The sequence below is a fragment of the Micromonospora antibiotica genome, assembly GCF_017599305.1.
In the GTDB taxonomy this organism is placed as follows: Bacteria; Actinomycetota; Actinomycetes; order Mycobacteriales; family Micromonosporaceae; genus Micromonospora; species Micromonospora antibiotica.
Map to the genome: position 1 here is coordinate 57,672 of NZ_JAGFWR010000013.1, position 113,481 is coordinate 171,152.

At 73.0% G+C, this 113,481-nt stretch carries 99 protein-coding genes, 1 tRNA gene, 1 pseudogene and 1 riboswitch (1 of these 102 cut by a window edge); of the genes and pseudogenes, 50 read left to right on the plus strand and 51 right to left on the minus strand.

All coding sequences use genetic code 11. The annotated features are described in order from the left end of the window. Positions 1–546 carry the 5' portion of a TauD/TfdA dioxygenase family protein gene (locus JQN83_RS21045; RefSeq protein ID WP_208568858.1) on the minus strand. It extends 348 nt beyond the left edge of the window, so the window shows 546 of its 894 coding nt (coding positions 1–546); the start codon lies at positions 544–546; the stop codon falls past the left edge of the window. A gap of 342 nt (positions 547–888) precedes the next feature. Between JQN83_RS21045 and JQN83_RS21050 the strand changes: the two genes are divergently transcribed. Then, entirely contained in the window at positions 889–2,445 is a 1,557-nt protein-coding gene (locus JQN83_RS21050) for an AMP-binding protein (RefSeq protein WP_208568859.1), read from the plus strand. A gap of 56 nt (positions 2,446–2,501) precedes the next feature. Here JQN83_RS21050 and JQN83_RS21055 read toward each other — a convergent pair whose 3' ends face one another. Both JQN83_RS21055 and JQN83_RS21060 read right to left on the minus strand, forming a co-directional pair. Then, entirely contained in the window at positions 2,502–3,404 is a 903-nt protein-coding gene (locus JQN83_RS21055) for a beta-ketoacyl-[acyl-carrier-protein] synthase family protein (protein ID WP_208568860.1), read from the minus strand. 347 nt (positions 3,405–3,751) lie between these two features. After that, positions 3,752–5,125 (minus strand): extracellular catalytic domain type 1 short-chain-length polyhydroxyalkanoate depolymerase, encoded by a 1,374-nt coding sequence (locus JQN83_RS21060; protein WP_208568861.1) that lies wholly within the window; start codon positions 5,123–5,125, stop codon positions 3,752–3,754. Between the two features lie 291 nt (positions 5,126–5,416). On the opposite strand from JQN83_RS21060, the gene JQN83_RS21065 reads away from it, so the two are divergent. After that, the gene (locus tag JQN83_RS21065; protein ID WP_208568862.1) at positions 5,417–6,439 is read left to right on the plus strand and encodes a PaaX family transcriptional regulator; all 1,023 of its coding nucleotides are present in this window, start codon (positions 5,417–5,419) and stop codon (positions 6,437–6,439) included. A 28-nt stretch (positions 6,440–6,467) separates the two neighbouring features. On the opposite strand, the gene JQN83_RS21070 is transcribed toward JQN83_RS21065, so the two are convergent. From JQN83_RS21070 to JQN83_RS21100, 7 genes are all read right to left on the minus strand, one after another. After that, positions 6,468–7,079 carry a hypothetical protein gene (locus JQN83_RS21070; protein ID WP_208568863.1) on the minus strand — a complete coding sequence of 204 codons (612 nt, stop codon included), beginning with the start codon at positions 7,077–7,079 and terminating at the stop codon, positions 6,468–6,470. Positions 7,080–7,160: 81 nt separating this feature from the next. Then, positions 7,161–10,463 (minus strand): ATP-binding protein, encoded by a 3,303-nt coding sequence (locus JQN83_RS21075; RefSeq protein ID WP_208568864.1) that lies wholly within the window; start codon positions 10,461–10,463, stop codon positions 7,161–7,163. Next, on the minus strand, positions 10,460–11,110 hold the full coding sequence (locus JQN83_RS21080) for a hypothetical protein (RefSeq protein ID WP_208568865.1): 651 nt from the start codon (positions 11,108–11,110) through the stop codon (positions 10,460–10,462). The genes JQN83_RS21075 and JQN83_RS21080 overlap by 4 nt, the downstream gene beginning before the upstream one ends. Continuing rightward, positions 11,082–12,122: an endonuclease domain-containing protein gene (locus JQN83_RS21085; protein ID WP_208568866.1), complete on the minus strand. Its 1,041-nt coding sequence runs from the start codon at positions 12,120–12,122 to the stop codon at positions 11,082–11,084. Before JQN83_RS21085 ends, JQN83_RS21080 begins: the two co-directional genes overlap by 29 nt. Before the next feature lie 196 nt (positions 12,123–12,318). Next, complete coding sequence (locus tag JQN83_RS21090) at positions 12,319–13,353, minus strand: hypothetical protein (protein ID WP_244252908.1); 1,035 nt, start codon at positions 13,351–13,353, stop codon at positions 12,319–12,321. Next, complete coding sequence (locus tag JQN83_RS21095) at positions 13,350–14,708, minus strand: hypothetical protein (RefSeq protein WP_208568867.1); 1,359 nt, start codon at positions 14,706–14,708, stop codon at positions 13,350–13,352. Before JQN83_RS21095 ends, JQN83_RS21090 begins: the two co-directional genes overlap by 4 nt. Further along, entirely contained in the window at positions 14,705–15,004 is a 300-nt protein-coding gene (locus JQN83_RS21100) for a DUF6403 family protein (RefSeq protein ID WP_208568868.1), read from the minus strand. The genes JQN83_RS21095 and JQN83_RS21100 overlap by 4 nt, the downstream gene beginning before the upstream one ends. A gap of 195 nt (positions 15,005–15,199) precedes the next feature. On the opposite strand from JQN83_RS21100, the gene JQN83_RS21105 reads away from it, so the two are divergent. The 4 genes from JQN83_RS21105 (at position 15,200) to JQN83_RS21120 (ending at position 18,188) form a co-directional block, all read left to right on the plus strand. Next, entirely contained in the window at positions 15,200–15,583 is a 384-nt protein-coding gene (locus tag JQN83_RS21105; RefSeq protein ID WP_208568946.1) for a hypothetical protein, read from the plus strand. Positions 15,584–15,906: 323 nt separating this feature from the next. Further along, a complete protein-coding gene (locus JQN83_RS21110; RefSeq protein WP_208568869.1) occupies positions 15,907–16,176 on the plus strand; it encodes a hypothetical protein in 270 nt (89 codons plus the stop codon). Continuing rightward, positions 16,176–17,213 carry a hypothetical protein gene (locus tag JQN83_RS21115; protein WP_208568870.1) on the plus strand — a complete coding sequence of 346 codons (1,038 nt, stop codon included), beginning with the start codon at positions 16,176–16,178 and terminating at the stop codon, positions 17,211–17,213. Before JQN83_RS21110 ends, JQN83_RS21115 begins: the two co-directional genes overlap by 1 nt. A 45-nt stretch (positions 17,214–17,258) precedes the next feature. Continuing rightward, positions 17,259–18,188 carry an LLM class F420-dependent oxidoreductase gene (locus JQN83_RS21120; protein ID WP_208568871.1) on the plus strand — a complete coding sequence of 310 codons (930 nt, stop codon included), beginning with the start codon at positions 17,259–17,261 and terminating at the stop codon, positions 18,186–18,188. A 72-nt stretch (positions 18,189–18,260) separates the two neighbouring features. Here the strand turns inward: JQN83_RS21120 and JQN83_RS21125 are convergent, their stop codons facing one another. Beyond that, positions 18,261–18,632, minus strand: a complete 372-nt coding sequence (locus JQN83_RS21125) for a hypothetical protein (protein ID WP_208568872.1) — start codon at positions 18,630–18,632, stop codon at positions 18,261–18,263. Between the two features lie 81 nt (positions 18,633–18,713). Here JQN83_RS21125 and JQN83_RS21130 point away from each other — a divergent pair, with 81 nt between their 5' ends. Together JQN83_RS21130 and JQN83_RS21135 are read left to right on the plus strand one after the other, a co-directional pair. Further along, on the plus strand, positions 18,714–19,418 hold the full coding sequence (locus JQN83_RS21130) for a hypothetical protein (RefSeq protein ID WP_208568873.1): 705 nt from the start codon (positions 18,714–18,716) through the stop codon (positions 19,416–19,418). A 5-nt stretch (positions 19,419–19,423) separates the two neighbouring features. Further along, positions 19,424–20,662, plus strand: a complete 1,239-nt coding sequence (locus tag JQN83_RS21135; protein WP_208568947.1) for an FAD-binding protein — start codon at positions 19,424–19,426, stop codon at positions 20,660–20,662. Positions 20,663–20,802: 140 nt separating this feature from the next. Here the strand turns inward: JQN83_RS21135 and JQN83_RS21140 are convergent, their stop codons facing one another. From JQN83_RS21140 to JQN83_RS21155, 4 genes are read right to left on the minus strand one after another with little or no spacing between them, the layout of a single operon-like run. Next, positions 20,803–21,414 (minus strand): phosphatase PAP2 family protein, encoded by a 612-nt coding sequence (locus JQN83_RS21140; RefSeq protein ID WP_307799512.1) that lies wholly within the window; start codon positions 21,412–21,414, stop codon positions 20,803–20,805. A gap of 13 nt (positions 21,415–21,427) precedes the next feature. Further along, complete coding sequence (locus JQN83_RS21145) at positions 21,428–22,690, minus strand: MAB_1171c family putative transporter (RefSeq protein WP_208568874.1); 1,263 nt, start codon at positions 22,688–22,690, stop codon at positions 21,428–21,430. Beyond that, the gene (locus JQN83_RS21150) at positions 22,611–23,138 is read right to left on the minus strand and encodes a M48 family metalloprotease (protein WP_208568875.1); all 528 of its coding nucleotides are present in this window, start codon (positions 23,136–23,138) and stop codon (positions 22,611–22,613) included. Before JQN83_RS21150 ends, JQN83_RS21145 begins: the two co-directional genes overlap by 80 nt. Further along, on the minus strand, positions 23,114–23,587 hold the full coding sequence (locus JQN83_RS21155) for a helix-turn-helix domain-containing protein (protein ID WP_208568876.1): 474 nt from the start codon (positions 23,585–23,587) through the stop codon (positions 23,114–23,116). Before JQN83_RS21155 ends, JQN83_RS21150 begins: the two co-directional genes overlap by 25 nt. A gap of 195 nt (positions 23,588–23,782) precedes the next feature. Between JQN83_RS21155 and JQN83_RS21160 the strand changes: the two genes are divergently transcribed. Beyond that, positions 23,783–24,649 carry an AraC family transcriptional regulator gene (locus tag JQN83_RS21160; RefSeq protein ID WP_208568877.1) on the plus strand — a complete coding sequence of 289 codons (867 nt, stop codon included), beginning with the start codon at positions 23,783–23,785 and terminating at the stop codon, positions 24,647–24,649. Here the strand turns inward: JQN83_RS21160 and JQN83_RS21165 are convergent. Next, positions 24,646–25,818 carry a site-2 protease family protein gene (locus JQN83_RS21165; RefSeq protein ID WP_208568878.1) on the minus strand — a complete coding sequence of 391 codons (1,173 nt, stop codon included), beginning with the start codon at positions 25,816–25,818 and terminating at the stop codon, positions 24,646–24,648. The two genes, JQN83_RS21160 and JQN83_RS21165, sit on opposite strands and share 4 nt — an antisense overlap. A 153-nt stretch (positions 25,819–25,971) precedes the next feature. Here JQN83_RS21165 and JQN83_RS21170 point away from each other — a divergent pair, with 153 nt between their 5' ends. From JQN83_RS21170 to JQN83_RS21200, 7 genes are all read left to right on the plus strand, one after another. Beyond that, the gene (locus JQN83_RS21170) at positions 25,972–28,098 is read left to right on the plus strand and encodes a prolyl oligopeptidase family serine peptidase (protein ID WP_307799514.1); all 2,127 of its coding nucleotides are present in this window, start codon (positions 25,972–25,974) and stop codon (positions 28,096–28,098) included. Positions 28,099–28,301: 203 nt separating this feature from the next. Next, positions 28,302–28,502: a hypothetical protein gene (locus JQN83_RS21175; protein ID WP_208568880.1), complete on the plus strand. Its 201-nt coding sequence runs from the start codon at positions 28,302–28,304 to the stop codon at positions 28,500–28,502. A gap of 1 nt (position 28,503) precedes the next feature. Next, positions 28,504–29,043, plus strand: coding sequence for a DUF6879 family protein (locus JQN83_RS21180; RefSeq protein ID WP_208568881.1), 540 nt, complete (start codon positions 28,504–28,506; stop codon positions 29,041–29,043). 93 nt (positions 29,044–29,136) lie between these two features. Next, positions 29,137–31,305: an ATP-binding protein gene (locus tag JQN83_RS21185; RefSeq protein ID WP_208568882.1), complete on the plus strand. Its 2,169-nt coding sequence runs from the start codon at positions 29,137–29,139 to the stop codon at positions 31,303–31,305. Next, positions 31,298–31,705 (plus strand): hypothetical protein, encoded by a 408-nt coding sequence (locus JQN83_RS21190; RefSeq protein WP_208568883.1) that lies wholly within the window; start codon positions 31,298–31,300, stop codon positions 31,703–31,705. Before JQN83_RS21185 ends, JQN83_RS21190 begins: the two co-directional genes overlap by 8 nt. 149 nt (positions 31,706–31,854) lie before the next feature. Beyond that, positions 31,855–32,136, plus strand: a complete 282-nt coding sequence (locus JQN83_RS21195) for a hypothetical protein (RefSeq protein ID WP_145921196.1) — start codon at positions 31,855–31,857, stop codon at positions 32,134–32,136. Next, complete coding sequence (locus JQN83_RS21200; RefSeq protein ID WP_208568884.1) at positions 32,133–32,543, plus strand: PIN domain-containing protein; 411 nt, start codon at positions 32,133–32,135, stop codon at positions 32,541–32,543. The genes JQN83_RS21195 and JQN83_RS21200 overlap by 4 nt, the downstream gene beginning before the upstream one ends. A 160-nt stretch (positions 32,544–32,703) precedes the next feature. On the opposite strand, the gene JQN83_RS21205 is transcribed toward JQN83_RS21200, so the two are convergent. Genes JQN83_RS21205 through JQN83_RS21215 form a run of 3 tightly spaced genes read right to left on the minus strand, consistent with a single transcriptional unit; the run spans position 32,704 to position 33,995 of the window. Further along, positions 32,704–32,904: a DUF397 domain-containing protein gene (locus JQN83_RS21205; protein ID WP_208568885.1), complete on the minus strand. Its 201-nt coding sequence runs from the start codon at positions 32,902–32,904 to the stop codon at positions 32,704–32,706. Further along, positions 32,897–33,124 carry a DUF397 domain-containing protein gene (locus JQN83_RS21210; protein WP_208568886.1) on the minus strand — a complete coding sequence of 76 codons (228 nt, stop codon included), beginning with the start codon at positions 33,122–33,124 and terminating at the stop codon, positions 32,897–32,899. The genes JQN83_RS21205 and JQN83_RS21210 overlap by 8 nt, the downstream gene beginning before the upstream one ends. Further along, complete coding sequence (locus tag JQN83_RS21215; RefSeq protein WP_208568887.1) at positions 33,117–33,995, minus strand: helix-turn-helix domain-containing protein; 879 nt, start codon at positions 33,993–33,995, stop codon at positions 33,117–33,119. The genes JQN83_RS21210 and JQN83_RS21215 overlap by 8 nt, the downstream gene beginning before the upstream one ends. Positions 33,996–34,358: 363 nt before the next feature. Between JQN83_RS21215 and JQN83_RS21220 the strand changes: the two genes are divergently transcribed. Both JQN83_RS21220 and JQN83_RS21225 read left to right on the plus strand, forming a co-directional pair. Further along, positions 34,359–34,673 carry a DivIVA domain-containing protein gene (locus tag JQN83_RS21220; RefSeq protein WP_208568888.1) on the plus strand — a complete coding sequence of 105 codons (315 nt, stop codon included), beginning with the start codon at positions 34,359–34,361 and terminating at the stop codon, positions 34,671–34,673. After that, a complete protein-coding gene (locus JQN83_RS21225; protein WP_208568889.1) occupies positions 34,670–34,924 on the plus strand; it encodes a hypothetical protein in 255 nt (84 codons plus the stop codon). Before JQN83_RS21220 ends, JQN83_RS21225 begins: the two co-directional genes overlap by 4 nt. Before the next feature lie 87 nt (positions 34,925–35,011). Here the strand turns inward: JQN83_RS21225 and JQN83_RS21230 are convergent, their stop codons facing one another. Both JQN83_RS21230 and JQN83_RS21235 read right to left on the minus strand, forming a co-directional pair. Further along, positions 35,012–35,857, minus strand: a complete 846-nt coding sequence (locus JQN83_RS21230; RefSeq protein WP_208568890.1) for an alpha/beta hydrolase — start codon at positions 35,855–35,857, stop codon at positions 35,012–35,014. A gap of 227 nt (positions 35,858–36,084) precedes the next feature. Further along, a complete protein-coding gene (locus tag JQN83_RS21235) occupies positions 36,085–36,972 on the minus strand; it encodes a L,D-transpeptidase (protein WP_208568891.1) in 888 nt (295 codons plus the stop codon). 351 nt (positions 36,973–37,323) lie between these two features. Here JQN83_RS21235 and JQN83_RS21240 point away from each other — a divergent pair, with 351 nt between their 5' ends. Genes JQN83_RS21240 through JQN83_RS21255 form a run of 4 tightly spaced genes read left to right on the plus strand, consistent with a single transcriptional unit; the run spans position 37,324 to position 41,997 of the window. Further along, positions 37,324–39,009 carry a ferric reductase-like transmembrane domain-containing protein gene (locus tag JQN83_RS21240; protein ID WP_307799517.1) on the plus strand — a complete coding sequence of 562 codons (1,686 nt, stop codon included), beginning with the start codon at positions 37,324–37,326 and terminating at the stop codon, positions 39,007–39,009. Next, positions 39,006–40,472: an NADH-quinone oxidoreductase subunit NuoF family protein gene (locus JQN83_RS21245; RefSeq protein ID WP_208568893.1), complete on the plus strand. Its 1,467-nt coding sequence runs from the start codon at positions 39,006–39,008 to the stop codon at positions 40,470–40,472. The genes JQN83_RS21240 and JQN83_RS21245 overlap by 4 nt, the downstream gene beginning before the upstream one ends. Positions 40,473–40,531: 59 nt before the next feature. Next, on the plus strand, positions 40,532–41,143 hold the full coding sequence (locus JQN83_RS21250) for a TlpA family protein disulfide reductase (protein ID WP_208568894.1): 612 nt from the start codon (positions 40,532–40,534) through the stop codon (positions 41,141–41,143). Beyond that, the gene (locus tag JQN83_RS21255; RefSeq protein ID WP_208568895.1) at positions 41,143–41,997 is read left to right on the plus strand and encodes a cytochrome c biogenesis CcdA family protein; all 855 of its coding nucleotides are present in this window, start codon (positions 41,143–41,145) and stop codon (positions 41,995–41,997) included. Before JQN83_RS21250 ends, JQN83_RS21255 begins: the two co-directional genes overlap by 1 nt. Before the next feature lie 142 nt (positions 41,998–42,139). Here JQN83_RS21255 and serS read toward each other — a convergent pair whose 3' ends face one another. The 5 genes from serS to JQN83_RS21280 all read right to left on the minus strand — a co-directional run bounded on the left by serS (position 42,140) and on the right by JQN83_RS21280 (position 48,309). Continuing rightward, positions 42,140–43,426, minus strand: coding sequence for a serine--tRNA ligase (serS, locus tag JQN83_RS21260; RefSeq protein WP_208568896.1), 1,287 nt, complete (start codon positions 43,424–43,426; stop codon positions 42,140–42,142). 880 nt (positions 43,427–44,306) lie between these two features. Next, entirely contained in the window at positions 44,307–45,398 is a 1,092-nt protein-coding gene (locus JQN83_RS21265) for a DNA polymerase III subunit beta family protein (RefSeq protein ID WP_372444089.1), read from the minus strand. A gap of 53 nt (positions 45,399–45,451) precedes the next feature. Next, the gene (locus JQN83_RS21270) at positions 45,452–46,633 is read right to left on the minus strand and encodes a saccharopine dehydrogenase family protein (protein ID WP_208568897.1); all 1,182 of its coding nucleotides are present in this window, start codon (positions 46,631–46,633) and stop codon (positions 45,452–45,454) included. Between the two features lie 90 nt (positions 46,634–46,723). Then, a complete protein-coding gene (locus JQN83_RS21275; RefSeq protein ID WP_208568898.1) occupies positions 46,724–47,896 on the minus strand; it encodes a zinc-dependent alcohol dehydrogenase in 1,173 nt (390 codons plus the stop codon). Next, positions 47,893–48,309: a hypothetical protein gene (locus tag JQN83_RS21280; RefSeq protein WP_208568899.1), complete on the minus strand. Its 417-nt coding sequence runs from the start codon at positions 48,307–48,309 to the stop codon at positions 47,893–47,895. Before JQN83_RS21280 ends, JQN83_RS21275 begins: the two co-directional genes overlap by 4 nt. 224 nt (positions 48,310–48,533) lie before the next feature. On the opposite strand from JQN83_RS21280, the gene JQN83_RS21285 reads away from it, so the two are divergent. Continuing rightward, positions 48,534–51,872 (plus strand): helix-turn-helix transcriptional regulator, encoded by a 3,339-nt coding sequence (locus tag JQN83_RS21285; protein WP_372444090.1) that lies wholly within the window; start codon positions 48,534–48,536, stop codon positions 51,870–51,872. Positions 51,873–52,051: 179 nt separating this feature from the next. On the opposite strand, the gene JQN83_RS21290 is transcribed toward JQN83_RS21285, so the two are convergent. Beyond that, on the minus strand, positions 52,052–52,597 hold the full coding sequence (locus tag JQN83_RS21290; RefSeq protein WP_208568900.1) for a DsbA family protein: 546 nt from the start codon (positions 52,595–52,597) through the stop codon (positions 52,052–52,054). After that, positions 52,594–53,091, minus strand: coding sequence for a redoxin domain-containing protein (locus JQN83_RS21295; protein WP_208568901.1), 498 nt, complete (start codon positions 53,089–53,091; stop codon positions 52,594–52,596). Before JQN83_RS21295 ends, JQN83_RS21290 begins: the two co-directional genes overlap by 4 nt. A 254-nt stretch (positions 53,092–53,345) precedes the next feature. Between JQN83_RS21295 and JQN83_RS21300 the strand changes: the two genes are divergently transcribed. Then, positions 53,346–55,460, plus strand: coding sequence for a hypothetical protein (locus JQN83_RS21300; protein ID WP_208568902.1), 2,115 nt, complete (start codon positions 53,346–53,348; stop codon positions 55,458–55,460). A 175-nt stretch (positions 55,461–55,635) separates the two neighbouring features. After that, the gene (locus JQN83_RS21305; RefSeq protein WP_208568903.1) at positions 55,636–58,374 is read left to right on the plus strand and encodes a cellulose-binding domain-containing protein; all 2,739 of its coding nucleotides are present in this window, start codon (positions 55,636–55,638) and stop codon (positions 58,372–58,374) included. Positions 58,375–58,606: 232 nt separating this feature from the next. Here the strand turns inward: JQN83_RS21305 and JQN83_RS21310 are convergent, their stop codons facing one another. Beyond that, positions 58,607–59,005, minus strand: a complete 399-nt coding sequence (locus JQN83_RS21310; RefSeq protein ID WP_208568904.1) for a hypothetical protein — start codon at positions 59,003–59,005, stop codon at positions 58,607–58,609. Positions 59,006–59,294: 289 nt separating this feature from the next. Further along, positions 59,295–59,441 (minus strand): hypothetical protein, encoded by a 147-nt coding sequence (locus JQN83_RS21315; protein ID WP_208568905.1) that lies wholly within the window; start codon positions 59,439–59,441, stop codon positions 59,295–59,297. Positions 59,442–59,774: 333 nt separating this feature from the next. Between JQN83_RS21315 and JQN83_RS21320 the strand changes: the two genes are divergently transcribed. Both JQN83_RS21320 and JQN83_RS21325 read left to right on the plus strand, forming a co-directional pair. Beyond that, on the plus strand, positions 59,775–60,137 hold the full coding sequence (locus JQN83_RS21320) for an STAS domain-containing protein (protein WP_208568906.1): 363 nt from the start codon (positions 59,775–59,777) through the stop codon (positions 60,135–60,137). A 98-nt stretch (positions 60,138–60,235) separates the two neighbouring features. Then, entirely contained in the window at positions 60,236–60,703 is a 468-nt protein-coding gene (locus JQN83_RS21325) for an SRPBCC family protein (RefSeq protein WP_208568907.1), read from the plus strand. Positions 60,704–60,833: 130 nt separating this feature from the next. Here the strand turns inward: JQN83_RS21325 and JQN83_RS21330 are convergent, their stop codons facing one another. The 4 genes and pseudogenes from JQN83_RS21330 to JQN83_RS21345 form a co-directional block, all read right to left on the minus strand. After that, complete coding sequence (locus JQN83_RS21330) at positions 60,834–61,895, minus strand: coiled-coil domain-containing protein (RefSeq protein ID WP_208568908.1); 1,062 nt, start codon at positions 61,893–61,895, stop codon at positions 60,834–60,836. 3 nt (positions 61,896–61,898) lie between these two features. Further along, a riboswitch (cyclic di-AMP (ydaO/yuaA leader) is annotated at positions 61,899–62,030 on the minus strand. Between the two features lie 294 nt (positions 62,031–62,324). Next, entirely contained in the window at positions 62,325–63,239 is a 915-nt protein-coding gene (locus JQN83_RS21335) for a cation diffusion facilitator family transporter (RefSeq protein WP_208568909.1), read from the minus strand. Positions 63,240–63,460: 221 nt separating this feature from the next. Next, positions 63,461–65,578 carry a HelD family protein gene (locus tag JQN83_RS21340; RefSeq protein ID WP_208568910.1) on the minus strand — a complete coding sequence of 706 codons (2,118 nt, stop codon included), beginning with the start codon at positions 65,576–65,578 and terminating at the stop codon, positions 63,461–63,463. A gap of 332 nt (positions 65,579–65,910) precedes the next feature. Continuing rightward, positions 65,911–66,801: pseudogene (locus tag JQN83_RS21345) on the minus strand (alpha/beta fold hydrolase); the annotation flags it as partial. Positions 66,802–67,202: 401 nt separating this feature from the next. Between JQN83_RS21345 and JQN83_RS21350 the strand changes: the two are divergent. Further along, on the plus strand, positions 67,203–67,772 hold the full coding sequence (locus JQN83_RS21350) for a carbonic anhydrase (RefSeq protein WP_307799521.1): 570 nt from the start codon (positions 67,203–67,205) through the stop codon (positions 67,770–67,772). 437 nt (positions 67,773–68,209) lie between these two features. Here JQN83_RS21350 and JQN83_RS21355 read toward each other — a convergent pair whose 3' ends face one another. Continuing rightward, the gene (locus JQN83_RS21355) at positions 68,210–68,539 is read right to left on the minus strand and encodes a hypothetical protein (RefSeq protein WP_208568913.1); all 330 of its coding nucleotides are present in this window, start codon (positions 68,537–68,539) and stop codon (positions 68,210–68,212) included. A 357-nt stretch (positions 68,540–68,896) separates the two neighbouring features. Between JQN83_RS21355 and JQN83_RS21360 the strand changes: the two genes are divergently transcribed. Together JQN83_RS21360 and JQN83_RS21365 are read left to right on the plus strand one after the other, a co-directional pair. Next, entirely contained in the window at positions 68,897–69,385 is a 489-nt protein-coding gene (locus tag JQN83_RS21360) for a DUF3145 domain-containing protein (protein ID WP_088647746.1), read from the plus strand. 414 nt (positions 69,386–69,799) lie between these two features. Next, positions 69,800–71,530, plus strand: a complete 1,731-nt coding sequence (locus JQN83_RS21365; protein ID WP_208568951.1) for a glycoside hydrolase family 3 protein — start codon at positions 69,800–69,802, stop codon at positions 71,528–71,530. A 153-nt stretch (positions 71,531–71,683) separates the two neighbouring features. Here JQN83_RS21365 and JQN83_RS21370 read toward each other — a convergent pair whose 3' ends face one another. Further along, a complete protein-coding gene (locus JQN83_RS21370) occupies positions 71,684–74,377 on the minus strand; it encodes a sugar-binding protein (RefSeq protein ID WP_208568914.1) in 2,694 nt (897 codons plus the stop codon). A 414-nt stretch (positions 74,378–74,791) separates the two neighbouring features. Between JQN83_RS21370 and JQN83_RS21375 the strand changes: the two genes are divergently transcribed. From JQN83_RS21375 to JQN83_RS21410, 8 genes are all read left to right on the plus strand, one after another. Beyond that, complete coding sequence (locus JQN83_RS21375) at positions 74,792–75,955, plus strand: ROK family protein (protein ID WP_208568915.1); 1,164 nt, start codon at positions 74,792–74,794, stop codon at positions 75,953–75,955. A 42-nt stretch (positions 75,956–75,997) separates the two neighbouring features. Further along, entirely contained in the window at positions 75,998–77,041 is a 1,044-nt protein-coding gene (locus JQN83_RS21380; protein ID WP_208568916.1) for an extracellular solute-binding protein, read from the plus strand. Between the two features lie 161 nt (positions 77,042–77,202). Next, positions 77,203–78,276 (plus strand): ABC transporter ATP-binding protein, encoded by a 1,074-nt coding sequence (locus JQN83_RS21385; RefSeq protein WP_208568917.1) that lies wholly within the window; start codon positions 77,203–77,205, stop codon positions 78,274–78,276. Further along, positions 78,273–80,054: an ABC transporter permease gene (locus JQN83_RS21390; protein ID WP_307799522.1), complete on the plus strand. Its 1,782-nt coding sequence runs from the start codon at positions 78,273–78,275 to the stop codon at positions 80,052–80,054. Before JQN83_RS21385 ends, JQN83_RS21390 begins: the two co-directional genes overlap by 4 nt. Then, the gene (locus JQN83_RS21395) at positions 80,051–81,055 is read left to right on the plus strand and encodes a creatininase family protein (RefSeq protein ID WP_307799525.1); all 1,005 of its coding nucleotides are present in this window, start codon (positions 80,051–80,053) and stop codon (positions 81,053–81,055) included. Before JQN83_RS21390 ends, JQN83_RS21395 begins: the two co-directional genes overlap by 4 nt. Continuing rightward, positions 81,052–82,062 (plus strand): amidohydrolase family protein, encoded by a 1,011-nt coding sequence (locus JQN83_RS21400; protein WP_208568918.1) that lies wholly within the window; start codon positions 81,052–81,054, stop codon positions 82,060–82,062. The genes JQN83_RS21395 and JQN83_RS21400 overlap by 4 nt, the downstream gene beginning before the upstream one ends. A 9-nt stretch (positions 82,063–82,071) precedes the next feature. Beyond that, complete coding sequence (locus tag JQN83_RS21405) at positions 82,072–83,523, plus strand: argininosuccinate lyase (RefSeq protein ID WP_208568919.1); 1,452 nt, start codon at positions 82,072–82,074, stop codon at positions 83,521–83,523. A gap of 103 nt (positions 83,524–83,626) precedes the next feature. Then, positions 83,627–84,541 (plus strand): ROK family protein, encoded by a 915-nt coding sequence (locus JQN83_RS21410; RefSeq protein ID WP_208568954.1) that lies wholly within the window; start codon positions 83,627–83,629, stop codon positions 84,539–84,541. 89 nt (positions 84,542–84,630) lie between these two features. Here JQN83_RS21410 and JQN83_RS21415 read toward each other — a convergent pair whose 3' ends face one another. From JQN83_RS21415 to JQN83_RS21455, 9 genes are all read right to left on the minus strand, one after another. Beyond that, positions 84,631–85,257 carry a lipoprotein gene (locus JQN83_RS21415; protein ID WP_208568920.1) on the minus strand — a complete coding sequence of 209 codons (627 nt, stop codon included), beginning with the start codon at positions 85,255–85,257 and terminating at the stop codon, positions 84,631–84,633. A 213-nt stretch (positions 85,258–85,470) separates the two neighbouring features. After that, on the minus strand, positions 85,471–86,697 hold the full coding sequence (gene fabF, locus JQN83_RS21420) for a beta-ketoacyl-ACP synthase II (protein WP_208568921.1): 1,227 nt from the start codon (positions 86,695–86,697) through the stop codon (positions 85,471–85,473). A 1-nt stretch (position 86,698) separates the two neighbouring features. Continuing rightward, a complete protein-coding gene (locus tag JQN83_RS21425) occupies positions 86,699–86,938 on the minus strand; it encodes an acyl carrier protein (RefSeq protein ID WP_067313076.1) in 240 nt (79 codons plus the stop codon). 76 nt (positions 86,939–87,014) lie between these two features. Beyond that, positions 87,015–87,959, minus strand: a complete 945-nt coding sequence (locus tag JQN83_RS21430; protein ID WP_208568922.1) for a beta-ketoacyl-ACP synthase III — start codon at positions 87,957–87,959, stop codon at positions 87,015–87,017. Continuing rightward, positions 87,956–89,125, minus strand: a complete 1,170-nt coding sequence (locus tag JQN83_RS21435) for an acyltransferase domain-containing protein (RefSeq protein WP_208568923.1) — start codon at positions 89,123–89,125, stop codon at positions 87,956–87,958. The genes JQN83_RS21430 and JQN83_RS21435 overlap by 4 nt, the downstream gene beginning before the upstream one ends. Positions 89,126–89,258: 133 nt before the next feature. After that, entirely contained in the window at positions 89,259–90,449 is a 1,191-nt protein-coding gene (locus tag JQN83_RS21440) for a PucR family transcriptional regulator (protein WP_208568955.1), read from the minus strand. Between the two features lie 123 nt (positions 90,450–90,572). After that, positions 90,573–91,652, minus strand: a complete 1,080-nt coding sequence (locus JQN83_RS21445; protein ID WP_208568924.1) for a cellulose binding domain-containing protein — start codon at positions 91,650–91,652, stop codon at positions 90,573–90,575. A 203-nt stretch (positions 91,653–91,855) separates the two neighbouring features. Continuing rightward, entirely contained in the window at positions 91,856–92,521 is a 666-nt protein-coding gene (locus tag JQN83_RS21450; protein ID WP_208568925.1) for a response regulator, read from the minus strand. Next, positions 92,518–93,708 carry a sensor histidine kinase gene (locus JQN83_RS21455; RefSeq protein WP_208568926.1) on the minus strand — a complete coding sequence of 397 codons (1,191 nt, stop codon included), beginning with the start codon at positions 93,706–93,708 and terminating at the stop codon, positions 92,518–92,520. The genes JQN83_RS21450 and JQN83_RS21455 overlap by 4 nt, the downstream gene beginning before the upstream one ends. A gap of 194 nt (positions 93,709–93,902) precedes the next feature. Between JQN83_RS21455 and JQN83_RS21460 the strand changes: the two genes are divergently transcribed. Both JQN83_RS21460 and JQN83_RS21465 read left to right on the plus strand, forming a co-directional pair. Further along, positions 93,903–94,442: a hypothetical protein gene (locus JQN83_RS21460; RefSeq protein WP_208568927.1), complete on the plus strand. Its 540-nt coding sequence runs from the start codon at positions 93,903–93,905 to the stop codon at positions 94,440–94,442. Between the two features lie 103 nt (positions 94,443–94,545). Continuing rightward, positions 94,546–94,902 (plus strand): hypothetical protein, encoded by a 357-nt coding sequence (locus tag JQN83_RS21465; RefSeq protein WP_208568928.1) that lies wholly within the window; start codon positions 94,546–94,548, stop codon positions 94,900–94,902. A gap of 218 nt (positions 94,903–95,120) precedes the next feature. Here JQN83_RS21465 and JQN83_RS21470 read toward each other — a convergent pair whose 3' ends face one another. After that, positions 95,121–95,783 (minus strand): hypothetical protein, encoded by a 663-nt coding sequence (locus JQN83_RS21470; RefSeq protein ID WP_208568929.1) that lies wholly within the window; start codon positions 95,781–95,783, stop codon positions 95,121–95,123. A 222-nt stretch (positions 95,784–96,005) separates the two neighbouring features. Between JQN83_RS21470 and JQN83_RS21475 the strand changes: the two genes are divergently transcribed. Continuing rightward, a complete protein-coding gene (locus JQN83_RS21475; protein WP_208568930.1) occupies positions 96,006–96,623 on the plus strand; it encodes a copper resistance CopC family protein in 618 nt (205 codons plus the stop codon). Between the two features lie 72 nt (positions 96,624–96,695). On the opposite strand, the gene gltX is transcribed toward JQN83_RS21475, so the two are convergent. The 3 genes from gltX to JQN83_RS21490 all read right to left on the minus strand — a co-directional run bounded on the left by gltX (position 96,696) and on the right by JQN83_RS21490 (position 100,841). Next, positions 96,696–98,105: a glutamate--tRNA ligase gene (gene gltX, locus JQN83_RS21480; RefSeq protein WP_307799529.1), complete on the minus strand. Its 1,410-nt coding sequence runs from the start codon at positions 98,103–98,105 to the stop codon at positions 96,696–96,698. A gap of 136 nt (positions 98,106–98,241) precedes the next feature. Next, positions 98,242–99,519, minus strand: coding sequence for an MFS transporter (locus tag JQN83_RS21485; RefSeq protein ID WP_208568931.1), 1,278 nt, complete (start codon positions 99,517–99,519; stop codon positions 98,242–98,244). After that, a complete protein-coding gene (locus JQN83_RS21490) occupies positions 99,516–100,841 on the minus strand; it encodes a GH1 family beta-glucosidase (protein ID WP_208568932.1) in 1,326 nt (441 codons plus the stop codon). Before JQN83_RS21490 ends, JQN83_RS21485 begins: the two co-directional genes overlap by 4 nt. Before the next feature lie 184 nt (positions 100,842–101,025). On the opposite strand from JQN83_RS21490, the gene JQN83_RS21495 reads away from it, so the two are divergent. Continuing rightward, entirely contained in the window at positions 101,026–101,472 is a 447-nt protein-coding gene (locus tag JQN83_RS21495) for an SRPBCC family protein (protein ID WP_208568933.1), read from the plus strand. Positions 101,473–101,658: 186 nt separating this feature from the next. Here JQN83_RS21495 and aceE read toward each other — a convergent pair whose 3' ends face one another. After that, positions 101,659–104,397, minus strand: coding sequence for a pyruvate dehydrogenase (acetyl-transferring), homodimeric type (gene aceE, locus JQN83_RS21500; RefSeq protein ID WP_208568934.1), 2,739 nt, complete (start codon positions 104,395–104,397; stop codon positions 101,659–101,661). A gap of 241 nt (positions 104,398–104,638) precedes the next feature. Between aceE and JQN83_RS21505 the strand changes: the two genes are divergently transcribed. Continuing rightward, on the plus strand, positions 104,639–105,043 hold the full coding sequence (locus tag JQN83_RS21505) for a YjbQ family protein (protein ID WP_208568935.1): 405 nt from the start codon (positions 104,639–104,641) through the stop codon (positions 105,041–105,043). A gap of 95 nt (positions 105,044–105,138) precedes the next feature. Here the strand turns inward: JQN83_RS21505 and JQN83_RS21510 are convergent, their stop codons facing one another. Further along, positions 105,139–106,806, minus strand: a complete 1,668-nt coding sequence (locus JQN83_RS21510; RefSeq protein ID WP_208568936.1) for an alkaline phosphatase D family protein — start codon at positions 106,804–106,806, stop codon at positions 105,139–105,141. Positions 106,807–107,042: 236 nt separating this feature from the next. Here JQN83_RS21510 and JQN83_RS21515 point away from each other — a divergent pair, with 236 nt between their 5' ends. The 7 genes from JQN83_RS21515 (at position 107,043) to JQN83_RS21550 (ending at position 113,292) form a co-directional block, all read left to right on the plus strand. After that, positions 107,043–107,522: a MarR family winged helix-turn-helix transcriptional regulator gene (locus JQN83_RS21515; protein WP_208568937.1), complete on the plus strand. Its 480-nt coding sequence runs from the start codon at positions 107,043–107,045 to the stop codon at positions 107,520–107,522. Positions 107,523–107,584: 62 nt separating this feature from the next. Continuing rightward, on the plus strand, positions 107,585–110,641 hold the full coding sequence (locus tag JQN83_RS33230) for a thiamine pyrophosphate-dependent enzyme (protein ID WP_307799532.1): 3,057 nt from the start codon (positions 107,585–107,587) through the stop codon (positions 110,639–110,641). Between the two features lie 113 nt (positions 110,642–110,754). Next, positions 110,755–111,192 carry a DUF3052 domain-containing protein gene (locus JQN83_RS21530; RefSeq protein WP_091238156.1) on the plus strand — a complete coding sequence of 146 codons (438 nt, stop codon included), beginning with the start codon at positions 110,755–110,757 and terminating at the stop codon, positions 111,190–111,192. Positions 111,193–111,296: 104 nt separating this feature from the next. Continuing rightward, positions 111,297–111,764, plus strand: a complete 468-nt coding sequence (locus JQN83_RS21535; RefSeq protein ID WP_208568938.1) for a peroxiredoxin — start codon at positions 111,297–111,299, stop codon at positions 111,762–111,764. Positions 111,765–111,902: 138 nt separating this feature from the next. Next, a tRNA-Val gene (locus JQN83_RS21540) sits at positions 111,903–111,974 on the plus strand. A gap of 111 nt (positions 111,975–112,085) precedes the next feature. Next, the gene (locus JQN83_RS21545) at positions 112,086–112,445 is read left to right on the plus strand and encodes a nuclear transport factor 2 family protein (RefSeq protein ID WP_208568939.1); all 360 of its coding nucleotides are present in this window, start codon (positions 112,086–112,088) and stop codon (positions 112,443–112,445) included. Between the two features lie 58 nt (positions 112,446–112,503). Continuing rightward, positions 112,504–113,292 (plus strand): alpha/beta fold hydrolase, encoded by a 789-nt coding sequence (locus tag JQN83_RS21550; protein ID WP_208568940.1) that lies wholly within the window; start codon positions 112,504–112,506, stop codon positions 113,290–113,292. The last annotated feature ends 189 nt before the right edge of the window (positions 113,293–113,481 follow it).

A 113,481-nucleotide genomic window follows, 5' to 3' on the forward strand; every position in this document is an offset into this window, starting at 1 on the left:
GGAGTTGAAGCTGTCGAACCCGGACTTCGCCCGGGAGTGGGCGATGCTGTGTTCGGCGACGAGGTTCTCGACCTGGCGTTTGCGCTCCGGCGGCAGTGCGTCGTAGGCGGCGCGCATGTCCGCGTACTGGGTCTCGCCTCCGGTGGGGGGGATCTCCCGGGCGGACAGCAGCGAACACTTCGCCCGGACGGCCTTGAAGGAGCTGTCGGTGTGCCACATCTGGTTGCCCAGGTTGTAGCGGGTGAGGCGGTCCTCGGGGTCGAGGAGCTTGCCCTCGTGGTCGAGGTTGGAGATGTCGGTGAACTCGTTGCTCAGCCGCAGCGCCGTGCCGGCGAAGTTCGGGGCGGTCTCCAGCGGCCCGAACAGCCTGCTGAAGCTGGTCTGCTGCTCGTCGGTGACCGGTTGGTCGGGAAAGACGAGGACCGCGTAGCGCTCGAAGGCCGCGTGGATCTCGGCGAAGACGTCCTCCGGTACGGGCGTGGTCAGGTCGACGCCGGTCACCTCTGCGACGAAGAGCGGATGGAGTGGCTTGAGGGTTATCGCCACGGATGTCTCCTTATCAGCGGTCAGGGAAGACGTCGGCACAGATCACAGGGAGGACACAGGCATCGAAGGCCGACATTGGCACGCATTCGACGCCGAATGTGAATAGGTGGTTTCCTGGACACCATTTTCCATGCCCCGGCAACCCTCTCAAGTGGATGAAATCTCCCAAGTTGGGGCAGCGTTACCGGATCGTGACCTAAATCTATATGTAAGAACGTCGATAGTGTGGACGACTGTCGGATGGCCGTCCGCCCAGCCGGGAGGGGTCGGCGACGGGTGGATCGTGGGGTACCTTCCCTGACGCACCGGTAGATGTCGGTCGATATATGGGGGTGTCGGTTCATGGGCGTGGGGACCGCCGTCGACCTCGCCGGGTTGGTGCGGCGATCGGTTGCCGACCATCCGGAGGCGGTCGCGCTGGAAGTCGGCGACCAGTTCCTGAGCTACCCGGAACTCTGGCGACGCGCGGGCCTCCTCGCGGCGCGGATCGCCGCCACGGCCCCCGGCGCCACCCGCGTCGGGCTGTTCTCGACCCGCTCCGTGACCTCGTACCTCGCCTATCTGGCGGTGCTCCGGCTCGGCGCGACCGTGGTGCCCCTGCACCCCGGCGCTCCCGTGACGCGCAACGCCGGCATCGCGCGCCGGGCCGGCCTGGCCGCCGTCGTCGTCGACGAGGTCGATCCGGCCCTCCTCGGTGCGTTGGCCGACGTGGGCGTCCGGCTGGTCCACCCGGACGACGACCGGCCGGTGGCCGGCGGCGGACCCGACGACGGCGGACGGACGGTCACCGGCGACGACGTCGCCTACCTCCTGTTCACCTCCGGCTCCACCGGAGTGCCCAAGGGGGTGCCGGTCGCCCACCGCAGTGCCGCCGCCTACGTGCAGCACGTGGTGCGCCGCTACGACATCGGCGTCGGCTCCCGGCTCACGCAGAACTTCGACCTGACCTTCGACCCGTCCGTGTTCGACCTGTTCGCGGCCTGGAGCAGCGGCGCGACGCTGGTGGTCGCCACCGCCAGGGAACTCCTGCGTCCGGCGACGTTCGTCAACGAGCGACGGATCACCCACTGGTTCTCGGTGCCGTCGCAGGTCTCCTACGCGCGCCGGCTGCGGCTGCTCGCCCCCGACGCCATGCCCGACCTCGGCTGGAGCATCTTCATCGGGGAGCCGTTCACCCGTGAGCAGGCGGCCGTGTGGCACGCGGCGGCGCCGCGCAGCGTGATCGAGAACGTGTACGGTCCGACCGAACTCACCGTGAGCTGTGCCGAGTACCGGCTACCCCGGTCACCGGCCGACTGGCCGACGACGAGCAACGCGACGGTGCCCATCGGGCTGGTGCTGCCCGAGCACGACTGGATCCTGGTCGACCGCGACGGCCGGGCCGGGCGCGACGGCGAGCTGTGCGTGCGGGGCGTCCAGCGGTTCGCGGGCTACCTCGATCCCGAGGAGAACACCGCGCGCTTCCTCAGCTTCGACGGGGGCGACGACCGTGCGCGGGTCTACGACGGGACCGGACCGCTCACCCCGGCGCACTGGTACCGCACCGGTGACCGGGTCCGGGTCGAGAACGGCCACCTGGTCCATCTGGGCCGCCTCGACCGGCAGGTCAAGATCCGCGGCTACCGCGTCGAACTCGGCGAGATCGAGGCGGCGCTGCGCGGGCTGGACGGCGTCATCGACGCTGCCGTCGTCCTGCTCGGGCAGGCCCCGGCCGAGTCGCTGGTGGCGTTCTGCACCGGCGACACCGAGCCGGCGCGGGTGGTCACGGAGCTGCGCGGGGTGCTGCCGCCGTACATGACGCCCACCCGGGTCGAGTGGCTCGAGGCGATGCCCCTCAACCAGAACGGCAAGGTGGACTACCTGTGGTTGGCCTCGGTCGCCGCCGACGGACCCCGCTGAGGTGCGGGAACCGCCGAATGCGGCGAGTCCAGTCACCACCTGCTGCGATACCGGGCCTAGCCGACGACCTCGGCGTCGATCACGGCCCAGGAGTGCGGTCCGGTGGCCACGAGCGCCAACCTGTCGCCGGCGGTGAGCACGCCGTCGGCGGCCAGCAGGTCGGCGTTGACGAGCAGGTCCGCGGCGAACTCGTGGGCGTGCGCGGCCAGGCGACCGGGCAGCAGCTGGTCGAAGGAGTAGCCGGCCGCGCCGGTGAGGAACCGCTGGGCGGGCAGCCGGTAGTTGTTGAACAGGGCGTGGGTGAAGTCGCGCGGACCGCGACCGGTGGCCTCCCGGGCGGCCTTGACGGCCGACCGGCCGAGCAGCACGTTGCGGCGCTGCGCGGCGGGGCTGTTGTCGGTGAGGTCACCGCGCCAGTCGCTGCGCAGCGCCATGCCGTTGACGAGCAGGACGAGCCCGTCACCCGCCGGCCGGTGCCGGGTCACCAGGGCTGCGGCGGCACCGTCGCTGAGGACCGACAGCTCCGCGTCCATCATCCGGCCGCGACCGACGACACGGTCCGCGGTGACGACGAGGACGGTGTCGACGTCGGTCGTCGCGAACAGCCCCTGCACCGTGCCCAGCAGCAGGCCGAGGTTGGCGCACCCGTGACCGGCGACGGTCTGGGTCGCGGCGCCGGGTGCGTCCACGGCCCGGGCGAGGCGCACGTTGTTCCTGCGTACGCCGTCCCCGTCGGCGGTCTCCGTCGCGTAGACGATCGCGTCCGGCACCAGCCCGCCGGCGAGCGCACGCGCACCGACCTCGCCGGCCATCTCGATCGAGGACATTGTCGTCACTCCATACGACTCCAGCCCGTCGTCGAGCAGCCGTGGATTGTCGGCACCCACCTCGTCCAGCTCCCGGACGAGGTGTTTCGTCCCGTGCAGATGGGCGATGGAGGAGAGGTAGAACGCCGCCACGGGAGGTCCTTCCGCCTTGCCGGAACGCTGGCCGACAGGGTACTACGACGGGGGTGTCGCACCGGCCGCGTACGTTTTCCGAAATGGCCGGGGTCGATGTCGGAGTGCTTGTCGCCGCCGGACCCGCCGCCACCGCGCTCGGCGCTTCCCACCCGCTGCCGTGCTTGCCGCACCGCCGTCGTGCTTTCCGCACGGCTGCCGTGCTTGCCGCACCGCCGTCGTGCTTTCCGCACGGCTGCCGTGCTTGCGGCACCGTCGTCGCGCTCTCCCCCGCCCGACGGCGGGCGGGGGAGAGTCGTGGTGGCGGTGTGGTCGGGCGGGGACCGTCCCCGCACCCGTAGGCGGGGTCAGGCGACCGTGCAGGCCGCGCCGTTGAGGGTGAACGAGGTGGGCTTGGCGGTGTTGCCGGTGTGGTTGGCCTGGAATCCGATGTCGACCGACCCGCCGGCCGGGATGGCGGCGTTGTAGCTGGCGTTACGGGCCGTCACCTGGCCGGACGAGGGGGAGTAGGAGGCGTTCCACCCGGAGGTGATGCTCTGCCCGCCGGGCAGCGTGAAGACCAGCGACCAGCCGTTGACGGCGCTGGAACCGGTGTTGGTGATGGTCAGGTTCTCGGTCAGGCCGCTGTTCCAGGCGTTGACGCTGGCGGTGACCCGGCAGGCCCCGGAGCTGGGCGGCGGGGTGGTCGTCGGCGGCGGGGTCGTCGGCGGCGGCGTGGTAGGAGGCGGGGTGGTCGGCGGCGGGGTGGTCGGCGGCGGCGTGGTCGGGGTCGGGTTGGTCAGGCCGAAGAACCCGAGGGCGACGGCGGCCATCCCACCGGAGGGCAGGCTGTGCCCGGCACCCTGGACGCTGTACGCCTCGACGAGGACGTTGCCGCTGGCGTCGGCGTAGCGGCGGCGGTTCCAGTTGGCCTGGGGGGTGTCGGTGGAGGTGGGTGTCTGGCTGAGCCCGAACACGTTGGTCCACTGCTCGATGGTCTCCTGGAGCAGCGAGTACGGCACCAGGGTGTCGGCGGTGCCGTGCCACAGCTGCACCTTCGGCCGGGGACCGGAGTAACCGGGGTACGCCTGCTGGCGGACCGCGTCACCCCACTGCTGCGGGGTGCGGTTCATGTTCCCGCCGGTGCACTGGCTGGCGCCGGGCGGGTAGTCGGCGGCGTTGGCGAAGCAGTTGTAGGGCACCCCCATGAAGGCGGCCCCGGCGGCGAACACGTCGGGGTAGAGCGCCAGCATGTGGTTGGTCATCATGCCGCCGGAGGAACTGCCGGTGGCGAACACCCGGCGGGGGTCGCCGCCGTACTGCCGCTGGGCATAGTTGATCATCGAGACGATCGACACCGGGTCACTGCCACCGCCCCGGCGCTTCGCGGCGTCCGACCAGGTGTCGAAGCAGTTGCCGAAGCCGGCCTGCTGGGTCGCGGACGGGTAGATCACGATGTAGCCGTACCGGTCGGCCAGCGAGGCGAACTCGCTGCTGGAGTAGAAACCGGGGCCGGTGCCGCCGCAACCGTGCATGGCGACCACGACCGCCGGGTTGGTCGGGCGGGTGTTCGGTACGTAGATGTGCATCCGCATCCGGCCGGGGTTGTCGCCGAAGTTGGTCACCTCGACCAACGACGCGGCGTACGCCGGTTGGAGCGTCGGTACCACCAGGGCGGCGGCCGTCAGCGTGGCCACCAGTGGCGCCGCCAGGGCGAGTAACAGTTTCCGTCTGATTCTCATGGGGCGTGACTCCCTCACAGGTTGAGATCGGCCGCGCGGCACGGGTGCGCCCGGATGCCCGTGTCGTCCGCGCCGGCCCTTGGCGTCCGGCATGCCCTGCCCCGGCCCGAGGTGGCATTGCATGGCACTTAGTGTTCTCTTCGGTCCGACAAGTGTCAATCGAATAGCCTCGATACACTGGTCGATCACCGACGTACGCCCGGTCCACCGTGGAACCACGCCCGGTAGGCGGGCCCGGGTACGCCGTCTACAGTCGGTGCCACCGTCGCCGAGCCGAGCCCGGAGCGTCCCGTGCCACACCCGTTCGACATCGAGGAGATATTCCCCGACGACGGGGACCACCCGGTACGGCTGCCCCGGCGGCAGGCCGGCAACTCGCCCCAGGGCGTCGCGGTGACCCTGCTGGCCGACTACACCCTGCGTACCCGCGCCTGGTTGCCGTCCGCCGCCATCGTCGCGCTGCTGGCCGAGTCGCACGTCAGCCTCGCCGGCGCGCGGACCGTGATCAGCCGACTGGCCCGCCGGGGCGTCCTGGAGGGCAGCCGGCAGGGGCGGCGCAGCTCGTACCGGCTCAGCCGGTCCGCCGCCGTCAGCCTCTCCGTCGGCGGCAGCTGGGTGATGGCCGCCACCACCACGACCCAACCGTGGGACGAGTGCTGGACGCTCGTCGCCTTCTCCCTGCCGCAGGAGCGCAGCGCGCAACGGCGGGCCCTGCGTGGCCGGCTGCGCTGGCTGGGCTACGCGCCGCTGTACGACGGGCTGTGGATCTCCCCGCACGAGTTGACCCCGAAGGCCCGGGCCCAGCTCACCCAGCTGCACCTCGGCGCGGTCACCGTCTTCCGGGGCCGGCGGGTCGACCTCGACGCGGTCGCCGGGCGCGACCCGCTCGACGCCTGGGACGTCGCGGCCGTCGCCGCCCAGTACGAGAGCTTCCTGCGGCGCTGGCGGCCCCTCCTGCCGCGGATCGCCGCCGGTCAGGTCGACGGCGCCGAGGCGGTGCGGGCCCGGACCGAGGTGATGGACACCTTCCGGCGTTTCCCCACCCTCGACCCGCAGCTACCGCTGCGGCTGCTGCCCGCCGGCTGGCTGCGCGGCCCCGCCCGGGAGACCTTCGCCGCCGTCTACGACGGGCTCGCCGACACCGCCGAGCGGCACGTCCGGGCCGTCGTCGCCCGGTTCGCCGACGGCACGTACGCCGACGTGCGGGCGCACAGCACCGCCGACCTGCTCGCCGGGGTGTGCGCCACCGAAGCCCGCAGCTCCGCCCCACCCACAGCCGACACCGACCTGGCGGAGTCGTCCCCGTCGCACTGACCCGGCCACTGCCGGCGCCTCGGCCCGCTCAGAGTTTCAGCCCCTCCACGGTGCCCAGGTCGTACCAGGTGAGGGAGAAGGGGCTGTCGCCGGACGGCACGACCGGGAACACGCCCCAGCTCTCCAGGACCGCACCGGGCCGCAGGGTGAAATCCGTGCCGGGCCGCTGCGACGCGCAGTACGTGTCGACCGGGAAGACCTCCCGGCCGTCGCCCAGCGTCAGATGCGACGACTGGAGATCCGCCGCCCGGGCCGGGCAGCTGAGCACCCAGCCGCCGGGGGACCGGGTCGCATAACGCAGCTGCACCCGCACCGTACCCGCCGTCACCTCCAGACCCGTGACGGTCGCCGTGTTCTGCCCGTCGTCGTAGAGGAGGCGACTCATCCGCCGTGGGCCGGCCTCCGGCGACGCCGAAGCGGCCGTGCCCGCGTCCGCGTCGGGCCCGTCGGTCGCCGGGGCGGGGCTGCCGGACGCCGGCTGCGTGGGCCCGGCGGCGGTTGCCCCGGCCGGTGCCGCCGCGTCCGAACCCGGCCCGGTCGACTCCGGCTTGTTGAGCGTGAGCCAGACCACGGCGGCGGCCCCCAGCCCGACGATGACGACGACGCCGACGATCAATCCGACCAGATGCTTGCGCAACATCGATGATCCTTTACTGCCGGTGGACAGGCTCCTTCCACGCTAGATCCCGATGGCAAGATCCGCAGGTCGGCGGCCGTCGGCTCACCGGCGGCGGGCCCGTTCCAGCACCTCCTCGGCGGTGAGCGGGCTGCGCGGATGGTGGCTGAGCGACAGCGGGGTACGGATCTTCACCGGCGCGGCACCCTCGGCGGCGAGGTAGAACTCACCGGTGCCGAGGCGGGAGATGTCGGCGACGTCGCCGCCCTTCGCCTTCGCCATCTCCCGGGCCGCCTCCAGCTGGATCGGGCTGTTCAGCCGGCCATAGAGCTGGGTCGCCGCGTTGCCCGGGATGCGGTTGTGCAGCCCCTTGGGGGACTGGGTGGCGAAGATCAGGCCCAGGCCGTACTTGCGGGCCTGGGCCGCCAGCGCCAGCGTGCTCTGGGTGCACGCGGTCATCGCGCCGGACGGGGCGAACGTCTGCGCCTCGTCCATCACCAGCAGCCCGAGCAGCGGCCGGTCGTTCGCCGGATGCTGCTTGATCCAGGCGAACAGCGCCATCTGCAACTGGTTGACGAAGCCCTGCCGGGCCTCGTCGGATTGCAGGCCGACCAGGCTGATGACGGAGATCCGCGCCCGCCGACCCGGCTCGGGGGTCAACAGCAGCCCCGGGTCCATCGGGCTGCCCTCGCCACCGAACAGCGGATCGTTGACCATCGCCGCCGCCAGCGACTGCGCGATCCCCACCCCGATCTTGTCCGCCCCGTCGATGTCCAGCAGCCCGTCCGGCAGGTCGGCGAGAGTGTCGATCAGGCCCTGCACCCGGCTGCCGCCGCGCCGGCCGTAGTGCTCGACGGCCTTACGCAGCACGGCGAGCCCCAGGTGGACCTTGTTGGTACGACCGGTCAGCTGGGCACGGGGCGCCAGCGCGGCGACCGCCGCCTCGACGGCCTCGTGGAACTCGTCGGGGTCGTCGCGCACACCGCGGAAGTCCGGTAGCGGCTGGAAGCTCAGCGGACGTCCCGACGACCGGCGCGGCGTCCACACCAGTACGTCGGTCCCGGCGAGGTACGCATCGGCCTTCTCCGCGTCCCCGGCACGCCACTGCGGCGGTGGCTCCGGCCACCCGTCACCGAGCCGGGCCAGGTCGTTGTTGGGGTCGAGGACGATGGCGGAGACCCCGGCGAGGGCACACTCCTCCAGGATCCGCCGGATCAGCACCGTCTTGCCGGACCCGGAGCCGGCGAAGAGGGTGGTGTGCTTGCGGAGGGCTTCGAGGGAGAGCGGCACGGGTGCACCGGTGCGGTGGTCGTACCCCACGATGAGGTGCGGACCGGCCTGCCCACCGTCGGCCGGCGGCGGATCACCCCGCCCCGCCCCGGAGCGCCCGTCACCCGCCCCCACGGCACCCGCCCCCGCCGGTGCCGTCTCGGCCGGTGCCAGGTCGGCCGGTGCCAGGTCGGCCGCCGTCGTCTCGACCGGTCCGGCGGCGACCGGTGCGGTGCGTTCCGGTTCGGTGCGGTGCGGTCGTACCGCCGCATCGGTTGCGTCGCCACCGGGAGGGTCGGGGAGCCAGTCGGCCACGGAGCCCAGGGCCTGTCGCAACACGGTGACGTTCCGGGTCGGCCGACGGGCGGTCAGCCAACCCCGCAGGTCGACGGGTGACTCGGCGAGCATGACCCGCAGGGCCCCCAGGATGCGGAGATCCTCGGGGTCCAACGGGAGGATCGTCCCGCCGGCCCGGGTGAAGGCCGCGATCGCCTGCCGGGTCTTGGCCCCGCCCGACCAGGCGCCGTTGCGGAGCAGGAAGAGCTTGCGGCGGGTCACCCGGGCGTCGAGCCCCGCCACCGTGCACGCCTTGCGGAGCCGGGTGAGCGCGGCGATCGCATGGTGCTCCTCGCTGATCGCCCGGAAACACCAGTGGACCTGGTCCTCGGTGGCCTCGTCGAGGGTGAGCCGGAGCCGGGCGTGCAGCGGCGGCTGGGCGCTCGGCGGCGGATCCACGCTGAACGATCCACCACCCTCGCCGCGCTCCATCACCCAGGCGGTCAGGCCCGCCGCGAGCAGGGCGGGGACCGTGCTGTCCTCGCTGTCACGGGTCAGCGGGCCGGACACGTCGACCTCGCTCCTGAGCTGGGCGAACCTGGTGTCGAAGCGCTCCAGGTCCCCCACGGGGGACAGGCGCGGGCGGTGGGGTCGCGGTTCCGCCGTGGCACCGAGCCGGGTCAGCTCCCGCACCTCACCGGCGGCGACGCAGGCCCGGACGTGCCGGTCGATGTCGATCAGCAACTGCCGGGGTGTCATCTGCGCGGCCTGCGCGAAGGCTTCGGGCCGCACCGGCCACGACGGATACGGGGGTACGAAGCCGCGCTCGGCGAACCGGGCGGCGAACCGCCGCTCGACGATCTGCCGGGCCAGGGTGGCGTCGTGGATGGTGGTGAGCCGGGGTGCCACCCGGAACCGGTCGCTCACCGTGTCCACCGTCCGGCTCGTGATGATCGTCCACGAGGTCGGCAGGCAGGCCACCAGGGTGAGCGTGCGGCGGGTGAGCTGGCGCAGTGACATCAGGCCGTCGGCGATCCGGGCGTGCACGGCGGCCTGCTCCGGGTCGTCCTGCCCGCCCGACCGGTGGCGCAGGACGTCACCGGCGGCCACGGACTGCGCGATCAGGGTGTCGATCTGGTCGACGGCGATCACGGACGGGCCGGTGAGGGCCAGCAGCCAGGAGATCTCCTGGACGATCTGCTGCGCGTTGCGGGGTGCCCGTCGCATGCCCCAGGCGCCACGCTCGCCCGGCTCCCCCTCCTCACCGGAGGTGAAGTAGTTCTCCGCGATGTCGCGGTGGGTGCCGTCCTCCGAGGCGCTCAGCGCGAGCGCCCGGGCCGTCTCCCGGCAGGCGCGCGCCACGTGCGGGGCGTACCCGACGAGCCCGTCGACGAACGCGTCCAGGGCCGGCCGGGTCAGTTCGGTGTCACCCATCACCGCCCGGCGGGCCGAGCGGGGCGCCCCGACCATCGAGGAGAGCCGGCGCAGCAGCAGCCGGAGCTGGCTCTCGGCGTCGGGCACCGGGCGGGACAGCCCGTCGAGCATGCAGGCGAGCACACTGTCCCAGAAGCCGTGCGCGTCGAGCAGCCCGACCAGGAAGAAGTAGCCGCCCTGCTGCTGCACCTGCTGGCGGATCCAGCCCAGCAGGTGGGTCTTGCCCGAGCCACGCTGACCCTGCAGCACCAACCCGATCGGGCTGCTGTCGGCGCTGTCCCGGGCGTCGGCCACCCCGGCGAGGACGTCGCGGGCCACGGCGGTGTGCAGACCCTCCACATGGAACGGCGAGGGCCGCCAGACGTCGTCGGGCACCGGCGCCCAGTCGAGCCTGAGCGCCGCCAGGGCCGCGTGCTCCGCCACGGTCATCCCACCCCGATCGCCAGCAGGTGCTTGTCCTGGCCGCCCAGCCGCAGGGCCGCCGCCACGTCCGCCGAGGTGAGCGCCTTCTGGTTGGATTCCGGGACGATGTCCACGTCCGGCTCGCGCTCCAGGTCCCGCAGCGCCTCGTCGAGGTCGGCGGGGTCGACGTCGCCGAAGAACGGCCGCAGCCGGGTCAGGCTGACCCAGGCCCCCGGCTCGGCGGCCAGCGCCGTGTACGCGTGCCGGACGCGCAGACCCAGGGTGCGCCGCAGGTCCGGTTCCGCCGTACCGGCCCGTACGTCGGTCAGCGCGAACAGCTCACCGAACGAGCGGTAGTCGCTGCGGACCATGACCCGGTCCCGCAGGTTGACCTGCAACGCCGTCAGCGCCCCGCCGAGGATGCGGCCCTGCGCCGACTGGAAGGGCAGATCCTCCTGCACCCGGACCCAACCCTTGTCGGCGAGCTGGTGCAGGAAGGTGTTGCCCTCCCGGCGGCTGTCGACGAAGCCGAGGCGGTTGAGCTTGTCCCGGTAGGACTTGCGCACGTCGACGCCGTACCGGTTGCGCAACTCGGTGTTGGGCACCTCCCGGGCCTCCGCCATCAACACGAACAGGATCGCGGCCTCAGAGGGGGTGAGGTCGTCGCCGGCCATGGGATCTTCCTTCCGCCAGGTCACGTCGCCGGGCCCGGATCAGGGTGCCGATCTGGTGCACCACCGCCCCGACGTCGTGGTTGATTCGGGCATTGGTGAAGCGCAGGACGGCGTAACCGTCCAGCTGCAACCGCACGTCGCGTTGCCGGTCCGCCTCGAACCGGTCCGGCCGGCAGTGCTCCGGGCCGTCGATCTCGACGACACACCGCTCATCGGGCCAGAGCAGGTCCAGGCAGACCGCGGGTGAGAGGGGGTGCGGCTGGTGGTACCGGTTCCAGACCCGGCCCGCCGACCAGCTCTGGCCGGCCAGGGCGGCCTCCAGCAGCGCCTCGGTCGGGCTGCCGGGGTGGGGGCGTCCGACGACCTGCGGGGGTGTCGTCGGCACCGCCGCGGGGTGTTCGTCCGCCGCCGGGGTGAGCGGGACGGTGACCACCCGGTCCTCGTGCCGTAAGGGTGCGCCGGCCAACCACACGCCGACCCGGCCGTGGTGACACAGCCACTCCGCGCCCGCCACGACGGCCTGCTCGCCGGCCGGGTCGAGGCCGGCGGGCACCTCGATCAGCAGATTCGCCCGGGGGCGTCCGAACCCCTGCGCCACCACCCGGGTCAGCCCCGGACACCGGATCTCCGGGGGGAACGGGTCGACCGGTGGTCGTCGGCCGGACAACGCCACGGTGGCCAGGTGCGCCAGGAACGCGGCGGAGTGCGCGGAGCCCCGCGCCCGGGCGACCGCGGCGGCCCGGGCGGCGGCCAGGCCGTACGGGTCGGCGCGGGGGAGGTCGGCGACCTCGGGGAGCCACCCCGGCAGCAGCCCCACCGCCACCCGTTCCAGCTCGTCGAGGACGGCTTGGACGAAGGAACCGGCGGTACGGGTCGGGCCGGGTTGCAGCACGACGGCGGCCGAGCCGACCGGTTCCCCGGTGACGGTTGCCGCGACGGTGCCGGTGGGCACCCCCGGAATCTGCACGACGCGATCCGTGGGCAACGCGGCGAGTTGACGGACGAGACTCATGGCCGGTCACCGGCGCGGACCGCGACGACCCTCTCCGGAGGGGGAGCGGATCGGGTGGAACTCAGCGGTCCTCATCCTCCCCGGGCGGCCATCGGACGAACCCGAACACACTACGAAGCGGTTCACCGCCAGCGCCATAGCTGTCCCCGGTCAGTCGTGCTTCGGACACCCGACCGCGCGACGGAACCGGCAGGAGCTAGCTCTTCTCCGGCTGCGCGTCGTGTCGCTCCGGTTGTTTGTCGGCGAGCGCCTGCGCCCGGCGGCTCAGCGACTCGACGTGGGCGGTCAGCTTCCCGACGGCTGCCTCGTCGGTGTCGTCCAGGGTCGCCAACCGGTCGAGCAGGGCGGCATGGTCGGAGGTCAACTGCCGGTAGCGTCGGGCGAAGCCGCTGTCGTCGCCCTGACGCCCGTACAGCAGGGCGTACTGCGGGTCGAGGTCGATGATCTGCTGGGCGAGCCCGGCGGTGGCGGCGCTGAGCGCGCTGCGGCTGTCGGTGAGCCCGTCGCGGCGGACCCGCCGGGCCGCCGCCAGCCGCCCGGCCCGCCGGCCGCCGAGGTAGAGCAGCGATGCTCCGGCGACGACCCCGGTCACCGCCGCGGCGGCGAGTAGGAACCGGGGCAGCGACGGGCTGATCGTGCGGGCCCCGTCGGGTACGGTGCCGGCCTTGACCAGCCGGTCGTAGTTGACGGCGATGACCTTCACCGCCTCCAGCGGGCGGTCGGCGAAGGTGTCGATGCCCCGGCCGATGATCATTTCTGCGGCGGCGGCCTTGCCCAGGTTCTTCTTGTCGTATCCGGGCACCAGGGCGCAGCCGTAGGTGTCGTAGTCGTCGCCGTCGCGGCTGAGCACCAGCACGACGGTGCCGTCGGCGGCCCGGTGCACCTGCTTGCAGGTGTCGCGCAGGTCGGCCCCGGGGGAGCGCAGGATCACCACCAGCCGGCGGTTGCCGATGATCCGTTCCGCCGCGGCCCGGTCCACGTCGAGCCCCGGGTCGGCATAGAACGACGTGGTGCGCACCTGCCGGGCGACCGGCCCGTCCAGCGCCCCGCCGCTCCACACCGCCCAGCCGGCCAGCGCCAGGCAGGCCAGCACGGCCAGGCCGAACGGGGTACCGAGCAGGCCGACGACCCGCTGCCGCCGGGAGGCACCGGCACCGGTCCGCCGGGACGGATCGGCGCGCTGCCGCCGGGAGGGGCCGGCACCGGTCCGCCGGGAGTCGGAACGGGTCATGACAGCCGGCCTCGCAGGTAGTTGTCCGGGCGGTAACTGGCGATGCCGACCTGGCGGGCGGTGTCGTCCAACTCGGCCGTCGCCTCGTCGAGCAGCGTACGGACGTGCCGGGCGGGCAGCTTCTCCTCCCACGCCGACCGGGCGGCCTGGAGCGCGACGATGCCCCGGGTCAGTGCCGGGTTGCTGCGGGCGTCGGTCAGCAGGGACACCTCGACGGCCAGCGCGGTCAACCCGGCCAGCCGGACCGGGGCGGTGTCCCGTCGGCGGCCCAGCCCCCGGTCGGGGCGGCGCAGCGACCGGGCCGACAGGATCAGGAACGCCGCCACGCAGCCCGCGAAGAGCCACGGCAGCGCCGGCAGCGCCACCCGCAGCGGATCGGCCGGCCGGTAGGGCAACGGCCGCTCGAACAGGCCCGCGTAGCGCAGGTCGGTGACCCGGTTGAGGTAGACGCCCAGCACGTTGCGCTGCGGATAGTCGGAGCGGCTGAGCACGCTGGCGAACTGGCCGTAGAAGCTCGCCCCGGCCAGCTCCGCGAAGTCCGCCGCGCCGGGCCCGTGGTATTCGATCCAGAGCCCGTACATCACCACGATCGGCTGGTCGGGGAACTGGGCGCTCAGGGCGGGGCCGTACCGGGGCAGGGGTTCGCCGTAGCGCTGCACGGGCAGCGCGACGTACCAGGCGCCGTCGGGAAAGGCGTTGCGGGCGGCGGTCTCGGGCACGTCGGTGAGGGTCGCGCCGGGCGCGACGTGCCTACCGGTCGCCCGCAGGTCGGTCAGGACGGCGGTCAGCTCCGGCCCGCTCGGCTCGCGCCAGCGCAACTCGTCCCGGTCGGCCGGGGTGGACTCCTTGCGCAGCGCGGTGATCAGGGCGATCAGCAGGTCGGTCACGTCCCCGGTGGCGAACTGCGCCCGCCAGGCGGGCAGCGTGTCGGAGCTGGCCTGGTAGAAACCGCCGCTGACCTCGGTACCGATCACCCGGATCGTGGCGTTCTCCACGTCCCGGACCCGCTCGCGTTCATCTTTGTCGAGGCCGGGTGGGGCGACCAGGATCCGGGTGTCGCCGGCCACCTCCCGGACCCGCTGCTCGTTCCAGTACGCCACCGCCCCCGGTAGGCGTACCACCGGCGCGGCGGCGACCAGCGCGGTCATCTCGTCCACCGACGGCACGGTGGCCCGGTCGGCGGTGCCGGCGCTGTCCGTGGCGACCCCGGCCGTCGACGCCGGTGACCGGCCGTAGCTGACGTCGATGCCCTGTTGCCGCTGGGCGAGCAGGAAGACCACCAGCACGAGCACGGCGACCCCGAGCACCGCCCAGCGCAACGGCTCGGCCAGGCGGCGGTATCCGCGGGCGCTCATCGCTGTCCCCGCCACAACCGGTCGGCCTGCCGGGCGTGTTCGGCCGCCGCCCGCGCCGCGTCCACCCCGCCGCGGGCGAGCGACTCGGCGCGGGTCAGCAACCGTTCCGCCTCGGGCACCCGGTCCGGCGCGGCGTCCCGGCTGACGGCCGCGCTGTCGATCGCCGCCCGCGCGACCGACCAGGCGGTCCGCCGCTGCTCGGAGCGGGCCCGACGGTGGGGCAGCAGGGTGGTCACCACGCCCGCGGCCACCAGCAGCACCGCGCCGGCCAGCCAGAACAGGTAGGGGTGTGCCATGGGCTCCAACCGTTCGCCGGGGTCCGGGGGGACGGCCCCCGGGGGTGGTCCGACCGAGTCTCGCTGATCGGGTCAACCCGCGCCACACGGGCCCCGACCAGGGCAGTTGTCGCTGCGATGGGTGGTGTGACGGTGATCGTGAGTACGGGTGCTCATCCGGTGACCCAGCCGGCGGACGATGATCGGGGCGTGCAGATGACGCGTACCCGTACCCTGCTCGGCGGTGTGCTCCTCGCGGCCGCGACGATCGGCACCTGGGTGGCCTGGCTGGGGTGGGAGAGCGGCTACTCGACGGACCCGCGGACCGGCGCGACCAGCGGCCCGTACGCGGTCTGGCAGGTCGTCGGCGCGGTGCTCACCCTGGTCGTGGTCGCCGCCGTCGCCGGGTGGCTGCTCAGCCCGGTGCTGGTCGTGCCGGTGATGACGGTGGCGTTCACGGCCTGCTGGTCGGGGCACGCGGCGGCCACCGACGACTCGGGGCTGTGGGTGGTGGGGGCGGTGCTGGTGCTGCTCGGCACCGGCGTCGGCAGCACCCTGGTCAGTCTCGGCAGCCGGCTCGTCCGCCGCCGCGCCCGCTGACCGCCGCCCGCGCCCGCTGACCGTCGCCGCGCCCGCCGCGCCCCCGCCCCGCCCCCGCCGCCGTCCCGCCGACCGTCGCCCTGACCGCCGACCCGGTGGCGGATAGCCGACAGGACGCCCGGGGGCGGCAAGAGGCATTGTTTACGCAGGTGAATGGGGGTGTGGCCGGGGAGGCGCGGCCCACCCGTCCGGCCGGTCGGGTGACCACAGCGCCCCGCTGGCCGCCGTCCCCGGTCCCGGACAACGACGTCCCCACCGCCGGTCGGAGCGTGCCGTGACCGTCGCCCGCGTCCGACCGGACGAGCCAGGAAGGAGGGGCCGCGATGGCCGCTCCCACCGTGACCGCCAGCCTCGACGCGTCGACCTACTCCCCGGGTGACCCGATCACCCTCACCGTCGGTTACGCCGACCCGGACACCCGACCGGTGACCCTCACCATCGTGCTGACCGACCCGCAGGGCAACAGCAGCGCCCCGGTGCGGGTCACCGCCGTCATCGACCCGCTCACCGTCGGCGTCGCCGACGACTCCGGCCGGGCCTGGGTGAAGGTCTCAGACACCGGGACGACCGCCGTCTACCGGGCGGTGGCCTGATGCCCCGGGTCACCGTGACGGTGCGCGACAACGGCGGACGCACCGCCAGCGTGACGGCCGACTACGCCGTCGCCCCGCCGGTGTGGGGCGGCTACTACCTCGCCGGCAACGCCGACCCGACGGCGGACCTGGTGGGCGGGAACTTCCGCTCGCTGACCCAGTACCGCAGCCTCGCCGACGGGTACGTCTTCCCCGGTTACGGCATGACCTGGCTGGCTGACCTCGGGCGGGCCGGGGTCGCGCCGAACATGGTGCTGGAGCTGAAGCACTACGGCACCGGCAACCCCGGCGCGCAGACGTTCACCGTCGACGGGGTGACCTGGACGGTGCCGGCACCGGCGATGACCATCCAGCAGCGCCCCGGCACCACCTGGCCCCGGGCGTACGGGTACGGGCAGGTGCTCGCCGGTCAGTGCGACGGGCTGCTCGCCCGAGCCCTGTCGCAGTACCGGACGCTGGGGTTCCCGGTGAACCTGCAACTCGCCTCGGAGTTGGACACCGACCACGAGTTCGGCACCACCGAGGCGGGGGTGTCGTACACCTGGGCCGAGTCGGACGCCCGTGCGGTGCAGGCGTTGACCTACGTGGTGGACTGGTTGCGGGCCCGGGGTCTGCCCGCCGGGACCACCTTCTCGGTCGGCGCGGGCGGCTTCGACCGGACGGCCTTCCGGCGTACCCATCCGGAGGCGTTGATGTCCCGGTTGGATTTCCTCCAGTGGAACGTCTACGCGACCGACCCGGCCCACACGGCGCTGGGGAGGTTCCGCCGGACGCGGGACTGGGCGGTGGCCGACCTCGGGCCGGTGGCGCTGTCCCGACCGGTGATCGTCGCCGAGTGGGGGGTGCAGGTGTCCGCCTTCCCCGACCAGGCGGCCTGGATCGCCACCGTGCCGGCGGCTCTGGCCCGGCTCAACGCGGAGCGGGGGCCTCGGATCGTGCGGGCGAACTACTTCAACTCCGGCTGGGGCACCCTGACACCGAAGCAGCCGGGCCTGGCCGCCCTGCGTGCCGCGTACGCGACCAGGCCGTTCGGCTGAGGCGGGGCCCGAGCGGGTGCCCGCCCGGCTCCCTATGCTCGGGGAATGGAACTGCGGATCTTCACCGAGCCCCAGCAGGGCGCCACCTACGACCAACTGCTCACGGTGGCCCGCGCCGCCGAGGACGCCGGCTACGGCGCGTTCTTCCGTTCCGACCACTACGTGGCGATGGGGTCGTCCACCGGCGAGCCCGGCCCCACCGACGCCTGGACCACCCTGGCCGGGCTGGCCCGGGACACCTCCCGGATCCGGCTCGGCACGCTGGTCACGGCGGCCACCTTCCGGCTGCCCGGCCCGCTGGCGATCACCGTCGCCCAGGTCGACCAGATGAGCGGCGGCCGGGTCGAGCTGGGCATCGGCGCCGGCTGGTTCGCCGAGGAGCACACCGCCTACGGCATCCCGTTCCCGTCGGTGGGGGAGCGCTTCGACCGGCTGGAGGAGCAGCTCGCCGTCATCACCGGGCTGTGGGCGACCCCGGCCGGTGAGCGGTTCGACCACGCCGGGAAGCACTACCCGGTCGTCAACTCCCCGGCGCTGCCCAAACCGGTGCAGCAGCCCCGCCCGCCGATCCTGCTCGGCGGCAAGGGCCCCAAGCGCACCCCGCGCCTGGCCGCCCGGTACGCCGACGAGTTCAACCTGCCCTTCGTCTCGGTCGACGAGACGGTGGCCCAGTTCGGCCGGGTCCGCGCGGCCTGCGCCGAGGCCGGCCGCGACCCGGGCACCCTGCGCTGGTCCAACGCGCTGGTGCTCTGCTGCGGCCGGGACGACGCCGAGGTGGCCCGTCGGGCCGCCGTCATCGGTCGGGAACCGGCCGAGCTGCGGCAGAACGGGGTCGCCGGCACCCCCGCCGAGGTGGTCGACACGATCGGCCGCTACGCCGAGGCCGGCAGCGAGCGGATCTACCTCCAGGTGCTCGACCTGGCCGACCTGGACCAGTTGGAACTGGTCGCCGCCGAGGTGATGCCCCAGCTCTGACCCCGGCGGCCACCCACCGCAGGCAGGCGGGAGTCCGGGGCCGGCCGGCCGGAGGCGGGGACCGGCGGGTGGTCAGCGGTGGCGGCGGCCACCCGGCTCGCGTACCACGGTGTCCAACCGGCCGTCCCGGTCGCTGTCCAGGTAGGTGATGTCCGCGATGCCGTCCCCGTCCAGGTCGAACTGGACCACGTCGGCGATCCCGTCCCCGTCCAGGTCCGTCACCACCTGCGTCGACCCGTCCAGGTGGTGGGTGACGATCGAGTGCGCCCCGGTCGCCGCCACCGGGGGCGTCGGCGGGGGCTGCGGCGCGGGCGTCGGCACACCGCGCTGCGGGTACGCCGACGGCGGGGCGCTCGCCGGCTCCAGGCCGACCCCGGTCGGGTCGATCTCCTCCTCAGACGGGTAGACGTCGCCGTGCAGGATCGGGTCGCGGTAGCTGCTCATCGCGCCATGGTTCCCCGTGGACGCCGTCGACAACCGTGCCGGATGATGCACCGGGACCGCGCTCATCGACGGGGAGACGACGTGGAGCTGCACCGGGAACGGGGCCGGCAGGTGCTGGCGGCGGTGTGCGTACTGGCCGGGACGGTGCTGCTGGCCACCGGCGGCGGGCCGCTGCGGACGACCACCGCCCTCGGGGGCGTCGCGCTGGGCGGGGTGGGGCTGGCCAACAGCCTGCGACCGTTCCGGTTCGTCATCGACGCCGACGGCCTGACCGTACGCCGACGGGGCCTGCGCCGGCAGCTCCGCTGGGCCGAGCTGGCCCTGGTCGTGCTGGACCGCCCGGCACCCGGCACCGGCGGGGTGCGGCTGCTCGGCGTACCCGTCGAGGGTGTGGGGTTGCCGCCCGACGCCCGGGTCGACGGTCGGCCGGCGACCGAACTGCTCGACCTGGGTCAGGTGCGGGAGAACCCCGACGAGATCGCGGCGGCCCTGGCCCGGTACGCCGGCGACCGGTTCCGCGACGACCGCGACGTCGCGGTCCGTTCCGGTGCCGAGTTCAGCGTCGGACTGCGCGGGTACAGTTCCGACGTGGTCGACACACTGGTGGGACACGCCCGGGCGGCACTGGACTCGGACGACCCGGCGCGGTGCCGGGCGGTCCGCGACGAGGTGGCCGCCGCCAGGGCGCAGGGCCTGCCGGTCGCCCTGCGCGGCTACGACGTCAGGCAGGTCGACGATGCGTTGGACGATCTGCACGCGGCGCTGACCGAGGGCGGCGACGCGTGAGCGGGGTGCCCCGGCACAACTGGGCCGGCAACGTGCACTACGCCGCCCGCGCCTTCCACCGGCCCACCACCCTCGACGAGCTGCGTCGGCTGGTCGCCGGCAGCGACCGGGTGCGGGCGGTCGGCAGCGGCCACTCGTTCAACCGGATCGGCGACACCACCGGCGACCTGGTCTCGCTGGCCGGGTTGCCGCCCACCGTCGAGGTCGACCGGGAACGCGGCACCGTGACCGTGGCCGCCGGGCTGCGTTACGGGGACGTGGCGACCCGGCTGCACGAGCAGGGGCTGGCCCTGGCCAACCTCGCCTCGCTGCCGCACATCTCGGTGGCCGGTGCGGTCGCCACCGGCACCCACGGTTCCGGCGACGGTAACCGCAACCTGGCCGCCGCCGTGGCCGGCCTCGAACTGGTCACCGCCGACGGGGAGGTGCTCACCGTCGACCGGTCCGCCGGCGACCGGTTCGCCGGCATGGTGGTGTCGCTCGGCGCGCTGGGTGTGGTCACCCGGGTCACCCTGGACGTGCTGCCCACCTTCACCGTCCGCCAGTACGTCCGTGAGGGCCTGCCCGTCGCTGCCCTGGACGCGGCGCTCGCCTCGGCGTACAGCGTCAGCGGGTTCACCACCTGGCGGTCGACGGACATCGACCAGGTCTGGCGCAAGCAGCTCTCCGACGCCCCGCCGCCGGAGCCGGACTGGCTCGGCACCACCCCGGCCGACCGGCCGGCGCACCCGGTGCCCGGCATGGATCCGGTCAGCTGCACCCCGCAGTTCGGCGAGCCCGGCCCGTGGCACGAGCGGCTGCCGCACTTCCGGCTCGGTTTCATGCCGAGCAGCGGCGACGAGATCCAGTCCGAATACCACCTGCCCCGGTCGGCGGGGGCGGAGGCGCTTGCCGCCCTGCACGAGATGCGGGACCGGATCGCCCCCGTGTTGCAGATCTGTGAGCTGCGCACCGTCGCCGCCGACGAGCTGTGGCTCAGCCCCAACCAGGGGCGCGACACGCTGGCCGTGCACTTCACCTGGGTCGACGACGCGGCGGCGGTGCAGCCGGTGCTGGCCGAGATCGAGGCCCGGCTGGCCCCGTTCGACCCCCGGCCGCACTGGGGCAAGGTCTTCACCCTCGACCCGGCCGTGGTCGCCGCCACCTTCCCCCGGTACGCCGACTTCGCCGCCCTGCTCACCGAGCTGGACCCGGCCGGGGTGTTCCGCACCCCGCTGCTGGACCGCTACTTCCCGCGCGACTGACGGGGTCGGCTGTCGGGGCCGACGCCCCGGTGCTGCGGGTGGCGGGTCTGTCCGGGGTGTGGGAGTGTCCCGCACCCACCCCCGTCGCGGCACGGGACACTCCTACACCCCGGACAGCGCGCCACCTGTCGACGTGTCGCTCAGACGACAGCCAGGTAGAACCCCGCCGCGAGCACCGTCCCTGAGACCGCGCCGGCGAGCACCTGGGCGACGGTGTGCGCACCGAGATGCACCCGGGACCAACCGATCAGCGCCACGACGAGCACCCCGACGGCCAGCGCCGGCCCGACCAACAGGACCAGGACGGTGCACGCACCGGCGGAGACGGCCGTGTGGGCGCTCATCTTCCACACCTGGTTGACAGCGGTGGTGCCGGCCAGCACGGCCAGCATCACGGCGATCACGGCGATCAGCGGCCGGGGAGCGCCCAGGGCCACGAACAGGGCCAGACCCACGGCGACCGATGCGATACCCACGAGCAGCACTCCTCTGCGCTGCTCCCGGCGGCTGATGTGATGGTCGGTGACCCGGCCGGTGCGCTTGGCGTAGAGGATCGCCCCGAACGGCACGACGGCGGTGAACAGCGCCGCGAGCGCTCCCCAACCGAGGCCGGCGGGGACGGTCCGGGCGGCGAGCACCGCCACGACGACGGGCATGGCAGCCGCCCACACGGCGGGCTGGAGTACCTCGGTGATGGCCTGGGCGATCCGCGTCGAGGTGCGGGTGCCGCCGGTGGTGGCGTGTTCGGTCACGTGCTGCCCTATCTCATTCTGACGTGGTGGACGGTGCGGGAGATCCGTTGGCGGGGGCGGCGCGGGCGTGGGCCTGCTCGGCGCGGACGCTCACCACGACCGGGGATCGTGCCAGGGCCTGCGACACCCGGCCCAGCCAGACCACCTCGCTGGTGAGATCTGTCCCCCCGGCCTCGACCCGGCCGGTGTCGACCGGATCGTCCCCGGCGGCCTTGGCGTCGAGGGCGACCACGACGACCGTGGCCTCCACGGTCGCCATCAGGTCACTTCCGGTCATACCGGCCCGTTGGCCGAGTTGCAGCGCGCGGTCCCGCACCGCGCCGTCGAACCACGGGGTGAGCTGGAGGTAGCCGTCGCGGATCTCCAGGACCCGGCGGGACAGGCTGCGCCCGTCACCCAGCCAACTGGTCGTCCAGGCGAGCCCGCGTCCCCACCAGTGCGTGGGGTGGGGCTGCCGTCGGGGGATGGCCGGGTGGGCCTGGACGATCGCCCGCCAGAGCAGCTCCATCCGCTCGCACTGGTGTGCGTCGTGGGCCCGACGCAGGGCGGCCGAGGCCGCTGCGGTGGTGCCGGGCACAGCGGAGCCGGCAGCGATGAGCCCGATGCCGGTCAGTTGACTGGTCATGGTGACGTACGTCCAGGCGGTGCCGACGTCGATGCCGAACTGCCCGGCGATGGCCACCGCCACGATCGTGACCGAGTAGCCGAGGCTGATCAGCCCACCGGCGGCGAACATGCGCAGACCGACGCGGGTGACCGGTCGGGTGGTGACGCGGGTGGCGTAGCGCAGCGACAGGCGGGCCAGGTCGATCAGGGCGTAGGTGAGGATCCCGCCGAACAGCGTCATGTAGATCATGACCGGCGGCCGTCGGTGGTAGGTCGCGAACCAGTCGCCCGGCGCGGCGGGTGTCCGGGCGATCAGGAACAACGCCGCGAGGGCGACCGTCGCCGAGCCGGCGAGGAGCAGCCGCCGCCGGACGGCCCGTCGGGTGGATTCGGGGCTACGCGTCCAGTACACGAGCATGCATGACACCGCGATGGCCGCCCACACCGTGAGGACGTGGGCGATGAGCCGGCTGACGTGGGGAACCCCGACCAGGCCGTCGACAGCGTCGTTTATGCCGGGGGCGACGGTGGCGAGGGCGAGGGCGAGGCAGAAGAGACTGCCGCCCATCCAGGCGCGTGCGGGGCCATGCTCACGACCACCGAGCAGGGTGAAGGCGGTGTACCCGGCGGCGCACAGCGCCACGGAGGCCACGAGGATGGTGAAGATCATCGGTGGGGGTGCCCGTTCCGAAGGTGTCGATGACGCGGAGTACGTCGTCCGGTTCCATGGGTGGCGGTGCCGGGGGTGATGCCGCGCGCCGGAGGATCGTCTCGGCGAACTCGTCGGCCTCGAACTCGTGCCGTTGGTCGTAGGGGCGGTGGCTGACCCGTCCGTCGAGCTCGGCGAGGTCCCGCGAGGGGTGCCCGAGCCACATGTGTGCGACCTCGTGCAACACGATCGCGGTCTGCTTGAACGGGCCGCTGCGGGCCGGATAGGCGATGTAGTCGGCCCGTGGCGTGGCGACCCACAGGCCGTGCAGGACGCCGCCGTGCATCTCGACGGCCAGGAGATGGACGGGGCGGTCCCGCTGCCTGGCGATCTGCCCGACGAGGGCGGTGAGGTCCCAGGGGGTGGGCAGGGTCAGCCCGGCGATCAGTCGCGCTGCTCGGTGGTCCATCGTTCCCCGTCGACGCCGTCGGCTTCCCCGGTCACCACGTGACCGCCGAGCTGATCCTCGATCCGTTGAATGTGGGCCAGTACGGCAATGACGGTGGCCTTAACCTGGGCGAGGTCCTCGCCGACAGTGTTCATCGCCACGTGCTGCACCCCGAGATCGGCCATCCGGCGACCCAGGTCGCTCTGCGGTGTGCTGGCGGCGGGCAGGAAGAAGTAGTTCGGTTCGACCTCGAAGAACGACGCGAGCGCATTTATGGTCTCCCAGGTCGGGCCGCGACTGCGGTTGCCGCCCTGCTTGGGATTGCGCAGATTGTGCAGCTGGGCGCGGGACAGCCCACAGCGGGCCCCCACCTCGGAGTTTTCCCAGCGCAGGCCACCCGGCCGGCGCGTGACCTCGAACAGGTGGTTGAGTCGCGCAGCGAACAACTCATCAGGATGTTCCTCGAACACACGGCAGATCATTCCAACTGTCCCGCCGTGCGTCAAACGTATTGGACGCATTGACGGGAATCCGTCCAGTCGAGTTGACGGACCGGTTCGCCGGCTGGACGGCTCGCCCGGCACCCGACCGCAGCGGGCAACAGAAGTCGGGCCCACGTCCCCCCGGCTGCCTAGCGTGGATCACGAAAGCGGAAGGAGAATCCCATGCTGGACCGGCTGAACGAGGCCCTGGCACACGTGGAGCGGCACCTCGACGCACCGATCGAGGTGGCGGACCTGGCGCGGATCACGCTCACCTCGGAGTACCACTTCCGGCGGATGTTCTCGGCGCTGGCCGGGATGCCCCTGTCGGAGTACGTCCGCCGGCGGCGGCTCACCGTCGCGGCGGCCGAGGTGCTGGCGGGGGAGCGGACGTTGCTCGACGTCGCAATCCGCCACGGGTACGGCTCGACCGAGGCGTTCACCCGGGCGTTCCGCGCGATGCACGGCATCGGGCCGGGTGAGGCGCGGCGCACGGGGGCCGCGTTGCACTCCCAGCAGCGGTTGTCCTTCCGGCTCGTCGTCGAAGGGAGTGGCAACATGCGGTATCGGGTGGTGGAGAAGCCGGCGTTCCGGCTGGTGGGGCAGCGGGCCCGGGTGCCCCTGGTGCACGAGGGGATGAACCCGGCGATCGTGGCGTTCGTCAAGGGCATCCCGGCGGAGACGACGGCCCGCATCGAGGCCCTGTCCGACCAGGAGCCGGCGGGCATCGTCAACGTCAGCGACCTGCTCGGCGAGGACCGGTCCGAGGGCGTCGAGCTGGACTACTGGTACGGCGCGGTGACCGGCGCGGACGTGCCGGACGACCTGGACGCGCTCGACGTACCGGCGGGGACGTGGGCGGTCTTCGAGAGCTCCGGGGAGTTCCCGGCCGCCGTGCAGTACCTGTGGCGGGACGTGTTCACCCAGTGGTTCCCGTCGAATCCGTACCGGAGCCGGCCGGGGCCGGAGATCTCCAGCGTCCGCATCTCGGCCGGCGGCACCCACGCCGACGCCGAGCTGTGGATCCCGGTGGAGCGCACCGCCGGCTAACGGTGGGGGCGCAGGCTGCTGCGCTGGACGGCGCGGCTGATGTCGCTGGGGGAGACGATGCCGACGAGCTGGTCGCCGGTCACCACCAGGGCACGGCCGTCGGAGCACTCGTTGAGCCGGGGGAGCAGGTCGTTGAGCTGCTCCTCCGGCCGGGCCAGCACCAGGTCGTCGGCCCGGCAGGCGACCTCGGCCAGGGTGGTGGCGGCCCGCCGGTCGGCCGGGATGCCGCGTACCCGGTCCAGGGTGACCAGGCCGACGGGCCGGCCGTCCTCGGTCAGCGGCAGCGCCGTGTGCCGGTAGGCGAACAGATAGTGGTCGACGAAGTCGGCGACGGTCATCTCCGCCGAGGCGGTCTGCGGCTGCGGGGTCATCACCTCACCGACCCGGACACCGGTCAGCGCGCTGCCCAGCCGGGCCTGGCGTTCCTCCATCCCGGCCGCGCCGATCAGGAACCAGCCGATCAGCGCCAACCAGAGCCCGCCCACCCCGTAGCCGGCCAGGAACTGCCAGATGCCCAGGCCGATCAGCAGCACGCCGAGCACCCAGCCGGCGCGGGCGGCCACCACCGACGCCCGGGCCCGGTCACCGGTGGCCTTCCACACGGCGGCGCGCAGCAGCCGGCCCCCGTCGAGCGGGGCGGCCGGCAGGATGTTGAACACCGCCAGCAGCACGTTGATCCCGGCCAGCCAGGACACCGAGCCGAGCAGCAGCCCCTCCTGCCCGGCCAACGCCAGCAGCACCGCGATCGCCCCGAAGAAGACCCCCAGAAGCAGGCTGACCAGCGGGCCGACCCCGGAGATGCGCAGCTCCGCGCCCGGGTCGGAGGGCTCGCCGCGCAGCTCGGCGACGCCGCCGAACAGCCACAGCGTGATCCCCTCCACCTGGAGGCCGTTGCGTTTCGCCACCACCGCGTGCGACACCTCGTGGGCCAGGAGGCCGACGAAGAAGACCACCGCCGCCGCGAGCCCCGCCAGCAGGTACGCCCAGCCGGGCCGGTCGGGGTACGCGCGGGGGAACTGGTTGGCCGACAGCAGCCACGCGATCAGCACGAAGATGACCAGGACGCTCCAGTTGACCCCGACGGGTACCCCCGCGATCCGGCCAAGCCGGAAGCTCGCCCTCCTGTCCCGCTCATACCCGGCGACGCCGCGCCCATGCCAGGACGGCACCTGCCGTTACGTCGAAGTGCCGTCACGTCGGGTGCCGTCGCGTCGGGGTGCCGGCGTCCGGACCGGTCAGTCCGTCGTACGGCCGGGGCGACCCAGGTGGTGGGCCGGCCGGTGCCGGCGGTGCGGGTTGACCGGTCGGGAATAGTGGCAGGGGTGACGCTGATCGATGAGGGTGACGACCCGTACCGCTGGCTGGAGGAGCTGGACGGGGCGGACGCCGCTGGCTGGGTCCGCGAGCGCAACGCGGCGACCGTCGCGGCGCTGACCGATGACGACACGTTCGCCGAAGTGCAGGCGGAGATCCGGCAGGTCCTCGACGCCGACGACCGCATCCCGTACCCCGGCTGGCGTGGCGACGGGTTCTACTACGGCTTCTGGCGGGACGCGGCGCACCCCCGGGGGCTGTGGCGGCGCACCACGCTGGCGCAGTACCGGCTGCCCGAGCCGGCCTGGGACGTCCTGCTCGACCTCGACGCGCTGGCCGCCGCCGAGGATGAGAACTGGGTCTGGGGTGGGGTGACGGTGCTCAAACCCGGCCACCGGCGTTGCCTGGTCAGCCTGTCCCGGGGCGGCAAGGACGCGGTGGTGGTCCGCGAGTACGACCTGGACACCCGCGCTTTCGTCACCGACGGGTTCACCCTCGACGAGGCCAAGAGCGACGTCACCTGGATCGATGCCGACCGGATCTACGTCGGGACCGACCTCGGCCCCGGCTCGTTGACCACCTCCGGCTACCCGAGGGTGATCCGCCGGTGGCGGCGGGGCACCCCGCTGGCCGAGGCCGAGATCGTGTACGAGGGGCAGGCCGATGACGTCTCCGCGTACGCCTCGCACGACCCGACGCCCGGATTCGAGCGTGACTTCGTCGGCCGCAGCCTGGACTTCTACCGGACCCGGAGCTTCCTGCTGACCCCCGACGGCGGGCAGGTCCCGGTCCCGGTGCCCGACGACGCCCGGTGGGACGTGCACCGGCAGTGGCTGCTGGTCCGGCCGCGCTCGCCGTGGGAGGTCGCCGGGGTCACCCACCCCGCCGGGGCGCTGCTGGTGGCCCGGTTCGACGACTTCCTCGCCGGGGACCGCCAGCTCACCGTGCTGTTCGAACCCGACGAGCGGACGGCGCTGAGCTACCACGTGTGGACCCGGCACCACCTGATCCTGGCCACCCTGGTCGACGTACGCCGGCGGCTGGAGGTGCTGACCCCCGACGACCCGCCGGCCCGCGATGTCCCGCCGGCTCCCGGCGGGCCGGGGTCGTTCGGCGCTCCGGGGTCCGGCGACGGTCCGGGGGCGGCAGCCGGTGGGGTCCGGTGGCGGCGGGAGCCGCTGGCCGGGGTGTCGGCCGACGACGACACCTGGATCGTGGACACCGACCCGGACCGTGGCGACGACTACCTGATCGCCTCGACCGGCCACCTGCGGCCGGCGACGCTGCGGCTGGGGCGGATCGGCGGCCCGGTCGAGACCCTCAAGCAGGAGCCGGCGTTCTTCGACGCCACCGGCCTGGCCGTGCGCCAGTTCTTCGCCACCTCCGCCGACGGGACCCGGGTGCCCTACTCCGTGGTCGGCGACCCGACGGCGTCCGCCGGGCCCACCCTGCTCACCGGGTACGGCGGGTTCGAGATCTCGCTGACGCCCCACTACGACGGGGTCGTCGGCCGGGCCTGGCTGGCCCGGGGTGGCAGCTACGTGGTGGCCAACATCCGCGGCGGCGGGGAGTACGGCCCGCAGTGGCACCGGGCGGCGCTGCGCGGGAACCGCCCCCGGGCGTACGAGGACTTCGCCGCCGTCGCCGCCGACCTGGTGGCCCGGGGGATCACCACCCCGGAGCAGCTCGGCATCGAGGGCGGCAGCAACGGCGGCCTGTTGATGGGGGCCATGCTGACCCGCTACCCGACGCTGGTCGGTGCGGTGGTGGCGAACGTGCCGCTGCTGGACATGCGCCGCTACCACCTGCTGCTCGCCGGGGCCTCCTGGATGGCCGAGTACGGCGATCCGGACGACCCGGCCGACTGGGCCTACCTGCGGGACTATTCGCCGTACCACAATGTGCGGCCCGGGGTGACGTACCCGCCGGTCCTGTTCGTCACCTCGACCCGCGACGACCGGGTGCACCCGGGGCACGCCCGGAAGATGGCGGCCCTGCTGCGCGAGCACGGTCACGACGTGGCGTACTACGAGAACGTCGAGGGCGGGCACGGCGCGGCGAGCAACAACGAGCAGCGGGCATTCCTGTCGGCGTTGACCTGGCGCTTTCTGTGGCAACGGCTGGGTGGCCGGTGACGGCTGTGCTGACGGGACGATCCCTCACTTTGCGGGAATAGAGACCATCGACATCGGCGGGCACGGGACTTCCGCGATTGAGATGAATTAGTTTCCTCGACATTATTCACGTTTGTCGGCGAGGCGACTCGATGGGCGGGCTCCTATTGAATTGCGGTACTCGGTTGACTACTATCTGTAGTTGCCGACTTCGGGGGGGGACCGTGAAGATTAAATTCCTCGCTACTTCCAGCAATTCGGGCTCGTGCCCGAGCCTGTACGAGACCGACGACGGTGACATCGTGGTGCAGGGTTACCGGTTGACCGATCCGGAGGCGCTCGCCCAGCTGCGGGACGTGCTGCCCGACGAGACCTTCGTCGTGGTGCCCCGGGCGCTGATGTCCTGGTTCGAGCAGAAAGACTGACATGGGGTCGCTCGTCACCGACCCCGCCACGTTCCTGCGCCTCTTCGAGGACTTCCACCACGCCGCTTTCAAGCTGGAGGTGCGCCGGTCGTACGGCGTGCCGTCCGAGGACGAGCCGTTCCAGGTCTTTCTCGCCGGGGGAGACCCGGGCGTCGAATGGCTGCGGTCGTGGCTCGACCTGATGCGGGCCGAGACGGCGAAGGGCAAGCGGGTGGAGCGGGTGCGGGTCGTCGACGAGCCACCGAGCGACTACCTGCGTTTCGAGATGTCGGTGACGCCCCACAACATCGCGGCGGGCGAGGACATCCGCTACCTCGACCGCCGCCGGGCCACCGAGCTGGCGCTGCCGCGGTACGACTTCTGGTTGTTCGACTCGCAACTGGTCGCGTTCCTGCACTTCACCGACGACGACCGGTTCGTGGGTTTCAGCACCACCGAAGATCCGGCCGAGGTGTTGAAGCACTGCCAGTGCCGCGACCGGGCCTGGACGAGGGCCATCCCCTTCTCGGCGTTGCCGCCCACCGTCGCGGCAGCGGCCTGATCGGCACCACGATGTTGCGGGGTCGACACGGACTGTCGGACGTCAATTCGGTCGGCATCCTCCCGACCCGTCGATTCCCCATCAGACGGTGTCATGAGTGACGACCGGGGCCGGGTGGACAACGATTTTTCCGGCCACAGCGGGGCGGTGATCCAGGCCGGGCTCATTCAGGGCAACGTGAACCTACGTACGGTCACGGAGACGCCATTGCCGTCGCCCCGGCAGTTGCCACCCGCGACCAAGGGTTTCATCGACCGCGAGGTGCACATTCAGCAACTCGACTCGCTTCTCGACGAGGTTGAGTTGATCACCGACAAGTCGCGGTTGCCCGTCGTCACGATCTCCACGATCTCGGGCAGCGCCGGGGTGGGCAAGACGGCGCTGGCCGTGCACTGGGCGCACCGGGTACGGGAGCGTTTTCCCGACGGTGACCTCTACATCAACCTGCGTGGCTATGACGCCGTTCCGCCGCTGACCCCGCACGAGGCCCTCGACGGATTCCTCCGGGCGATGGACGTGCCCGCCGAGAAGGTGCCGCGCGACCTGCACGACCGCACCGCGCTCTACCGGTCGTTGACCACCGGCCGGCGGATGCTGATCCTGCTCGACAACGCCGCCACCGCCGAGCAGGTGCGGCCACTGCTCCCCGCCGCACCGAGCTGCATGGTGATCATCACGAGCCGCAGCCGGCTGTCGGGGCTGACCGTCCGCGACGGCGCCATCCGGGCCGTGTTGGACGTGTTGTCGCGCCACGACGCGACCCGGCTGCTCCGGGTGACTGTCGGTGCCGATCGGGTGGACCGGCAACCCGAGATGGTGGACCGGCTGATCGAACTCTGCTCCCATCTGCCACTCGCCCTGCGCATCGTCGCCGACCGTGCCCGGCTCGACGAGGAACGGCCGCTCGCGGAGTTGGTGGAGGAGTTGACCGCCGAGGAGAGCCGCCTCGACGCGCTGGCCGTCGAGGAGGACGACCTGTCGGCCGTCCGGACGGTCTTCTCCTGGTCCTACCAGGCGCTGGCCGCCGAGACGGCCCGGGTGTTCCGGCTGGTCGGCCTGCACCCCGGAGCCGACATCGCGCTCGATGCGGCGGTCCGCCTCACCGGGCTCGCCCCCTCGGTCACGCGCCGCCACCTCGATTCGCTTGTCGGACTGCACCTGCTCACCCGCAGCGGACCGCACCGGTTCCGCCTGCACGATCTGCTGAGGCTGTATGCGATGGAGCGAGCGACCCTCGACGAGAGCCCGCAGGCCGTCCACGCCGCCCGGGAGCGGCTGCTGAGGTGGTACCTGCACCACACCTATGCGGCCTACCGGGCGATCCTTCCGCAGGGCCGGCCCCTGCCCGACGTCGACGTCCCGCCCGACGCCACACTCGACGACGCGCTGCGGTGGTGCGAACACGAACGGCTCAACCTGCTCGACGTCATCCGTGCCGCGCCCGGGTGGGGCCATCACCGGCTCGGCTGGCAGATCGCGCTCGCCAGCATGGCCTTCTTTGAGCGTAGGTCCTACTGGAAGGCGTGGATCGACAGCCACCTGGCGGGTCTGGACTGCGCCCGTCACCTCGGCGACCGTCGTGCCGAAGGCTGGCTGCTGCTCAGCCTCGGTGACGCCTGGTGGGACCGGGGCGACCTCGACGAGGCCGGGCGCTGCTACGCCGGTGCGCTGCACGCGGCACGGGAGGTCGGGGACGCGTGGACCACCGGGTACGCCCTGCGCGGATGCGGCCTGGTGGACGAGGACCGGGGAGATTTCCCCGAGGCGACCCGCTACGCGCAGGAGGCGCTGCGGACCTTCCGCCAGTTGGGCGAGGAACGCGGCACCGGCCTGGCCCTGATGAGCCTCGGCAACGCGCAACGTGGCGCCGGTCGCTTCGCCGAGGCACTCGTCTCGTACGACGACGCGATGCGGGTGTTCGAGCGACTGGGCAACCGGTGGAGCCAGGGGCTCGTCGCGCTCCACCGGGGGCAGACGCTGCTGCACACCGGTGAGCCCGCGCCGGCGCTGGCGGCGGTGACCTCGGCCGCCGCGTTGTTCCGCGAACTCGGTGACCGCCGGCACGCCGCCCTGGCCCGCGCGTACGAGGGCGACGCCCACCTTCAGCTCCGTCAACCGCACGCCGCCCGCGAAGCCCTGGCCGACGCGCTGCTGACGCTGCTGGAACTCGACGACCCCCTCGCGGCGGACGTACGACGACGCCTGGCGGCCATCGACCACGACGACGCCGCCGGTACGGACCAGGGGGACCAGGATGGATGACCCGATTCTCACGGCGGTCGCCGTGGCACTGTCGACCCGCGCCGTCGAGGGCCTCACCGACGCGGCACGGGAAGCCCTCGCATCGGTGATGCGCCTCGTCCGCCGGAAGGCGGCAGAGCATCGGGCGCTGCGGGCCGCGCTCACCGCCGAGCCCACGTCTGGCGGGAGCGACGACCGGGCCGTCGGGTTGCATCGGGCACTCGTCGACGCCGCCGACCGTGATCCGGACTTCGACCAGGAGCTACGCCGCCGGTGGGAGACCTTCCACCAGACGACCGTACGGGCCGACGCGGTGACCAACACGGTGTCGGGCCAGGTCACCGGGCCCGTGGTGCAGGCGCGCGACATCTCCGGCGGGGTGCACGTGGGGCTGCCCGCGCAGCAGCACCCCCGGCAGTGACTCTGGTAGCCGGGCCGATCCAGGGCCGCCTGCGCTGGTGGCCGCCAGGCGTTCAGCCGAAATGGCCGCCCCGCTCGTGAACGCGCGGCGGTGACGGCGCGTCAGACGTGATGGGCCGATCGTCAGTATGCAGCAGTTATGCTGAGAGTATGACTCGCCGCATCACCATCAGCTTGCCCGACGACGTGGCCGCCTACGTCGAACGCACCCAGGGCAACACGTCCGGTTTCATCGCGGGAGTCCTCCGTCGGAAGATGCGGGCCGACGACCTCCGGGCGCGCTGGGCGCAGCTCGGTTACGTCGTCACCGACGACGACGTGGAGTCGACGAGGAGTCGTCTGGCAGCTCTGCCACCGATCAGTGACGAGCAGCATGCCCGGAATCTCGAATGGCTTCGCCAGTTCGACGAGGACGGCAGCGCCGCGGCGTGAACGGCCTGGTCCTCGACACCTCTGCGCTGCTCGCTTACGCCTCGGGAACCAGTGTCGAGCCTGGTGCCATGCTCACCCTCGCCGAGGAGGACCCGGAGCAGCAGCTGTGGGTGCCCGCGCTCTGCCTCGGGCAGGCGCAGCTCGAACTGGCGGGTACCGCCTCCGCCGCCCTGCTCGACTTGCTGTTCACCGAGGACCGTGACATTCAGGTGGCCGTCTACGACGCCGCCACGAGCCGGCGGGTGGCACGGCTCGCGGCGCGTACGCAGGTGTCGTTGGATGCCGCACATGCCGTCGCCACCGCCGTGCTCTACCGCTGCTATCTGGTCACCCGGGATCCGAAGGCCCTGACGCCGGCGCTACCCCCGGGAATGGAGATCCTCGACATCAGCGAGACCTGGGACTGAGGTCCTCGGGAAAGTGCTCGCTGCGCCGGCCCGACCACGACAGCGAGCGGTTGTCGGCGGTGACGGTGTGCGTGCCGGCCTGCCCGGCGGTAGGCCGGCACGGTCGAACGGTCAGTCAGGCTGGGCCTTCGCTGGTGCAGCCGGGACCGTCCGGTCTCTTTCAGCCCCGGGGCGGCTGCTGCTTGATGCTCGTCAGGAATCGCGTCCACGTTCGGGGCGCGAAGGTGAGAGCGGGACCGGTCGGGTTCTTGCTGTCACGGAGCCAGACAACGCCGGGAAGGTTGTCGGCGACCTCGACGCAATTGCCACCGTTGTTGCTGCGGGTGGACTTGCGCCATACGGCACCGGTCAGGTCAGGCATGGGCGTACTTCCCGGTGGCTTCCGGGCTCAGTGATTCTGCTTTGACGCCGTGGACGAAGGCCGCCCAGGCATCAGGAGTGAAGGCCAGCGCCGGGCCGGTGGGGTCCTTGCTGTCGCGCAGCCCGACGACGGCGGGGAGGTTGTCGGCGACCTCGACGCAGTCGCCGCCGTTGTTGCTGCGGGTGGACTTGCGCCATACGGCACCGGTCAGGTCAGGCATGGGTGTACTCCTCTGCGATCTGCTGGATCAAACTTCTGGACTGGGCTTCGTTCAGTGCGCGGTCTGTCATGTCGGCCCAGATGCTGTTGTAGGCGGAGATCTCATGCGGCTTGTCGAGGTAGATCGCGCCTGTGGCGGCTTCAAGGTAGGTCACCGGGGGCTCTACCTCCTTACCGGCTCCGTCGAGGGGGAAGTTCATGATCGAAAACGCTCCGGTCATGGCGCCGGCATGTAATCCGGCAGAAAATTCGAGCACGCGGACCGTTACGTTCGGTAGCTTCATAGCCTTCAGGATCTGGCGCAGTTGCTCAACCATGATCGAGGCGTTGCCGACCGGACGACGCAAGACTGCCTCATTCATGATTACGCTGAGTTCTGGTGCCGCGAACCGGGTGAGTAGCCCTTGTCGTTCCACTCTGAGTTGGATGGCGCGCTGCTGCTCGTCACGGTCTTTGGCGTCGATCGACCCGCCGGGCATCTGGAAGACCTGCTCCGCGTAGGCGCGCGTTTGGAGCAGGCCAGGTACCAGCTCGGGCTGGTACTTGCGAATGTTGGATGCGGCAGCCTCTAGTCCGATGTAGAGCTGGAACCAGCGCGGCAGGCCGGAGCCGATGTAGTCGTGCCACCAGTTCTTGTTCTCCCGGGTGGCTGCTGCCATGGCGAGCACCAGTTCGGAGTCTTCGTCACCCGCGTCGTAAAGCGAGAGCATCTCCTTGACGTCCGCAGCGCGAAACCGGACGTTCTCGGCACCGTTCTCGATCCGGTAGAGGGTCGCTCGCGCGCGGTCCAGTTGCTCGGCCGCTTGTTCCATCGTCAATCCAGCTGCTTTGCGGAGGGCTTCGAGTTTTCTTCCGAGCTGTCGTCGGAGCATCGTCGATCCCGCTACTGCCTGTGACACCTGTGCCTCCGTGTTCAGTCATCGCTGACGTCCCTTCCGCCCAATTAGACGCCAATGATGTATCAGAAACAATAGACATGTCACTCTGTGTTTGATTTTGATGTCAGCCCTCTGTGATGAGGGTTCTGTTAGACGTTGCATTTAGATGGGACGCGGTGTTTGACTGCTTCGGTGGTCGCTGGGAGTTATCGCTGCTCAGTGGCCATGTGTGGGCCCTGCTGTCGTACTGCTGCGTGGAGGCTGCGGCGGTGGGTGCCGGGGTGGGTCCGCCGGTGCGCGGCGGGTCGGTGGGCCCACCCCTCCACAGGTCAATCCCGAGGAGAGGCAGGTCCTGTCATGCGTGACTTCTTCCGCCGGATTCCGGAGGGCCGACGACCGTTGCCGGCGTCGGTGGGGCGTCGTCCGGGCGTACCCGATCGGTTGTTGCCGTGGCAGGTGCGGCAGCGGCGGTTCCGGCCGGCGCGGTTCGGGCGGCGCGGGTTCGACCCGCAGGAGGTGCGGGAATTCCTCGACCAGGTCGCCGGTGAGCTGGCCGCCGCCTACGACGCGCTGCGGCAGAGCCGGCGGGCGGCCGGCCGGGTCAGGATCGCGCTGTGCCAGCTGCAAGCCGAGCGGGCGTACGGCCGCAACGAGCGGGAGTGGGACCGGTGACCGGGCGCTTCGTCATCCACCTGCCGGTGGTCACCGACGACCTGCTCTCCGCGCAGCGGCTGGCCCGGGTGGTGGCGCACTGGACGCACGTCCTGCCGCAGACCGACCCGGGCGGCACCACCGTCTCCGTCGAGGACGACCAGAACGTCCGCCACTGGGTGTTCTGTGACCGGCTGCTCTCCGGTGGTCGGCGCTGCCTGCTCCGCCCCGACCACGACGGCGAGTGCTCCCGGCGGCGCGGGTGGCGGTGAGCGGGCATCCGGTGCCGCGCTCCCGGCGAGGGTGGTTGAGGGTCCGGCTGGACGACGGACCACCGTGACGCCCGGGGGTCGTCCGGCTCAGCGGCGGGGCGCGTCGCCCGCCGGCACCGGGGGCCGCGCCATCCGGACCGCCCAGTCCAGGGCGTAGTCGGCGACCGCCTCCCAGCCCGGCTCACCCACCGTGAAGTGGGAGCGGCCCGGGAACTCGTGGTACGCGGTCACCGCCTGCGACTTCTGGTAGAGCCCGGCGTTCGCCTTCACCAGCGACGGCGGGGCGACATGGTCCTCGCCACCGGCGATCAGCAGCAACGGCGGCCGGTCGTCGCGGCCGGTGTCGACGGTCGCGGCGGAGTGCGGGTCGAGGTTGGCGAACGCCCCCTCGAAGAGCACGTGACCGGCGGCCGGGACGGCGTAACGCCGCCAGGCCCGGTCGGAGTCGTCCGGCTGGAGGGTGTTGCCGAAGGCGTACCGGAACTCGTCCGGGCTGATCTGCACCCCCCGGTGCCGGTTGACCGGGCTGTGCAGCACCGGGTACGACGCCCGCAGCGTGCTGATCGGCAGCCGGAGCACCCCCTTGACCGGGGCGGACGCGACCGCCACGGTGGCCGCGCCGAGACCCCGGCCGGCCAGCACCTGGGCGACCAGCCCGCCGAACGAGTGGCCGATCACGATCGGTGGGCTCGGCAGCTCGCGGATCACCGCCGCGTAGTGGTCGATCACCTGCCGCAGGGTGGTGCCGGCGATCGTGCCCGGATCGGCGCGCAGCGCGGTCACCTCCCGGTCGAAACCCGGCCAGGCGGGGGCGAGCACCCGGAACCCGCGTGCCTCGTACCGCTCGACCCACCCCTCCCAGCTGCGTGGTGTCATCCACAGCCCGTGCACGAGCACCACCGTGTCGACCCGCCCGCCCGACGCGTTCCCCATGCCGTCCTCCCCGACCTCACCCACCCCACCCCGACCCCGCCCGCATACCCACCTCCCACCCGCCGATGCCCCGTCCTGCCGGTAGCTCCCGCTGATGCGCCCAGTGATCAAGAGCTTTGCGTCAGGTGATCAAGAGGTTTACGTCAAAGTTGATCACCAATCTGACGTAAACCTCTTGATCACCGGGGCGGGCCGGCGGGGCCGGGCGGGGCGGGGGCGGGCGGGGGTCAGGAGGTGGGGAGGGCGTCGACGACGACCAGTTCGGTGCCGGGGCGTACCTCGTCGAGGAGGGTCTGCTGGGCGGTACGGGTGAGTCGGATGCAGCCGTTGGTGACGTTCTCGCCGAGGGTGTCGTCGTCCTGCCAGGTGTGCAGGCCGATGTGCGCGCCCTTGAGGCCGGTGGGCACCGCGTCCAGGTCGTCGGGGATCGCGCCGAGGGCGAAGACGTCCACCCCGCCGTAGACGGGCTCGGGCGGGGGAGTGGTGCCGAGGATGAAGGTCCGGCCGAGCGGGGTCTCCTGGCCGGGCAGGCCGAGGCTGACCGGCCAGGTGTGCTGCGGGCTGCCGTGCCGGTACCAGGTGAGCTGGTGGGTCCGCCGCTGCACCACGAGCTGGTCACGCAGGGCCACCGGGGTCCAGCCGCCCGCCGGCAGCCACGCCAGTCGGCGGCTCGCCGAGGGCAGCAGGACCGCCGTCCAGCCGGTGCGGCGCTCCACCACCGGCATGGTCAGCTCGACTCCGTTGATGGTGGGGGCGAGCAGGGCGCGGGGTCGTCCGCCCGGTGCGTCGTACGCGGCGATGTTCCGGGTCGGGGTGAGCCCCTCGGTCAACGGCGTGACGTCGAGCGGGCGCGGGTCGGCCGGGAAACCGGCGGGTGCCGGCTCGTAGTCGATCACCGGTAACCCGGCGGGGGGCGGTGCGGCGGGCGGCACGGTCTCGTCCTCGGCCGGGGCGGCGGTCGCGGCCGGTGGTGGGGCGGCCCGGCGGGTCGGCGCGGGGGCGTCGTAGCGCAGTGCCGCGCCGACCAGCACGGCCAGCACCAGCAGCGCCGGTACGCCGACGACGGCGGCGAGTGGACCCCGCCCCCACCGGTCGATCATTCGGTCAAACAGCACAAACAAAGACTAACGGGTGTATAGCTTCCGGTCGGCGTGAATCGTCCGGACAGGTTCGCCCGACGGGGCGGCACCGGTCAGCGGATGGACGGCCGTCGCTGCGCCGGTACGCCGTCGACGCGGTGCGCCGGGGGCTACACGCGCGCCGGGCCGGGGTGGTTCGACACTCCGCCGAGAATTTTCACCAGCCGCACTGATCCGTACGCCCCGGAGGTCCGTACTGGAGGTGGGAGCAAGGTCGGCCGGTGGTGGCGCCGCCGTTAGACGATCGAGGAGCAGATGGCCCGGGCAAAGCAGAACGAGAAGGCCGCGACCGTCCGGACCTCCACCAGTAGCCGTGGTGTCCGGACCGTGTCGAAATCCGTGCTGGCCATGATGGTGGCCTCCGCGCTGGGCCTGCTCTGGGCCGGCGTCGAGATGACCGGCAACGGCACGGTGATGTACGCGTACGGGTTCTTCTTCACCGAGTTCTTCGCCGGGGTGGTCGCCCTGGTGGCGCTCAGCCTCACCGTGATGATGGGCCTGCTCGCCACCGACCGGCTGGTCCTGATGATCCGGCACCGGGTGCTGCTCCAGTCGGCGCACCGGGCCACCGGTGTCCTCGGTGTCGCCGGCCTGGTGTTCCACGTCATCACCAAGATCGCGATCGGTCGGGCCGGTCCCACCGACGCCGTGGTCCCGTTCATCGGTGGCCGCGGGCTCTACGTCGGTCTCGGCACGGTGGCCGCGTTCCTCATGGTGAGCGTGTTCTGGACCGGCATCGTCCGGGTCCGCTTCGCCGGTGTCGGCCCCAAGTGGTTCTGGCGCAGCCTGCACTCCCTGGCCTACCTCTCCTGGCCGTTCGCCCTGTTCCACGGCCTCAACGCCGGCCGCGCCGCCAAGTCCTGGGTGGTGCTCAGCTACCTGGCCTGCGTGCTGCTGGTGGTGGTGGCGCTGATGGTGCGGCTGTCGGTCTACCTCGGCAAGCGCACCCGTGAGCAGCAGCAGGCCGCCGCGCTGAACAAGGCGATGACCGCCAAGGCGACCGACGAGGGCAAGGGGCGGACGCTGCTCAGCGGCCTCGGCCGTAAAAAGGAGGAGGAGACCAAGGACAGCCGGACCAGTTGGGCCGAGACCACCCTGACCCCGTCCTGGAACGCGCCGACCGGCACTGCCCGGCGTCGTGACCCCGAGCGGTTCACCGTTCCGGTGGTGCCCGAGCCCGGCACCCTGCGGGAACCCGTCCGGGGCGGCCGACCCGCCCGGGAGACGTCGGCCCCCCGCCGCGAGCGTGACCTGGAACCGGCCGCCCGCCGCCGCACCGCCGAGCGCGACGAGCGCGACGAACGGCCCCGCCGCCGCGACGAGGACGTCGCCCCGGTCTCCGGTGGTCGCCGCTCCCGGTACGAGGAGGACGTGGCCCCGGTGTCCGGCAGCCGCCGCGCCCGCTACGAGGAGGACGTCGCCCCGGTCTCCGGCAGTCGCCGGTCCCGGTACGAGGAGGACGTGGCCCCCGTGTCGGGCACCCGCCGGTCCCGCTACGAGGAGGACGTCGCCCCGGTGTCCGGTGGTCGCCGGTCCCGGTACGAGGAGGACGTGGCCCCCGTGTCGGGCACCCGCCGGTCCCGGTACGAGGACGAGGACATCGCCCCGGTCTCCACCGGTCGGCGGGCCCGCCGAGACGACGACGACCTGGCCGCCCGCTACTCGGCCCCGCCCCGGCGGCGCACCGAGGAGCCCGAGGAGCCGTGGGACAGCCCGAACCGGTGGGAGTCCAGCCGGCCCGTCTCGGCCGAACCCATCTCCGCCGCCCCGCGCAGCGGCTCCGGCCGGCACAGCGTCGAGCCGGACGTGCCCGAGGAGCCGGACTACTGGCGTCCGCCGGCCCGCTACGTCGCCGACGACATCCCGGTCGACGACACCCCGACCCTGGTCGACCTGGCCTCCCGGCGGGCCCGCAAGGCCACCGGCGACGGTCGCAGCCGGCGCAAGGGCAAAGCCAACGCGGACGCCGTCGACGGGGCGTACTGGGCCGGGCTGCGCGGTGAAGCCAAGTGATGCGCACCAAGGTGCCCCCGGTCGCCTGCATCGGCGAGCCCCGGCTCACCGCCGGTTTCGCCGAGTTCGGTCGGCTCGACCTGATGGCACACGAGACGGTGCACGGGCCGATCGGCCCGATGGAACCGGCCAACCTGCTCCGACTGGCCGAGGCCATCCAGCTCAAGGGCAAGGGCGGCGCCGGTTTCCCGTTCTACCGGAAGTTCAAGGCGGTGCTGGAGTCCTGTGAACGGCAGGACCTGCCCGCCGTGGTGGTGGTCAACGCCACCGAGGGGGAACCGGCGAGCTGGAAGGACAAGGTGCTGCTCACCCGGGCCCCGCACCTGATCCTCGACGGTGCCGCCCTGTCCGCCTACGCGCTGGACGCCGAGGAGATCGTGCTCTGCGTCGCCGACGACCTGATCGGCCGGGACTCGCTCACCGAGGCACTCGCCGAACGTCGGATGCCGGTGCCCACCACCATCGTCACCGTGCCGCACCGGTTCATCTCCGGCGAGGGCGGCGCACTGGTCAACGGGATCAACGGCCTGCCGCACATCCCGCCGGGCACCAAGAAGCGGTCCAGCGACTCGGGCGTACGCAACCTGCCCACCCTGCTGTCCAACGCCGAGACGTACGCCCAGGTGGCCATCGCCGCCCGGCTCGGCCCGTACGAGTACGCGGCGCTCGGCACCGACGACGAGCCGGGCACCGTGCTGCTCACCGTGACCGGCCAGGCCAAACGCGCCGCCGTGGTGGAGTGCGCCGCCGGCACCCCGCTGCGGGACATCCTCGAACTCTGCGAGGTGCCGGAGGGGCCGGGCATCCTGATGGGCGGCTACCACGGTCGCTGGATCACCTGGGAGGCGGCGCAGCGGGCCGAGATCACCCGCAAGAGCCTCACCAGCGTCGGCGGCACCCTCGGCGCCGGCATCATCATCCCGCTCGGCCGCGACACCTGCCCGCTCGGCGAAGCCGCCCAGGTGGTCCGCTACCTGGCCGGGGAGTCCGCCGGCCAGTGCGGGCCGTGCAAGCGTGGCCTGCCCGACCTGGCCCGCGCCGTCGACCTGGCGGTCTCCGGCAGCGCCCCGGTGGAGGTCGTGCGGGCCGCCGCCGGTGACGTGAAGGGCCGGGGCGCGTGCAGCCACCCCGACGGCACCTCCCGTTTCGCGCTCTCCGCGATGGAGGTGTTCGCCGACGACCTGCGGCAGCACACCACCGGTGAGGGGTGCGGCAAACGGGTCAAGGGCGTGATGGGGCTGCCCGGTGCCCCCGACGCCAACCCGAAGATGCTCACCCTGGACTGGTCCCGCTGTGACGGGCACGGACTCTGCGCCCACGTCGTACCGGACTTCATCCGGCTCGACGGCAACGGCTACCCCGCCTTCCCGCCTACTCCCGTGCCGACCTGGCTGAAGGAGGGGGCGATGAAGGCCGTCAAGGTCTGCCCCGAGCTCGCGCTGCGGTTGGTCGAGGTCAAGTAGCACCGTCGAGGTCACCCGGCACCGTCCAGGTCACGTAGCACCACCGAGAGGAGATTCGGATGCGGTCGTCGTACCCCAGGACCCGGCCGGGTGGCCGACCGGCCGTCCGGCTCGCCGTCGCCGCCACCCTGGCCGGCACCCTGCTGGCCGCCTCGGCGTGCGCCGTCGGGCCGACGACGGCGCAACCGGCCGCCGAGGTCGCCGTGCCGATCGCCACCTCGTCGCCGCTGCCCGCCGAGCCGACCCCGACCGGGGCACCCGCCCCGGTGCCCGACGCGTTGCGCTTCACCGCCAAGACCCTCGACGGTACGGCGTTCTCCGCCGCCGCCCTGGCCGGCCGGCCGGTGGTGCTCTGGTTCTGGGCGCCGTGGTGCGCCACCTGCGCCAGCCAGGCGTGGACGGTCGCCGAGATCGCCCCGAAATACCGGGACACCGTGCCGATCGTCGGGGTGGCCGGCCTCGGCGAGCAGAAGGCGATGCGCAGCTTCGTCACCGAGTTCGAACTCGGCGGCACCACGCAGATCGACGACCGGGCCGGCGCGTTGTGGCGGCGCTTCGAGATCGTCGAACAGAGCACCTTCCTGATCATCGATCGGGAGGGGAAGGTCGTCCACCAGGGCTTCCTCGACGGTGAGGACCTGACCCGCCGGGTCGCCGCCCTGGCCGGCTGATGACCGGCCCGCTGCTGCTCGCGCTGACCGCCGGGATGCTCGGCGCGGTCAACCCGTGCGGCTTCGCGATGCTGCCGGCGTATCTGTCGCTGCTGGTCGCCGGGCCTGCGGACGGCCGCGGCGCGATCGGCCGGGCACTCACCGCGGCGGCCGGCCTGACCTGTGGGTACGTCGTGGTGTTCGGGGCTTTCGGGTTGGCCGTGGCACCCTTGGCCGACTGGCTGCGCCCCCGGCTGCCGTGGCTGACCGTGACGCTCGGGCTGGGCCTGCTGGCGCTCGGGTTGTGGCTGCTCGCCGGACGCCGCCTGCCCACCCCGCGTCCGTCGGCCCGCGCGCCCCGGCTGACCCGTTCGCTGCCGTCCATGGCGCTGTTCGGCATGGCGTACGCGCTGGCGTCGCTGAGCTGCTCGATCGCGCCGTTCCTGGCGATCGTGGTGACCAGCCTCCAGGCCGGCTCGACCCTGCGCGGGCTGGCGCTGTTCGTCGCGTACGCGCTCGGGATGGGTCTGGTGGTGGCGGTGGCGGCGCTCGGCGTGGCGCTGCTGCGCGGGCGGGTGGTGAGTGGGTTGCGCGGTGCGGGTGCCTGGGTGCCCCGCCTCAGTGGCCTGGTGCTGCTCGTCGCGGGCGGCTACGTCGCCTGGTACGGCTGGTACGAGGTCCGGCTCGCCCAGGGTCGGCACGACGCCTTCGGTGACCCGGTGGTGGTAGGTGCGGCCCGGGTCCAACGGATGCTGGTGACGGCCCTGGACACGGCCGGGCCGGTGGTGCTCACCGGGCTGCTGCTCGGGTTGCTCGCGGTGGCGGCGCTGCTGCACCGCAGCCGCACCCGGACCGGTGACACCGAACGGGTGTGAGACAAACCGGCCGGTGACCCCGCCGGGCTGGTGCGCGGCTGGCCGATGTCGGTCGGGTGTGCGGGGGCCGGGTGGGCGCGGTGCGGGCCGGGTGGTGCGGGGCGGGGCGGTGGCCCGGAGGCCCCGCCCCGCCCCGCGAGCCTCAGCGCAGCGGGGTGAGCCGGTCGGTGCCGAGCCGGTCGCGGAGCACCTCGGGCACCACTACCGAGCCGTCGGGCTGCTGGAACTGCTCCAGGATGGCTGGGAAGAGCCGGCTGGTGGCCAGCGCCGACCCGTTGAGGGTGTGCACGAAGCGGGTCTGCTTGCCCCCCGGCTCGCGGTAGCGGATGGCGGCCCGGCGGGCCTGGTAGTCACCGGCCCAGGAGACCGACGACACCTCCTTGTACTTGCCGGTGCTCGGCATCCACACCTCGATGTCGAGGGTCTTCTTCATCGACGCGCTGGCGTCACCGGCGGACAGCAGGCTGCGCTGGTAGTGCAGGCCCAGCTTCTCGACCAGGCTCTCCGCGTGGGCGAGCATCTCCTCCAGCGCCGCGTCGGCCTGCTCCGGCAGGGTGAACTGGAAGATCTCCACCTTGTTGAACTGGTGCCCGCGCACGGTGCCGCGCTCGTCGGAGTGCGAGCCGGCCGCCTCGCGGCGGTAGCAGGGGGTGTACGCGAACGCCTTCAGCGGCAGCTTCGACGTCTCCAGGATCTCGTCCTGGTAGGCCCCGAGGATGGCCGTCTCCGAGGTGGGCAGCAGGAACTGCCCGCGCGGGGCGGACTCCCGGTCCAGGTGGTAGACGTCGTCGTAGAACTTCGGGAACTGGCCGGCGGCGAAGCCGGCGGTGTCGAGCAGCAGGTGCGGCGGGAGCAGGAACTCGTAGCCGGCCCGCACGTGCTCGTCGATGAACCAGTTGATCAGCGCCCATTCCAGCCGGGCGCCCAGGCCGGTGTACATCCAGAAGCCCGAACCGCCGAGCTTGACGCCGCGCTCGTGGTCGACCAGGCCGAGTGCGCGGCTCAGCTCCACGTGGTCGCGGATCTTCTCGATGACCGGGGACTCGCCGAAGGTCTTCACCACCCGGTTGGCCTCCTTGCCGCCGGGCACCACGTCGTCGGCGGGCAGGTTGGGCAGCTCGCTCATTGTGCCGCGCAGCCGGGACTGCACCTCGTCCAGCTGGGACTCCAGGTCGGCGAGCTGCTTGCGCTCGACCTCCGGCGCGACGGACTCCGGCGTGGTGCCGGCCCGCTTCGCCTGCGCGTACGCCCGGGCGTCGGCCTTGCGGCGCTGCCGCTCGGCGTCGATCTCCGTGATCAGGGCGCGACGCTCCTGGTCGAGTCGCTGGATGTCGTCCAGGACCCGATTGACCTCGGCGGGATCCAGACGCTTCGCCAGCGCGGTCGCCACCGCCTCGCGATCCTTCCGGATCAACTCCATGTCGAGCATGCTGCTCCGTACGCTCCGTCCAGACGGTCGGGGTGGGACCCTCCGATGCTACCGTCGCGCCCGCCGCCACCCGGCCCCGGCCGGAGGCCCGGCCTCACCCGCGCTGCCCCACCGGCCCGACCGGTGCTGCTGGCCCTACCGGTCCCACCGGTCCGATCGGCGCTGCTCTGGCCCCACCGGTCCCACGGGTCCGGTCGGCGCTGCCGTGCGTGGTGTGGCCGGGGTGCTGTCCGGCCGGTGCCGCGCTGACCGCCGTCCCCGGAGCGGTCGTGTCCGCGCCGGTGGGACCGCCGGCCGGCCGCGCCGCAGGGGCCCGGTCGTCCGGTCCGATCCCGACAGATGCTGCCGTCGACCCGAGCGGTGACCTACGGTGACGAGTCGGCGTCGAACCCCTTTTTGTCACTCTGGGTGATCCTGGGGGCGTTGTTCTTACCGTGTCCGGATGGGCTTCCAGCGGCAGATCCCCTCCGAGCTGCTCAAATGCCGTATCGACTCGTCACCCCTCACCACCCCCACTCCGACGCTTTGCTCTGCTGCCATCGGCGCGACGGTTACCCGCCGTGCCTGTTGCTTCGGTGGCAGCAGAGCAAAGCGTGCACGGGCGAGTAGGTGGGGGGAGGGTTGTAGCTACCCTCCGTAATTGGTGGGGGTATCGTTGTCCGTCGATGGCATGCCGGCAGGCCCGGTGCCCGACGCGGGTCACTCTCCGGCAGGCCCGGTGCCGAGGCGGGTCACCCGGCGACCGCCCGGCACCTGATCGTGCTGCGCCGGGGCGGGGCCGGGGCGAGGCGGAAACGGGGGTGCGGCCGGGGCGGGACCGGACCCGCTGGGTCCGAGGTCGACGCGGAACGCCGGCTGGGCTGCCGGCCGGCCGTGACCGTCAGAGGCGGATCGGCATCAGGATCGAGAAGGTGTCCTCGTCACCGGGCCGGCGGACGGCCAGCGGGGCGATCGGGCCGTCGAGTTCCAGCATCAGTTGCGGGCCACCGGCAGCCTCCAGGGCATCGAGCAGGAAGTCCCCGTTCACGCCGACCAGCAGGTCGGTCCGGTCCGGCCCGGCCAGTTCGGTCGCGTCGACCAGGCGCAGCCCGTCGTGGTCGTCCACCCCGAGCACGGTCACCGGCAGCGGCACCCCCTCGTGCACCCGGGTGACCGTGGGGGTGCCGGCCCGCAGCGCGGCGCGCAGCCTCGCCACGTCGACCGGTACCTGCCGGGCCGGTGCGTCCGCCGGTCGGCGCAGCAGCCGGCGGTAGTCGGTGAACTCGTACGGCAACACCGCCGAGCTGGCCACGGCACCGGCGACGGTGACGGCGACCCGGCCCTCGGCGAGCGTCAGGTGCGCCTGCTCCTGCGTGTCGGCATCCAGCAGGGCCCGGAACTCGTCGACCGCCGCCGCCGGGAGCAGCGCCCGCACCGGCGGGCCGTCCACCCGGCCGCCGGCCCGGGCCAACGCCATCCGGTAGCGGTCGGTGGCGACGAGTCGTACGCCGTCGGACTCCACGTCCAACAGCACACCGGTGAGCATCGGCAGGTCGGGGTCGGTGCCGACGGCGAACCGGACGGCGTCGACGGCAGCGGCCAGGTCGGTGCGGGCAAGCACGATCGTGGTGGTCATCGGGTACTCCTCGGGATCGATCAGGGTGCGGACCCGGGAGAGTTCACGGCGGGCGTCGGCGAGACCGTCCTCCAACCGGCGTAGGTGGGCGTCGAACAACCGCCCCACCCGCGCGGGTTCGTGCCGCAGCCGCAGCGCGGCGGTGATCTCGACCAGCGGCATACCGACCCGACGTAGCCCGGCCACCAGCCGGGCCGGCGTCACCTGCGCGTCGGTGTACCAGCGGTAACCGTTCACCGGGTCGACCAGCGTCGGCGTCAGCACCCCGCACCGGTCGTAGAACCGCAACGCGCTGACCGTCAGGCCACTGGCCCGGGCCAGCTCGCCGATACTCAGCAGTTCGCTCTCCACGCCCATGATGCTGTCGCCTCCACCAGGTCGAGGGTCAAGCCGTCGGGTCGTCGCCCCGGTCAGCTCCGCGCCGGGAGGACCCGGAACGTCATGCCGGCCCGCACCAACCGGTCCAGCAGCGCGTCGCCCATCGCCGTCACCGGGGTCAGCTGCCCGCAGGTGGCGGGCAGTTCGTCGTACGCCAGGCAGAGGGCCGACTCGGCGAGCATCTTGGCGGTCTCGTCGTAGCCGGGATCACCGCCGGAGACCTCCGTGCGGACGGTGCGGCCCCCGCCCTCGCCGACGAACCGCACCCGGAACCACGACCGGGCCCGCTGCGCGGCGCTCGGACCCTGCCCGGAGGCGAGCCGGCCGAGCAGCCAGCGCCGGGTCGGTGGCAGCTTCACCAGCCCGGCCACCCCGGCCATCCCCACCCCGGCCAGCAGCACCGTCGGCAGCCGCTTGACGGCGGCGAAGTGCCGGTAGCGGAAGTCCGGGCCGTACTCCGGGCGGGCCGCGGCGGACCGGCGTACCACCTGCGGGTCGATGGTGGGCAGCGGCACCGCCCACATGCCGGTCGCCGCGGACCGGCCCAACTTCCCGGCCACCGCGCGGGCCCGGCGTCCGTCCGGGCGGGGTTCGACCGCCCGCCGGGCCCGCGCCGCCTGCTTCGTCTGCGCGGTACGCGAGAACGCGGTGAGCGCCGAATGGTACGTGCCGGCGGAGAACCTCCCCCCGGCCCGGACGAACCCGTCCACCGTGATCGGCCCGTCCGACGGCAACTGCCGGACCGTGTACCAGACGCCCAGGTCGTGCGGGATCGAGTCGAAACCGCAGGCGTGCACCAACCGGGCCCCGGTACGCACCGCCTCGGCGTGGTGCCGCACGTACATCAGGTCCACGAACTCCGGCTCACCGGTGATGTCGAGATAGTCGGTGCCGGCGGCGGCACACGCCGCGACCAGCGGCTCCCCGTGGTGCACGTACGGCCCGACGGTGGTGGCGAGCACCCGGGTCGCCTCCGCCACCACACGCAGCGACCCGGCGTCGGTGACGTCGGCGGTGAGCAGTGGCAGCCCGGCCAGGGCCGGGTCGATGGCGGCGAGCCGGTCCCGGACCGCCGCCAGCTTCGCCGGGTTGCGCCCGGCCAGCGCCCAACGCAACCCGGCCGGGGCGTGCCGGGCCAGATATTCGGCGGTCAGCCCGCCGGTGAAGCCGGTCGCGCCGAACAGGACGATGTCGTACGGGCGGTCGTGGGACATCCGCCGAGTGTGCCACCCGCACCCGGCCCTCACCTGGGCACCGGGGGTGGACCGGTCCGCACCACGGCGACCGGCACCCACCCGGACGACTCAGCCGTGCGGGCTGAACACCGCCCGCACACAACCGTCGGCGCGGTCCCGGAACAGCGCGTACCCCGTCGGGGCCTGGTCCAGATCGAACCGGTGCGTCGCCAGGTGTTCGGTACGCAGCTCGTCGCGGGCCATCCGGTCCAGCAGCATCGGAATCCACCGCTGACCGTGCTGCCGGGCGCTGCGCAGGGTGAGACCCTTGTGCATCACCGCGCCCAGCGGGAAGGCGTCCACGAAACCGGTGAAGGTGCCCGAGACGAAGACCGTGCCACCCTTGCGGCAGGCGTGCACCGCCTCCCGTACCGCCAGGGGGTCCTCGACCGGGCCGCCCCGGCCGGTGAACCGGTCGGCGAGCGAGACCGGCCGGCCCCCGCCGTCGGCCACCCCCACCGCTTCCACGCAGACGTCGGGTCCCCGGCCACCACTGCGTTCCCGCAGTTCGGCGGGGACATCAGTGTGTTCGTAGTGCAACGTCTCGGCGCCGGTGTGCCGTTCGGCCATCCGCAACCGTTCCGGGTACCGGTCGATCACGATCACCCGTTCCGCCCCGAGCACCGTCGCCGCCTGCGCGGTGAGCTGCCCCACCGCACCCGCCCCCCAGACCGCGACCACGTCACCGGGGCGGACCGCACCCAGCTCGGCACCCATCCAACCGGCCGGGGCGGCGTCCGAGGCGAAGACCGCCCGGTCGTCGCTGACCGGGTCGGGCACGGTGAACGCCCCCACGTCGGCGTACGGCACCCGGACGTACTCGGCGTGGCTGCCGGCGAATCCACCCGCCGTCCGGGGATGGCCGTAACAACCGCCGGTGGGCTGCCCCCAGGCCGCCTCGCCGACCGTCCCGGTGGCCGTGCCGTTGTCGCAGCACGAGTAGAGCCCCTGCCGGCAGTACCAACAGTTCCCGCAGGCCACGGCCGCGCAGACCACCACCCGGTCACCGACGCGGTGCCGGCGTACCGCCGGGCCGACCTCGGCCACCTCGCCGAGGAACTCGTGCCCGAGCACGTCCCCGGCGGCCAGACCCGGCACCCGGCCGGCGAGCATCGGCAGGTCGGCCCCGCAGGTGGTGCTGCGCCGGACCCGCACGATCATGTCGTGGGCGTTGCGCAGTTCCGGGTCGGGCACCTGGCGTACCGCGAGCCGGTCGACGCCCTCCCAGCACAGCGCCCTCATCCGGGCACCACCGGGCCGTCGGTCCCGGGTGGCCCGGTCGCGGGGCGTTCGGCGGCGGGCCGGTCGGCGCGTAGCACCTCACCGGTCTCGGCGAGCTGCCGGACCGTGCGCAACACCTGCCGCAGGTAGCCGTCGGGATCGTCGCCGACCAGGTGGGCGGCCATCCCGGGCAGGGTCGCCACCCCGCCGAGGGGACGGACCGAAAGCTCGGTGCCCCGCCCACCGGGGGCCGGCCGCAGGTGCAGCTCCACCGCGTCAGCCAATGGGCGCAGCGGCTCCGGCCACCGCCCGTCGGGCATCAGCTCGGCCGCCGACACCCCGACCGTGACCACCTGCCAGCGGCCCGACCGGGCGTCGACCCCCGTCCGGTGCGCCCGGAGAAGGGTGAACCCGCCACGGGTCAGTCGTCCCATCCGTACCACCCGCCTCTTCGCCGGGACCGGTGCGCAGCGGCCGGTCACGCCACACCGGCAGCCCGATCCGCCCATCCTCGGTGGGGACCGGGTGAACCGGACTCGTCCCGAAGGGGTGAACCGGTCCGGTCCGGGTAACCGCCGCCGACCGGTCCGGAGCGCGTCGACCGGGGGAGGAACGCGCCGGCCGGCCGGGGCGGAACGCGCTGACCGGGGGAGGGCGGATGCCGCAGCAGCACGACAGCGCCGAGGTGCCCGCCGGCCCGCCGCTGCTGGCGTCCCGGCTCACCCCGCCCGCCCCGCCGGAGCCGATGCTGTGGCGTCCCCGGCTGTCGGCCCGCCTCGACGCCGGGGCTGCCGGCACCCTCACCCTGGTCCGGGCCGCCGCAGGATGGGGCAAGACGACGATCCTCACCGCCTGGGCGCGAGCGGCGGACGAGGACCCCCCGGCCTGGGTCCAGGTCGAGGCGGGCGACAGCGGGGAGCGGCTCTGGGCGTACTTCACGGCAGCCCTGCGGGGCACGGCCGAGCCACCACCGCACGCACGACCCGCCGCCCTGCCGGGCGCACCGCCTGCCGGGCGGCCGGGCGCGTCGGCCGCCCAGCCGTCGGCCGCCCAGCCGTCGGTCGTGCCGGTGCGGTCGGAGCAGTTGGAGGTGCTCGCCGCGACCCTGGCCGCCCGGGAACGCCCGGTCCGGCTCGTCGTCGACGACCTGCACCGGGTCACCGACCCGGCGGTGCTCACCGGCCTGGAGTTCTTGCTGCGGCACGCCGACGGCCGGCTGCGCCTGATCGCCGCCGCCCGCACCGACCTGCCACCGGCCCTGCACCGGCTACGGCTGGCCGGTGACCTGACCGAGATCGGCCCCGACGAGTTGGCCTTCACCACCGACGAGGTGGCCGACCTGCTGGTGGCGCACGGGGTGCCCCTGCCTGCGGCGGCGGTCGCCCGGCTGCGGGACCGCACGGGTGGCTGGCCGGCGGGTCTGCGGTTCGCCGCGCTCGCCGCCCGGGGGCAGGCCGATCCGCAGCGGTGGGCGGCCCGGTTCGGGGGCGACCACCCGGACGTGGCGGCGTACCTGCGGGCCGAGGTGCTGGGGCAGTTGCCGCCGCCGGCCTGGGAAGTGCTGCGGCGCTGCGCCGTCGGCCCGGCGGTCCGCGCCGACCTGGCCGACGCGCTGACCGGTCGTACCGACGCCGGGCAACTGCTGGCCGGGCTGGCCCGCGACGGGGGATTCCTGCACCGCGACGACAGCGACCCACCCTGGTACCGACCGCACCCGCTGTTGGCCGACCTGCTGCGCGAGGAACTCGCCGACCTCGCCGACGGGGAACGCGCCGAGCTGCACGGGCGGGCCGCCGACTGGCACACCGACCACGACCGGCCGGCCGAGGCGTTGCGCCACGCGCTCACCGCCGGGCAGTGGGACCGCGCCACCGGGTTGCTGCTGACCCACTGGCCGGAGCTGCTGCCGTACGACCGGGGGACACCGGACGTGGCCCCGCCCGCGCCGCCGCCCGCCGAGGCGGTGCACCGGGACCCGGAGCTGGCGTTGGCCGCCGGCACCGAGCGGGCGTACGCGGGCGACCGGGAGGCGGCGACCGCCCGGCTGCGCGACGCGGTGGCGGCGGCCCGCACGCTGCCGGCTCCGCGCCGTGACCGGTTCCACCGGCTGGCCCTGGCGTTGGAACTCACCCTCGCCCGGTTGGCCGGCGACCATCCGGGGGTACGCCGGGCCGCCGCCCGACTGCTCGCCACCGTCACCGGGCCCGCCCTGCCGCCGCCTCCGCCGCCCTGCCGGCCCGACGTGACACCGACCCACCGGCCGTCCGCCGTTGGCGACCACCCCGAAGCGGTGGCACCGACCGGCGACGACCCCCGGACCGGCGAGGACGTGGACGTCCTGGCGGTGGCCGGCACCGCGCTCGGCCTGGTCGAGCTGGCCGAGGGGGAACTACGGTCGGCCGGGGCATGGTTCACCCGGGCGCTGGCGGCGGCCCGGCAGGCCGGGCGGCCCCGGACCGAACTGGTCGACGCGACCCGCACCGCACTGCTGCTCGCCCTGGCCGGTGAGCTTGCGCCAGCCGAGGAGACCGCCCACGCGGCGCTGGTCATGCCCCCCTGCCAGGGCTGGTCGAGCCGGGTCGACTGTGGCTACGCCCATCTGGCCCTGGCCCTGGTGGCGCTGCACCGGGACCAGCCCACGGAGGCGACCGCCGAACTGGCGGCAGCCGGCGCGGCCATGCCGGGCGAGGCGTCCGGTGCGGGCGGTACGCCATCCGGCACCCCCACGGCCGACGCGGCGTTCGGTGCGCTGCCTGCCCCGGTCGGGTTCGGTGCGGCGTCCGCTCGGGTCGGGGCCGGTGCGGCGGCTGCTCCGGGCGGGGCCGGTGCGGCGTTCGGCGCGGCGGCTGCTCCGGGTGGGGCGGGGGTGGGGGTCGGTGCGGCATCCGCTCCGGGTGGGGCCGGGGTGGCGTTCGGCGCGGCGTCCGCTCCGATCATGGTCGGGGTGGCATCTGGCGGGGGCACGGTCGGTGCGGTGGTGGCGCTGTGTCGGGCGACCTTGCTGCGTGACGCCGGCGAGCCGGCGGCGGCGATCGAGGTGGTGCGCCGGGCCCGGGACGAGCTGACCGGAGCCCGGACCCTCCCCGGCGCAGCGCTGACCGGGGATGGAGCGCTGACCGGGGGTGGGGTGTCGACCGGGGGTGGGGTGTGGGGTGGAGGTCTGACCGGGGGTGGAGAGTCGGCCGGGGACGTGGGGCCGGCCGGGGTCGGGGTGTGGGATGTGGGGCCGGCCGGGGTCGGAGGGGTGGCCGGAGACGGGGTGTGGGGTGGAGGGCTGGCGGGGGGCGGAGGGTTGGCCGATCGGCTGCTCGCGCTGGAGGCGGACCTACGGGGTGAACAGGGGGACCTGGACACCGCGCGTCGGTTGCTCGCCGAGCGGTCCCGGGAACCGGACCCCGACCCGGTGCTGGGCCTGGCGCTGGCCCGGGTGGAGCTGCGGGCCGGCGACGTCCGGGCTGCCGGTCACGCGCTACCCGACTGGGACGCCCCGGACGCCGCCGGCTGGCCGCTGTCGGTACGGCTCGCCACCGGTGTCCTCGACGCGGTGCTGGCCCGGCGGTCCGGTGACGAGCGCCGGGCCGGTCGGCTGTTGGAACGGGTGCTGGACCTGTCCGGCCGACACGGTTACCGCCGGGTGTTCACCCGGGCCGAACCGGAGGTTCGGGACCTGCTCGCCGCCCACCTGGACTCGGGTACGGCGCACTGGCCGGCGGTCAGCGACCTGGTACGCGACGCCGAACAACCGACCGAGCACGGACCAGGTGACCCGCAGTGGGGGCCGGGCGGTCCGGAGCGGGCGCTCACCGAGCCGCTCACGGAGCGGGAGCTGACCATTCTGCGTTATCTCCAGAGCATCCTGTCCAACGTCGAGATCGCCGGTGAACTCTCCCTGTCGGTCAACACCGTCAAGACCCACGTCCGCAACATCTACCGCAAACTCGACGCCACCCGCCGCCGCGAAGCCGTCCGCCGAGCCCGCTCCCTCCGCCTCCTCTAACCCCACCCACCCTCGCCCCCGCCCCACCCCCACCCCCACCCCCACCCCCACCCCGCCCTGCCCCGTTGATCAAGAAGTTTGCGTCAAGTTCGATCTTCAAGTTGACGCAAACTTCTTGATCAACGGGGCTGAGGTGCGTTGGTTGACGCGAACTTCTTGATCAATGTGGGGCGGGTGGGTCAGGGGGTGGTGGTGTCTACTGCGGTCAGGAGGGTGGGGAGGTCCAAGGGGCCCTCGTGACGGTGGTCGCCGATGAAGAGGGTGGGGGTGCCGTTCACCCCGCTGCGGATGCCGCCGGTGAAGTCGTGGCGGACCCGGTCGCCGTACGCGTGCCGGTCGACCTCCGCGTCGATCTCGTCCGGCGGTAGGCCCACCTGCGCCACGCCGAGCGACAGGTGCACCGGGTCGAGTTGGTCCTGGTGCTCGTAGAGCCAGTCGTGCATCTCCCAGAACCGGTCCCGGCGGCCGGCCGCCTCAGCCACCTCGGCGGCCCGCTCGGCGTACGGGTGGAGGTTGGTGATCGGGAAGTGCCGGTAGACCAGCCGTACGGTGTCCTGGCGCTGCCGCAGCACCTCGGTCAGGTTCGGGTGGGCGGCCCCGCAGTACGGGCACTGGAAGTCGCCGTACTGCACGATGGTGACCGGTGCGTCCAGTGGCCCGCGGATGTGGTCGGTTTCCGTCACCGGCACCCGGAGTCGGGCGGTGACCTGCAACGGGGTGCTCATCGGGCCACCACCTGCCGCTCGGTGCCGAGCTGGTCCAACGCGTCGAGGATGCCGTCGGCACCCGGGTTCACCTCGGCGGGGGACAGGTAGCTCCAGGTCACCGTCCCGGCCGGGTCGAGCACCACCAGGGCCCGACCGGCCTGCCCCTGCGGCGTGTACGCCCCGTAGACCCGGGCCACCTCACCCTTGGGTTCGAAGTCGGACAGCAGCGGAAACCGGACGCCCCGGGCCTCGGCGAAGGCCCGGTGTGACCAGAGGCTGTCCACCGAGACGCCCAGCACCACCGCGTCGTACCGCTCGAACTCCGGCATCGCGGCCTGGTAGAGCGCCATCTGGTCGCCGCAGACCGGGGACCAGTCAGCGGGATAGAAGGCGAGCACCACCGGCCGGCCACGGAACTGCCCGGGGCCGGTCCGTCGCCCGTCCGGGGTGGCCGGCAGGGTGAACTCGGGGGCCGGTGTCCCGGGTCGGATCAGTCCGTCGGGTCCAGTCATGCCTCCCACCCTCCGGCAGCCCGGGTGAGGCCGACTCACCCGACCCGGGTGGTCCTGGTCCACCCGGACCCGCCCCGGATCCGATCCGGTAGTCCGATCCCGTCGCCGTCGCCGTCGCCGTCGCCGTCGCCGTCGCCGTCGGATCGGATTCGGACGACGAAGGGGAGCCCGGGCTGAAAATCGGGCGGGTCGCGGTGTCGACAACCGGATCGGACTCGGGCAGTCTGACGGACGGCAAAGGACGGGGTGGAGAGATGGACGTCGATCAGATTCGGGTCTTCGGCCGCCGGCTGGCGGGCGTGTCGTGGCGGGTGGCCCGGCACGAGTGGACCCTGGCGGCGGTCGCCGCGCTGCTGCTGGCCGTGGTGCTGACCTGGCCGACCCTGCGGGATCCGGCGAGCACCATCCCGCAGGACACCGGTGACCCGACGCTCCAGGCGTGGCAGGTGGCCTGGGGTGGGCACGCCCTGCTCACCAACCCGTTCCAGGTCTGGCACTCCAACACGTTCTATCCCGAGCCGTACACCTACGCCTACTCCGACACCCTGCTGGGGTACGCCCCGTTCGGGATGATCGGGGACGGTCCGGTGGCCGCCGTGATCCGCTACAACCTGCTCTACATGCTGACCCACGCCCTCGCCCTGTTCGGGGCGTACGCGCTGGCCCGGCAGGTGGGGGCCGGCCGGGCGGGTGCGGCGGTGGCCGGGGTGTCCTTCGCGTACGCCCCGTGGAAGCTCGCCCAGGCCGGTCACCTGCACGTGATCAGCATCGGCGGGATCGCCCTCGCGTTGGCCATGCTGGCCCGGGGGCACGGCTGGTCGCTGCGGCACGGCCACCGGCCCGACCGGGTCCGCCCCGGGTGGGCGGTCGCCGGGTGGGCGGTCGCCGCCTGGCAGGTCACCCTCGGCTTCGGCATCGGCCTGCCCTTCGCGTACGCGCTGGGACTGATCTGCCTCGGCGTGGCGGTGACGTACGCCGTGGTGTGGCGGCGGCGGCGGTCCCGGCCGGCGGTGCCGCGTGGCCTGCTCCTGGCCGACCTGGCCGGGGGGATCGGCTTCGCCGTGGTGACCCTGGCGATGGCCGCACCGTACTTCGAGGTGGTGGCCCGCAACCCGTCCGGTCGGCGCACGGTGGCCCAGATCGAGATGTTCTCCCCGCCGTGGCGGGGGTTCGTCACCGCGCCGCCGGAGTCCTGGCTGTGGGGGGAGCGGCACGAGGCGGCCCGGGCCACGCTCGGTTTCCCGGGTGAGATGACCCTGCTGCCCGGGGTGGTGCTGTTGTCCCTGGCGATGGCCGGGCTGTTCTTCTCCGCGTGGCGGCTGCGGCACCGGCTGATGCTGGCCGGCGCGGCGTTGGTCAGCGTGGCGCTCGCGGCGGGCACCACGTTCGGCGGTGACGGTAACCCCGGTTACGTGACGCTTGTCGAGCACGCCCCGGGCTGGGACGGGGTGCGCACCCCGGGCCGGCTGGTGCTGTGGACGACCCTGCTGCTGGGCCTGCTCGCCGCCGGGGCGTTGACGGTCCGCGAGCCGGCTTCCCGGGCCGTGCGGGACGGGGAACCGGCACCGGGGCCGACCGGGGGGCAACCACCGGAGCCGGCGGCGGAGTCGGTCGTGCCGGCGGCGGAGTCGGTCGTGCCGGGGACGGAGTCGGTCGTGTCCGGGGCGGGGCCGGTCGTGCCGGGGGCGGTGGAACCGGGAGCGTCGCCGACGCTGCGACCGGCGGACCCGGCCGTCGCGATGGCGGCGGACCGGGGAGCGCCGGCACCCTCGGCGGAGGGGGCCGTACCGGTGCGGGCGGCGGTGCCGGCGGAGGTGGTCGTACCGGGGCAGGCGCAGGCGGCGGCGCGACCGATGCTGCGGTCGGCGGCGTGGTCCGAACCGGCGGCCGAGCAGACGGCCCCCCGGAAGCCGGCCCCGAAGCGGGACGGCGGACAGTGGCGGCTGGCCCGGTTGGCGTTGCTGGTGCCGCTGGTGCTGGTCCTGCTGGAAGGGGTCAACCGCACCCCGCACGTGCCGGCACCGGTGCAACCGGCGGTGCTGCGCGGGCTGACCGGCCCGGCGCTGGTGCTGCCCAGCGACGGTATCCGGGAGTTGCACGTGATGCTGTGGTCCACCGACGGGTTCCCCAAGGTGGTCAACGGCCTGGCCTCGTTCACCCCGCAGTCCCAGGAGCGGATCCGGGCGGCGAGCATGACCTTCCCGGACGCGACCTCGGTGGCGTACCTGCGGCAGGTGGGGGTGCGCACGGTGGTGCTGCTGCCCGGCTGGGCACCCGGCACCCCGTGGGCGGACGTGGCCGCCCGACCGGTGGACGGGTTGGGCATCAGTCGGGAGATGGTCGGCGAGGACGTCATCTACCGGCTCTAATGGCCGAGTTAGTTGGGAGCGCTTCCTAATTCGGCGGCGTACCGGTTACTGTTGGATTCTTCTTCGGCAGCGGGAGCCAAGCGTGCCGGCGGGGAGCCAGGGCAGCTCTTCGCACCCGTCGACGTCCCCATGGGGCCGTCGCACCCTCACCCTGGCATCCCGAGAGGAACCGCAGATGCGGAGAAGTCTCGTCGGCGCGGTCACCACCGTGCTGGCCGCTGCCACGGCCGTCGTGGCCGTACAGTTCACCGTCGCACCATCCACCGAGGCCGCTGCGGCGGCGGCCGAACCGTACAGCTGGAAGAACGTCCGGATCGACGGTGGCGGCTTCGTCCCCGGCATCGTCTTCAACCAGACCGAGAAGAACCTGATCTACGCGCGCACTGACATCGGCGGCGCGTACCGGTGGGAGCAGGCCAGCCAGTCCTGGACGCCGCTGCTCGACTGGGTCGGCGCGGACAAGTGGGGCTACAACGGCGTGGTCAGCCTGGCCACCGACCCGGTGCAGACCAACCGGGTGTACGCGGCCGTCGGCATGTACACCAACGACTGGGACCCGAACAACGGCGCGATCCTGCGCTCGTCGGACAAGGGCGCCACCTGGCAGGCCACCGCGCTGCCGTTCAAGAACGGCGGCAACATGCCCGGCCGGGGCATGGGGGAGCGGCTCGCCGTCGACCCCAACAAGAACAGCGTCATCTACTACGGCGCCGAGGGCGGCAACGGCCTGTGGCGCAGCACCGACTTCGGGGTCACCTGGGCCAAGGTGGCGAACTTCCCCAACGTCGGCAACTACCGGGCCGACCCCAACGACACCACCGGCTACCAGAGCCAGAACCAGGGTCTGACCTGGGTCACCTTCGACAAGAGCACCGGTACGGCGGGCAACGCCACGCAGACCATCTACGTCGGCGTGGCGGACAAGGCGAACCCGGTGTACCGCTCGACGAACGGTGGCACCAGCTGGGAGCGGATCGCCGGTCAGCCCACCGGCTACCTGGCCCACAAGGGTGTGGTGGACCCCGTCGGCGGCTTCCTCTACATCGCCACCAGCGACACCGGCGGCCCGTACGACGGGGGCAAGGGTGACGTGTGGAAGTTCAACCGGGCCACCGGCGCGTGGACGCAGATCAGCCCGATCCCGTCGTCCAGCAGCGACGCCTACTTCGGCTACTCGGGACTGACCATCGACCGGCAGAAGCCGAACACCCTGATGGTCGCGACCCAGATCTCCTGGTGGCCGGACGCGATCTTCTGGCGCAGCACCGACGGCGGCGCGACCTGGAGCCGGATCTGGGAGTTCGGCAGCTACCCGGACCGCACCAAGAAGTTCAAGATGGACATCAGTTCGGTGCCGTGGCTGACCTTCGGGGCCAACCCGGCCCCGCCGGAGGAGTCCCCGAAGCTGGGCTGGATGAACGAGTCGGTGGAGATCGACCCGTTCGACTCGAACCGCTTCATGTACGGCACCGGCGCGACCATCTACGGCAGCACCGACCTCACCAAGTGGGACACCGGTGGCCAGCTCACCATCAAGCCGATGGTCAAGGGCCTGGAGGAGACCGCCGTACAGGACCTGATCAGCCCGCCCACCGGGGCACCGCTGATCAGCGGGCTCGGTGACATCGGCGGGTTCCGGCACACCGACCTCGACGCGGTGCCGCCGATGCTGTTCACCCAACCGGTCTTCACCACCACCACCAGCCTCGACTACGCCGAGGCGAACCCGGCGACGATGGTGCGGGCCGGCAACTTCACCGACGCCGACCGCCCCAACGACAGCCACATCGCGTTCTCCACCGACGGCGGGGCGAACTGGTTCCAGGGCAGCGAGCCGGGCGGGGTCAACAACGGCGGCACGGTCGCCGCCGCCGCCGACGGCAGCCAGTTCGTCTGGGCCCCCGGTGACGCCGGGCAGCAGGTCATCCGCTCGGTGGGCTTCGGCAACTCGTGGACCGCCGCCACCGGCATCCCGGCCAACGCGGTCGTCGAGTCCGACCGGGTCAACAAGAACAAGTTCTACGGCTTCAGCGCCGGCAAGTTCTATGTCAGCACCAACGGTGGGGCCAGCTTCACCGCGTCCGCCGCCACCGGCCTGCCGGCCACCGGGAACGTCAAGTTCAAGGCGGTGCCCGGCAAGGAGGGCGACATCTGGCTGGCCGGTGAGGGCGGGCTGTGGCGCTCCACCGACTCCGGGGCCAGCTTCACCAGGTTGGCCGGGGTGTCGGCGGCGGTGAACGTCGGCTTCGGCAAGGCCGCCCCCGGGCAGACGTACCCGGCGGTGTTCACCTTCGGCACCGTCGACGGCAAGGCCGGCGTCTACCGCTCCGACAACACCGGCGGGGCCTGGGTGCGGATCAACGACGACCAGCACCAGTACGGCAACGCGGGCGAGGCGCTCACCGGGGACCCGAGGGTCTACGGCCGGGTCTACCTGGGCACCAACGGCCGGGGCATCCTGGTCGCCGACCGGCTCGGCAGCAACCCGACCACGCCTCCGCCGACCACGCCTCCGCCGACCACGCCCCCGCCGACCACGCCTCCGCCGACCACCCCGCCGCCGACCACGCCGCCCCCCACCACCCCGCCGCCGACGACCCCGCCGCCCACCGGTGGGTGCGCGGCGACGTACCAGGTGACCGGGTCGTGGCCGGGTGGCTTCCAGGGCGAGGTGACGGTGCGCAACGCGGGCACCGCGCCGATCGCCGGCTGGACGCTCAGCTGGACGTTCGCCAACGGTCAGACGATCAACTCGCTCTGGGGCGGCACCCTGACCCAGACCGGGGCGCGCGTCTCGGTGCGCGACGCCGGGTGGAACGGCGCGCTCGGTGCCGGGGCCACCACCAGCGTCGGCTTCACCGCCAACGTCACCGGCAGTAACACCGTCCCGGCGGTCACCTGCACCAGCCGCTGACGACTATCAACTATCCGACACCTGCCGGCTCCCCCGATCCCGTCGGGGGAGCCGGCGCGTGTCCGGCCTGGGACCCGCCTGGCCTGTGGCTGATCGACTCAGTGGCGGCGGTGGTGCGGCGTCGACCCCGGGTCTCCACCGCAACATCGCCCCAACGGAGTGGATCGAAGACGGCACAGGCCCCGGTCGGCGCCGAAGGGCGCGACCGGGGCCTGTGCGTGCCGTGGGACGGTCAGTCGTCCAGACCGACCGGGGAGTTGGGCCGGTCCACGTCGACGAACTCGATGTCGTCGGCGGCCCGGTCATCTCTGCTGCCGGCAGCCCGCGCGGCGGTGCCGGCGGCCCAGCCGATCGCCGCGCCGACCAGCGCCGCGCTGATCAGCAGGGTCCAGGGCAGGGCCGGGCGGCGGCCGGCGAGCGCGTCGAAGGCGAGCGTGGCCCGTCGGCGTGCCTCGTCGGCGGTCGAGCCGACCAGGTCACCGGCGTCGGCCAGTCCCGAGTCCCGGACCGACCTGGCGGCGTCCCGCACGCTGTCACCGGCGGAGTCGACCGCCGAGAGCAGGTGGTGCCAGGCCTGGTCGGCGATCCGCTCGGGCTTGCTGCGGCGCTCCAGAAGGTTGCTGCCGAACATCGTGATTACCTCCTCGAATGCCGAAGTCTGCGGCCACTTCGGACTTCGACGTCTCTGCGGCTCGTGACGGTACCCGCCCGCCCGCCCGGTCGTCCGCCCGTCCTCCCAGCAGTGCCCCACCCGACCGGGTCGCAAACCCGACGAGGACGGAGCGTGACCCCGGCCGGTGGAAATCACCCCGCCTGGTCGACCCGGCCCGACCGTGACCTCGGACCGGTGGACGGGACCCGGCCTGTCCCGGCCGTGCCGTCGGCCCGGTGACCGCGGTCACCGGGCCGACGGCACGGGGCTAGCGGACCAGGACCACCGACGTCGCGCGGGCGAAATCGTCGCCGTCGTCGTCATCGTCGTCGTCCCCGCCACCGCCGAAGCCGCAGGCGAGCACGAGAGCGAGCAGTGCGCCGACGCCGGCCAGGCCGAGCAGTCTCTTGAGCATCGATCCGTCTCCTCGATCGTGGTGACCCATCTCTCGCCCAGGCTAGGCACCGGGCACAACCAGCGCCGGGAGGCCGGACGGGGCTCGCCGGACCCTCCGCATCCGGCTCGGAGTGGACCCGGACCGCTACTCTGGGACGGTTGGAACGGCCCAGCTGAGCCGTGCGTCGGAGAGAACAGGACCAGCAACGGTGCGGGAAAGGACGGCCCGGTCCGTCCGGATCCGCGAATTGCTCATCCCGAGGGGTGGCGACCGAGGCCGTCGGAGGAATACTCTCGGTCGCGGCCCGCGTACTGATGAGGCGCCCGGGGACGGGCGAGTGGAGGTGCTCGCGTGAGCCTGTCGATCGTGAAGTCGGTCCTGCCGGCCGGTGTCATCGAGATCGCCCCTCGTGGCGAGATCGATGTCGACACCGCCTACGAGGTACGTGAGGCGATCGCCGAGGTGCTGGCCAAGGGCCGGCCCGGCCGGATCGAGCTCAACATGCGACTGGTCACCTTCATCGACTCCGTCGGGATCAGCGCGATGGTCGCCGGGTTCCAGACCGCCGAGGTCAGTGGGGTCAAGTTGATCGTCACCGAACCGAGCCGGTTCGTGCACCGGCAGCTCTGGGTCACCGGTCTGCTCGGTCTCTTCGGCGCTCCGGAGCCGTACTTCGCCGGTGCCGCCACCCCCGAGGTGCTGCCCGGCGCCTGACCGCACCACCGGCCCCGCCTGAGCCCGCTGGCCTGGGACGTTGCCAGTCCGTCCCGGGTGCGGCACGATCGTGCGACCGACGACGGTCAGGAGGCCCGGTGGTCCGGCGGGAGAGCTTCAGCTACACGGTGCAGGCGCGCTGCGCACAGGCGGACGCGGTGGCGCTGTTGAGCGACCTGTCCCGGCAGGAGGAACTGCATCCCCTGATCGTCCGGGTGCGGCGGTTGCCCGCCCGGCCGGGTGCCCTGGCCAGCTATGCGGTCACCGACCGGCTGGAGTTGGGGCCGCTGCGGTTTCCCGTCACCTATCAGGCGGATGTGCTGCAGGTCGGCGACGACGAGATCGTGACGGTGGCCCGACAGCAGCCGGGCACCACGGTCCGCAACCACACCCGGCTGCGGACGGAGGGTGACCTGCTGCGGATCGACGTGGAGATCACCCTCGCCGCGCCTGCACCGTTGTTCGGGTACGCCTTCCGGCAGGCCCGCTCCGCTCACCTGGGGCTGGCCAGCCGGCTCGGCGCGGTGCTGGACGGCCGGGCCGGCGACCCGTCTGCCGCCGGCTGACCCGGGGCCGACCTGCGACACCGGGCCCGACCCTGCCGTCGGGCGGTGTTCCGGTGGCCCGTATGGCGGTGTTCCGGTTGGCTGTCGGCGGTGTTCCGGTGGCCCGTCGTGGACGGGCCACCGGGCCAGCTCAGTACATCGACAGGTGCACGTGGTTGGTGTGGTCGCTGGACGGGTCGCCGTTGCCCCCGCTGTACGCCTTCCAACCGCTGCTCGGCAGCCAGATCCGCTTGAACCAGATCACGTAGAGCACGCCGAGCCGGTCGGCGTTACGGATGAAGTAGGCGGCGAGGTTGTTGCCGTACGTCCGGTCGCCGCCGCTGGCCACCCCGCCGAAGCCGTTCTTCTGCGCGGCGAAGTCGCACGCGCGGCCCTTGGGGTGTTCACCGGAACCACTGGGACGGTGGCAGGAGACGTACCGGGTGAAACCGGCCGCCTTGGCCTGCTGGAGGGCGTTGAGGGTACGCGGGGTGATGCAGCCGTTGGCCGGGGTCGGGTCGTTGACGCTGCACGACTCGGACGGCCAGGAACCGTCGGAGTTGCGGGGCGCCCCCTTGGCGTTGCTGCTGGACGTGCCCTCCGAACTGCCGGAGTCGTTGGAGGAGGTGGGGGCCGGCTTGTCGGCGGCGGCCACGGCCAGCGCGCGTTCGGCCTGATCCTTCCGCTTGCCCATGGTGGCGACCTGCTTGCGCTGCTCGGTGATCTCCCGACTGACGGCGGCCCGGGTCCGGGCGGCCTGGTCCCGGGTCTCGATCATCTTGCGCAGTTCCTGGTCCTCCCGGGCCGCGACCGTCTCCAACGCCGACGCGCGGTCCATGAAGCCACCGGGGCTGTTGCTGTTGAGCAGGGCGGACATCGGCCCGAGGCGGCCGGTGCGGTAGGCCGCTCCGGCGATCTCGCCGACCTTGCCGGTCTGCGTGACCAGCTGGGCCTCGATGGTCTTGAGCTGGCCGTCCAACTCCTGCTGACGTCGGGTGGAGCGCTCGAGGGCGGTCTTCGCGTCGAGCCACCCCTTGCTGGCCGCGTCGAGCTGGTCGCGCAGGGCCGGGGTGCCGCCCTCCTCGTCGTCGCCGGGGGCGGCGAGGCGGGTGGTGGGCGCGGCGACGGCCGGGCTGAACGGCGCGGACGACACGCCCAGGGCGAGCGCCGTGACGACTGCGGCCAGTAGTCGCGTGGTGGTGCGTACGTGCATGTGATGTCCTTCCGTCAGCCGCCGACCGGGTTAGCTGACGGGTTCGGGACGGAAGATCCCTACCGCTGACGCGGATGCACCCCAGGAACGTGGTTCCCCGGTTCGCCCTGGTGGGCGATTAGGCGGCGGCCACTGCCGGCGCCGGTGGGCGCCGCCTGGCGGTGGCCGGAGCCGAGCCTACCGGTACGCGTGGGACAGCTGCCTACCTCGTGACTGAGGGTACGAGAGTGAATACTGCCAAAAGGTGCGAACAGCGCAAATTGCCGTTGATCTACAGCGCGATTCCCGGAGAGTGAGCCGGACCACCGGGCAGAGACGGCGACCGGGTCGCGGGCGGTGGGCTGCCGGGCAGGAGGCGGTGGCCGGGTCGCGCAGCGCCGGACCGCCGGGCGCGAGACGGCGGCCCGGTCGCAGGGCGGCGGCCGGGGGTCACCAGTGGGTCGGGCCGCATGCTCCGGGGGTCGCTCGGGGCTCGATCTGGAGAGTGGCGTGCTCGATGTGGAAGTCCTCCCGCAGGGCGCCACGGGCGGCGGCGAGCACGGTGCCGGCCTCGGCGTCGCCGGCCAGGGTGAGGTGGGCCGAGGCGACGTCCATGCCGGAGGTGAGCGTCCAGACGTGCAGGTCGTGCACCTCGGCGACGCCGGGCACGGCGGTCAACCGGTCGTGTACGGCGGTCACCGGGAGATGCTCCGGGGCAGCCTGCACCAGGATGCGCACCGCCGCCCGCCCGAGCCGCCAGGTGCGGGGCAGGATGAACACGCCGATCGCCACGGCGACCACCGGGTCGGCCCACCACCAGCCGGTGCCGGCGATCAGCAGCGCCGCCGCGATCACGCCGAGGGAGCCGAGCAGGTCGCCGACCACCTCCAGGTACGCCCCGCGCAGGTTGATGCTCTCCTTGGCCCCCTCGCGCAGCAGGCCGAACGCGACGAGGTTGGCGAGCAGGCCGAGCACCGCCACCACCAGCATCGGGCCGGTCAGCACCTCGGGTGGCTCACCGAACCGGCGGACCGCCTCGATCAGCACGTAGATCGCCACCCCGCTGAGCAGGACGGCGTTGGCCAGCGCGGCGAGCACCTCCAGCCGGTAGAGGCCGAAGGTGCGCTGCGGGTCCTGCGTGGCCCGCCGGGTGGCGGTGATCGCCGCCAGGGCCATCCCGATGCCGAGGACGTCGGTGAACATGTGGCCGGCGTCGGAGAGCAGGGCCAGTGAGCCGGTGCCGAACGCGGCCACCGCCTCGACCACCATGAACACGGCGAGCAGTCCGAAAGCCGCCCAGAGTCGACCGCGGTGCCGGTGTGCGGCGTTACTGACCGTCGCACTGTGGTCATGACCTGCGCCCACGTCCACACCTTCCGTCGCCGCTGCGGACCCGGTCCAATCTATGCTCACATCGCTATGTATGCAAGTGACGGCCGGGCCTTCGGCCAGGAGCGACAGCAGGGGCCTTCCACCCAGCACGAAGCGGGGTCGCCGACGACCCAGCACGACCAGCGGGGTCGCCGACGACCCGGAAACGTCGGTGGGGCCCTCGACCAGGGGCCGGGCCGATCGGGGCCGGTGGCTCAGCCGGTGGGGTCGATGGTGGTGAGGCGCTGGGTGGCCCGGGACAACGCGACGTAGAGCGTCCGTACCCCCGAGCCCGGATCGGCCCGGATCTCCCCGGGGCAGACCAGCACCACCCCGTCGTACTCCATGCCCTTGGCCTGGAGACTCGTCACCACCTGAAGCCGCGCCCCGCCCCGGTCGCCCAACCAGCCGGCGACCTCGTCGCGGCGCGGCACCGGCGTGATCACGCCGACCGTCCCGGCCACCTCGGCCAGCACCGCGTCCACCGCGTCCACCGTCGCCGGGGCCAGCTCCGCCGCCGGCACGTGCAGCGCCACCGGCTCCACCCCGGTGGACCGCACCGCACTCGGCAACTCCAGGTCGGGATAGAGCCGGCGGATCTCCGCCGCCGCCACCGCGAAGATCTCCGCCGAGTTGCGGTAGTTGGTGGAGAGCGTGAACCGGTGCCGCCGCCGCCGGCCCAGCGCCTGGTCCCGGGCCCGGTCCAACTCCTGCTGGTCGCCCGTCCAGGCGGTCTGCGCCGGATCACCCACCACCGTCCAGGAGGCGAGTCGACCACGCCGGCCGACCATCCGCCACTGCATCGGCGAGACGTCCTGCGACTCGTCCACCACCACGTGCGCGTAGTCCCGGTAGTCCTCGGGCCGTTCCCGGGCCGCCGCCCGGGCCGCGCGCTGCCGCTCACCGAACGTGCTCAGCTCCCGCACACCGCCGGCCAGCTGGAACGGGTCCCGGTTCGCCTTCTTCGGCCGCACCGGCCGGCCCAGCAGGGCGTCCAACTCGTCGAGCAGGGCGATGTCGGCCACCGTCAACCCCTCGACGTCCAACGACCGGTACGCCGCGACGAGCAACCCGATCTCCGCCCGGGAGAGGATGCCGGCCGCGTACCGGTGCAGCCGGTCCGGGCGGGCCAGCCAGCCCAGCACGTGCCGGGGATGCAGCCGGGGCCACCACGCCTTGAGGAACTCCCGGAACTCCGGTCGCTCGATGATCTCGTCCTCGAAGGCACGCTGCTCGGGCAGCCCACTGACCGCCGACCGACGGGCCTGCGCGTAGAGCGCGGCGAGCACCCCGTCGAAGCCGACCCGGCGCACCTCGTTACGGCGGGCCCCCCGGTGCAACGCCCGGTCCCGGATGCCGTCCAGCTCACGCCGCTCCAACCGCAGCAGCGTCCCCCGGTAGAGCAGCCGCAGCTCCTGCGGGCCGTCCGGCACCGCCTCCCGGGCCGCCCGCTCCAACACCCGACGCATCCGCAGCGAACCCTTCACCGCCGCCACCTCGGGCCCGTCCGTACGGGTCGCCGACATGCCGGGGAACAGCGACCCCAGCGAGTGCAGGGTGGCGGTCTCCTCACCCAACGACGGCAGCACCGAGGCGATGTACTCCACGAAGACCGCCGACGGGCCCACCACCAGGATGCCGCCGCCGCCGTACCGGCTGCGGTCGGCATAGAGCAGGTACGCCGCCCGGTGCAGGGCCACCGCCGTCTTCCCGGTGCCCGGCCCACCGGAGACGATGGTGACCCCCGAACCGGGGGAGCGGATCGCCTCGTCCTGCTCCCGCTGGATGGTCGCGATGATGTCCCGCATCCCCCGACCGGTCGCCCGGGACAGGGTCGCCAGCAGCGCCCCGTCACCCACCACCGGCATGTCCGGCGGGGCGGCCTCCGGGTCGAGCAGGTCGTCCTCGATCCGGGTGACCTTCTCGTCCGACGAGCTGATCGTGCGCCGCCGCACCACGCCCAGCGGCTCCGCCGGAGTGGCCCGGTAGAAGGCGGCGGCGGCCGGGGCCCGCCAGTCCACCACCAGCGTCTCGGCGTCGTCACCGCGCACCCCGAGCCGTCCGACGTGCAGCACCTGCCGGTCGCGCAGGTCCAGCCGGCCGAAGACCAGCCCCTCGTGCTCAGCGTCCAACAGGTGCCGCCGCTGCGCGGCGTGGAACACCATGGCGTCCCGCTCCACCAGCGCACCGAAGGTACCGACCCCGGCCATCCGGTAGCCGTCCCGCTCGGCGCGGGCCGCCGCGCGACGCAGCTCGGCGAGCCGGGCGTACACCCGGTCGAGATGCCGTTGTTCGGCGGCGATCTCCTGTTCCAGGGTGGTCTGGTCGGTCAACGTACCGGCTCCTGTGCGACGGCGACGCCGGGCACGGGTGCATGCCAGGCGGAATGAGGGTACGGGCACCCACCCACCCCGCGTCGGGGCGATACCCGTCCGGCGACCTCCACCACCTCCACGGGGCCCCCGGCCGGTGGTCCTTCCCCGTCCCGGACCGACCGGGGAAGTGGGTGGACGTGGCCGGGGGCGGGGACCGCGTGCCGCCCGGCGGTTCAGCCGGTCGGCCCGGTCCTCGCCGGGACGACGGCGGGCCGGCGAGGACCGGGCGGCGGCGGCGCGGCGGCCGTGACCTGGTCCGCAGGGTCGCGCCCGGCTCGCCGGCCGGCGGTCAACACCCGGTGCAGCACCCCGGCGAGGGCGGCGTTCACCTCGTCCGGGCGTTCCATCATCAGCATGTGCCCGGCACCCGGGCAGACGGTCAGCTCGGTGGCCGGCAGCGCCGCCGCGATCGACTCCGCGCACGGCGGCGGGGTCAACCGGTCCCGGTCACCGACCAGTGCCGCCGCCGGCAGGTGCGCCAACGCGGCCAGGGTGGCCAGCCGGTGCTGGGCACCGATCGAGGCGCGGAAGCCACCGATCGAGCGCAGCGACGCGCGGGCCACCGCCGAGGTGACCAGGCGGATGTCGGAGCCGGAGCACCGGTCACCGAAGAGCATCCACCGGATGCTCGGCGCGAGGGCGCGCAGCAGCGGACGAGGTGGCCGCCACGAGCCGCACCGGGCCAGCACCCCCGCCCCGGTGGTCTCGGCGAGCCGGATCAGCCGGGCGATCCGCGGCGACAGACCGTACACCGTGTGGGTGTGCCCCTCGGCGGTGGTGGAGACGAAGACCAGCCCGGCCGTACGGGCGGCGAAGTGGGCCGGATGCCGGTGGGCGTACTCCATCACCGTCATCCCGCCCATCGAGTGCCCGACCAGCACCACCGGCCCGGCCGGGGCCACCTCGTCCAGCACCGCCGCCAGGTCGTCGCCGAGCTGGGCCAGGGTCGCCGTGCGCAGCGCCATGCAGCTGGACCGGCCGTGCCCCCGGGCGTCGTAGGCGACCACCCGCACCCGGTCGCCGAACCGGCTACACAGGTCGGCGAGCTGCTTGTGCCAGGCCCGACCGTCCAGCGTCCAGCCGTGCAGCAGGACCACGGTGACCTCGGCATCGGCCGGGCCACTCACCTCGACATGCAGTCGTACCTCGTCGGGTAGCCGCAACTCCCGCTGATCCGGCATCGCCACCTCCCCAGGCCACCGGGACACATTCACCGGTGTGACCCGGCGGTAACACCGGCTACCCGACATCAGACCACGCCAACCGTGGTGGAGAGAAGATTCCCGACCGCCCCGCGCGGGGCCGCCCCGACGGCCAGTCTGGAGACATGCACCGTTCGCCCGCCGGAGCGGCCCGGCCTCCCCGAACGGCCCCCGTGGGCGCTGTCGGGTCGTCTCCGGTGGCATCCGTAGGTGCGGTCGGATCGTCTCCTGCGGGGCCTGCGGGCGTCGTCGGGCTGTCTCCGGTGGCACGTGCGGGCGCTGTCGGGTCGTCTCCAGTGGGACCTGCGGGACGAGCGGGACCTGCGGGACCTGTGGGGCCTGGCGGGTCGCCCGGGTCCGTCCGTCCGCCCCGGGCGGCGGTGGCAGAGCTGCTCGCCGGCAACCGGCGCTTCGTCAGCGGCCGACCGATCCACGGCCACGACGTCACCGCCGCCGCAGCCGTCGCCTCCGGCGACCAGCAGCCCTACGCGGTGCTGCTCGGCTGCATCGACTCGCGGGTGCCGCTGGAGGCGATCTTCGATCAGACCTTCGGCTCGATCTGCGTGATCCGCACCGGAGGGCACGTGCTGGACCGGGCCGTACGAGGCTCGATCGAGTACGTGGTGGACCAGCTCGGGGTGACGCTGGTGATGGTGCTCGGACACGAGCGGTGCGGGGCGGTCGCCTCGACCGTGCAGAGCCTGCGCACGGGGCAGCGGCCCGGCGGCGACCTGGGCTACCTCGTCGACCGGATCGCCCCGGCGGTGGTCGAGGTGGGCGCGCACCACCCGGCAGTCCATCCCCTGGCGGTCCGTCGGCACGTACGGCGTACGGTGCGGGCGCTGCGCACCGACGACCTGCTGGCCGGCCCGGTCGGCACGGGCGATGTCGACGTCGTCGGTGCCCTGTACGCCCTGGACACCGGCGAGGTCACCCTGCTCGAACCCTGACGCCCGGCCCCGCGCTGCCCCGCCCCGCCGCCGTGTTCGACCCCTGACGCCCGGCCCTGCCCCGCCGCCGCGCTGCCCCGCTCTGCTGCCCGGGAGGCAGCATGCTGCGCACGATCGCATGCTGTCCGGGGACCGCGTGCTGCCCCTGGGGCCGCGTGCTGCCCCTGGGGCCGCGTGCCGCGCCATGATCGCGCTCGATCCAGGTTGTAGTCCCTTCCATCACGCAGGAGGCCACTACAACCTGGATCGAGCGCGATCACCCGAGCGCGATCACCCGAGCGCGATCATCGCAGCGCGATCATCACAGGGCGATCATGGCGCAGCGCGATCGTCACGGCGGGATGAGGATGATCCCGCCGGGGTGGTGTGGGGACGAGAAAGAGGAACCGCCCGCCGGGGTGACCCGACGGGCGGTTCCAGATGTGCTCGGTGAGGGCTCAGCCCTCGAAGACGCCGGCCTCGACGAGACGCTTCTCGGTCTTGTCCCAGCCGTGGTCCGGGTGGGTGGCGGCGAGGTTGTTGATCTCGGCGCGGATCTTGGCGGCGTGGCCGGCGGTGGCCAGCGTCCGGATCTCCTCGACGAAGGCGTCGGAGTCGGTACGCAGGTGCGCGGTCTTGCCGTTGGTCAGGTTCCGCACGTAGGCGTGCTTGCCGCCGTTGAGCGGGATGAGGTACTTGAACTCGCCCAGCACGCTGAGGGCGCCACCCTGGCCAGCCTGGCCGGCCCGGACTGACGCGCGCGCGGTCTTAGAGGTGTTGCCTGCCACGGAGATGCTCCTTGCAAGACGTACGGGAGGACGGGGATCGTCCGGGGGCTGTAGCGGGTGACGCCCGGTCGGATCGTCGAACGCCCAGGTGGGTCATCGAACGCCCGGTTGGATCGTCGGCCCGCGAAGTGGTGCGACGGCGCAGAACCGCCCAGAGAAATATACACGACCACGGTGCCTGGCAGCTCACCGTGCCGTCGGAGAGCACAACCGGGTCACCGGTCCGGGTATTTCCCGGCGGCGAATTTTCCGATTCCCTGGCGCACCATCCGTCACAGGAGTCATCATGTGTGGCAACAGCCACTCGGGTGGTCGAGGTCGTAGGGGAAGACGCACCTCGCTCTCCGGGAGGTCACCGTGCCAACGCGTGGCGTCGTATACGTCCACTCGACCCCGCTCGCCGTGTGCTCACACGTCGAGTGGGCGATCGCGCGCGTCCTTGCCGCGCCGGTCAACCTGCACTGGACGGCCCAGCCCGTCGATCCCGGCGCCCGCCGGGCCGAGTGCGGATGGACCGGCCGGCCGGGGACGGGTGCCGAGCTGGCTGCTGCCCTCAGGCAGTGGCCCATGATCCGTTTCGAGGTGACCGAGGAACCCAGCACCGGCGCGGACGGCGAGCGTTTCATGCACGTGCCCGGCCGGGGCCTGTTCCGGGCCGCGGTGGGCGCGGCCGGCGACATCCAGCTCGGCGAGGACCGGCTGCGCAGCATCATGGCGTCGGTACGCCCGGAGGCGTTGGCGCACGCCCTGGACAAGGCGATGGGCACGGCCTGGGACGCGGAGCTGGAGCCCTACCGGTACGCCGGGGACGGTGCGCCGGTGACCCTGCTCACCCGGGTCGGCTGACCGCAGCGGCGCCGGTGGGCCGGGCGGCCGGTGTCCACCGCACCGGCGCGTCCGTGCCCCGATGCCCCGGGAGGGCGATGCCTGTCCGGCATGATGATGACCGCCAGGCATAGACCTCCCGGGGAAGTGTTGCTCACCTGCGACGCACGCCTAAGCGACTCGGGCGGTGATCGCGCTCGACGGGGCCTGCTGCGATGGGCGCGGGCCACGCCGCCTTCCCGGTCGGCAGGGGCAGGAAGTCCTTCCAGGCCGGCGGCTGCGTGCGGTCGGCGGTCTGAAGTGGGTGAGTCTGCTCACCCGGACCGGTCGTCCGACGGCCAGAAGAGCGGCTCAGCCGGACACCCGGTCGGGACAGGCATCCTCCACCCATCGCCTGACCTGGTCGGGTTGCCGCTGATCTCCGGCGCGGGTTGGATGGGCCGGGTGCCGAACTCCCCGCGACGTGCCGGCGTCGCTGTCGCCGCCCTGACCGCGCTGCTCGCCTCCGGATGTGCGGGGGAGGGGCAGGCTCCCGCGCCGGCCCTGTCCGGGGCCGCCCCGACAGCCAGCCCGACCGTCGCTGCGCCCACCGCCGACGACCCGGCCGGCCGGGCCGCCGCGCTGGCCGGCACGCTCGCCGACGAGGACCTGGTCGGCCAGGTGCTGATGCCCTACGCGTACGGCAGTTCGGCGACGACGGTGACGCCCGGATCAGCCACCGGCAACCAGGCCCTCGCCGGGGTCGACACCCCGGCCGAGATGATCGCGAAGTACCGGCTCGGCGGGCTGATCCTGGTCGGGTTCAGCGCCGACGATCCCACCTCCGGCAACCAGTCCACCACCAACGTCGACAACCCGGCCCAGGTGAAGAAGCTGACCGCCGGGCTGCGCGAGGCCGCCGGGAAGCTGGCCGCCGGCCCGGCCCCATTCCTGGTCGGCACCGACCAGGAGTACGGGGTGGTCACCCGGATCACCGACGGGGTGACCACGCTGCCCAGCGCGCTCGCCGCCGGGGCGGCCGACGATCCGGCCCGGACCGAGGCCGCCTGGAAGGCCGCCGGCACCGAACTGGCCGCGATGGGGGTGAACCTGGACTTCGCCCCGGTCGCCGACGTGCTGGCCACCCGCAGCACGGTGATCGGCTCGCGGTCCTTCGGCGCCGACCCGAAGCGGGCCGCCGGGCAGGTCGCGGGCGCGGTCCAGGGGTTGCAGAGCGCCGGGGTGGCGGCCAGCGTCAAGCACTTCCCCGGGCACGGGCTCAGCGCCGCCGACTCGCACCAGGAGGTCCCGGTGGTGGCGCAGCCCCGGGCCGAGTTGGACGCCACCGCCTTCCCGCCGTTCCGGGCCGGCATCGACGCCGGGGCGATGGCGGTGATGTCGGCGCACCTCGACGTCACCGCCGTGGACCCGGGCACCCCGGCCACCTTCTCCCGCAAGCTGCTCACCGATGTGTTGCGCGGCGAGCTAGGTTTCCAGGGCGTGGTGATCACCGACGGGATGAACATGCCGCCGGCGAAGCGCTACCCGCCGGGCGAGGCGGCGGTGAAGGCCCTGCTCGCCGGCAACGACCTGATCCTGATGACCCCGAACGTCGGCCAGGCGTACGACGGGCTGCTGGCCGCGCTGCGCGACGGCACCCTGCCCCGGGACCGGCTGGTGGCGGCGGTCACCCGGGTGTTGACCATGAAGTTCCGGCTCGCCGACCGACCGACGCCGGCGATGTCCACGCTCGACAGCGCCCCGCACCGGGCCGCCGCCGCCGCGTTGGCCGCCGCGGCGGTCACCCAGCTACGCGGGAAGTGCGGCGTGGCGGTGTCCGGCCCGGTCACCGTCACCACCTCCGACGGGCGGGACAAGACCCGGGCGGCGCTCACCGAGGCGTTGACCGATGCGGGCGTGCGGGTGGTGCCCAAGGGCGGCACCCGGGTGCACCTGGTCGGCTACGGCGACGGCCCGAAGGATCTCGCCGCCGACGCGGCGGTCACCGTGGCGATGGACACCCCGTACGTGCTGGAGAAGGCGGCTTCGCCGACGCTGCTGGCGACCTATTCGTCCAGTCGGGCCTCGATGACCGCGCTCGCCGGGGTGCTGGCCGGCAAGGCGAAGCCGACCGGGCGTTCCCCGGTGCCGCTGACCGGGCTGCCCACCACCACCTGCACCGGCTGACCCCGACTGCGCCCGCTGTCCGCTCTGGCGAGGGATGGGCGGTCCGGGTGCGCGGCCCGCCCCCGGGGGGAGCCGGGCCGCGCGGCGTCCGACGCCGACGTGGCCGGTCGCCGACGGAGGTCGACGACCGGCCACGGCCGGTGCGGTGGTGGATCAGTTCAGCGGGACCTGCTGGGCCACTGCCGCGCCACCGGACTCGAAGGCGGCCAGCAGCGACGTCGGGGTGCCCCCGCTGGTCGGGACCGTCACGGTGACCCGGTCACCGGCGGCCAGCCGTACCGTGTGCTCGCCCTGGGCCGTGTCGCCGTCCCAGGCGTACAGGTAGGCGGTGCCGGCCCGGTCGGCACGCAGGGTGACCTGCACGCCGTCGGTGACCCGGTGGGCCGAGGTCAGCCGCAGCGCCGAGTTCTTCAGCCTCGGCACGGCGGCCGGGGCCACCCCGTCCACGGCCGACTGGGCGATGGTCTGCGGGCTGTGCACGCTGCGCGCCGAGGTGTCCGGGAACACCGGCGTGCTGGGCTGCCGGGCCGCAGGCTGGTAGCCGGGCAGGGTGGTCAGACCGTAGCGGTACGGGTCGGCCCGGACACCGGTGAAGGTGGACCAGCCCAGCCGGGACTGCGAGCTGAGGTCCTGGGTGTCCGAGTCGTAGACCAGCACGTTGAAGCCCATCCGGGCCGGGTCCACGGCGTCCGGCAGCACCGCGAACGGGATCATCGTCTCGATGGTGTAGCCGGTGTACGGGGAGCTGACCTTGCTGACCACGGTCATCCCGGGTGCGGTGGTCGCCCCCGGCCCCTGCCGGTTGTCGGCGTCGCGCTGCCAGCACGGCGGGTCGCCGTTGGCCGGGTCGTCGGTGATCGGGAAGATACCGGCCTTGAACACGGTGGAGGTGTCCGTCGAGTTCCCCTTCGGGTCGACGATGATCTCCACACTGTCGGTGCGGCGCTGCCGCTTGCAGTCCTGCGGGACTACCTTCTTGCCCAGCACGTCGTCGGTGACCTGGACGATCACCTTCAGCCCGTCGGCGGTCCAGGCGATCCGGCCGGTCGCCGAGGCGTCCTGCGGGGTCGTGGCCTGCCCCTCCCAGATGCGGGAGAAGTCCAGCTCCGGGCCGGGGTACTCGCCGGGCGAGGCGACCCCGTCGACGGTGCCGGCCCCGGCGGCCGGGACCTCGGTGGTCGGGACGATCTCCAGTGCGCCGGTCTCCACGGTGCTGCCGGCGGCGCTGGTGGTGGTGATGGTGATGCCGTAGTCCCCGTCCGTGCCGCCCTCGTTGGCGGTCGGCAGGGTGGCGTCGGTGTTGGTGACGGTGAAGGTGACCGCCCCGGTCGCGCCGGGGGCCAGCGCGGGGTAGCTCTTGGTGGCCGCGTCGGCGGTGAAGCCGGCCGGCAGGCCGAGGGTGACGGTGCCGGAGCGGCTGACCCGGCCGTGGTTGCGCAGGTCGATGCGGACCGTGCGCTGCTGACCGGAGCCGATGGTGAGCACCGGCTTGATCAGGGTGTCCAGCTGCGGGTATCCGCCGTCACCGGCCCAGGTGCGGAACGTGCCCACCTCGGGCAGCGGCTCCAGGGTGCCCCGGACGTCGGCGACCACCCGGACGGCCCGGTCGGTGCGCCCGACACCCTGGCGGGTGGTCAGGGTGGCCCCGATGAGCTGCTGCTGGTTGGTGGCGGCATCGGCCGGGACGGTGACGGTGAACTTCCGGGTCCGCTCCTTGCCCGACGGCACGTCACTGTTGAGCACGCCGGAGCCCTTGACCTTCCAGCCGGCCGGCAGCCGCAGGTCGATCCGGGGCTTGACCAGGGCACGGTTGTGCGGGGCGCGCAGGTGCGCGGTGACCTCGACGGTCGCGCCGGGGGCCAGGTCGAACCGGTCGGTGGTGAGGTACAGCTCGGTGCCCTTGGGCAGGCCACCGGTCACCGGCGGCAGCACCGAGCCGCGCAGGATCGCCTCCGGGGAGGTGTCCGCCGGGTCGTACGGGACGCGGCTGTCGATCAGGGTGTAGAAGTCACACCGGATCTTGGTCGGGTCGGTGGGGGCGGCGGCGGTGCCGGCCCAGCCCTGGGTGACGTACTCCCGGCGGGCGTCGACCTCGATCTCGGCCCAGGTCTTCCCGCTGGCGCTCGGGGTGCCCTCCCAGACGCCGAAGACCTGGTCGGTCGGGACGGTGGGGGTGAAGCTGGTCGCGCACTGCGGGCCGGCGGCGGAGCTGCCGGTGCCGCCGCTGCGCAGGAACTTCGCGGCCCGGAACGGGCTGAGGCCCTCGGCGCTGAGCTGCTCGGGGAAGGCGTTCGGGTCGGCGGCGGCGGCGAACGCCTCGGCGGCGAACCGGGCGGCCTGCTGGTGGTTGCCGTGGTTGCCCGGGGTGGGCGACGGGTTCATCGTCATGATGATCTCGGGCCGGGTGGTCCGGATGACCCGGACGATCTGGCCCAGGGTGTCGTCGTGGCCCCAGATCTGCTCGGACAGCGGGGCGGACGCGGTGTACCAGAAGTCGACCCGGTCGAGGTTGTAGAGGTTCTCCACGCCGGCCTTGCCGATCGCGGTGCGTTCCTCGCGTTCGCGGATGATGCCCAGCGGCGGACCCTCTTCCAGGCCGACGGCGTTGCCGCCGCCCTCGCCCCGGGTGATGGTGACGACGCCGGCCTTGGCGCCGTACTTCTCCTTCCACTGGCCGAGGGTGGCGAGGCTGCCGGCTTCGTCGTCGGGGTGGGCGCTGACGAAGAGCACGTCGAGGTCGACGGCCTTGGGCGGGCGGACGTCGGCCGGGGCGGCGACGGCGGTGGCGGGCGCCCCGGCCACGGCCAGGGCGAGTGCGGTGGGTAGCAGGAAACCCTTGATGCGCATGCAGATCCTTCCGGGACCACGGTGTCCGGGCAGCGACGGTCCGCGTCGGACGCGGGGCGTCCGACGAGCGGTCGTCGGTGGACGGTGAGGCGGCGGGAACGGGAACGGTGGGCGTCGTTGGACGCGGTGCACCGGGTACGGCAGCGGTACGGGTTCCGTACACACTGGAAGGCCTTCGCCCGGTGACGCTAGGGACCAGCGTGGCGGCACGTCAATGTTCTGGAAGGTATTTCTTTCTTTGCAGAAGAAATAAAGTACGCCCTGTCCGGGATGTCCGGTGATATTCCGCCACGGCCGGCCCGTCCCGGGCGTCGGCCCCATCGCGGATGTCGTTGCTGCTCCGGTGCTGTCTGCGTGCTGGTCGAGACGGACTTGTTACTTGACTCTTTAATTCGTTCGCCGTAGGAAGGAAGTGTGACAGACGTGGTGACGCCACCAACGAGCCCGGTGAGCCGGGAGCGGTCGAAGGAGATCAAACGGCTTTCCGTGATCTCCACCGCCCGCCAGGTCCGGCTGCTCTCCCGGGCCGAGCTGACCGAGCTGACCGGCCTGAGCCCCGCGACGCTCACCCCGCTCGTGCGTGACCTGATCGCCGAGGGCTACCTGATCGAACGCGGGCCGGGCACCTCCCGGGCCGGCCGCCCCCGGGCGATGCTGGAGTTCAACCCGCGCGCCGAGCTGGTCGCCGCCGTCTCGTTGGAACCGTCCCGGATCAGCTGCGAGATCGCCGACAGCGACGGCGCGGTCGTCGCCCACCGCGCGATCCGGCTGACCGGCGACATTGTCGACACCATCTGCCGCTCGGTGCCCGAACTGGCCGGGGACGGCCTGCCGGCGCTGCGCGGGGTGGCCATCGCCGCGCCCGGCGTCATCTCCGGCGGTGCGGTCCGGCTCGCCCCCTCGGTCGGCCTGATCGAGGGCCGACCGATAGGGGAGTCGGTCCAGCGGACGCTGGGCGTGCCGGTGGTGGTGGACAACGACGTCAACCTGATGGCGGCCGGCGAACACGCCGCCGGGGCCGGCACCGACGTCGCCGACCTGCTGCTGCTGCACGTCGCCGACGGCATCGGCGCGGGCCTGGTGCTCGACGGCCAGGTCCGGCGGGGGGCCCGGGGCGCGGCCGGCGAGGTCGGGTTCCTGCCGCTGGACCCGGCCGGCCGGGGACACGACGGGATCGGCCCGTTCGAGGCCCGCTGGTCGGAGAACGCGATCGCCGAACGGGTGGTCGCGCTGGCCCCGGGCCGCCGCCCCGACTCGCCGGTACGCGCTCTGGTCGCCCTGGCTGTCACCGATCCGCACGCCGCCGGCTACCTCGACGAACTGCTGCACGCCTGGTCCCGGCTGATCGTCTCCTGCGTCTGCGTCATCGACCCGGGGCGGGTGCTGCTCAGCGGTGCCGCCGCCGACCTCGACGACGCCGCCGTCGGCCGGCTCCAGGACCTGGTCACCGCCGCCGCACCCAGCACCACCGAGGTACGCCGGGCCGTCCTCGGCGACCGGGCCGTGCTGCACGGCGCGGTCAGCTACGCCCTCTCCGCCGCCGCAGCCGGGTTGCCCACCCTGTTACCGGCCCCCTGACCTGCCCTGCCTCACTTCTCCCCAACCCCTCGGAGGTACCCCATGAGACGTCGACTTCTGCTCGCCGGAGCGCTCGCCACCGTCCTCGCCGCCGGCACCGCCTGCGGTGGCGGCTCGGACGACACCGCCGCGGGTGAGACGGAGAAGCTGACGATCTACACCGCCCGCGACAAGAAGGTCTCCACCTTCGTCGTGGACAAGTTCACCGCCAAGTACCCCGAGTACAAGGGGAAGGTGGAGATCCTCAACCTGGGCGCCCAGGAGATCCTGGAGCGGGTCCGGGCCGAGAAGGCCAACCCGCAGGCCGACGTCTGGTGGGGCGGCACCCAGCAGGGGCTGTCCGCCGGTGCCGGTGAGGACCTGCTCACCGCCTGGCAGCCCGCGTTCGCCGGCAAGATGGACGCCAAGTACAAGGACGCCGAGGGTCGCTGGTTCGGTGAGATCCTGCTGCCCGAGGTCATCATGTACAACAACAAGGCGCTCACCCCGGAGCAGGCCCCGAAGGACTGGGACGACCTGCTGAAGCCGGAGTGGAAAGACAAGATCGTCATCCGCGACGTGGCCGCCTCGGGCACCATGCGGTCGATCTACGCCGCGATGATCATGCGGCAGTCGCCGGACGGCAGCAACCCGCAGCCCGGCTACGACTGGCTCAAGAAGCTCGACGCCAACACCGGCGCGTACGCGGCCAACCCGGCCGACCTCTACCTCAAGCTCTCCCGCCAGCAGGGCACGCTGAGCGCCTGGAACCTGCAGGACATCCTGCTGCAGGCCAACCAGTCCAACATGCCGTTCGGCTACGTGATGCCGGCCTCCGGCGCCCCGGTGCTGGTCGACGGGCTCGCCGCGGTCAAGGGCGGCAACAGCGCCGGCGCGCAGAAGTTCATCGAGTTCCTCTTCGACGACACGCTCCGCGCCGACCTGGCCAAGGACTACTACCAGATCCCGGCCGTGGAGATCGCCCAGCAGCCGGAGTGGCTGGCCCAGCTCAACCTCAAGCCGCTCGACGTCAACTGGGACATCATCGGCAAGAACGAGACCGAGTGGATCAACCACTGGAACAGCCAGATCAAGAACAAGGGCTGACCCCGTACGGGTGCCGGGGGCCGTCCCGCCCCCGGCACCACCCGTCGCGCCGCCCACCGGGCGGCCCGTCTTCGCAACCGTCATCCGTTTCCCCGTGCCCACGGGCCCGGTCCCGCCACCCCGCCCGGCCAGGTCCGGTACCGCATGAAGGAGAGGACATCATGATCGATGTCACGCTGGAGTCGGTGAGCAAGCGCTTCGCGCGTGCCGGCGACACCGCTGCCGTCGACGACGTCGACATCAGCATCGCCGCCGGGGAGTTCTTCACCCTGCTCGGGCCGAGCGGCTGCGGCAAGACCACCACCCTGCGGATGGTGGCCGGGTTCTACTTCCCCACCTCGGGGCGGATCCGGTTCGGCACGGAGGACGTCACCCACCGGCCGCCGAACAAGCGCGACACCGGCATGGTGTTCCAGAACTACGCCCTCTTCCCGCACATGTCCGTCGCGCAGAACGTCGCGTACGGGCTGAAGATCCGCAAGGTGGGGCGGGCCGAGTCCGCCCGGCGGATCGAGGAGGCCCTCGGCCAGGTGCACCTCGCCGGCTACGGCGACCGCCGGATCGACCAGCTCTCCGGTGGCCAGCAGCAGCGGGTGGCGCTGGCCCGCGCGCTGGTCATCCGGCCGCGTACCCTGCTGCTCGACGAGCCGCTGTCCAACCTCGACGCCAAGCTGCGCGAGGAGACCCGGGTGGAGATCCGGCGCATCCAGCAGGAGGCCGGCACCACCGCCATCTACGTCACCCACGACCAGTCCGAGGCGATGGCGATGTCCGACCGGATCGCCGTGATGGAGTCCGGCCGGGTCCGGCAGATCGGCGCCCCGCAGGAGATCTACCACCGGCCGGCGACCGCCTTCGTGGCCCGGTTCATCGGCCGCAGCAACGTGCTCAGCCTGCCGGTGGTCACCGCCGCCGCCGAGACGGTCACCGTGGGCCTGCCCGACGGCAGCGAGACCGCCGTCGCCGCCCCCACCGACCACGGCCTGCGCGCCGGGGACACCGCCCTGGTCTCGGTACGCCCCGAGCACCTCGGCCTCACCTCGGCCACCGAGGCCGGCGCGCTGACCGGCCGGGTGACCGAGGTGGAGTTCACCGGCATGGCCACCAACCTCGTGGTCGAGGTGGCCGGCGAGCCGGTGCAGGTCGCCGCGATCGACGTCCCGGACGGCATCGCCGTCGGCGACCAGGTCGGCCTGCGACTCAACCGGGACCGCATGTGGGTGGTGCGCCCGTGAGTACCATTCCCGCCGCGCCGAGTGCGGCGACCGTGCCGCCGGTCACCCAGGATCCCGTCCCGCCGAAGGTCGACCGGCCCCGGCGTGGCCTCAACGCCAACTCGCCCTGGTTTCCGTACCTGCTGGTCTTCCCGCTGGCGCTGATCCTCTTCGGCTACGTGGTGCAGCCGATGTTCGCCACCTTCGCCGAGAGCGTCGGGGTGGACGGGGTGGCCAACTACACGGAGTTCGTCACCGGCTCCGGGGTGGCCCGGTCGGCGCTGCTCACCTCGCTGATGATCTCGGCGGCCAGCGTGCTGCTCTGCGGGATCGTCGGGGTGGCGATGGCCTTCCTGCTCAAGCGCTTCTCGTTTCCCGGGCGGCGGCTGATCGAGGCGATCATCCTGGTGCCGGCGGCGCTGCCGCCGCTGATCGGGGCGATCTCGTTCCAGCTGCTCTACAGCGAGACCGGCATCCTGCCGCGCGGCCTGCAGCAGCTCCTCGGCACGGAGAACCCGGTGCTGCCGTTCACCGGCATCGCCGGGGTGCTGGTGGTGCACACCTTCACCATGTACCCGTTCTTCTACCTCGCCGCCTCGGCCGCCCTGGTCGGGATGGACCCGTCGGTGGAGGAGGCGGCCTACAACCTGGGCGCGAGCCGGGTACGGGTGTGGCGCACCGTGCTGCTGCCGATGCTCACCCCGGCGCTGGTCTCCGCGTCGCTGCTGGTCTTCATGACGTCGCTGGCGTCGTACACCGCGCCGTTGCTGTTCGGCGTGGACCGCACGATGACCATGCAGATCTACATCAACCGCACCAACGGCGACCTGCCGATGGCCTCGACCTACGCGTCGGTGCTGGCGGTGTCCTCGGTGCTGTTCCTGCTCGGGATGCGCTGGTACGAGGGGCGGCGCAGCTACCGCTCCCAGTCCAAGGGCGTCGCCTCGCACCGCCGGGAGATCACCAACCCGCTCGGCAAGTGGCTGGCCCTGGTCGCCTCGGTGCTGGCCACCATGGTGCTGCTCGCCCCGGTGGCGACGATCGCCCTGGTCGCCTTCTCCCGGGACGGCTCGTGGACCACGGAGGTGATCCCGTCGGAGTACACGATGCAGAACTTCGTCACGATCTTCTCCGACCCGGGGGCGTACCGGCCGATCCTCAACTCGTTGCAGATGAGCCTGCTCGCCACGGTCGGCTGTGTGGTGGTCGGTGTGCTGATCGCGTACGCGGTGCGCCGGCTCGACTTCCGGGGCCGGGGGCTGCTCGACGTGGCGGTCATGCTGGCCTGGGCGCTGCCCGGCACGGTGGTGGCGATCAACCTGATCTCCGCGTTCAGCACGGGTAACGCGTTCAGCTTCGGTCAGGTGCTGATCGGCACCTTCTGGATCATGCCGTTGGCGTACTTCGTGCGGTTCCTGCCGTTGGTGTTCCGGTCGAGTTCGGCGACGCTGGCGCAGATCGACCCGTCGTTGGAGGAAGCGGCCCGCAACCTCGGCGCCCCCTGGTGGCGGGCGTTCGGCACGGTCACCCTGCGGCTGATGCTGCCCGGTGTGCTGGCCGGCGCGCTGCTCGCCTTCGTCAACGGGGTGGGCGAGTTCGTCGCCTCGGTGCTGATCTACACCTCGGAGACGGCACCCATCTCGGTCGAGATCAACAACCGGATGTACTCGTTCGAGGTCGGCACCGCCGCCGCGTACGGCATGCTCCAGGTGGTGTTGATCTTCTTGGTGATGGTGTTCTCCGGCCGCCTGCAGAACGGCGGCCGGGCCACCCGGGAGGCGGCGAAGTGGACGGCGTGACCTGGCCGACCGGTGGCGGGCTGCTGCCCGCCACCCGGATTCCCGGCGGCGAACTGGCCGCCGTCGCGGCGGCGGCGGACTACGCGGTGCTGCCCGTCGGCGCCGTCGAATGGCACGGCCCGCACCTGCCGCTCGGCACCGACCTGATCCTCGCCGAAGGCTTCGCCGCCGAAGCCGGCGGCACGTCCAGCCCGGCCGCCGGGGCCGGCGGTACATCCGGCCCCGCCGCCGGGGCCGGTGGCGCTGTCGCGTCGGCCGCCGGGTCCGCGCCGGCCGCCGGGTCCTCGGGGGATACGACCACCGGCTTCCCCGGGCCGCGCGGGGTGCTCTTCCCGGCGGTGCCGTATGCGGCCTGCCCGGGGCAGACCCGGCCCTGGCCGGGCACGGTGTCGATCCGGCCGGAGATCGCCGTCGGCTACCTCGCCGACGTGATCGAGGGGATCGTCGCCGCCGGTTTCCCCCGGCTGCTGATCGTCAACGGCCACGACGCCAACATGTCCACCGTGCGGGCCGCGATGGAATGGGTCTCCGGCCGGCGAACCGCCAGCCTGCTGCTGGTCAACTGGTTCCAACTGGTCACCCCGGCGGAGACCACCGAGCTGTACGGGCCGCTGACCGCCCGGGGGCACGGTGGCGCGTACGAGACCTCCGGGGTGCTCGGGTTCGATCCCGGCGCGGTCCGCCTCGACGCCGTGACCGACCTGCCGCCGAAGCCGAAGCTGCCGGTCGGCCATCCCTACGTGCTGGTCGAGTCCCGTCCCGACCCGTGGCAGGGCTGGTCCGGGCACATCTCGCTGGCCTCCGAGGCGGCGGGCCGGAAGGTCCGCGCCACTGCCGGCGCGCGGCTGCGGGAGATCGTCGCCGCCTGGGTGGCCGCCCCACCGCCCGCCCCACCCACCGCCGACCCGCTACCCGACGCGACGACCGACGGGCCGGCCCCGGCCGACGGGCCGACCCCGGCGGCCGGTGACCCGACGACGGTGACCGGGGGAGAGCGGTGAGCGTGGACCGGGGACTCGACATCGTCGACTTCCACCTGCACTTCCGCATCGGCACCGACGAGACGATCCACGCCTGCGAGGACGCCGCCGGGATGCACCCCGGCGGGGAACACGAGCGGGCCGTCCGGGCCGCCGGCTCCGCCCCGTACGCGAAGGCGTGGCGGCAGGCGTGGAGCTTCCCCGACCCCGAGCCGCCCGCCCCACGCTGGCAGGACGAGGCCGACCGGTGGGCCGACGAGCTGCGTGCGGTCGGGGTACGGCGGGCGGTCTTCGTCACCGGCGGCGGCAACGACACCGTCGCCGACGTGGTCGACCGGCACCCGGACCTGCTGCTCGGCTTCGCCCACCACGACCCGTACTCGCCGGGGGCCGCCGCCGAGCTGGAACGCGCGGTGACCGAACGGGGGCTGCGCGGGCTGAAGCTGTTCGCCCCGCTGCTACGCGGCCCGCTGGACCACGCCGACCTGGACCCGCTGTGGTCCACCGCCCAGCGCCTCGGGGTGCCGGTGCTGATCCACATCGGCCACTACGGCAGCGCCGGCGGCCTCTCCTTCGGCCGGTACGGCGGCCCCGACGAGCTGGCCCGGATGGCCCGCCGCTTCCCCGAGCTGAACGTGGTGGTGCCGCACTTCGGCGTCCAGCACGTGCAGGATCTGCTCTTCGCCGCCTGGGGCTGCCCCAACATCCACGTCGACACGTCCGGCTCCAACCAGTGGGTGCGCTGGATGCCGTACAAGCTGACGTTGGAGGACCTGTTCCGCCGCTGCTACGAGACGATCGGCCCGCAGCGCATCGTGTACGGCAGCGACTCGTCGTGGTTCCCGCGCGGCTACGTCACCCGCTACCTCGACGACCAGTTGCGGGTCTGCCGCGAGCTGGGGATGCCCGACGACCACCTCCGGACGATCTTCGCCGGTAACGCCGAACGGCTGCTGGGCCTGACCGACCGACCAGCCGAGAACCCGGGAGCCGGCCCCCGCGCCGCCTCCCGGCCCGGAAGGAAGTAAGGAACCGCCATGAGCGAGCTGACCACCTACCAGCGGCACCACCTGGCCCCCACCTACGACCACCACGTCGGGCACCTCTACCCGGCGATGGTGCGCGCCAGCCAGGCGCACGTGGTGATGCTGACCGAGCAGGGGCTGATCCCTGCCGAGCGGGGCGCCCGACTGTTGCGCGGGCTGGCCACGCTGCGCGCCGACGACAGTCCGGCCCCGGCGTTCGACGGCAGCTTCGAGGACACCTACTACCTGCTGGAGAAGACGCTCGCGCAGGCGTGCGGCGTGCCGGCGTCCGAACTGGACGTGCAGATGGCCCGCAGCCGCAACGACCTCGACGCCGGGGTGTTCCGGATGCTGCTGCGCGGCCAGCTCCTCGACGTGCTGGACCGGGTGCTGACCACCGGCCGGACCGCCCTGGACGTCGCCGACCGGTACGCCGACGTGGTGATCACCGGTTACACCCACCGCCGGCCCGCCCAGCCCACCACCATCGGGCACGCGCTGGCCGGTTACGCCGAGGCGCTGGCCGGTGAGGCCACCGCGTACGCCGACGTGATCGACCAGCTCAACGTCTCGCCGCTGGGGTCCTGCGCGTTCGCCGGCACCGACCTGGACATCGCCCCGGCCCGGGTGGCCGAGCTGCTCGGCTTCGACGGCCTGGTCACCAACTCCTACGAGGCGGTCGCCGGGGCCGACCACCTGGTGCGGGTGGGCACCCTCAACGCCCAGGCCCTGGCCACCGGCGCCCGGCTGGCCCGAACCCTGATGGACTGGCTGACCTGGCAGTGGGTGGCCACCCCCGGCGACTTCACCCAGGGCAGCAGCATCATGCCGCAGAAGCGCAACCCGGTGGTGCTGGAGCACCTGGTGTCGATGGCCGGCGCGAGCGCCGCCGACGCCGCGTCGGTGCTCAACAACGTCGGGGCGGCCTGGTGGGAGGACTCCAACAACGCCACCACCGACGTGCAGGTCCGGCTCTGGGACAGCAACGACCGGGCGGACCGGTTCTTCGCCCTGGTCGGCGGCTTCCTCGCCGAACTGGAGCCGCTGCACCCGCCGACCCGGGAGGAGATCGTCGCGTCCGGGGCCACCACCACCGCGGCGGCCGACGCGTTGACCCGGCACGGGGTGCCGTTCCGGGCCGCCCACTCGGTCGTCGGCCGGCTGGTCCGGGCCGGTGCGCCGGACACCTGGACCGCCGAGGGGGTCCGGGCAGCCGCCGACGGGCTGACCGACCGGCTGACCGACGACGCCGTCGCCGACCTGATCGCCGCCGCCGTCCAGCCCGACCTGGTGCTGGACCGGGTGCAGGTGGACGGGCCGGGTGCCGCCGCCGTCCGCGCCCAGGTCGGCACCCTGCGGGTCGCGTTCGACGCCGTCGCCGACCGGCTCGCCGCGACCCGGGACCGGCTGGCCCGCGCCGACGAGGCGCTGGACACGGTCGCCGCCGAGGTGGCCGGCCGGTGAGCGCGTCGATCCGACGATCCGGCTCCGGTCCGGCCCGGCTGTCCGGCGGAGCACCGGCGCGACCGCGGCCGACGGTGGTGACCGGACGGTGGACCAGGTGAGCATGCGACTGGCCGGCCGGGCCGCCGCCGGCACCCGCACCGACGAGCGGCTGCTCGGCATCGACTTCGGCGGCACCAAGATGGCCGTCGGGGTGGCCGACGGCACCGGTCGGCTGCTGGCCCACCGGCGGATCGCCACCCACGCCGAGCGGGGTGCCCCGCAGGCGTTGGACCGGGCGCTGGAGTTGGCGGCCACGCTGGTCGCCGAGGTCGGCGGGCCGCTGGTGGCGGCCGGGGTGGCCTCACCGGGGGTGGTCCGCCCCGACGGCATCGACCTGGCCCCCAACGTGCCCGGTTGGGAGCGGTTGCGACTGGCCGACGCGGTGTCCGCCGCCCTCGGGGTGGCCCGGGTGGCGGTGGACAACGACCTGAACGCCGCCGCCCTGGCCGAGCTGCGCCTCGGCGCGCTGCGTGACGCCGACCCCGGGCTGGTGGTGGGGATCGGCACCGGCGTGGCGGCGGCGGTCACCGTCGGCGGCCGGGTCCTCGCCGGGCATCGGGGGGCGGCCGGCGAGATCGGGTACGCGGTGGCCGGCGGCCCCTGGCCGGGCACCATGCTGGAGCTGGACTTCTCCGGCCGGGCGCTGGACCGGTTGGCCGACGAGCTGGGGGTGGCCGGGCACGCGGCCGGGCTGGCCGCCGCCGCCGAGCTGCCCGGCGTGGCCCGTGACGCGCTCACCGCCCGGGTCGACGAACTGGCCCGGCACCTGGTCACCTGCTGCCTGCTGCTCGATCCGCAGCGGGTGGTGCTGGTCGGCGGGGTGGCCGGCAGCGCGCTGATCCGGCGGCTGCTCGCCGACCGGCTGGCCGAGGTGCTCCCGAACCGCCCCGACGTGGTGCTGTCCCGGTTCGCCGACGACGCGGCGCTGCTCGGCGCGGTCACCCTGGCCCGGGAGGCGGTGCCGGCACCCCGCTGACCGGCCACCTGTGCGTCCGGCCGCGAGGGGGCGGACCGGTCGGCCCGTGCGTCCGGCCCACCCTCGGGCGGGCCGGACGCACGGCGCGGTCACTTCGGCAGGTCGGCGCTCGACTTCGCCAGCTGGTACGCCGGCAGCATCTCCTCGAACTCCTCGGCGTCCAGGCCGTCGAGGGTGACCATCAGCGTGCCGTACAGGGTGGACACCAGGATCGCCCGGTTGGGTTCGCCGTCCTCGGTCCAGGTGGCCTCGAAGGCGTCCAGCGGGCCGGCCTTGGTCCGCCGGTACTGCTGCTCCTTCGGGCTGTTGAACGCGGCGAGGTACTTGTCCACGGTGACCTGCGGGTTCAGCGGCGCGGCCCCGGTGATCTGCCAGACCCGCAGGAAACCGATGTTCCCGGCCGGCTTCGCGTCGATCTCGCACAGCGGCACGGCCGGGCCGAGCTTGAGATCGGCCCCGCCCTTCACCGCCTTGACCTTCCACTTCGCCGGCACCGAGAAGGTCATCGACAGCGTGCAGGCGCTGCCTTTCGGGCCGACCGTGGTGGCGGCGGCGGCCGGGGCGACGTCGTCGTGCCACGGTGGACCGGCGGCGACCGGCGAGGCGGTCGGGCTGGTCGACGGCGCGGGCGTCGTCGCCCGCTCCGTGGTGTCACCGGCGCAGCCGGCGGTGAGGGTGAGGGTGAGCGCGGCAAGTGCGGTCGTACGTCGGATCATCGTCCCGTTTCCCCGTTGGAGTTGCCGCCGTCGGTTGCGGCGGCCGACGGATGCTAGCCGACGGGTGGCCGGCCCTGCTGACCGTTTGCGGCCACCAAGCCCATGATCACTGTGCGGTTTCCGCGGATCCGCCCCACCGCTCGCCGCCCGACCACGCTGGACGCCGACGGCCCGGCACCCCGAGGGGGCCGGGCCGTCAGACTGCTGCTGCCGTCAGGGGCGGGTGAAGACCAGGGCGACGTTGTGGCCGCCGAAGCCGAACGAGTTGTTCAGCGCCGCCGGCACGTCCAGGTGGCGGACCTTGTTCGCGGCCACGTCCATGTCGAGGCCGTCGTCCGGGTCGTCCAGGTTGATCGTCGGCGGGATGACGCCGTCGCGGATGGTCAGGATGGTGGCGATCGACTCCAACGCGCCGGCCGCGCCGAGCAGGTGCCCGGTCATCGACTTGGTGGCGGTCAGCACCGGATGGTCACCGAGCGCCCGGTGCAGCGCCTTGATCTCGGCCAGGTCGCCCACCGGCGTCGAGGTGGCGTGCGCGTTGACGTGCACGATGTCGGCCTTGGCCACGTCCGCGTCGGCGATCGCCTTGGCGATGGCCCGGATCGCGCCGGCCCCCTCGGGGTGCGGCTGGACGATGTCGTACCCGTCGGAGGTGATGCCCGCACCGGCGAGCCGGGCGTAGACGTGCGCGCCCCGTGCGGCGGCGTGGTCGGCGCGCTCCAGCACCAGGATGCCGGCGCCCTCGCCGAGGACGAAGCCGTCGCGGCTCTTGTCCCACGGCCGGGAGGCCTGCTCCGGCTCGTCGTTACGGGTCGACATGGCCCGCATGGAGCTGAACCCGGCGATCGGCAGTGGGTGGATGACCGCTTCGGTGCCGCCGGCCACCACCACGTCGGCCCGGCCGGACCGGATCATGTCCAGGCCGAGTGCGATCGCCTCCGCGCCGGTCGCGCAGGCGCTCGCCACCGAGTGCACCCCGGCCTGCGCGCCCAGCTCCAACCCCACCCAGGCGGCGGGACCGTTGGGCATCAGCATCGGGATGGTGTGCGGGGAGACCCGGCGCGGGCCGGACGCCTCCAGGATGTCGTCCTGCGCGAGCAGGGTCAGGGCGCCCCCGATGCCCGAGCCGACGCTGGCCCCCAACCGCTCCGGGTCGAGCCCGGAGTCGGCGAGCCCGGAGTCCGCCCAGGCCTGCTGCGCCGCGATGAGCGCGATCGCCTCGGAGCGGTCCAGCCGGCGCAGCTTGACCCGGTCCAGCACCTCGGTCGGTTCCACCGCGAGTTGGGCGGCGATCCGGACCGGGAGCTGGCCGGCCCACTCCTGGGTGAGCGGACCCACCCCGGAGCGGCCGGCGAGCATGGCGTCCCAGGTCGACGCGACGTCCCCGCCCAGCGGGGTGGTCGCGCCGAGCCCGGTGACGACGACGTCGATGCGACTCATCTCAGGACTGCGCCTCGATGAAGCTGACGGCGTCCCCGACGGTCTTCAGGTTCTGCACCTCGTTGTCCGGGATCTTGACGCCGAACTTCTCCTCGGCGGCGACCACGACCTCCACCATCGACAGCGAGTCGACGTCGAGGTCGTCGGTGAAGGACTTCCCCTCGGCCACGTCGTCCGGGTTCACCCCGGCAACCTCTTCGAGGATCTCGGCGAGGCCGGAGGTGATCTCGTCACGGGTCATTGCGGTGGGTTCCTCTCATCGGGGTTTGTTCTCCGCCGGATGGCGGTGCGCCGCGGTCGCCGACCACGGCGGGTCTTCAGGGGCAGCGGACGACCTGACCGGCGTAGGTCAGACCGCCGCCGAAACCGAACAGCAGCACCGGTGCGCCCGAGGGCACCTCCCGGCGCTCGACCAGCTTGGACAGGGCCAGCGGCACGCTCGCCGCCGAGGTGTTGCCGGACTCGACGATGTCCTTGGCGATGATCGCCTGCGGGATGTTCAGCCGCTTGGCGATGCCGTCGATGATCCGCGAGTTGGCCTGGTGCGGCACGAACGCGGCCAGCTCGGACGGGTCGACGCCGGCCTTCTCGCACGCCTGCAGGGCCAGCGGGGCCAGCGCGGTGGTGGCCCAGCGGAACACCGACTGCCCCTCCTGCGCGATGTACGGCCGCCAGCCCTCGATGCGTACCGCGTCGCTCTTGTCCGGTGCGGAACCCCACACCACCGGGCCGATCCCGGCCGGCTCGTCGCCGGTGGTGGCGGTGACCACCGCGGCACCCGCGCCGTCGGCGAAGATGATGCAGGTGGAGCGATCCGTCCAGTCGGTGAAGTCGGAGAGCTTCTCCGCGCCGATGACCAGCGCGTTGCGCGACGCGCCGGCCCGGATGGCGTGGTCGACGGTGCCCAACGCGTAGGCGAAGCCGGAGCAGGCGGTGTTGAGGTCGAACGCGCCCGGGGCGGTGATGCCCAGCTTGGCGGCGACCCGGCAGGCCACGTTGGGGCTGCGGTCGATCGAGGTGCAGGTGGCGACGACCACCAGATCGATGTCGGCGGCGGTGAGGCCCGAGTTGGCAAGCGCCTTGTCGGCGGCGGCGGTGGCCATGTCGGCGACCGTCTCGCCGTCGGCGATGCGCCGGCTGGCGATGCCGACCCGGTCCCGGATCCACTCGTCGTTGGTGTCGACGAACTGGGCGATGTCGTTGTTGGTCACCACCCGGGAAGGCTGGTAGTGCCCGAGGGCGACGATCCGACTGCCGCTCATGCCTGGCCTCCGATGCGGGCGATGGGGCGGCCCGGCGCGACCGGGTCGTCCTGGTGGGCGAGCCACTCGGTGAGCGGGCCGCTGTCGTGGGCGGTCACCTCGACCGGTCCCTGCCGGGTGGTGATCTGCCCGAGCACCTGGCCGGTGCTCAGTTCGGCGCCCTCGGTGAGACCCTCCACCGGGGCGAAGGTGCCCACGGCGGGGGCGACGACGACCCGGGAGCGCGACGTCGGCCGGCGACCGGGCGGGCCGCTGTGCCGGGCGATCAGGTCCCGGGCGGCGGGCAGGTCGGCGGGGGTGTTCAGGGTGACGATCTCCGGTGCACCGGTGGCCTTGAGCTCCCGCTTGACCAGCCCGGCGAGGGTGCCGGCCGGGGGGAGTTCGAGCACGCCGGTGACCCCCAGGTCGGCCAGCGTCCGCATGCACAGGTCCCAGCGCACCGGCGCGGTGACCTGCCGGACCAGCCGGTGGACCAGTTCCCGGCCGTGCGGGACGGCAGTGCCGTCGAGGTCGGAGAGCAGGATCCGGACCGGGGCCGACGGGGTGATCCCGGCGGCGACGACGGCCAGCGCCTCCTCGGCGGGGGCCATGTAGGGGGTGTGGAACGCCCCGGCGACCTGGAGCCGGATGATCCGGGCCTTCGCGGGGGGCTCGGCGGCGAGCTTGTCCAGGGCGTCGAGCGTGCCGGCGGCCACCACCTGGCCACCGCCGTTGCGGTTGGCCGGGTGCAGCCCGTGGGTGGCCAGGGCGGCGAGCACCTCGTCCGGGTCGCCGCCGAGGACGGCGGCCATCCCGGTCGATTCCAGGGAACAGGCGGCGGCCATCTCCCGGCCGCGTACCCCGGCGAGGGTGATCGCCGTCTCGGCGGAGAACACCCCGGCCAGTGCGGCGGCGGCCAGCTCGCCGACGCTGTGCCCGGCGACCAGGTCCACGTCGTGCAGGGGCAGTTGCTCGGCGGCCAGCAGGGCCGAGGCCACCAGCAGCGGCTGGGTGCGGGCGGTGTCGCGGATCTCGTCGGCGTCCGCCTCGGTGCCGAGCCGGACCAGGTCGACCCCGGCCGGCACGGACCACCAACGCAGCCGTGACTCGACGCCACGCAGGGCGAGCCAGGGCGTCAGGAAGCCGGGCTTCTGGGAACCCTGGCCGGGAGAGAGGACGGCGAGCACGTCTATGACTCTTCCCGATACCCCCGGGTAAGCGCTGTGCGGGCTGACACCAAACCGCACTAGAAGTCTTGGAGGTTTCCTACAAACATCGGTGGTGATCGTCGTCCAGCGGTGCTGCTCAGGCTACCCGGGGTCATTTCTGGCTCGGCCCGGGTATCCCGGCCGGCGCGATCGGATCCAGCCGGCCCACCGTCAGCGCGACCTGGAGGGCGAACGCGTCCCGGGGGGTCAGGGGCGAGAATCCGGTCACCTCGGCGATCCGACGCAGTCGGTAACGCACGGTGTTGGGGTGGACGAACAGGGCACGGGCCGCGCTCTCCAGCGTCCCACCGGCGGCGAAGAAGGCGTCCAACGTCTCCAGCAGTTCGCCGCCGGCACGCACCAGGGCGGCGTACACGTCGTGGCGCAGCCGGCGGCGGGCCTCGGCGTCACCGGCGAGGGCCCGTTCGGGCAGCAGGTCCGCCGCCGGCACCGGCCGGGGCGCGGTCGGCCAGGCCGGCGCCGCCCGGTAGCCGGCCAACGCGGCCCGTGCCGAGTCCGTCGCCTCGTCCAGACTGGGTACGGCGGGACCGACCACCACCGGCCCGTCACCGAACCCGGGGAGCAGCTTCTCGGTGGCGGCCATCGGGTCGGCCGCGCCACCGAGCACGATCACCAGCCGGTCGCCGTGCACACCGCCGATCACCTCCACCCCGATCCGGCGGGCGTACCGGTAGACGGTGTGCAGCACGGCGGACACCTCCCCGCCGGGGGACCGCCCGACGGCCACCGCCACCGGTGGGGCGTCCGCCCAGCCCAGTGCGGCGGCCCGGCTGGCCAGCACGTCGGGGGAGTCCCCGCGCAGCAGGGCGTCGACCAGCAGCGCCTGCAACCGGGCGTCCCAGGAGCCCCGGGACTCGGCGGCGCGGGCGTACACCCGGGCGGCGGCGAAGGCGATCTCCCGGGAGAACCGCAGCACCGCCTCGCGTAGCTGCTGCTCCTCGCCGGGCGCGGCCAGGTGCGACACCTGCTCCTCGACCACGTCGATGGTCACCTTGATCAGCGCGACCGTCTGCTGGAGGCTGATCGACCGGGCCAGGGCCAGCGGCGCGGTGGCGAAGACCTCGTCGGACACCTCCTGGGTGCTGTCGGTGGTGCCACCGCCGGAACCCAGCCACTCGACCAGGGACCGGGCCCCGGCCTGCGCCACCAGCATCACCCAGGAGCGCTGCTCGGCCGGCAGCTCACGGAACCAGGGCAGACTCTCGTCCATCCGGGCCACGCTGGCCGTGGCCAGCGCCCCCGCCGCCCGTTCGATCCGGCGCAGGGTGGCCGTCAGTTCCATCCCGTCCGGCTCGCTCACCGCTCCAGCGTGACATGCCCTGAGCAGGGACTCGACGCCGGCTCCGGGGCGACCCGCCGGGGGCGGGCCACCGGCGGGTCGGGGTGCAGGTCGGCGGTGCGGAGTTCAGCTGGTGACGGTCAGGTGCACCACCCAGCGCACCTGGGGGGACGGGCAGGGGGTCGGCTGGTGCCGGCAGAGGTTGTCGGTGATGGTGGAGACGTCGACCCGGCCGGGGGCGGTCGCCACGTAGCGGGCGATGAGCGGCTGGCCGCTCGGGTAGCCGCCGGTCACCTCGGCGGGCACGACGACCCCGGCGGGGGAGAGCGTCGGGGGCAGGTAGTTGCTGGCCAGGCTCACCACGAGCGTGTCACCGACGCGCAGCGTGAGGTCACGCTGGTTGTCGGGCGCGGAGACGACGACGGTCTGCCCGGCGTTGGTCGGCGGCAGCTCGATGACCGCGACCTGCAGCCGCCACAGCACGCTCGCCGGGGCGCACGGCGGGGTGGTGTGCCGGCAGGCGTAGTCGGTGTGGGTGGTCAGCTCGGCGGTGCCCGGGGTCACGGCCCGCAGCGTCGCCACGAGGGGTTGCCCGGTCGGGAAGCCGCCGCTGGTCGACACGGGGGTCAGCGCGTTGCCGGTGGTGGTGACCGGCAGGTAGTCGGCCGGCAGGGTCACGCCCAGCGTCTGCCCGACGTACAGGGTGACGGTGCGCTGGTTGTCGATCTCGCGGACGGTGACGTCGGCCCCGGTCGGCGGGCTGGTGGTGGTCGGCGGGACGGCGTCGTTGGTGCAGCTCGGCGTGGGTGCGGTGGTGGGTCCGGCGAGCTGGACACCGAAGGCGGTCGACGCGCCCGACGGCAGCACCCCGTTGTACGGAGCGTTGGTCGCGGTCGCGGTGCCGCCCGTCGCGGCGATCGAGGTGTTCCAGGACGACACGATCCGTTGGCCGTCGGCGAGCGGCCAGGTGACCGTCCACCGGGTGGCGGTCGCCGACGAGGTGTTCGCGACGGTGAAGGTGACGATCTGGCCGCCACTCTCACCGCTGCCCCAGCGGGAGTCGACCCGGACCGTGGCGGTGCACCCGCCGGCCGGGGTGGCGGTGGCGGGCGTGCCACTGGCGATCGTGGTCATACCGAGGGCGGCGACGGTGGTGGCGGCGAGGATGCCGCCCGCCGTCAGGACGGACCGCCTGGAAGCGATCATCGCCATTCCTCCGATCCGGCTGATCTCCGGCCGGGCGCGGCGTCGGACGACAGGTGCTGGCCGGGAAGCCCCTGGTAACGCACCATATGACCGCCCGGGAGAGCAGTCAATAGATTTACATCAATGCGTGTGAAGCTCTCTGCGTGCCCCTCGCTGACGGACCGGGTGCCACGTCGTCGGGGAGGCCGACCGGGCCGCCCGGGTCACGGCGGCGGCACCGGCAGGGCCAACTCCTGGGCCAGGATCGCCGCCTGCACCCGGCTGCGCAGCGCCAACTTCGCCAGGATCCGGCTGACATGGGTCTTGGCGGTGCTCTCCGCCACCGCCAGCCGGTCGGCGATCTGCTGGTTGGACAGGCCGCCGCCCAGACAGGCCAGCACGTCCCGCTCCCGGGGGGTCAACGCGGCCACGGCGGCCCGCTCCGCCCCACCGACGCCCGGCGCGGTCGCCGCGAAGGCCGCGATCAGACGCCGGGTCAGGGTCGGGGCGATCACCCCCTCACCCCGGGCGACCGTACGCACCGCCGCCACCAGCCCGGCCGCGCCGGTGTCCTTGAGCAGGAAACCGGCCGCCCCGGCACGCAGCGCGCCGAAGACGTACTCGTCGAGGTCGAAGGTGGTCAGGACCAGCACCTCGGCGGTGCCGGCGGCGACGATCTCCCGGGTCGCCGACACCCCGTCCAACCGGGGCATCCGGACGTCGAGCACCGCCACGTCGGGGCGCAGCTCCCGGCAGAGCCGGACCGCCGCCTCCCCGTCGGCCGCCTCGCCCACCACCTCGATCTCCGGCGCACCGGCCAGGATCAACACCAGACCGGCCCGCACCGCCGCCTGGTCGTCGGCCAGCACGACCCGCACCGGGGCGGTCACCCCGACGCCCCGGTGGGCAACGCCGCCCGGACCCGCCAACACCCGTCCCGCAGGCCACCGGTGAACTGCCCGTCGAGCAGGGTGGCCCGCTCCCGCATCCCGATCAGCCCCGCGCCGCCACCCGGCAGCCCCGCACCGACCGCCGCCGAGGCACCGGCCCCGCCGGAACCGACCGGGTTCTCCACCGTCACCACCACCTCCGTCGGCCGGTACGCCACGGTCAGCTCCGCCGTGCCCCTGCCATGGCGCAGCGCATTGGTCAACGACTCCTGCACGATCCGGTACGCCGCCAGGTCGACCCCGACCGGCAGCTCCCGGGACCGGCCCTCGACCGTCGTGCGGACCCGCAGACCGGCCGCAGCCATCCGGTCCAGCAGCTGGTCCAACTCGTCCAGGCGGACCCGGGTGGCCTCCTGCGCCGGATCGACGGACGGCTCCCGCAGAAACCCGATGACCTGCCGCATCTCGGCCATCCCCTGCACGCTGCTCTCCCGGATCACCCGCAGCGCAGCGTCGACCCGGGGCCGGTCCAGCCCGGGCGCGGCGAGCACGGCGGTGGCGTGCAGGGCCACCGCGCTGAGGTGGTTGGCCACCACGTCGTGCAGCTCGCGGGCCATCCGGGCCCGCTCGGCCAGCACCGCCTGCCGCCGGTCCAGCTCGACCAGCCGGGCGGTCTGCTCGGCGCGGGCCCGTTCGGCCGACGCCTGGTCCCGGTACTGCCGCACGCTGACCCCGGTGACCACCGGCAGGACCCCGAGCAGCGCGAACGGCACCCCGACGGCGGCACCCCGAAAACCCCAGACCAGCAGGCCGAGGGCGGTGCTGCCGACACTGAGCCCGACGGTGACCCGCAGCAGCCAGCGCCGCAACGGGGGTGGACCGTACACGCACGTGTCGTACAACACCTGGGTGTAGATCACGGTGCTGCCGACCGAGACGCCGAGCGCGGCGTCGGCCAGCACCGCCCCGGTGCCCACCGCCAGACCGGTCCGGGTCGCCACCCGGCGCAGCCCGACGGCCACGCTCACCGCCAGCAGCGGCAGCAGGAAACACACCCTCGGCACGTCCGGCGCCCAGGGGAACTGGGGTTGCAGACCGGCACCCCACACCGCCAGGCCGCCGATCAGGGAGGCCCCGGCCAGGGCCAGGTCGCGTCCCGGCCGGCCGGAGCCGGCCCAGCCCGGCATCCGCATGCTCCCGATCCCATCACACCCCCGGCCCGGTCCCCTCCGACCTGGGCAGGACACCGCGCGCCCGGCCGTCCGTCGAAGGAGGTACGCCGGGCCGCCGGTCCGTCGAACGATGGACCCGCAACTCGTCCCCGCCGGTGAGGTGGGTGCCGGCCCGCCCCGGCACGCTGGAACCGAACGGGGAGGTGTGCATGCTGCTGACGATCATCATCGGCTGCGAGATCGGATTCTGGGTGCTGCTCGTCGCCGGGCTGATCGCCCGGTACCCGCTGCGTCGACCCCGACTCGGGGCGGCGCTGCTGGTCTGCGTCCCGCTGGTCGACCTGGTGCTGCTGGTGGTGGCGGCGGTGGACCTGCGCCGGGGTGCCACCGCGGACGCCACCCACGGGCTGGCCGCCATCTACCTCGGCTTCTCGGTGGCGTTCGGGCACTCCCTGATCCGCTGGGCGGACCAGCGCTTCGCCCACCGGTTCGCGGGCGGGCCGCCGCCGGTGAAGCCGCCCCGGTACGGCTGGGCGCGGGCCCGGTACGAGTGGCGGGAGTGGGGGAAGGCGCTGCTCGGTTGGGCCGTCGCGTGTGCCCTGCTCGTCACCGCGATCGTGATCGTCGGTGACGACGAGCGCACCCGGGAGCTGTCGGACTGGATCCGAAACCTCACCGTCGGGCTGCTGATCTGGCTGGTCGCGTTCCCGGTCTGGGAGACGATCTTCCCGCGTCGACCCAAGTCCTGACACCGGGGTACGCGCTGCACGACGCGTCGGTGCCGGCCAGTACGGTGGCACTGCCGCGTCGGGGTGTCGTCGCGGCGCGCGACGCGAACGTGAGGAGACCGGGATGGCGCACGGGGAGGCCGACCACGGCTGCGCCCAGGGCGAGCCCTGCCGGCCGGGCCACCACGACCAGCCGGGGGCGGCCCGACCGCACCGCCGGCTGGCGACGGAACAGGTCTGTCGGGTGGCTGAGCGGGCCGACGACGAGGTGGCGCTGCCCCGCCAGCGGGGCACCGAGCCGGCCGACGCGCCGGTGTCCCGACCGGCGGCGGTGGAACCCGGTCCGCCGGGTCAGCCCGACGCGCCGACCCGGCACTGCCGCAGCGACCTGGCCGGATGGGCCGGTGCCCACCGGCACGGGCCGGTGCGGCCGGGCCGGCGTCCGCAGCGTCTCCAACGCCCGCCACAACGCTGGTGCTGACCGCCCGCCGCTGGTGCTGACCGCCCGCCGCTGCTGTTGACCGCCCGCCGCTGGTGTTGACGCGGCGTCCGGCGCGACCTGCGTCGCCGCCGGTCGCCACGCTGAGCGGGTGTCTCGCCGACCGTCGGTGCCGAGGGGCGTCTCGCCGACCGCCGTGCCGAGCGGGCACGCAACCGCCGACCCCCGCCCCCCGAGGGTGCGGAGGTCGGCGGTGTGGATCAGCGGGTGCGGCGGCGGACCAGCAGGGCGATGCCCGCCAGGCCGACGGTGATCACCAGCATCACGCCGACGTTGAGCAGCAGCAGCCGCTGGAGTTCGTCGATCGCGTCGTCGAAACCCCGGCCGGGGTTCAGGGCCTCCTCCGGGAGCGTCCGCTCGCCGCCACCGACGCCACCGGTGACCGTGTCGGGTCGCCGTTCCAGCGGCACCCCGGCGGCGCGCAGCGTCTCGGACATGTTGAGCCGGCCCAGGAACCACCCGGCGGTGGTCTTGCGCGCGTCGGGCTGCTTGGCCGGCCGGAAGGCCCGGGGGCCGCCCTTGGCCAGCGGATAGAGATCGTACGTCTGCTTGGGGACGTCCCCGGCGAGCACCACGATGGTGTACTTCGGACCGAGGTCGGCCGGCTTGGGCCCCTTGGCCTCACCGGTGCGGCCGAACCAGCTGACCTGGTCGATGACCGCGACCACCTGGGTCGCAGCGGTGTCGGTGCGCAGGCGCAACGGCTCGGTCAACCCGACGCCGGTGATGTCCACCCCGGCGGGTGGCGTCTTCGGCGCCGCCCGGTGTGCCCCGGCCGGCTGCGCGGACACGCCGGTGGCCAGCACCGCCGCCGTCACGACCGTGGTGACCACTGAGAGTAGCCGCCTCACCCTGTCGACCATAGCCGCCTCCTCGCCCCGTTCGATGGATGGCTGTGCTGCGGGTCACGTGCGGGTCGGTCGACGTCGGTGATCGACCGGACGACACCGGCCCACCTCATAGACTTCATGGAACATCGCGCGGATGCAGCTCTGGGAACAATATGTGGAACTATCTGTGATCCTGGAACGACCAATGGGAAGCCGCGTGATCAGCGGGCGGATCGTACCTTTGCGGAGGGCTTCATGGGGGGCAGGGTCCCACGGTTGACGCGGGCGGTGCCAGTGCTCGTCGGCGTGGCGCTCGGCGTGGCGTTGCTGCCGGCGACGCCGGCGTTCGCGCATAACTCGCTTACCGGGAGCAATCCCGTCAACGGTGCCAAGGTGGCCACCGCGCCGGCCAAGGTCGAGCTGCGCTTTCTGGCCAAACTGGACCCCGAACGGACGAAGATCACAGTGGTCGGACCGGACAACGTCCCGGCCGCCGGTGGCGCACCGGCCTTCTCCGGCAGCCGGGTCAGCGTGCCGTTCTCCCCCGGGGCGGCCGGTCTCTACATCGTCGGATACCAACTGCCCTCCAACGACGGGCACCCGGTCAAGGGGGAGGTGCGGTTCACCCTCACCACCGGCACCGCCGCCGCACCCCCGTCGGTCACCCCGACGACCGGCACCACCCCGACAGCCGGCACCACCCCGACGCCGAGCAGCAGCCCGGCTCCCGCCTCCCCGTCGACCACCCCGGTCGCCGCCGCCGGCACCGACGACACCGGTCGGGGCTGGCTCTGGGCGGCCGGCGGCCTGGTGCTGCTGGCCGCGCTTGCCGCCGGCCTGTTCCTGCGCCGACGCCGCTCCGCCCGCCCCTGACCGGCCCCGCCCCTGACCGGGTACGGCGAGGGCCCGCCGGGAAACGGCGGGCCCTGACAGGTGCCGTGGTGGTCAGACCAGGCGGAGTCGGGCGGCGCGCAGCCGGGTCAGGGTGCGTTCCCGACCGAGCACCTCCAACGACTCGAACAGCGGCAGCCCGACGGTGCGGCCGGTGACCGCCACCCGGACCGGGGCCTGCGCCTTACCCAGCTTGAGGCCACGCTCCGCGCCGACCGCCTCCAACGTCGACTTCAGCGACGCCGCGTCCCAGGACGCCAGCTCCGTGTAGCCGGCGACGGCCGCGTCGAGCAGGTCGGCAGCACCCTCCTTCATCGCCTTGGCCCAGGCCGCCTCGTCGATCAGCGGCTCGGCGAGGAAGAGGAAGTCGACGTTCGGCACGATCTCGCTGAGCACCGCGATCCGGGTCTGCGCCAGCGGGGCCACCGCCGCGAAGGCGTCGGCGTCGAACTCCGCCGGCTGCCACGGCGGCGGCGCGATGGTGCCGGTGCCGGTCAGCCAGGGCTGGCAGGCGGCCACGAACTCGTCGACCGGCAGCGCCCGGATGTACTCGCCGTTGAACGCGCGCAGCTTCTTCTCGTCGAAGAAGGCGGGGGAGGGGTTGACCTCGGTCAACCGGAACTCCTCCTCGATCACCGACCAGGGCACGATCTCCCGGTCGCCCGACGGCGCCCAGCCGAGCAGCATCAGGTAGTTGCGCATCGCGGCGGCGAGGTAACCCTCGTCCCGGTACGCCTCCAGGGCCACCTTGTCGCGCCGCTTGGAGAGCTTCTGCCGCTTCTCGTTGACCACCACCGGTACGTGCGCCCAGATCGGCGGCTTGACGCCCAGCGCGTCCCAGAGCAGCTGCTGTTTCGGGGTGTTCGGCAGGTGCTCCTCGGCCCGGATCACGTGGGTGATCCCCATCGTCATGTCGTCCACGACGTTGGCGAGCAGGAACACCGCGGAGCCGTCGCCGCGGGCGATGACGAAGTCCTCGATCAGCTTGTTCTCGAACGTCGGCTCGCCCCGGATCAGATCGACCACCACGGTCGTGCCCTCGTCGGGGGTACGGAAGCGCAACGCCCGCCCCTCGCCCGGCGGCAGGCCCCGGTCCCGGCAGAAGCCGTCGTAGCCCTGGTACTGCGAGCCGGTACGCGCCTGCACCGCCTCCCGGGTGCAGTCGCAGTAGTAGGCCCGCCCGGCGTCGTGCAGCCGCTGGGCGGCGGCCCGGTGCTCACCGGCGTACGCGGACTGGAAGTAGGGGCCCTCGTAGGTGTCGCGGGCGATGCCGATCCAGTCCAGCGCGGACAGGATCCCCTCGGTCCACTCGGGCCGGTTGCGGGCGGCGTCGGTGTCCTCGACGCGCAGCACGAACACCCCGCCCTGCTGCTTGGCGTAGATCCAGTTCTGCAGCGCCGAGCGGGCGCCGCCGACGTGGAACATACCGGTCGGGGAAGGGGCGAAGCGCACACGTACCGTCACGCCGTCCAGCCTACGGCCGGCCGCGACCCGGTTTCCCCAGGGGGCCGGACGCCGTTGCCGGGCCGGCCGCCGACGGGCGGTCCCGACCTGCGGGCGGCGGCGACCCGGCCCGGACCGGCCGGGTCGCCGCCGGGGGTCAGCGCACGCCCCGGATCTTGAGGACCAGGGCGCTGCCGAGCAGGGTGACCACGGCGGTCACGGCGTAGAGCGTGGGGTAGCCGCCCAGGTGGACCACGATCGGGGCGGACAGCGCCGGGCCGAGCACCTGGGGAGCCGAGTTCGCGATGTTGATCACGCCGAGGTCCTTGGCCCGGTCGGTGGCGCGCGGCAGCACCTCGGTGATCAGCGCAGCGTCGACCGACAGGTAGACGCCATAGCCGGCACCGAGCAGCACGGCCGCGACCAGCGCCATCGACCAGGTCGGCGCGACCGCCAGCAGCAGCGCGGCCACCGCCATCACCACCCCGGAGACGATCACGTAGACCTTGCGCCGGCCGGAGCGGTCCGACAGCATCCCGGAGACCACGGCGGTGAGCATCATGCCCAGGGTGTAGAGCAGGATCAGCACCAGCAGCCCACCCTCGGGATCGGGGTAGCGCACCCCGTCGGTGAGGAAGTACAGCAGGTAGAGGGTGCCCAGGGCGTTGCCGATCTGCACCAGGAACCGGGTGATCCAGGCCCAGGCGAAGTCGGGGTGCCGGCGTGGGTCGATCCACATCGAGGCGACCAGCGTGCGCAGCCGCAGCGGTGGGCGGTGTTCCCGGGGCAGCGGGTCGTCGGGGGTGAGGAACGCGAACGGCAGCGACAGCAGCAGCACCGCCAACGCCATCGCCGTGTAGCCGGGGACGGTGCCGCTGACCAGGGCGGTGACCAGCACCGCACCGAGCACCAGGCCGAGCGCCTGCGGGATGCCCACCCACCCGGAGACCCCGCCGCGCTGCACCACCGGCACCCGGTCGGGGATGCCGGCGGTGAGGCTGGCCAGCATCGCGTTGAAGCAGACCTGGGCGGCGACCCAGCCCAGCGCCACCCCGGCGATGGTCTGCTGCCGGGCCAGCAGCACCAGCGCCAGCGCGCCGAGCACCGCGCCACCGGCGGTCCAGACGTGCCGGCGGCCGAACTCCCGCCCGCCGATGCGCAGGCAGGTGCGGTCCGACAGCGCCCCGGCGAGCGGGTTGGCCAGCACCGCCGCGAGCGCGCCCAGCCCGGTGACGACGGCCAGCATCGCCTCCTTCTGGTCCGGCGAGATCCGTTCCACCTGCTGGGGCAGCAGCACCTGGATGGGGGTGAAGAAGGCCATCCACACCCCGAGGTTGGCCGCGAAGATCAACGCGATCCAGTTGCGCCGGACCGGGACGACCGGGTCGGCGAGCGCCGCCGGCAGCGAGGCCGGCGTCGGGTCGACGGTGGTCACCCCCGGCCGACCTGGGACCGGTACCAGGCGTACGAGGACTTCGGGGTCCGGGTGCCGGTGGCGAAGTCGACGTGCACCAGACCGAAGCGCTTGGTGAAGCCCTCCGCCCACTCCCAGTTGTCCAGCAGCGACCAGACGAAGTACCCGGTCACGTCGACACCCTCGTCGATGGCGGCGAGGACGGCGCGCAGGTGCCCGTCGAGGTAGGCGATCCGGTCCGGGTCGGGCACCTGACCGTCGGCGTCCGGGACGTCGTCGTAGGCGCAGCCGCCCTCGGTGACCTGGATCGGCGGCAGCGCGTCGCCGTACCGGTCGCGCAGGCCGACGAGCAGGGTACGCAGCCCGTCCGGCACCACCGGCCAGTCGAACGCGGTACGCGGGTAGCCCTCCAGCGGGACCAGTTCGAACGGCAGCGGCGAGCCCTCCTCGGGGGCGCGTACCCCGGTGGGGTTGTAGTAGTTGACCCCCAGCACGTCCAGCGGCGCGGCGATCACCGCGAGGTCGCCGTCGCGGACCACGCCCGGGTCGAAGCCGTCGGGGTAGCCCCGGCCCAGCAGCGGGTCGGTGAACAGGTGGTTGTGCAGGGCGTCGTACGCCGCCGCGGCGGCGTGGTCGGCGTCGGTGTCGCCGTGCCGGACGACAGGCGAGTAGTTGTTGGCGATGGCCACCGGGGCGGTGCTGCGGGCGCGCAGTGCGGTCACCGCCAGCCCGTGCCCGAGCAGTTGGTGGTGGGCGGCGGGGAAGGAGTCGAAGAGCAGGGTCTGGCCGGGGGCGTGTTCGCCGGTGCCGTGGCCGAGGCTCAGGTGGATGAACGGCTCGTTGAGGGTGATCCAGAGTTTCACCCGGTCGCCGAGGCGTTCGGCGGTCACGTCGGCGTACTCGGCGAAGTGGGCGGCGGTGTCCCGGTTCAGCCAGCCGCCGGCGTCCTGGAGCGGCTGCGGCAGGTCCCAGTGGAACAGGGTGGCGACCGGGTCGATGCCGGTGGCCAGCAGGTCGTCGACGAGCCGGTCGTAGAAGTCCAGGCCGGCGGCGTTGACCGGGCCGGTGCCGCCGGGGCGGACCCGGGGCCAGGCGATCGAGAACCGGTACGCCGACACCCCGAGCCCGGCCAGCAGCGCGACGTCCTCCCGGTGCCGGTGGTAGTGGTCGCAGGCCACGTCGCCGGTGCTGCCGTCGATGATCCGGCCGGGGGTGTGCGCGAAGGTGTCCCAGATGGACGGTCCCCGGCCGTCGGCGGTGGCGCCCCCCTCGATCTGGTACGCGGAGGTGGACACCCCCCAACGGAAGCCGGCGGGGAAACCGGGGATCGGTGCGGTCGTCATCCACCCTCCCAGAACGCGAAACGTGTTCGCACTCTAGGGCGCGCAGCCCGGGAGCGCCATAGGTGCGGGGCAATGCTGGCGCAAGGGCTTCCGGCGTGTCTTTTTCCGAACACGTCCCAGTAAGTCCGATTTAGCGCATAGAGTGCGGAATATCGCGGATGTCCTCAGTGGGGGAAGAAACAGAATGATCCTCGTCGAACGCAGTGCGCACGTGACGGCTCCGGTGGAAGCGGTCTGGGAAGTCGTCCAGCGGGCCGAGCAGTTGCCCGCCTGGCTGGCCGGAGTCCGGGCCGCCGAGGTCCTCTCGGGGGAGGGCTTCGGCCGTCGACAACTCGTCCAGGCCGGGCGCGGCTCGGCGCACGAGGCCGAGGTGATCGCCTACCAGGAGCCCAACCTGATCGGCTGGCGGGAACGCGCCCGGGGGGCCGGTGCCCGCGCCGAGGCGCGCACCGAGATCTACGTGCAGCTCACCGCCGACGAGGAGGAGGGCGGCACGATCGTCCGACTGATCGTGGTCCGCTGGCCGGCCGGCCCGGTCAAGGGCGCCCTGCTGCGCCTCGGGCTGCGGCGGGTCGGCGCCGACCTGGAGGACTCGCTGGCCCGGCTGACCGACCTGGCCGCCGTCGGCTGACCCGACACCCCGTCGGCACCACCTGCGGATCCGGTCAAGATCACGCTCGAACCTGGTGGTGGTGGCCTCGCACCGTCGGGATGCCGCTACCACCAGGTTCGAGCACGATCACGCAGGGGTGCGGAGCGGGCGGAGGACACGAAAGGGCCCGGCGCGAGGCGCCGGGCCCTTCGTCGTACCCGGGAACTAGCTGTCGCCGCCGGTCTCACCGACCGGGGCGGCGTTGACGTCGTCGATCGCGTACTTCTTGGCCGCCTCGGCCGGGACACCGGCCGGGATCGTCCCGCGCAGGGCGAGCTGCCGCAGCGTCGCCACCGCCACCGACTCGGCGTCGACGTGGAAGTGCCGGCGCAGCGCGTGCCGGGTGTCCGACATGCCGAAGCCGTCGGTGCCGAGCGAGGTGTAGTCACCCGGTACCCAACGGGCGATCAGGTCCGGTACCGCGCGCATCCAGTCGCTGACCGCGACCTTCGGCCCGTCGGCCTCGGCCAGCTTCTCCTGGATGTACGGCACCCGCTGCTCCGCGCCCGGGTTGAGCAGGTTGTGCTCCTCGCAGAGCACCGCGTCGCGGCGCAGCTCCGACCACGAGGTCACCGACCAGACGTCGGCGGCCACCCCCCAGTCCTGGGCGAGCAGCTGCTGCGCCTTGAGCGCCCACTGCATGCCGGTGCCGGAGGCCAGGATGTTGGCCCGCGGCCCGTCGACCTGCGGGGCCGGCGCATAGCGGTAGATGCCCTTGAGCAGCCCCTCGACGTCCAGCTCGGACGGCTCGACCGGCTGGTGGATCGGCTCGTTGTAGACGGTGAGGTAGTAGAAGATGTTCTCCTGGTCCTCGCCGTACATCCGGTGCAGGCCGCGCTCCACGATGTGCGCCAGCTCGAACCCGAACGCCGCGTCGTAGGCGACCACCGCCGGGTTGGTCGCGGCCAGCAGCAGCGAGTGGCCGTCCTCGTGCTGGAGGCCCTCACCGTTGAGCGTGGTCCGCCCGGCGGTCGCGCCGAGGACGAAGCCCCGGGCCATCTGGTCGGCCGCCGCCCAGAAGCCGTCACCGGTGCGCTGGAACCCGAACATCGAGTAGAAGATGTACATCGGGATCATCGGCTCGTCGTGGGTGGCGTACGCGGTGCCGGCGGCGGTGAACGAGGCGACCGAACCGGCCTCGTTGATCCCCTCGTGCAGGATCTGCCCGGTCGTCGACTCCTTGTAGGACAGGAACAGGTCCCGGTCGACCGAGGTGTACCGCTGGCCGTGCGGCGAGTAGATCTTCGCGGTCGGGAAGATCGAGTCCAGGCCGAAGGTACGCGCCTCGTCCGGGATGATCGGCACCCAGCGCTTGCCGAACTCCTTGTCCTTCATGATGTCCTTGAGCAGGCGGACGAAGGCCATCGTGGTGGCCACCTTCTGCTTGCCCGAGCCGCGCTTGACGTCGGCGAACCGCTCCGGCCCCGGGATCGACAGCTTCTTGTGGCTGGTCCGCCGGGACGGCAGGTAACCGCCGAGCTGCTCGCGCCGCTCCCGCAGGTAGGCCATCTCGTCCGAGGACTCACCCGGGGTGTAGTACGGCGGCAGGTAGGGGTTGTCCTCCAGCGCCTTGTCCGGGATGTCCAGGTAGAGCCGGTCGCGGAACAGCTTGAGGTCGTCAAGCGTCAACTTCTTCATCTGGTGCGTGGCGTTGCGGCCCTCGAAGTGCGAGCCCAGCGTCCAGCCCTTGATGGTCTTGGCCAGGATGACGGTCGGCTGCCCGGTGTGCTCGGTGGCCGCCTTGTAGGCCGCGTAGAGCTTGCGGTAGTCGTGCCCGCCCCGCTTGAGGTTCCAGATCTCGTCGTCGGACAGGTGCTCGACCATCTTGCGGGTCCGCTGGTCCCGACCGAAGAAGTGCTCCCGCACGTACGCCCCGGACTCCGCCTTGTAGGTCTGGTAGTCGCCGTCGGGGGTGGTGTTCATCAGGTTGACCAGCGCGCCGTCGGTGTCCGCGGCGAGCAGCGGGTCCCACTCCCGGCCCCAGACCACCTTGATCACGTTCCACCCGGCGCCCCGGAAGAACGCCTCCAGCTCCTGCATCACCTTGCCGTTGCCCCGGACCGGGCCGTCCAGCCGCTGAAGGTTGCAGTTGATCACGAAGGTGAGGTTGTCCAGCTCCTCGCGGGCGGCCACGCCGATCGCGCCGAGCGACTCCACCTCGTCCATCTCGCCGTCGCCGAGGAAGGCCCAGACGTGCTGCTGGGAGGTGTCCTTGATGCCCCGGTGCTGCAGGTAGCGGTTGAACCGGGCCTGGTAGATCGCGTTCAGCGGGCCCAGACCCATGGAGACCGTGGGGAACTCCCAGAAGTCGGGCATCAGCCGCGGGTGCGGGTAGGACGGCAGCCCGCCGCCCGGGTGGGACAGCTCCTGCCGGAACCCGTCGAGCTGGTCCTCCGAGAGCCGACCCTCCAGGAACGCCCGCCCGTACATGCCGGGGGAGGCGTGCCCCTGGTAGAAGACGTGGTCGCCGCCGCCCGGGTGGTTCTTGCCCCGGAAGAAGTGGTTGAAGCCCACCTCGTAGAGGGAGGCGGAGCTGGCGAAGGTGGAGATGTGCCCACCGACGCCGATCTCCGGCCGCTGCGCCCGGTGCACCAGCATCGCCGCGTTCCACCGGACGTACGCCCGGATCCGCCGCTCGATGTGCTCGTCACCCGGGAACCAGGGTTCCTGCTCCGGGGTGATGGTGTTGATGTAGTCGGTGGTGGTCAGGGACGGCACCCCGACCTGCCGCTCGCGGGCCCGCTCCAGCAGGCTCAGCATGACGTACCGGGCGCGTTTGGTTCCGCGCTCGTCGATGACACCGTCGAGCGACTCGACCCACTCGCTGGTTTCTTCGGGGTCGATGTCCGGAAGCTGGCTCGGCAGACCAGCGGTGATCACCGGGCGCTTGCGTTCCGTAGCCACAGGCGTTCCCTCGGTTGTGTGTGGGATAGGTCTCTAGCGCCATCCTGCCCTCTGGTGGCACCCGTCGTCACCTCTAGCTCCCCCAGACGCGACGCTGAACACAGGTACCCGCCGGTAACTTTGCCCGGTCGGTCGCGTCGGGGCCGGCCGCCGTCGCCCCGTCGGGGTCGGCCCACCGGGGGCCCGGCCCGACGGCCGGGGACGGCGGCGGTAACGGGTCGGATGCGGCAGAATGCGCCGTATGCGCAGCGAGGTGATCACCGTCCGGACCGGTTCCCGACCCACCGTCGTCGACGTCACGGCCGAGGCCGAGCGGTTCGTCGCCGGGCAGGGCGACGGCCTGCTGCACGTCTTCGTGCCGCACGCCACCGCCGGGGTGGCGATCATCGAGACCGGCGCCGGCTCCGACGACGACCTGCTGCGGGCGTTCGACGACCTGCTGCCCACCGACGACCGCTGGCGGCACCGGCACGGCTCGCCCGGCCACGGCCGCGACCACGTGCTGCCCGCCTTCGTCCCGCCGTACGCGACCCTGCCGGTGCTCGGCGGGCGACTCCAGCTCGGCACCTGGCAGTCGGTCTGCCTGGTCGACCCCAACGGTGACAACCCGTCGCGCCAGCTCCGTTTCTCCTTCCTCCCCGGCTGACCCCGCCCCGCCCGCCCTCGCCGCCGGCCACCCGGCCGCGCCGTCGCCCGGCCGCACCGGCCCCCGGCGCGTCCCGGCCGCCGCGTCGGGGTGGCTCAGCGCAGCCCGGTCTCCGTCTCGACGGTGTACCGGTCCCGGTCCACGCCCGGCGGCAGCGCGCGGGCCGTCGTCGGCGGCCGGTCGCCCGTCTGGTGCAGGCCGGGCACCCGGTCCTCGACCACGAACGACGCCCGTGGGTACGCCGGGGCGCCCGCCCGGCTCACGTACGGCAGCACCATGAAGTCCGCGCTGAGCTGCGCCGGGGTGATCGTGGTCCGGACGAAACCGCGCAGGTCGTTCTGGAACCGCAGGTGCGGATTGGTGCGCAGCCAGGGGTGCGAGCCGCTGGCCGAGTCGAACCCGTCCCCGCCCGAGGTGACCGAGGAGCAGACCAGCTCGACGCCGACCGTCCGCGCGCCCGGGTCGAGGTAGTCCAGCTTCAGGTCGGCGGCCCAGTGCGCGTGCACGTCCCCGGTGAGCACCACCGGGTTGCGCACCCCGGCGTTCACCCAGCCCCGGGTGATCCGGTCCCGGGAGGCCAGGTAGCCGTCCCAGGCGTCCATGCTGGTCAGCCGGGTCGGCCCGGGGTCGCGGTCCCGGGCGGCGAAGAACACCTGCTGGGCGAGGAGGTCCCAGCGGGTGTCGGAGCGGCGGAACCCGTCCAGCAGCCACTGCTCCTGTGCCGTCCCGGTGATGGTGCGGCCCGGGTCGGCCGCCGCCGGGCAGTCCCGGTAGCCGTCCCCGCACGCCTGGTCGTCCCGGAACTGCCGGGTGTCGAGCAGGTGGAAGGTGGCCAGCCGGCCCCAGCGCAACCGCCGGTGCAGCGCGATGTCCGGACCGCGCGGCACCGAGGCCCGCCGCAGCGGCATGTTCTCGTGGTACGCCTGGAAGGCGGCGGCCCGCCGGGCCAGGAAGTTCGGGTCCGGCTCCTCCGGCACCGCGCCGGCCCAGTTGTTCTCCACCTCGTGGTCGTCGAAGACCACCGCCCAGGGGGCCACCGCGTGCGCCGCCTGCAGATCCGGGTCGGTCTTGTACTGCGCGTGCCGCTGCCGGTAGCCGGCCAGTGTCCGGGTCTCCGGCCCCTCGTGCCCGCGCGGCCGGTCCGGGCCGTACTCCCGGGCGTACTCGTACTGGTAGTCGCCGAGGTGCAGGATGAGCTCCGGCGCGCTCTCGGCCAGCCGCCGGTAGGCGGTGAAGTACCCCTGCTCGTAGTGGGAGCAGGAGACGAAACCCATCGCCAGCGCGGCGGGCAGGGACGCCGGGTCGGGCGCGGTGCGGGTCCGCGCGGTGGGGGAGAGGTGCCCCTCGGCCCGGAACCGGTAGAAGTACTCCCGCCCCGGCAGCAGCCCGGTCAGCTCGACGTGCACGCTGTGCGCCGACTCGGGTCGGGCGGTCGCCGTACCCCGCTGGACGACGTGCCGGAACAGCTCGTCGGCGGCCACCTCCCACTGCACCTCGACCGTCCGGTCGGGCATGCCGCCCAACCCGTCCCCGGCCAGCGGCTGCGGGGCCAGCCGGGTCCACAGCACCACCCCCTCGTGGTCCGGGTCGCCGGAGGCCACCCCGAGGGTGAACGGCCAGATCAACGGTCGGTGGCGGGCGGTGCCCACCGGGCGGGCGGGACGCCCGTCGGCGGCGTCGGCGGACGTCGGCAGACCGGCGGTCACGCTGGCCGCGCCGAGCGCCGCGCCGGAGAGCAGGACGGTACGGCGGGACAGTGCCATGGGAACCTCCCGGGATGTGGTGCGTACCTGACCCCGGCAGCGTCGCGACCCACGGTGACCGTCAGGTGACGACTGGAGACCGTCGTCGTCTCCGCCAGCCGAACAGCGGCCGGCGACCGCCCCGGCCGGCGTGTCGGTCGGTCGTTGGTCGGGCGGCGCGGCCCGACGTCGGCATCCGGCGGGCAGCGGTGTCGATCGGCCCGGTGGTGCGGTAGGCGCGGACGTACAGTCGGGGGATGACGCAGGGGGCCGGCCGCACGCAGGCCGACCGGGGCGACCGCGCCGGGTTGACCGGCGAGACGGTACGCCGGTTCCTGCACGTCGCCGACGCGATCCGGCACGACCAGGAGGCCGCTCTCGGTGCGTTGGGACTCACCCCGGCGGTGGCCCGCGCACTGTGCGAATTGGACCCGGACAGGCCGTCGCCGGCGCGTGACCTCGCCGTCCGGTTGGCGTGCGACCGGTCCAACGTGACCGCCCTGGTCGACCGGCTGGAACAGGCCGGCCTGGTCACCCGCCGGGTCGACCCGATCGACCGGCGGCAGAAGACACTGCTGGTCACCGACGAGGGCCGCCGGGTGCGGGAACGGGTGCGCGAGGCGCTGTCGGGTTCCCGGCTGCTCGTCGGATTGACCGTCGAGGAGCTGTCCACGCTGCGGGAACTGGTGGAGAAGGTGTCCGACGGGGACTGCCCGCAGCGGTGCGCGGTGGACTGACTCACCCCGGTCGGGTCGTGTCTGAGTGGGCGACCGTGGCCTCCGTCGGTAATGCTGATCGCGTGACCACCCCGCAAGATCTCGACGACCGGTTCCGGGAGACCCTGGGCGCGTTGCCCGAGCCCGAGCGGCGGCGTGACCCCGGGCAACCGGTACGGCCGGCCGCCGCGCTGACCGGACGGCAGTTGCTCGCCCTCTTCGACGCGCAGGTGACCAGCCGTCAGCTCGACCTGGCCGGCCGCTGGCTGCGCAGCTTCGACGAGGGCTTCTACACGATCGGCTCCGCCGGGCACGAGGCGAACGCGGCGGTGGCCGCGGCGCTGCGCCCCACCGACCCGGCCCTGCTGCACTACCGCTCGGGCGCCTTCTACTGCCTGCGCGCCGCCCAGGCGGCCGGCAGCTTCCCGGGCGGCGACGGCCTGGCCGGCAGCTTCCCGGACAGTGACGCCGTGGCTGTCGACTCCCCGGGCGGCGAAGGTCCGGCCGGCAGCTTCCCGGACGGCGATGGCCCGGCCGGCAGCTCCCCCGGCGGTGACGGCCCGGCCGGCAGCTTCCCGGGCGGTGACGCCGTGGCTGTCGGCTTTCCGGACGGCGATGGCCCGGCCGTCGACCGCTCAGGCGGGGACGGCGTGGCGGCGATCGGTTCCCCGCCCGCCGGCGGTGACCCCGACGACGGCACCGCCCCGGGGGCCGGTGAGCCGGAATCCCTCCACCCGGTCGGGGCACCGGACCGCACAGGTGCGTCGTCGGCCGCCGGGAGCGGCCCCGCCGGATCGTCGCCGACAGCCGGTCCAGCGGCCGACGCCGGGGACGAACGTCCCGCGCCGGTGGGCACGACCGACCCCCTCGACGGTGATGCCTTCCCGGTCGGCCAGCCCGCCCCGGTCGGCCCGGTGGCCTACCGGGTGGGCAGCGACGGCACCACCGAGCCGGTGCCCCGGCAGCGGCCCGCCGCCCCGGAGGGCACCCCCGCCGAGCCCGCCGCCCCGGTGACTGCCGCCCCGGACCCCGCCCCGGGCAGTCCCACCGCCGCCGATCCCGTCCCCACCGCCGTGGGTCCGGTCTCCGCCGGTCCCGGTCCGGCCGGCCCCGGGCTCCCGGTGACCGGGACGTCCCCGGCAACGGCGGTCGACCCGGGACCGGGCGGGGACGACGGGTGGCAGGAGGCGTACGCCGGGGCGGCCCGGGACGTGCTGCGCGGGATGGTCGCCTCGACCCTCGACCCGATCGCCGGGGGCCGGCACAAGGTCTTCGGCCGGGCCGACCTGGCGGTGGTGCCGACCACCTCCACCATCGCCTCGCACCTGCCCCGGGCGGTCGGCCTGGGCCTGGCCCTGGAACGGCTGCGCCGGATCGACACCGCCGGCCGGCGCGACGACCCGGCCGGTCCGCCGCGCTCGCCGTGGCCCCGCGACGCCATCGTGGTCTGCTCGTTCGGCGACGCCTCGGTCAACCATGCCAGCGCCACCGCCGCGTTCAACACCGCCGGCTGGTACGACCACACCGGCCTGCGGATCCCGGTGCTCTTCGTCTGCGAGGACAACGGCCTGGGCATCAGCGTCCGGTCGCCCGACGGCTGGGTGGAGCGGGTCCTGCGGGCCCGGCCCGGGGTGCGCTACTTCACCGCCGACGGCACCGACCCGGTGGCCGTGCACGCGGTGGCTGCCGAGGCCGCCGGCTGGGTGCGGCGGCACCGGCGGCCGGCGGTGCTGCACCTGCGGACGGTACGGCTGCTGGGGCACGCCGGGGCGGACGCCGAGCGGGCGTACCGCAGCACCGCCGAGATCGCCGCCGACGAGGCGCGCGATCCGGTGCTGGCCACCGCCCGGCTGCTCGTCGAGGCGGGGGTGGCCACCGGCGAGGAACTGCTGGCCCGCTACGACGAGCGGGGCTGGCAGGTGCGGCGGACCGCCGAGGAGGTGCTCGACGAGCCGAAGCTGACCGCCCCGGTCGACGTGGTGGCCCCGCTGTCGCCCCGCCGGCCCAAGCGGGTCGCCACGACGGTGGCGCAGGCGGCGCAGCGGGCGGCCGGGCCGGATGCGGCCGACCGGGTGGCGGCGTTCGGTGGCAAGCCCCCGGAGTTGGCCGGCCCGCTGACCCTGGCGCAGAGCATCAACGCCGCGCTCGCCGACGGGATGCTCAGCCACCCGCAGTTGGCGGTCTTCGGGGAGGACGTCGCCGCCAAGGGCGGGGTGTACGGGGTGACCAAGGGGCTGCGGGAGCGGTTCGGGGCGGCCCGGGTCTTCGACACCCTGCTGGACGAGACGTCGGTGCTGGGGTTGGGGCTGGGCGCCGGGCTGGCCGGGATGCTGCCGGTGCCGGAGATCCAGTACCTGGCGTACCTGCACAACGCCGAGGACCAGTTGCGGGGCGAGGCGGCCACGTTGCAGTTCTTCTCGCAGGGGGCGTTCCGCAACCCGATGGTGGTGCGGGTGCCGGGGCTGGCCTACCAGGAGGGGTTCGGCGGGCACTTCCACAACGACAACTCGGTGGCCGTACTGCGGGACGTGCCTGGTCTGGTGGTCGCGGTGCCGGCGCGGCCGGACGACGCCGGTCCGCTGCTGCGGACCTGCCTGGCCGCCGCCGTGGTGGACGGCACCGTCTCGGTGTTCCTGGAGCCGATCGCGCTCTACCACACCCGGGACCTGTACGAGCCGGGTGACGGTGAGTGGTTGGGGTCCTACGCCGAGCCGGCCGACTGGGCGGCCGGTCACGCGCCGATCGGCCGGGCCCGGGTGTACGGCGTCGGCTCGGCCGAGGACGTCACCATCGTCACGTTCGGTAACGGGGTGCGGATGTCGCTGCGGGCGGCGTCGACCCTGGCCGACGAGGGGATCGGCTGCCGGGTGGTGGACCTGCGGTGGCTGGCCCCGCTGCCGGTGGCGGACCTGATCCGGGAGGCGTCCGCGACCGGTCGGGTGCTGGTGGTGGATGAGACCCGGCGGTCCGGCGGGGTCGGTGAGGGGATCCTCGCGACGCTGGTCGACGCCGGATTTGTGGGAGCGGCGCGGCGGGTGGCCGCAGTCGACTCGTTTGTACCATTAGGTCCGGCTGCCCGTCAGGTGCTGGTCTCCGAGGATGCCATTACCCAGGGTGCCCGTACGCTGCTGGCACGGTAAATTCCGTTCCACCCGGTGCGCCACTTGCGCGACGGACCACAACTGTGTGGACTCTGCCTGACGGCGTCACCGCGACGCCGCTGGGCAGGGACGAGATGAGGAGGCACGCGACAGTGAGCGCGACCGCTGGTCAGGCCGCCGACGGGGTACGTCTCCTGGCGGACCGGTTCGGGATCGAACCGGGCATGGTCGTCATGGAGATGGGGTACGACGAGGACGTCGACCAGGATCTCCGGGACGCCCTGACCGACCGCTGTGGAGAACTGGTCGACGAGGACACCGACGAGGTGGTCGACGCGGTGCTCGTCTGGTACCGCGACGGAGACGGTGACCTCTTCGAGCTTCTCGTCGACGCCCTCGGTCCGTTGGCCGACGCCGGAGTCGTGTGGCTGTTGACCCCGAAGGCCGGCCGGGACGGGCACGTCGAGCCGAGCGAGGTCGCCGAGTCGGCGCAGACCGCCGGGCTCCAGCAGACCTCGACCCTCAACGCCGGCCTGGACTGGAGCGCCGCCCGGCTCGTGCTGCGCCGGGGGTCCAAGGGGCGTAAGTAGGCTCCCCGGCCGGGCCGTGGCCCAACTGAGCAATCCCGCACCCGGGGCGTCCGCGCCGGGTGTGGCAGGCTGGACCCACCTCAGACTCGACCCAAGGAGTTCGCATGCCGATCGAGGTTGGTGCCGAGGCGCCCGACTTCCTGTTGAAGGACCAGAACAACCAGGAGGTACGGCTCTCGGACTACCGGGGCAACCGTACCGTGCTGCTGGTCTTCTACCCGCTCGCCTTCACCGGCATCTGCCAGGGTGAGCTGTGCGAGGTGCGGGACAACCTCAACGACTACGTCAACGACGACGTGCAGGTGCTCACCGTCAGCGTCGACTCGATCTACGCCCACAAGATCTGGGCCGAGAAGGAGGGCTACCAGTTCCCGCTGCTGGCCGACTTCTGGCCGCACGGGGCGGTCGCCCAGGCGTACGGCGTCTTCAACGAGCTCGCCGGCATCGCCAACCGGGGCACCTTCGTCATCGACAAGGCGGGCATCGTCCGGTTCGCCGAGATGAACATGCCGGGTGAGGCGCGTGACCAGCAGAGCTGGCGCAAGGCCCTCGCCGACGCGGTCGCCGCCTGACGTTCCGCGGCGACCGCGCGTGCCGCCGTACCGGGTCCGCCGGTGCGGCGGTGCACCGCTCGATCGGCACACCGTTGCGACGGGCCGGCGGCCGGCAGGTAAGCTTGCCAGCCACCGGCCCGCCCGCACGGGCGTTCCGGGCGCGTAGCTCAGTGGGAGAGCACTCGCCTTACAAGCGAGGGGTCGCAGGTTCGAAACCTGCCGCGCCCACCCCGCACCACAGGCACCGTGGCGATCCCGTAGGGCGGGGATCCGGCGGCTGACCGCAGCGACGGTCCCGACCGGCCTCCCGTGGAGACGTACACCGGGCATACTCGCCTGGTGGATCAGGGACGCCGGATCGCCGAGCGCAGGTACGACGCGTTCAACCGCCGGGACGTGGCGGCCACCGAGACCATCTTCGCCAGCACCTTCTACAGCCATCCGTTGCGGGGCACCGGCCGGAGACGCGTGCAGCAGGCCTGGCAGCAGATGTGGGCGCAGCATCCCGACCTGAGGGTGACCCTGAAGGATCTGGTCGCGGACGGAGAGCGCGTGGCGACCCGGACCGAGATGGTCGGCCTCGCCGACGGCTCGACGGCGACGATGCTGGAGATGTTCACCTTCCGCGACGACCGGATCGTGGAGCTGTGGGGCCTGTCGGCCAAGCCGCAGGCTGCCCCCGCCCGGCCCGAGGCGTGAGGCGCTGCCGTCGCGGTGGGCCGGGCGACGCCCCCGGGCCCGAGGCGGGCAGACACCGGTGAGCTACGCGGACGTCAACGGGTTGCGGCTCTGGTACGAGGAACACGGTGACGGACCGCCGCTGGTGCTGTTGCACGGTGGTTACGGCTCGACGGAGACGTTCGCCCCGATCCTGCCGGCGTTGGCCCAGCGTCGCCGGGTGATCGCGGTGGATCTCCAGGGCCACGGCCGGACCGCCGACGTGGACCGACCCCTGCGGTACGAGTCGATGGCCGACGACGTCGCCGCGCTGCTACGCCACCTCGACCTGCCCGGGGCGGAGGTGCTCGGCTACTCCCTCGGCGGCGGGGTGGCGCTGCGGACCGCCATCCAGCACCCGGAACTGGTACGCCGGCTGGTGCTCGTCTCCACCCCGTGCCGGCGGCGGGGCTGGTATCCCGAGGTGCTGACCATGATGGCCGGCCAGGACGAACGGGCGGGCGAGCAGATGCGTGGAACGCCCCCGCACCAGCTCTACCAACGGATCGCCCCCCGGCCCCAGGACTGGCCGCAGCTGTGGGCCAAGTCCGGTGCCCTGCTGCGCCACGAGTACGACTGGTCGCCGGAGGTGGCCGCGCTCGCCGTACCGACCCTGCTGGTCTTCGCCGACGCCGACTCGATCCCGGTCACCCACATGGCCGAGTTCTACCGGCTGCTCGGCGGCGGCCACCGGCACCCGGGCGCAGACGGCACCGGCCGCCCCACCTCCCGCCTGGCGATACTCCCCGGCCTCACCCATCACGACATCCTCACCACCCCCCTCCTGCCCCAGCTGGTCGTCCCCTTCCTCACCCACCAGCTCCGCTGACCCCGACCCGCCGAGGTCACCCCACCACCGGTGCGGTGATCAAGAGGTATTCGTCAGAAAAGCGGTGGCGGTTTCTAGGCTTCAGTGCAACTGATCTTGGGTTGGGTTGGAGGTCCTGGTGGCGAAGCCGGGTGTGTTGACGTTCGGGCATCGGCAGGTGTTGGAGCATCTGTGGGCTTCGGGTCGGAC

Excerpts from the sequence above, each read along its gene's own strand:
- JQN83_RS21370 (WP_208568914.1), bottom strand. The coding sequence starts at position 74,377 with ATGCGCATCAAGGGTTTCCTGCTACCCACCGCACTCGCCCTGGCCGTG.
- JQN83_RS21190 (WP_208568883.1), top strand. The coding sequence starts at position 31,298 with ATGGATGACCCGATTCTCACGGCGGTCGCCGTGGCACTGTCGACCCGC.
- JQN83_RS21510 (WP_208568936.1), bottom strand. The coding sequence starts at position 106,806 with ATGGCACTGTCCCGCCGTACCGTCCTGCTCTCCGGCGCGGCGCTCGGC.
- JQN83_RS21120 (WP_208568871.1), top strand. The coding sequence starts at position 17,259 with ATGGAACTGCGGATCTTCACCGAGCCCCAGCAGGGCGCCACCTACGAC.
- JQN83_RS21280 (WP_208568899.1), bottom strand. The coding sequence starts at position 48,309 with ATGGGACGACTGACCCGTGGCGGGTTCACCCTTCTCCGGGCGCACCGG.
- JQN83_RS21180 (WP_208568881.1), top strand. The coding sequence starts at position 28,504 with ATGGGGTCGCTCGTCACCGACCCCGCCACGTTCCTGCGCCTCTTCGAG.
- JQN83_RS21150 (WP_208568875.1), bottom strand. The coding sequence starts at position 23,138 with ATGGACCACCGAGCAGCGCGACTGATCGCCGGGCTGACCCTGCCCACC.
- JQN83_RS21075 (WP_208568864.1), bottom strand. The coding sequence starts at position 10,463 with ATGACCGTGGCGGAGCACGCGGCCCTGGCGGCGCTCAGGCTCGACTGG.
- JQN83_RS21110 (WP_208568869.1), top strand. The coding sequence starts at position 15,907 with ATGGCCGCTCCCACCGTGACCGCCAGCCTCGACGCGTCGACCTACTCC.
- JQN83_RS21455 (WP_208568926.1), bottom strand. The coding sequence starts at position 93,708 with ATGCCGGGCTGGGCCGGCTCCGGCCGGCCGGGACGCGACCTGGCCCTG.
- JQN83_RS21505 (WP_208568935.1), top strand. The coding sequence starts at position 104,639 with ATGCGCAGCGAGGTGATCACCGTCCGGACCGGTTCCCGACCCACCGTC.
- JQN83_RS21305 (WP_208568903.1), top strand. The coding sequence starts at position 55,636 with ATGCGGAGAAGTCTCGTCGGCGCGGTCACCACCGTGCTGGCCGCTGCC.
- JQN83_RS21495 (WP_208568933.1), top strand. The coding sequence starts at position 101,026 with ATGATCCTCGTCGAACGCAGTGCGCACGTGACGGCTCCGGTGGAAGCG.
- JQN83_RS21275 (WP_208568898.1), bottom strand. The coding sequence starts at position 47,896 with ATGAGGGCGCTGTGCTGGGAGGGCGTCGACCGGCTCGCGGTACGCCAG.
- JQN83_RS21115 (WP_208568870.1), top strand. The coding sequence starts at position 16,176 with ATGCCCCGGGTCACCGTGACGGTGCGCGACAACGGCGGACGCACCGCC.
- JQN83_RS21085 (WP_208568866.1), bottom strand. The coding sequence starts at position 12,122 with ATGAGTCTCGTCCGTCAACTCGCCGCGTTGCCCACGGATCGCGTCGTG.
- JQN83_RS21265 (WP_372444089.1), bottom strand. The coding sequence starts at position 45,398 with ATGGGCGTGGAGAGCGAACTGCTGAGTATCGGCGAGCTGGCCCGGGCC.
- JQN83_RS21080 (WP_208568865.1), bottom strand. The coding sequence starts at position 11,110 with ATGGCCGGCGACGACCTCACCCCCTCTGAGGCCGCGATCCTGTTCGTG.
- fabF (WP_208568921.1), bottom strand. The coding sequence starts at position 86,697 with ATGAGTCGCATCGACGTCGTCGTCACCGGGCTCGGCGCGACCACCCCG.
- JQN83_RS21250 (WP_208568894.1), top strand. The coding sequence starts at position 40,532 with ATGCGGTCGTCGTACCCCAGGACCCGGCCGGGTGGCCGACCGGCCGTC.
- JQN83_RS21185 (WP_208568882.1), top strand. The coding sequence starts at position 29,137 with ATGAGTGACGACCGGGGCCGGGTGGACAACGATTTTTCCGGCCACAGC.
- JQN83_RS21255 (WP_208568895.1), top strand. The coding sequence starts at position 41,143 with ATGACCGGCCCGCTGCTGCTCGCGCTGACCGCCGGGATGCTCGGCGCG.
- JQN83_RS21060 (WP_208568861.1), bottom strand. The coding sequence starts at position 5,125 with ATGAGAATCAGACGGAAACTGTTACTCGCCCTGGCGGCGCCACTGGTG.
- JQN83_RS21465 (WP_208568928.1), top strand. The coding sequence starts at position 94,546 with ATGGCGCACGGGGAGGCCGACCACGGCTGCGCCCAGGGCGAGCCCTGC.
- JQN83_RS21365 (WP_208568951.1), top strand. The coding sequence starts at position 69,800 with ATGGGCCGGGTGCCGAACTCCCCGCGACGTGCCGGCGTCGCTGTCGCC.
- JQN83_RS21290 (WP_208568900.1), bottom strand. The coding sequence starts at position 52,597 with ATGAGCACCCCGTTGCAGGTCACCGCCCGACTCCGGGTGCCGGTGACG.
- JQN83_RS21095 (WP_208568867.1), bottom strand. The coding sequence starts at position 14,708 with ATGAGCGCCCGCGGATACCGCCGCCTGGCCGAGCCGTTGCGCTGGGCG.
- JQN83_RS21460 (WP_208568927.1), top strand. The coding sequence starts at position 93,903 with ATGCTGCTGACGATCATCATCGGCTGCGAGATCGGATTCTGGGTGCTG.
- JQN83_RS21285 (WP_372444090.1), top strand. The coding sequence starts at position 48,534 with ATGCCGCAGCAGCACGACAGCGCCGAGGTGCCCGCCGGCCCGCCGCTG.
- JQN83_RS21515 (WP_208568937.1), top strand. The coding sequence starts at position 107,043 with ATGACGCAGGGGGCCGGCCGCACGCAGGCCGACCGGGGCGACCGCGCC.
- JQN83_RS21215 (WP_208568887.1), bottom strand. The coding sequence starts at position 33,995 with ATGCTCCGACGACAGCTCGGAAGAAAACTCGAAGCCCTCCGCAAAGCA.
- JQN83_RS21535 (WP_208568938.1), top strand. The coding sequence starts at position 111,297 with ATGCCGATCGAGGTTGGTGCCGAGGCGCCCGACTTCCTGTTGAAGGAC.
- JQN83_RS21475 (WP_208568930.1), top strand. The coding sequence starts at position 96,006 with ATGGGGGGCAGGGTCCCACGGTTGACGCGGGCGGTGCCAGTGCTCGTC.
- JQN83_RS21300 (WP_208568902.1), top strand. The coding sequence starts at position 53,346 with ATGGACGTCGATCAGATTCGGGTCTTCGGCCGCCGGCTGGCGGGCGTG.
- JQN83_RS21385 (WP_208568917.1), top strand. The coding sequence starts at position 77,203 with ATGATCGATGTCACGCTGGAGTCGGTGAGCAAGCGCTTCGCGCGTGCC.
- JQN83_RS21090 (WP_244252908.1), bottom strand. The coding sequence starts at position 13,353 with ATGACCCGTTCCGACTCCCGGCGGACCGGTGCCGGCCCCTCCCGGCGG.
- JQN83_RS21210 (WP_208568886.1), bottom strand. The coding sequence starts at position 33,124 with ATGCCTGACCTGACCGGTGCCGTATGGCGCAAGTCCACCCGCAGCAAC.
- JQN83_RS21295 (WP_208568901.1), bottom strand. The coding sequence starts at position 53,091 with ATGACTGGACCCGACGGACTGATCCGACCCGGGACACCGGCCCCCGAG.
- JQN83_RS21125 (WP_208568872.1), bottom strand. The coding sequence starts at position 18,632 with ATGAGCAGCTACCGCGACCCGATCCTGCACGGCGACGTCTACCCGTCT.
- JQN83_RS21405 (WP_208568919.1), top strand. The coding sequence starts at position 82,072 with ATGAGCGAGCTGACCACCTACCAGCGGCACCACCTGGCCCCCACCTAC.
- JQN83_RS21220 (WP_208568888.1), top strand. The coding sequence starts at position 34,359 with ATGCGTGACTTCTTCCGCCGGATTCCGGAGGGCCGACGACCGTTGCCG.
- JQN83_RS21270 (WP_208568897.1), bottom strand. The coding sequence starts at position 46,633 with ATGTCCCACGACCGCCCGTACGACATCGTCCTGTTCGGCGCGACCGGC.
- JQN83_RS21145 (WP_208568874.1), bottom strand. The coding sequence starts at position 22,690 with ATGATCTTCACCATCCTCGTGGCCTCCGTGGCGCTGTGCGCCGCCGGG.
- JQN83_RS21100 (WP_208568868.1), bottom strand. The coding sequence starts at position 15,004 with ATGGCACACCCCTACCTGTTCTGGCTGGCCGGCGCGGTGCTGCTGGTG.
- JQN83_RS21490 (WP_208568932.1), bottom strand. The coding sequence starts at position 100,841 with ATGACGACCGCACCGATCCCCGGTTTCCCCGCCGGCTTCCGTTGGGGG.
- JQN83_RS21050 (WP_208568859.1), top strand. The coding sequence starts at position 889 with ATGGGCGTGGGGACCGCCGTCGACCTCGCCGGGTTGGTGCGGCGATCG.
- serS (WP_208568896.1), bottom strand. The coding sequence starts at position 43,426 with ATGCTCGACATGGAGTTGATCCGGAAGGATCGCGAGGCGGTGGCGACC.
- JQN83_RS21070 (WP_208568863.1), bottom strand. The coding sequence starts at position 7,079 with ATGTTGCGCAAGCATCTGGTCGGATTGATCGTCGGCGTCGTCGTCATC.
- JQN83_RS21380 (WP_208568916.1), top strand. The coding sequence starts at position 75,998 with ATGAGACGTCGACTTCTGCTCGCCGGAGCGCTCGCCACCGTCCTCGCC.
- JQN83_RS21315 (WP_208568905.1), bottom strand. The coding sequence starts at position 59,441 with ATGCTCAAGAGACTGCTCGGCCTGGCCGGCGTCGGCGCACTGCTCGCT.
- JQN83_RS21425 (WP_067313076.1), bottom strand. The coding sequence starts at position 86,938 with ATGACCCGTGACGAGATCACCTCCGGCCTCGCCGAGATCCTCGAAGAG.
- JQN83_RS21330 (WP_208568908.1), bottom strand. The coding sequence starts at position 61,895 with ATGCACGTACGCACCACCACGCGACTACTGGCCGCAGTCGTCACGGCG.
- JQN83_RS21430 (WP_208568922.1), bottom strand. The coding sequence starts at position 87,959 with ATGAGCGGCAGTCGGATCGTCGCCCTCGGGCACTACCAGCCTTCCCGG.
- JQN83_RS21415 (WP_208568920.1), bottom strand. The coding sequence starts at position 85,257 with ATGATCCGACGTACGACCGCACTTGCCGCGCTCACCCTCACCCTCACC.
- JQN83_RS21310 (WP_208568904.1), bottom strand. The coding sequence starts at position 59,005 with ATGTTCGGCAGCAACCTTCTGGAGCGCCGCAGCAAGCCCGAGCGGATC.
- JQN83_RS21160 (WP_208568877.1), top strand. The coding sequence starts at position 23,783 with ATGCTGGACCGGCTGAACGAGGCCCTGGCACACGTGGAGCGGCACCTC.
- JQN83_RS21445 (WP_208568924.1), bottom strand. The coding sequence starts at position 91,652 with ATGATCGCTTCCAGGCGGTCCGTCCTGACGGCGGGCGGCATCCTCGCC.
- JQN83_RS21230 (WP_208568890.1), bottom strand. The coding sequence starts at position 35,857 with ATGGGGAACGCGTCGGGCGGGCGGGTCGACACGGTGGTGCTCGTGCAC.
- JQN83_RS21195 (WP_145921196.1), top strand. The coding sequence starts at position 31,855 with ATGACTCGCCGCATCACCATCAGCTTGCCCGACGACGTGGCCGCCTAC.
- JQN83_RS21105 (WP_208568946.1), top strand. The coding sequence starts at position 15,200 with ATGACGCGTACCCGTACCCTGCTCGGCGGTGTGCTCCTCGCGGCCGCG.
- JQN83_RS21470 (WP_208568929.1), bottom strand. The coding sequence starts at position 95,783 with ATGGTCGACAGGGTGAGGCGGCTACTCTCAGTGGTCACCACGGTCGTG.
- JQN83_RS21440 (WP_208568955.1), bottom strand. The coding sequence starts at position 90,449 with ATGGAACTGACGGCCACCCTGCGCCGGATCGAACGGGCGGCGGGGGCG.
- JQN83_RS21205 (WP_208568885.1), bottom strand. The coding sequence starts at position 32,904 with ATGCCTGACCTGACCGGTGCCGTATGGCGCAAGTCCACCCGCAGCAAC.
- JQN83_RS21410 (WP_208568954.1), top strand. The coding sequence starts at position 83,627 with ATGCGACTGGCCGGCCGGGCCGCCGCCGGCACCCGCACCGACGAGCGG.